The organism is Actinomadura sp. 9N407 (assembly GCF_044326315.1).
GTDB lineage: Bacteria > Actinomycetota > Actinomycetes > Streptosporangiales > Streptosporangiaceae > Spirillospora.
The window spans coordinates 1-111,849 of sequence record NZ_JBIRAW010000002.1; the positions used below are offsets into that span (position 1 = coordinate 1).

Sequence of the window (111,849 nt, forward strand, 5' to 3'; positions counted from 1 at the left end):
CGCCGCCCGCGACCACGCCGCGTCCAGATCGTCCAGCAACTCCATCGTCTGCGCGTTGGCGACCTCGGGCCGGTTCAACGTGATCACCGCGACCCCACCGACGACCTCGTACAGAATCTGGTCCATGCGTGACTCCTTACCTGGGAGGGCCGGTTACCTGGGGAGGCCGAGGATGCGCTCGGCGATGATGTTGCGCTGGATCTCGGAGGTGCCGCCGGCGATCGTCCCGCCGAAGGTGCGGGCGTACCGCTCGAACCAGCTGGCGGAGAACGTCTCCAGGTTCATGTGGTTGGGCGGGGCGGTCGAGGCGGGATGCAGCAGGGCCTCCGGCCCCTTCTCCTCCAGCGCGTGCAGGGCCGCCACCTGTACGGCCTCGGAGCCGAGCAGCTTGAGCACCGAGAGCTCCGCCGGGTCGCCCTCGCCGCTGAGCCGGCGGTGGCCGAGCAGCCGGAGCGCCTGGAGATCCATGTGCAGGGTCGCGTACCAGTCCGCGTCGCTGGGCGCGTCGGTGATCAGGTAGTCCATCCACTCGGCGTAGCCCAGCCACATCAGCGTCCGCTCGTGCCCGAGCGAGCCGTGCGCCACGCTCCAGCCCTTGTTCAGCTCGCCGATCAGGTTCTCCCGCGGCACCCGGACGTCGGTGAAGAACACCTCGTTGAAGTCCAGGTCGTCGGGGGCGGCGATGGAGCCGAACGGCCGGCGCACCAAGCCCTCGGAGTCGGTCGGGACGAGCAGCACGCTGATGCCCTTGTGCTTGGGCGCGTACGGGTCGGTCCGGACGAACGTCAGCAGCACGTCCGCGTCGTGCGCTCCCGAGGTCCACACCTTCTGCCCGTTCACCACGAAGTGGTCGTCCTCGAGCACCGCGCGGGTCCGCAGTCCGGCCAGGTCGGACCCGGCGCCCGGCTCGCTCATCCCGAGCGAGGCGGTGATCTCGGCCCGCAGGATCGGGACCGCCCACCGCCGCTTCTGCTCCTCGGTCCCGAAGGTCAGGATCGAGGCCGCGATGATGCCGACGCCCTGCGGGTTGAAGCTGGGGTAGATCCGGCGCCGCGACAGCTCCTCGCGGTGGGCGAGCTGCTGCCGGAGCGTGGCGTTGCGCCCGCCGTACTCCGGCGGGTTGCCCGGCAGGAACCAGCCCGCGTCGAACAGCTTGCGCTGCCACCGCCTGGCCCACTCCGGTACGTCCGAGCTCGATCGCGGCCGCGGTACGGCCTCCGCCTCGCTCGGCAGGTTCGCGTCCAGGAAGGCGGAGAACTCCTCCCGGAACCTCTCGACTTCGGGATCGGGGGCCAGCTTCATGCCAGCACCGCCTTTCGGTGCACGGCCGCCGTACCCAGCAGCAGGTCGCCGGCCTTGGCCCGCTTGAGATGGATCTGCAGCTCGCTCTCCCACGTGTAGCCCATGGCGCCGAACAGCTGGAAGCCGTTCTGGAAGACCAGCCGCTGGCACTCCCCCGCCGCCGCCTTGGCCATCGACGCCGCCTTCGCGCGGCGCGGATCGTCCTCGGCGATGGTCAGCGCGGAGAAGTACGCCAGCGCCTTCGCCCGCTCGATCGCGACGTACATGTCCGCCGCCTTGTGCTTGACGGCCTGGAACGAGCCGATCGGCACGTCGAACTGGACGCGCTGCTTCACATGCTCGACGACCAGGTCCAGGATGCGGCGGCAGCTCCCGACCGTGGTGATCGCGAGCCCCATCAGGGCCAGGTCCGGGATGCCCGGAACCAGGTCCTGCGCGTTCGGGTCGGCCGTGTTCACGTGCGCCACGTGCAGGGTCGGATCGAAGACGGCGACCCGTTCGGTGTCCACGTCCGATCCCTTGACCACGACCACTCCGTCCCGGGTGACCAGGGCGATCTCGTCCGCCCGGTCCGCGTCCAGGACGAACCGCCCCGTCCCGTCGCAGACGCCCGTCCCCGCGCCGTCCGGCAACCGTCCGGCCAGTGGCGCGAACCAGGTGGCGGTGGCGAGGAACGGCGTCGGATCGGCGGCGTACCCCAGCTCCTCCAGCACGATCGCCAGCTCCACCGGGGGCGCCTCCAGCCATCCCAGTTCCCGGTACGTCGCCCAGAGCCGTTCCTCCGGCTGTGACCTCGACTTGGCCACCGTCTCTCGGACCATCTGCCGCAGCAGCCGCTGGTCCTCGTCGAACTCAAACTCCATGCGCGACCTCCAGTAGGACCTTGCCGATCGCGCGGCGGCCCACGGTGAGGGCCGCCGCCACCTCGTCGAACGGGTGGACGGCGTGGATATGGGGATGGATCTTCCCCTCGGCGAACAGGGCGTGCAGCTCGATCCGGGCGGCGTCCAGCCGCTCCCGGGAGTGCCGCGCCCAGCCGCCGAGGTCGAAGCCGTGGATGGTGACGCCCTTGAGCATCGCCAGGTTGAGCGGCACGCACGGGATCCGCCCGCTCGCCCGGCCGGACATCGGCGAACTCGCTGCCGGGCGTGAAGGGCGGCTCGACCGCGGCCTGGTAAGCCCCGTCGATGATCAGGACATCGGTGAAGTTCACCGCCGCGAAGCGCACGTCGACGGTGACCTCGCCCTGAGGCTCGGCGACCTCCTCGACCGTGACCGGGCCGCCGACGGCGTTGCAGCGGGCCGCTCTCATCGCGGGCTCACAGGCCGGGTCACTGGCCGGGTCACAGCCGGCTCGTCGCGGCCAGTTCGGCCGCGTTCGCGGCCATCTGCAGGACGATGTCGCCGAAGTGGGCCATGGCCGGGTTGTCGGCCTCGCCCTTCACCACAGCCGCCGGAGTTCATCGGCGACCAGCCGTCCACATGGTCCATGAGGTAGAACGTCGAGCCGATCACGCCGGTGTCGTCGCAGGCGGCGATGGCCTCCGGATGCGGGACGTCCGTTCCGTTGAGGGCCTTCAGCGCGCGGTACTCGCGGAGCATGGTCGCGTCGCGTCCCGGCGGGACGGCCTTGGGTGGCTTGCGCAGGACCATCCGGCCGTCCCCGCGCCGGATCTCGTAGATCTCGTTGGAGGCGCCGCCGGAGATCTGGGATATCTCGACCGGTTCGCCGGGGGCGATGCCCTCACCGTCCAGCCAGCGGGCGAGCGCTTCGGTGTCGAAGTCCCGTGCCATTCAGACGATCCTCGTCTCGTGCTCCTGCCAGTACGCCTCGCGCAGCAGGCCTTTGCGGAGCTTCCCGCTGGGGTCGCGGGGCAGGAGGTCGACGAAGTCGATGTCGCGCGGGCACTTGTAGGGGGCGAGGCGCTCCCGGCAGTACGCGAGCAGCTCCTCCTTGGTCACCTCGGCCGTGCCGGTCGCGTCGGCGGTGGGCTCGATCACCGCGAGGACCCGTTCGCCCATCTCCGGGTCCGGTACGCCGATCACCGCGACGTCGGTCACGCGCGGATGCATGACCAGGACGTTCTCGGTCTCCTGCGGGTAGATGTTGACGCCGCCGGACACGATCATGTGCGCGACCCGGTCGGTCAGGTAGAGGTAGCCCTCGTCATCGAGGAAGCCGACGTCCCCCAGGGTGCGGTCACCGAAGTAGACGACCCCGTCCACGATCCGGACGTCGCCGCCCGGCCGGCCCACCGAGCCCGGATGGTCCAGCCACTCCTGCGGCCCGATCGCCGTGTGGCCGTACCCCTCGGTCCCGGAGTAGTACTCGTGGATGATCGGGCCGAACCAGTCGAGCATCCGCCGCTTGACCTCGACCGGGCAGGGCGCCGCACTGTGGAAGACCAGCCGCAGGCTGCTCAGGTCCCTGGCGCGCTCGGCGGCGGGAAGCTTCAGCATCCGGACGAACATCGTCGGGACGAACTGGGCGTGCGTGATCCGGTGCCGTTCGATCAGCTCCAGGCTCCCGGCCGCGTCGAAGCGGTCCATGACGACGAGCGTGCCGCCCAGCCGGAGCACCGACATGCAGTAGACCAGCGGCGCCGCGTGGTACAGCGGGGCCGGCGAGAGGTAGACGCTGCCGGGACCGAGACCGTAGTGGGCGAGCCCCATCGCGACCTGAACGCACTGCGCCGCCGGATCGCCCATCGGGCCCGCGGTGAGCTGCTTGCGCACGGCCTTGGGCATCCCCGTGGTCCCTCCGGAGTACAGGAGCTCACGGCCCTCGCACTCCTCCGGTTCCCGGGTGACGGGCGTGGCGAGCAGCCGCTCGTACACCTCCTCGGTGACGACCCGCTTGCCCTCCACCATCGCGTCGATCTCGGCGGGGAGGAGGTGGGTGTTGACCGGGGTGTAGTAGAGCCCCGAGCGCTGCGCCGCCCAGGCGACCTCCAGGAAGGCCGCGCCGTTGGGCATGCGGATCGCGATGGCGTCTCCCGGCCGCATGCCCGTTGCCGCCAGCGCCGCCGCGATGTGCCGCGATCGCGCGTCGAGTTCGGCGTACGGCACGGTCCTGCCGCCGCTCTCGATGACCGCGATCGCGTCGGGACGCCGCCGCGCCTGCTCGCCCAGATCCATGGCAGGAGAATAACATTCTCATCCAGAGCGAGTAAGAGTCTCCAATAGAGCAAACTGCCATTCAGATGAAGTATCGTGCTGCGGGTGACCCAGGCCCCTGAAGAACCCGCCTGGCGCCGACGCGCCGTCGAGCGCTCCACCCGAGCCGCCAAGCTCCGTGCCGAGCAGCGCGTGCAGCGCTTCCTGGACTCGGCACAGGAACTCATCACGGAGAAGGGCACGACGGACGTGACGGTCCAGGAGGTCGTCGACCGTTCCAAGCAGTCGCTGCGCAGCTTCTACCAGCACTTCGACGGCAAGCACGAGCTGCTGCTCGCCCTGTTCGAGGACGCGCTGGCCACCTCGGCGAACGAGATCCGGGAGGCGGCCTCCGCCGGGCGCGATCCCCTCCAGCGGCTGCGCGACGCCGTCGAGATGCTGTACGAGCAGTCGCGCCCGAGCCCCGACGTCCAGCGGCCGCTGTTCAGCGACTTCGCCCTGCAACTCCTGGTCAAGCATCCCGTCCAGGTGGCGACCGCCCACCTTCCGCTGGTCACCGTCTTCGCCGACCTCATCGAGGACGCGGCCGAGGCCGGCGTCATCCCCGCCGGGAGGCCCCGCCGCCAGGCCTCCCTGGTCATGCAGACGGTCATGTTCTCGGCTCAGGCCAACGGCGTTCCCGCCGGCAGCCACGCCGTCCCCGTGACCGCCGAGGAGATCTGGCAGTTCTGCCTCGGCGGCATCTCCGGTGCCGCCGCCGAGGCGCACCCGTCCCGTACCGCCCGCTAGGCGGACGCGGCCTCGGGCTCGCTGGAGTCGGGCTCGCTGGAGTCGGGCTCCCCGGCTGTTTCGGCCTCCTTGGGCAGGGGCCGCCAGAACGCGCCGAGCAGTCCCGCCGTCGCCGCCACCGCGACGCCGAGTGCGATGCCGCCACCGGCCCAGCCGGTCACCTCGATCCCGGCGGCCTCGTCGGCCGAGAACCCGCCGGGGCCCAGCATCGCCAGCGCCAGCGCCGTCACCGCGAGGACGAGAACGTACTCGTAGCCGTCCTTGAAGACGAAGAACCCGTTCGGCCGGTGGGCCAGAATGCCCGCCACCAGCATCACCGAGATGACCGCCGCGCAGGCCGGCGCCGTCAGCAGGCCGAGCACCAGCAGCGCCCCGGCGCCGACCTCGGTGACCACGCTCGCCCACGCCTGCAGCCGGCCGTGCCGCAGCCCGAGGCCGGAGAACCAGCGGGCCGTGCCCTCGATGCGGCCACCGCCCCGCCAGTGGTTCAGCCCGTGCGCGATCATGGTGATGCCCACGGCCAGGCGTACCAGCAGCAGCGCGGTGTCCTCAGCGTTCATCTCTTTCTCCCGTCGACTCGGTCGCCTGCGCGCACGCGCCGGGCGTCATGCCTGCGTCCTGAAGAGGATCGCTCCGCCCGGTGTGAGTCCGCCACTGCTGACCGCGGCGACCCGTACACCCGGAACCTGCCGCGGCCCGCCCTCGCCGCGCAGCTGGACGATCGCCTCGTGGACCAGCCCCATGCCGTGCGTACGGCCGTGGGACAGCTGGCCGCCGTGGGTGTTCAGCGGCAGCAGCCCGTCCCGGGCGATGTTCTTGCCGCCGTCCAGGAAGTCCTTGGCCTCACCGATGCCGCAGAAGCCCAGCGCCTCGATCCAGGACAGGCAGTTGATGGTGAAGCCGTCGTAGAGCTGGGCCACGTCGACGTCGGAGGGACGAAGCGACGTCCGCGACCACAGATGGGCGGCAGGGCCGAGCACCTGGGGCTCATGGGTCAGCGTGCTCTGGTCCCATTCGATCCGCTCGATGATCTGGGTACCGACGGCCTCCACCAGGATGGGCGGCTTGGCCAGGTCCCGGGCCGCGTCCACGGCCGACACGATCACGGCGACGGCGCCGTCGCAGGGCACGTCGCAGTCGTACAGGCCGAACGGCGTGGTGATCGGCCGGGCGCCCAGGTAGTCGTCCATCGTCATCGGGTCGCGGTAGATGGCCGCCGGGTTGAGCGCGGCGTTGGCCCGCTGGTTCAGCGCGATCCAGCCCAGCGTCTCGCGCGTGGTCCCGTAGCGCTGAAAGTGCCGCTGCGCGTTCTGCGCCAGCGTGTGTGCCGCCGACGTCGACCCGAACGGCATCCGCCAGCTTCCACTGCCGTCCACCCGGCCGCCGGGCTGGACGATGTCGCCGCGGCGCATCAGCTCACCGTGCGTGGTCTCCCACAGGGTCCGGAAGCACAGCACGTGCCGGGCCAGCCCGCCGGCCACCGCCAGCATCGCCGCGATCACCGAGCCGCCGGGACCGAACGTCTCGGCGCCGCCGTTGTGCCAGGTCGGCCGGATCCCCAGCGCGGACTCCAGCGCGGTGACGCCGCCCTCGGCGAACCCGCCGAACGCTCCCGCGCCGGGATAGGTCGCCAGTCCGTCGATGTCGTCCATCGTCAGGCCGGCGTCCGCGATCGCGCGCTCGCACGCCTGAACGGTCAGCGAGAGCGGCGGCACCATCAGCCGGCGCCCGATCTCCGAGCTCCCGATACCGCTGATCGCGACCTTGTCCTCGAACTTCTCGGGCGTGACCATCGGGCGGACGTGCCGCCACATCTGGTCCGGCTCGATCTCGTCCGGCGGCAGCGGAGCCGGCTCGCCCTGGTCCGCCACGGGACGGAACAGCGGCAGCCACACGTCCTCGGCCCGCTCGAAGACGACCTCCATCCGCATCCCCAGGACGAGGTCCTCCGGCTCGCACTCGACGGCGTTGGTCGTGAGCCGGACCCGGGGATCGTCCTCGATCGCGACCTGCGCCACCACGTACGGCGCCTGGAGCCCGGGCACGCTGAACCGCTGGTTCACGGTGAACCCGATGAGCGTCGCGAACCCCGAGACGGCCCGTACCCCCATCTCGTGGCCGCGGCAGTACCGGCAGACCGGCTGCGGCGGATGGATCAGGGCCGCGCAGGATCCGCACTCCTGGAAACGCAGCCGGCCGTCGGCCCCGGACGTCCAGAAGAACCCGCTCTCCTGTGTGATCAACGGCAGCGGGCGTCCCGGGGAACCGGTCACGTCGTCTCCTTTTCTCCATGGCGATCTCCATGGCGATCTCCATGGCGGCGACGCGCGGCGGCGTCGTGGTGGTGGGCGCGGGCGCTGCGGCGGTCGCCGCCGCCGGGTCGGTGCGGCCGTCCCGGACGGCGGACGGCCACACCGGTGAGGGTTGCGGGGATCAGTTGGTGATCTTGTCCTTCGTACCCCGGGCCGTGACCGGCTCGGCGAGCCCCTGCTCGTCACTGACCTTCTGGAAGGTCGCGAGCGTCTCCTCGAAACCCGGCCCGAGCCGGGGGCCCGGGGTGAAGGTCGCCGGGAGGTGGCGCATGCCGTTGATGACGCCGATCGTCTCGTAGTGCACCGTGCCGTCCGGCTCGCACCGGTAGTCCGGCATCCGGTCGAGCACCTGGACGATCATCCGCTTGAACACCGTCCGCGCGACGTTCGAGCCGATGCAGCGGTGGATGCCCAGCCCGAAGCTGCTGTGCCGGTTGCCCTTGCGGGCCAGGTCGATCGTGTCGGGCTCGGGGAACACCGACGCGTCCCGGTTGGCCATCGCCCAGGACAGCCACAGGCGCTCGCCCTCCTTGAACCGGGTGCCGGCGATCTCGCAGTCGGCCGAGATCGTCCGGCCGTCCCCCGGGGCGGGCGTGTAGTACCGCAGGAACTCCTCGGTCGCGGGGTTCAGCAGGGTGTCCCGCTCCCGGCTGAGCCGGTCGCGGTCCTGCGGATTCTCCGAGAGCCACTCCAGCGAGTGCGCGGTGAGCGCCGTCGTCGTGTCGAAGCCGCCGCCGATGAGCAGCGCCAGCGCTCCGAGGAGCTCGTCGTCCGGCGGGTTCTCGCCACCGATGTCGGCCCGGACGAGCGCGTCCACCAGTCCTGGACGCGGGTTCGCGCGGATCTCCATGATCTGGCCGTAGAGGTGCCGCCCCATCTCCACGTGCAGCTGCGCGACGCGTTCGGAGTCGGGCGAGTTCGGCGGCGTGTAGACCCCGGCGTGCGCCGGCTCGTTGTAGATGGTCCAGTCCTTGACCGGGATCCCCATCATGCCCAGGGTCAGGACGGCGGGCACGATGTTGGCCAGGTCGTCGACGAAGTCGATCCGGCCGTCCTCGATCCTCTCGTCGAGGCAGGCGCGGGTCAGATCGTCGATCAGCGGGATCCACCGGCTGATGGCGGCCGGCGACAGGTACGGGTTGAGGGCCTGCCGGTAGTAGCGCTGCTCCGGCGGGTCCATCTCCAGGAAGCCGCCCCTGATCCCCTTGGCCCGGTCGGGCGTGGGAATGCTGATGCCCTGGTAACCGCGCCGCTGGCCTTTGATGTCGTGGTCGTTGGACAGCAGGTCGGCGGACCTGGCGATCTCGAAGACCTCGCGGTTGCCGGCCGCGACCCAATGGCCGCCATAGGTCTCCGACCAGGCGACGGGGCACTTGGCGTGCATCTCCTGGGCGGTCGACTCGAACTCTCCGCGGTACTCCGGAGTGTGCCGATCGAAATCGAAACGGTTCTTCTTGCGATCGCCGTCGCCGACGGCGTCATCCGCGTCCATGATGGTCTCTCCATTGGCTTTGGGGGAAGCCGGATCCGGGGCCCGGCGGTCGTTCAGGAAATGGAGATGGTCAGGAAATGGAGATGGCGCGTTCCGGACACGAACTGACGGCCTCGGCGACCTGCGCCTCCTGGTCGGCCGGAACGTCCTCGACGACGACCGACGAGTGGCCGTCGACCTCGCTGAGCTCGAACACCTTCGGAGCGATCATGGCGCAGAGCGTGTGGCCCTGGCAGCGCTCCGGATCGACGTGCACCTTCACGTTCGTTCTCCCCTTTCGCGTTCGCTCCGCCGTCAGATGTGGAATCCGTGCCACTTGAGGTAGCCGCCGGCGTCGACTCGCATCTGCATGCCGGTCACGTAGCGGGATTCATCCGACGCGAGGAAGAGGACCATATCGGTGACGTCCTCCGGCTCGATGTACGGAACGGGCATGGCCTGCTGTACGTGGAACGCCGGCTCGGCGTCCGCCCGGGTCGGATTCTCAAGATCCGGACGGAACGAACGGTACATCGGCTCGCTCTGCAGCATCGGCGTATTGCAGTTCGTCGGGTGCACGACATTGACGCGGATTCGTTGCGGGGCCAGATTCCGCGCGAGTTCGTGGACGTACTCCGACAGCGCCCGCTTCGCGTACGCGTACCCGCTGCCGCCGGGGTCCGATCCCGGCTTCTCCACCATGCCGTGCACCATGAGGGCCGCGGCGGAACCGGTCGCGATGACCGAGGCGCCGTCGGCCAGATGCGGCAGCGCGGCCTGGATGGCGTTGATGGTCCCGACCAGGTTGATGTCGATGACATCGGACCAGGCCTGCAGCCGCGGCCGCCCCTTCAGCGGGGCGATGCCGGCCTGCGCCACCACGATGTCCGGCGTGCCCAGCTCGCCCATGCCGCGGGCCAGCGCCTCGCGCAGCTCGCCGGGCTCGCGGACGTCGGCCTGCGCCGCCACGATGCGCCGGCCGGTCTCCTCGACCAGGCGGACCGTCTCCTTGAGGTCGTCCGGCCCCGACAGCGCGTAGCCCACCGTCGCGACGTCCTGGCACAGGTCCACCGCGATGATGTCGGCGCCCTCCTTGGCCAGCCGTACCGCGTGGCTGCGTCCCTGACCGCGCCCCGCGCCCGTGATGAACGCGACCTTGCCCTCAACCCGTCCCATTGCGATGTCCTCTCGTTTCGTACCCTGCCGCCCGGACCGCGTTCGCGGGGCGGGCGATGGTCTGCGCGGAGCCGGAGCCGGAGCCGGGCTCGCGGGGAAGGACGGGTGCCGGCGCACCTGCCAGGGCGCCCAGCCCGCCCTCCAGTGCGCCCAGATCGCCACCGGAATCGGCGGCGACCTGCCTGATGACCTGCACGTCCTTGCCGAGGAACTCGCCCGCCGCGGTGGCGAACGCAGACACCGAGCCCCGTGCGACGACACCGGCCAGCGCGCGGCTCGTCGCGCTGCCGTGCGTGAGCGCGCCGAGCAGCACCGCCTCGTCCACTCCCAGCTGCCGGCCGAGCCGTACGGAGTCGGCCAGCAGCCCGATCTGGGCGGCGAACAGCGCGTTGTTGACCAGCTTCACGCGCTGCCCGGCACCGGCCGGGCCGACGTGCAGGACCGGGTCGCCATAGCTCTCCAGTACGGGGCGGATCCCCTGTACGGCGTCGTCGGCGCCGCCCACGAAGAGCGTCACCCTGCCGGCCGCCACGTCGTGCGGTCCCCCGCTGAGCGGGGCGTCGACCACGTGGACGCCGTGCGGGGCGGCGCGGGCGGCGATGGCCTCGGCCGTGTGCGGGCTGCCGGTGGTGTGCAGGACGAGGACGGACCCGTCCCGCATCCGGGAGAGCAGCGGGCCGTCGAGGCACACGTCCCTGACCTGGTCGTCGCTGTAGACGCAGACCAGGACGGCATCGGCCCCGTCGGCGGTCTCGGCGGCGCCGGCGACGGCGTGCGCGCCGTCCTCGGCGAGCGCCGCGCGCGCCTCGTCCGACCTGCCGAGCGCGCGGACCTCGTGGCCCGCCTCGGCGAGCCGGCGCACCATCGGGCGGCCGATCCGCCCGGCCCCGATGAATCCCAGGCGCATGGCAGTCCTCCTCGTGAACGGTCTCGCGTCGCGATCGGCCGGCCACCGTGCCCGCGTGCTCGGACAGTACCCACGCTCAACCTTTTGAGCAATATGTCACCATGATGAACCATCGTTCAAGCCACTGACCGCCGCAGGGCGGTGGCCCGTCCAGGAGGAGAGCCGATGAACCGATCCGCCGGCACCGCATCGATCGAGCCGAGCACCGGACGGGAGGCCGGCTGATGCGCGTCGGGTTCATCGGGCTGGGCGGCCAGGGCGCGCCCATGGCGCGCCGGATCACCGAGGCGGGCCACCCGCTGACGCTGTGGGCGCGGCGCCCCGCCTCGCTCGAGCCGTTCGCCGGCACGGCGGCCGGCGTCGCCGGATCACCGGCCGAACTGGCCGCCGCCAGCGACCTGGTGTGCGTCTGCGTGGTCGACGACGCCGGCGTCGAGGAGGTCGTCGCCGGCGAGCGCGGCGTCCTGTCCGGGCTCGCGGCGGGCGGCGTCATCGCCGTGCACAGCACCGTCCACCCCGACACCTGCCGCAGCCTGGCGGGCAAGGCCGCCGCTCAGGGCGTCGCACTGATCGACGCGCCGGTGAGCGGCGGCGGCCCGGCGGCGGCCGAGGGCCGCCTTCTGGTGATGGTGGGAGGCGAGGCCGACACCGTCGAACGCTGCCGCCCGGTGTTCGCCAGCTACGCCGACCCCATCGTCCACGTCGGCCCGCTGGGGGCCGGGCAGGTCACCAAGCTGCTCAACAACGTCCTGTTCACGGCCAACCTGGCGACCGCCGCCGGCGCGCTGGCCCTCGGGGGCGCGCTGGACATCGATCCCGGCCGCCTCGCCGAAGTCGTCTCCCACGGCAGCGGCGCGAGCTTCGCCCTGGACCGGGTCTCCGCCGCCGGCGGCACGCTGGACCGCATCGCCGCCCACGCCGGAGCGCTGCTCCAGAAGGACGCGCGGCTGGTGGCCGCGCTCGCCGACGCGGCCGGCGCCCCGGCGGGGACCGTCCTGGACGCGGCGGACGCGGCCCTCGCGCTCATGGACCACCCTCGATGAGCGCGGTATTGACCGTCTCCCCAAATGAGATTAACGTTCTCATCTGAGAGAACGGGAGCCGCCACGTGACCGAGTCATGGCCAGCCGAGGTACGACCTTCGTGAGCCCCGGGAACGGCGGCCACCGGGTCGTCCAATGGGCGACCGGGAACATCGGCACCCGCGCCCTGCGAGCCGTCATCGAGCATCCGGATCTGACCTTGGCCGGCGTGTACGTCCATACGCCGGCCAAGGCCGGAACCGATGCCGGCGAGCTGTGCGGGCTGGACAGGACCGGTGTCCGTGCGACGCGGAGCATCGACGAGGTCCTGGCGCTAGGCGCCGACTGCGTGCTCTACATGCCGGCCACCTGCGACATCGACGAGGTGTGCCGGCTCCTGGCCTCGGGCGCGAACGTCGTCACGACCCGGGGCGAGTTCCATCGCGCGGAGAGCCTCGACCCCGCCGTCCGCGAACGGGTCGAGGCCGCGTGCGAGCGCGGCGGCACCTCGATCCACAGCACCGGAAGCAGCCCCGGCTTCATCACCGAGGCCGTCCCGCTGGTGCTGACCTCGATCCAGCGGAGGCTGGACAGCCTGACGATCAGCGAGTTCGCCGATCTGTCCCGGCGCGATTCGCCGGGGCTGCTCTTCGACGTGATGGGCTTCGGCAAACCGCCCGCCGAGCTCGACGAGCGCCGGCTGTCGCACGGACGGACCAGCTTCGGCCCGTCGCTGCTGCTGCTCGCCGAGGCGCTCTCCATGCCGCTGGACTCCCTGGAGGCGAGCGGCGAGGTCGCGACCGCGCGCCGTCCGGTGAAGATCGCCGCGGGCATTCTGGAGGCCGGCACGGTGGCCGCGCAGCGGATGACGGTGTCGGGGATCCGGGACGGCCGGGCGGTGCTGAGCTTCCGGGCCACCTGGTACTGCACCACCGACCTGGAACCCGCGTGGGACGTCCGCGCCACCGGCTGGCACATCGCCGTCGAGGGCGACGCGCCGCTCGACGTCGACCTCCGGTTCCCGGTACCGCTCGAACGGATGGGCGCGGTGTCTCCCGGCTACACGGCCAACCGCGCGGTCAACACCGTCCCCTACGTCTGCGCGGCCTCGCCCGGAATCCGGTCGGTGCTCGACCTACCCCAGATCGTCGCCGCGCTCGGCTGAACGTGGAGCGGACGAGCCCTAGTGGCCTGCGGCCCGGGAGTCGCCTCGCAGGCCGACCGCCGCGAGCACCGCACCCATGACGCACAGCGCGCCGGTGAAGAGCACGGCCGTGTGCAGGCCGTTCATGAACGCGTCGCCGCTGCCTTCGATGATGGCGGCCTTCAACTGGGCGGGCATCCCGTCCGAGACCGGGGAGACGCCCATCGACACCGCGTCCTCCGCATTCTCGAAACCCTGCGCGAGCGCGGCCGGGACTCCGGCGCCGGTCAGCTCACCGGTGAGCGTCGTCCCCACCCTGGCGCTGATCAGGGAGATCAGGACGGACGTGCCGAGCGCGCCGCCGATCTGCAGCGCCGTGGCCTGCAGTCCGCCCGCGACGCCGCCGTCCTTGGGCGGCGCGTTGCCGACGATGGCGTCGGACGAGGCGGACAGCACCATGCCGACGCCCAGGCCGAGTGCGAGGAACGAGGGCCACAGCGCGGCGTACGGGGAATGCGCGTCCCAGGTCAGCATCCAGAAGGACGCCAGTGCCTGGAGCAGCATGCCGACCGGCATCGACAGGCGCGGTCCGAACCGCTGGGTCAGTGCCGCGCCCAGCGGGGACGCGACCACGGTCGCCAGGCTCAGCGGCAGCGTGTAGACGCCCGCCTCGACGGCCGACAGGCCGCGCACGTTCTGCAGGTAGAGCATCAGGAAGAAGATCACGCCGAGCAGCACGAAGAAGTTGATCGCGGTGACGACCGTGCCGATGGTCAGCGCCGGGCTGCGGAACAGCCGCATCGGCAGCAGCGGATGCGCGACGCGGGTCTCGTACCAGCCGAAGGCGGCCAGCAGGACCAGGCCCGCGGCGAGGGCGCCGAGCGTCCCGGCCGAGGTCCAGCCCCAGGACTCGCCCTTGACCACACCGAAGACCAGGGCCACCAGGCCGAGCGCGAGCAGGATCACGCCGGGGACGTCGAAGCGGTGCTGACCGGTCGAGTCCTTGCTCTGCGGCAGCACCAGGGCGCTGACGATCAGGACGATGATCCCGATGGGGAGGTTGATGTAGAAGACCGACTCCCAGTTGACGTGCTCGATGAGCAGCCCGCCGACGATGGGCCCGAGGGCGGTGGAGCAGGCCGCGACCATGCCCCACAGCCCCACCGCCATACCGAACTTCTTCGGCGGGAAGACCGCGCGCAGCAGGCCGAGGGTGTTCGGGATCAGCAGCGCGGCGAACAGGCCCTGCAGAGCCCGGAACGCGATGACGCCCTCGATCGATCCCGACAGGCCGATCGCGACCGAGGCGACGGTGAACCCGGCCGTACCGATCACGTAGTACGTGCGGCGCCCGAACCGGTCGCCGAGCTTGCCGCCCAGGATCAGGGCGGCGGCCATCGCGAGGAGGTAGGCGTTGGTGACCCATTGCAGGTCGGCGGTGGACGCGCTCAGGTCCCGGCCGATCTCCGGGTTGGCGACCGCGACCACGGACGCGTCGAGATTGACCATGAAGAGGCCGATCGCGACGGCGATCAGCGTCAGCCAGGGGTTGGAGCGCCGGCCGCGCGCGGTGTCCGGTGGAGCGTGCGCGGGCAGGGTGGGATGCTCCATGGCTTTGGAGGGCATGGATGGGCCTTGTCTATGAGAGGCATGACTGTGAGAGGCATGTCTGTGAGAGGCATGTCTGTGAGAGAGATCCGGGACGTCGTCGCACACGCGACCGAGCCCAGGAAGGAGACCGGCGGGAAATCAGCCGGTGGCGTGCAGCCGCCGGGTCAGTGACGCCAGCGCGCTCACGGCCGAGCCGAGGGCGGCCTGCTCCCCGTCGGTGAGGGCGTGCAGCGCGCGCACCAGATGGGCGGCCTTGAGCCGCCGGACCTCGGCGAGCCGCTCCCGGGCGATGGCCGTCGGGAACAGATGCGCGACCCGCTTGTCGGCGTCGTCCTGCCGCCGTTCCAGCAGCCCCAGCTCGGTCAGCTGGGAGACGAGCGCGCTGACGTTGTTCGGCTTCATCAGCAGGGCGTCGGCGGCCTCGCGGACGGTGATCCCCTCGCGCTCCTCGACCTGGAACAGCAGCGCGAGTTGCCCCTCCGGAAGCCGGGGATGCGGGAACTCCAGGTGGACGTGCCGTTCGAGGGCCCGGTTCAGCGCGGGCAGGCTCACGACGAGCGCGGCGGCCGCACGGTCGAGGTCCTGAGCGGACACGCTGGAGCCGGGCATCCCCCCACAATAACTATGAACACATACCTATGTCAACATACTCGAATGCGGGTCAGGGGCGCCAGGTGCCCCGGCGCCCCTGTCACCGGCTCCGGTTCTTATGGAGCATCTCTCCGCCGAAGACCAGATGGGCCAGGACTAGTGGTCTAGGGCTTGAGGGCCGGGAGCGTGGCCAGGCCCTTGGCGATGCCGTTCCGCTGGATCTCGGACGTACCGGTCAGGACGCGGAACATGCGGACCTTGCGGAAGAGGTACTCGACCTCGCTCCCCTGGGTGAGCCCCTCCTTGCCATGGATCTGCACCGCCTCGTCCAGGATGCGGAACGCGGCCTCGGCGACGAAGAGCTTGCACATGAACGCCTCGATGCGCGGGGACGTGCCGCCGTCGAGGGCCGCGAGGGCGGTGTAGGTCATGGAGCGCGCCGCGTAGTACTCGGTGGCCATGTCGGCGAGCTTGTGCTGGATGGCCTGGAGGGCCAGCAGCGGCGCGCCCGCGACGGTACGGGTGCGGGCCCGTTCCAGGGTGAGCTCGATGGCGCGGCGGGCCATGCCCAGCAGGGTGGGGCAGTGCAGCAGCCTGTTGGTCGTCACGCGGCCGAGGCCGATGCGCATGCCCTCGCCCTCCTTTCCGAGGAGGTTGGCCGCCGGTACGTGGCAGCCGTCGAGGATGATGTCGGCCTCGATGTTCTCGCCGGACATCGGCGTGGCGCCCTCGGCGACCCGGCAGCCGGGGCTGTCCAGATCGACCAGGAAGGCCGAGAAGGAGTTCTCGGTGCCGTCCATGCGCGCGATGACGATCGCGAAGTCGGCGAACGCGCCGGCCGTACTGAAGACCTTGTGGCCGGTGAGGCGGTAGCCGCCGGCCTCGGGCACGGCGACGGTGCGCATGGAGCGGACGTCGGATCCGGCGTCCACCTCGGTGAGGGAGAAGCAGCAGGCGCGCTCGCCGCGCACGACGGGCAGGAAGTACTTCTGGAGCTGGTGCTCGGTGGCGTACCGGAAGATGTCGCCGGCCCGCAGCGGCCCGCCCATCTCGCCGAGGACGCTGTGGCCGAGGATCCGGCCGCCGGCTCCGACCTCCTCCTTGAGCGCGGCGAGCTGGACATGGGACAGCCCCTGCCCGCCGAACTCCGCGGGCAGGTGGATGCCGTAGAAGCCGAGCTCGCGGCTGCGCCGCCAGACCGGTTCCAGCATGGCGCGGGTCAGGGGGATCCGCCGGTCGATGCCGTGCTCGCGCTCGTAGTCGGCGAGCTCGCCGGACAGGTAACCGCGCAGCTTGGCGACGAGTTCGTCGGTCACGGGGTCGCCATAGGTGGGGCGGAGGGAAAAGGTCATCGGGTCGTCCTCAGTTCACTCGCCGGGCGGTGCCGGCCCAGTACGGCTCGCGGACGGCCTTGCGGTCGACCTTGCCGTTGCGGTTCACCGGCAGCGCGGCGACGAAGTCGACCGAGCGCGGCTTCTTGAAGCGGTCGAGACGGTCGGCGCAGAACGCGGCCAGCTCCTCCTCGGTGACGTCATGGGCGGTGACGACGACGGCCTTGACCGCCTCGCCCCACCGCTCGTCGGGCACGCCGACGACGCAGGCCTCGCGTACGGCGGGATGCTCGTAGAGGGCCGCCTCGACCTCGGTGCAGTAGATGTTGAAGCCACCCGAGATGATCATGTCCTTCCGGCGGTCGACGATGAACAGGTAGCCGTCCTCGCGCATCCACGCCAGGTCGCCGGTGCGCACCCAGCCGTTCTCGAAGGTCTGGGCCGTCAGCTCCGGTTCGCGCCAGTACTCGCGGACGCAGTCGGGGCCGCGCACGATGATCTCCCCCACCTCGCGAGGGCCGAGCTCGCGGCCGCCGTCGTCGACGACCCGGATCTCGGTGTCGAACGCGGCGCGGCCGCAGGACGCCAGCAGCTCGGGGTCGGACTCCACCGCCGCGGCGATGTCGGCGCTGCTCAGCCCGGCCACGATGCTGGTGGTCTCGCCGAGCCCGTAGCCCTGCGCGATGATCGGGCCGAACCGTTCCACCGCCTCGCGCAGCCGCCGCGGCGAGATCGGGGCGCCGCCGATCCGCAGGCTGGTCAGGCTGGACAGGTCGCGCTCGTCCAGTCCCGGGTGGGCCAGCAGCATGTTGAGCATGGTCGGCACCATGAACGTGGCGGTGATGCCCTCGCGCTCGACGGTGTCGAGGAACCGCTCGACGTCCCACCCCGGGAGGATGTGCGTGGTCGAGCCCCCGAAGACCCCGGCGAGCAGCCCCATCCCGGCAGCGTGGGTGATGGGGCCGCAGGCCAGGTAGCGGGCGCCCGGACGCGGCCGCGACTCGTCGCTCATCAGCTGCTTGCGCATGTTGGCGAGCCGGTTGCCGAAGGTCTGCGTCGCCGCCTTGAGCGTCCCGGTCGAGCCGGAGGTGAAGTTCAGGACGCACGCATCGTGCTCGCCGACCTCCACATACACCGGGACGTCGTCGCCTTCGGCCAGCAACTGGGCGTACCGGAGGGCGTCGTCGTCCTCCCCGTCGAGCCGGACGGGCAGGCAGTCCGTACCGGCGGCGCCGAGTGCGGCGAGCGCGTCCGCGCCGTGCGCCGCGTCGAAGATCAGGGCGCGCACCGGCGCGTAGCCGAGGATGTGCTCGATCTCGGCACGGCCGAGCCGGGCGTTGATCGGGGCCCGGGTCAGCCCGGCCTTGTACAGCGCGAACTCGACCACGACCAGCTCGCCCCGGTTCCAGGCCAGGCTCGCCACCGCGTCACCGGGCCGCAGGCCGCGCGCCACCAGTGCCGACGCCAGCCGGTTCGCCTCCTGCTCCAGCTGCCGGAAGGTCCAGGAACGGTCGGCGCAGACGAGGGCGGGCTCGTCCGGCCAGTAGCGGGCGCTGCGGGTCAGATAGGCACCGAGATTCAAGGGGCGGCTGAGATTCAAGGGCTGGCTGAGATTCAAGAGCTGGCTCCACGTTACGCGACGTCATGACTGTTTCCAGACAGAATGTTCATTAACGTACGAGCTGTCAAGTGTCTCTACACTGGAGGGGACCCCGGGCGCGGCGACGCTCCCGTACGCAGCACGGCGCGCGAAAGGTGACGATGGCCGAGGACAGGCGGACGCGGCGGACACGGCGGGCGCTCGGCGACGCCCTGGTGCGGCTGGTGCTCGAACGGGGCTGCGCCGCCCTCACCGTGGAGGACATCACCGAACGCGCCGACGTCGCCCGCGCCACCTTCTACAGCCACTACCGCGACAAGGACGACCTGTTCACGCAGGTCACCACCGAGATGCTGGACGAGCTGGGCGAGCGGCTGCGGCCCCTGGTCGCCGAGAACGCCGCCGGCTTCACCGGCAAGCCCGTCCTGGAGATGTTCCGGCACGCCCAGGACAGGCGCGAGCTCTACCGGATCGTGCTGCGCGGCGAGGGGGACGGCAGGCCGCTGCGGATGTTCACCGAGAGGTTCGTGGCGATGACCGCCGAGGTGTTCCGTATCCGGGCCGAGCGCAACGACCTGGAGCCGCGGATCTCCCCCGACCTCCTCGCCCGCGCGTGGGTCGGCGAGCAGATCTCCGTCCTGCAGTGGTGGATCGAGCACGAGGCGCCTCCGCCGCCGGAGGAGGTGGCCCGGATCCTGCTCGACCTCGCGGTGCACGGCCGCTACTGGGCCAGCGGCTTCGACGCCCCCGCCTGATCCGGTTTCCCGGGAGGGCCCGGCACGCCGCCGGTCGGTTGTCCGCATGCCGGACAACCCGGAGTAAGCTGCGTGCGGGAATCGAGTCGCAGAGGAGCTGACCAGATGCCGCGGGAAGGCACCGGACCGGACTTCATCGAGGCGCTGGCCCGGGGGCTGGAGGTCATCACCGCCTTCCGGCCCGGCCGTCCGGTGATGTCGCTGACGGACGTGGCCACGGCGACGGGCCTGGCCCGGCCGACCGCGCGGCGCATCCTGCTGACCCTGGGAGAGCTGGGTTACGTGCGTTCCTGCGAGGGCGGCTTCGCGCTGACCCCTCGCGTACTGGATCTGGGCGTCGCGTACGTGCGGTCGATGGGGCTGTGGGACGTGGCCCGCCCGCACATGGACCGGCTGGTCGCCCGGACGAACGAGTCGTGCTCGATCGCCCAGCTCGACGGGTCCGACATCGTCTACGTGGCCCGGGTCTCCGTACCCAAGATCGTCGCGCTGGCGGTCCAGATCGGAACCCGGTTCCCGGCGCTGCAGACCTCGCTGGGCAAGGTGTGCCTCGCGGCGCTGCCTCCCGAGGAGGTGGACCGGGTACTGGCCGAGCCGAGCCGGTCCGGGCTGGAGCCGCGCTGGCGCCCCACTCGGGAGGATCGGGACGCCGAACTCCGCGAGGTCCGGGCCCGCGGCTGGGCGCTGACCGACGAGCAGCTGACCCTCGGGATCCGTTCGGTGGCGGCACCACTGCGCGACGGATCGGGCCAGGTCATCGCGGCGATCAACGTCAACACCCATGCCGCCGAGACGCCCGTCGAGAAGCTGCTGCACGAGCACCTCCCGCTGCTCCTGCAGGCCGCCGGTGACATCAGCGCCGACTTCGCCCGCCTGGAGCAGGTCCCGCACGCGTCCCGTACCGCGGCCTCCTGATCAGGGGCGCCGGTCCGGGGTGAGGACGATACGGCCCGTGGCGGCACCGGCATCCTGCCGAGTCCAAGCCGCCGCCGCGTCCTCCAGCGGCACCGCCTCATGAGCGACGGCCAGGCGGCCCAGCGCTGCCTGCTCGGCGATCACGATGATCGCGGCGGCTCGCCGCTGCGGGCTCAGCTCGGTGTTGGTGTAGCCGAGGATCCGCAGTGACCTGCTGCGCAGCGTGGACGAGTCGAGCGGGCAGGTCTCGGCGGCCGAGCCGCCGAGGTTGACGAGCCTGCCGCCTGCGCGCAGCGTCTGGGCGGCGGCCGCCGCCGGTACGCCGAACAACGGGTCGAGGACCAGATCCACCGGTCCGTCAGCGGCGGCTGCGAAGCGAGCGGCGAGATCGGTGACGTCATCGGTGTCGAGTGCGACCACCGCGTCAGCGCCGGCCGCACGCGCTCGTTCCCGCGCGGCGGGCGAGCGCGCGCCCGCGATCACCCTGCGCGCACCGCCCGTACGCGCCAGCTGGACGGCCGCCTGCCCGACCACCCCGCCGGCTCCGAGCACCAGGACCTGTTCGCCGGGGACGAGTTCGCCGCGCCAGGTCAGCGCCATGTGGGCGGCCACGGCGGACAGCCCGAGCGCGGCGATGCCCACGGGGTCGGCGCCGTCGGGCAGTTCGACCAGGTCCTCGGCGGCCACGCGGACGATCTCGGCCATGCTCCCGTCGCCCGGAGCCATCCCGGCCGACGTCGGAAACCACACCGGCCTGCCGCCGACCGTCCCGACACCTTGGACGCCCGGAACGTACGGGGTCCGGGGCGTCCCGAAGTACGAGGTGCCGCTCGCGCACAGCACGTCCAGCGGAGTGATCGGCGCGGCCAGGACCTCGACCAGCGTCTCGCCGGGGCCTGGTGCGGGCGCCTTCCGGTCGACCACCACCGGTGGCGAGCCGGCGCTCCGAATCTCAGCGGCGCGCACGGCTCAGGTCGCGATGTCGGGATAGGGCAGCGTGAACGAGCCCAGGCGCCGGGCGTACTCCCGCTGGAAGCCCAGCGGCTCCTCATGGTCGCGCTCGAACATGGCGATGAACAGCGTGAGGGTCAGGAACGGGTGCGCCCCCAACTCGAACAGCTTGGGGTAGTCGTGCCCGGCGAGCGCGGCGCGTTCGGTGTCGTCGAAGCGCAGCCAGGTGCTGGACTCCCCGTCCACGCAGTTGAGGATGCGGTTGGCCTGCTCGGCCTCCCACCAGGCCACCGTGCCCGTGGGGTCGTCGCGGTAGCGCTCGACGAGGAGCGGATCGCGGTCGATGGTGAACAGGAACTTGTTCAGCAGGTACTTGCTCACTGGCCGGCTCCGTTCGGATACCAGGTGAAGTAGGCCTCCATGGTGTGGAACAGGTCGTAGGTGTCGGTGTAGTCGGCCTTCAGGCCCTCCCCCGCCACGCCCATCATCAGCATGAAGTCCATGAATCCGTGGGTGGCGTTGCCGGGGGCGTGCAGGCTGTCGAGCGTCACCTCCGACAGGCAGCCCTCCAGGTCACCGGTGGAGATCCACTCGACGGCGCGCCGGTCGAACTCCGGATCGGGACCGTGCGGCCCGAACTGCCGGGGGCCGCCCAGTTCCAGCGACAGGTGGCCGGTGCCGATGACGGCGACCCGCTTGTCGCTGGGCCAGGCCTCGACCATCTGCCGGATCGCCTTCCCCAGCTGGACGAAGCGCTTCGGGCGCGGCAGCGGCGGCGCGAAGATGTTGGTGTAGACGGGCACGATCGGCAGGTCGTTCTGCGGGCGCAGCGTGATGATCGGGCACGTGATCGAGTGGTCGATCCGCAGCTCGTTGGAGAACGCCAGGTCGAAGCCCGCGTCCAGGCCCTCGCGCAGCAGGTAGCCCGACAGGTCCTCCTGCCCGGTCAGCAGCATGCGCGGCAGCCCGAACTCGCGTTCCTCGTTGTGGAAGTTGGCGTCGTAGAAGGGCGCCTTGCCGATCAGGAACTGCGGCATGTTGTCCAGCCACAGCTGGTGGAAGTGGTCGGATCCGACCATCACCAGCACGTCGGGGCGGGCCCTGGTGAGCGTCTCGCGGAACGCCTCCACCTTGCGTACCCACTCGTCCGCGAACGGCGGCCGGTCGGCGCCGGTCGCCGTGCTCGCGCGGTGGTAGAAGGGGTGGTGCGTGGAGGCGATCACCGCGACCAGTTCGGCCATCGGTACTCCTTCGTCTCTGCCGGCCTGCTGCGTCTCTGCCGGGCTGCTGCGTCTGTTTGCCCGCCGGGATGCTCAGGGTCTGGTGTCGGGGGCCTGCGGCTCGGGCGGAACGGACCGGTTGTTGAGGTCCACCGACAGGAAGATGTCGTTGCCGACCGGGTTGCGCAGCTCCTCGGCGAGCTGCCCGATGAGGCCGGCGGTCCGGGCGAGCAGGGCGAATCCGCGGAGCAGTTCCAGCGGCAGCCCGAGATCGGCGAGCGCCGCGCCGCAGACCCCGGCTCCGTTGAGGGGAAGCGTCTTGCCGAGCACCTCCGGATGCACCCGGCCGATGGCGGCGAACAGCGACAGGTGCGGCCCGGACAGGCCTTCCTCGGTGGCGATCCGCATCAGCCGGGGGGTACGCGGGTCGCCGTTCTTGTGTACGTGGTGCCCCAGCCCAGGCACGAGTTCCTTCGCCGAACGCCGATCCCGTACACACGTCAAGGCCAGGGCGTCCCAGCCCGCATCATCGGCCGGAAGATCGCCGCCTACGGACGCCAGGACGTCGTGCAGGAAGCGGCCGGTGTCCTCGGTGACGCCCAGGAAGCGGGATCCGCCGCCGAGCAGGCCCGCCGCGAGCGCGCCCTGGACGGAGTCGGGCGCGGACAGGTAGGTCAGCCGGGTGACGATCGCGGTCGGGGTGAACCCGTGGTCGGCCAGCGCCGCGAGCACGGCCTCGAACACCCGTACCTCGCCCGGTCCCGGCCGCCGCTGCGTGGCCAGCCAGAACGCCAGCTCACCGAACCCGACGCTGCCCATCACGTCCTCGGCGAGGTCGTGGCCGAGCAGGGTGATCGTGGTCGGGGTGGAGGCGCCGAGGGCGGTCGGGTACTCGCGTTCAGCCACGGTCGTCCTCCTGCGGAGTGCCCAGCCAGGCGCGCAGTTCCGCGCCGTGCTCGTCCAGCTCGGGCGGGGGCAGCCGGTAGCCGGCCGGGGTGACCGACAGGGAGATGGGGTGCCGCGTCGTGGGCACCGCGCGGTCGCCCTCGCCGACCTCGACGATCGGGTCCAGCCCGAAGCGCTCGGCCATCGCGAACCCCCCGTCGATGGTGTTGATCGGGCCGCTCGGGACGCCGGCCTCCACCAGCAGCTCGAACCACTCGACCGCGCCGCGCTCGGCCAGCCGCTCGACCAGGAGGGGGCGCAGCTCCTCGCGGTTGGCCGTACGGGCGGCGTTGCGGGCGAACCTCGGATCGTCGGGGATCTCGGGGATGCCGAGGACCTCGCACAGCCGGCGGAACTGGCCGTCGTTGGCGGCGGTGACGATCAGGTCGTTGTCGGCGGTGGGCAGCGGCTCGTACGGGAACACGCTGGGGTGCGCGTTGCCCATCCGGAACGGGACCACCCCGCCGGCGGCGTAGGCCGAGCTGTGGTTGACCAGCCCGGTGAGCGCCGAGGACAGCAGGTTCACCTCGACCAGCTGGCCCTCGCCCGTCGCGTCCCGGTGCCGCAGCGCGGCCAGGACGCCGATCGCGGCGTGGTTGCCGGCCATCACGTCGAACACCGAGATCCCGGCCCGGTACGGCGGCCCGTCCGGATCCCCGGTCAGGCTCATCAGCCCGGAGATGGCCTGGACCATCAGGTCGTAGCCGGGCACGTCGCGGCCCGCGCCCGTCCCGAAGCCGCTGATCGAGCTGTAGACCACGCCCGGATTCGCGGCCCGGACCGAGGCGTAGTCGAGCCCGTACTTCGCCATCCCGCCGGGCTTGAAGTTCTCGATCACCACGTCGGCGCGGCGGGCCAGCTCGCGGGCCAGCCCGGCGTCGCCCGCGTCGCGCAGATCCAGCGCGATCGACCGCTTCCCGCGATTGACGCCCAGGTAGTAGGTCGACGTCTCGCCGCGCGCGGGAGGTGTCCACGAGCGGGTGTCGTCCCCGGCCGGACCCTCCACCTTCACGACCTCGGCACCGAGGTCGGCCAGCAGCATCGTGGCGTACGGCCCGGCCAGGATGCGGGAGAAGTCCGCCACCAGTACCCCCGCCAGCGGCCCGGCGCTCACCGACATCCGTCTCCCCACATCCTGTCCACGTGACTGCCTGCCCGTGTGACCGCCTGCCCGCGTGACTGCCTGCCCGCTCGACATTGCTGTCCGCGTGACGGACACTTGACCGTTGTCCAGATTCTGGCAACACTAGCAGCGCATAGGGAGCTGGCAACAGTCAGCCCAGGGCCACGTAGCCGCTTTCCGGACGACCGTCCGGGAAGCGTCGGCGGGACAGGAGTCAGCGATGAGCCAGCCGACCGAGTTCGGCCCTGGACGGCCGGTGGTGCTGCGCGGCGGCACGGTGCTGCCGATGGACGGCGCGCACCAGGTGCTCGCCCGCGCCGACGTCCTCGTCGTCGACGACCGGATCGCCGCCATCGGGCCGGACCTGCCCGTACCGGACGGCACGGCCGAGATCGACGCGACCGGCGGCATCGTGATGCCCGGCATGATCGACACCCACCGGCACATGTGGCAGACCGCCATGCGCGGCTACGGCGCCGACTGGACGCTCAGCCAGTACTTCGTCTGGTACTACCTCGAACACGGCAAGCTCTTCCGTCCCGAGGACGTGCACGCGGGCAACACGCTGGCCGCGATCGAGGCCATCGACGCCGGCGTCACGACCGTCGTCGACTGGTCGCACGGCCTGCAGACGGTCGACCACGCCGACGCGGCCGTGGACGCGCTGCGATCGGTGCCCGGACGGTTCGTGCTGGCGTACGGCAACATCCAGCAGGCGCCCGCCGAGTGGACGGCCGCGCCCGAGTTCCGCGACTTCGTCCGGCGGCGGATCACCGGCGACGACATGCTCGGCTTCCAGCTGGCCTTCGACGTCACCGGGGATCCGGCGTTCCCCGAGAAGCCCGCCTTCGAGGTCGCCCGCGAGCTCGGCGTCGCGGTCACCACCCACGCCGGGGTGTGGGGCGCCACCGGCGACGAGAGCATCCGGCTCATGCACGAGAACGGCTTCATGACGCCCGAGACGGTCTACGTGCACGCGGCGTCGCTGTCCGCGGACTCCTACCACCGCATCGCCGCGACCGGCGGTTCCATCTCGGTCTCCACCGAGAGCGAGCAGAGCGCCGGCCAGGGCTACCCGCCCACCTGGGCGATCCGGGCCCACGACATCCCGGTGTCGCTGTCGATGGACACCAGCGTCTGGTGGAGCGGCGACCTGTTCACGGCCATGCGCACCACGCTCGGCGCCGACCGTTCACGCCTGCACATGGAGGCGCACGCCAAGGGCGACACGGTCACGCACTGCGGCCTGCGCGCCGACCAGATCGTCGACTGGGCCACCCGCGGCGGGGCCCGCGCCATCGGCCGCGGCGACGACCTCGGCAGCCTTGAGGTCGGCCGGAAGGCCGACCTCGTCCTGATCAAGAACGAGCACTCGCCCGTCTCGTTCCCGCTGCTCAACCCGTACGGTCACGTGGTCTTCCAGGCGCAGCGCGGCGACGTGCACACCGTCCTGGTCGACGGCCGCGTGGTCAAGTACGAGCACCGGCTGGTCGGCATCGACCTGCCGGCGGTCCGCCGCGACATCGAGCGGACCGTCGACCACCTGAGGTCGGCGATGGGCGAGGAGACCTGGGAGAAGGGCATGAACCCCGACATCCCCGAAACGACCATCCTCGACAACCCGTACACCTACACCGAGTACCACAGCGCGTCGACGCACAGCGCATCAAACCACGGGGCATCAAACCACGGGGCATCAACCCGCGGGGCCTAGCCCAAGGGGCGACAGCCGGTCAGGCGGGCGGGCAGCAGGTGCGCAGGTAGGCCTGCAACTCGGTCAGCGACTTCTCCACCGCCGGGGTGTCGACGCGGTAGTGGACCTGCTTGCCGTCCTTGCGGGAGGCGAGCAGGCCGCCGCGCCGCAGCAGGGCCAGTTGCTGGGAGGCGGTCGACTGGGCGATGCCGAGCCGTTCGGCCACGGCGCCGACGGTCAGCTCGACCCCGCCCGCGAAGAGCTCCAGCATCTGCTGGCGCTGCTCGCTGGCCAGCCCTTTGAGGAAGTCGCGCAGCTTGTCGCTCGGCTGGACGACTCCCGCACAGCCGGCCGTACCGGAGCCCACCGCCTCGTCCTGAACGGCGCCGGTCCCTGTGTCGGTCACCCGCTCCCCTCCCCTGGCTGGCGTCTTTGCTGGCTCGACGTCTTCCTGGCTCGACCGGTTCCCATCCTGCCATGCACCGTCATATCGTCATTTCACGAAACTACGATACATTGCCTCCATGGCACTCCGAAGCGACGTTCTGATCATCGGCGGTGGCCAGGCCGGCCTCGCCACCGCTCACACCGCCCGGGCCATGGGCTGGAACCCCGTGGTGCTGGAGGCCGCGAGCAGCCTCGCCGGGTCGTGGCCGCACTACTACGACAGCCTCACCCTGTTCTCCCCGGCCCGCCGCAGCGCCCTGCCCGGACGCCCCTTCCCCGGCGACCCCGACGGCTACCCCTCCCGCGACGAGGTCGTGGCCTATCTCGACGACTACGCCGCCGCGCTGGACGCCGACATCCGTACGGGCCACCGCGTCGAACGGGTCACCACGACCGGGAACGGCGGCCACGAGGTCACCACGGCCGATGGGGAGATCCTCGAGGCGCCGCTGGTGATCGCGGCGACCGGGGAGTTCAGCCGCCCGCACCGGCCCGACCTGCCGGGGCTGGGCTCGTTCAGCGGTACGGTCCTGCACTCGGCCGACTACCGGCGGCCCGAGCCGTTCGCCGGCCGGCGGGTCGTGATCGTCGGCGGCGGCAACTCCGCGGTGCAGATCGCGATCGAGCTCGCCGCCACCGCCCGGGTCACCCTGGCCACCCGGCACCCGCTGCGGTTCATGCCGCAGCGCGTCCTGGGCCGCGACGTTCACCTCTGGTTCCAGCGCACCGGCCTGGACACCGCCGGCTGGGCCAGGCCGCTGCTGACCGGCGGAAAGGGCACTCCGGTCATGGACACCGGCACCTACCGGGCCATGATCGCCACCGGCAATCCCGACCGCCGCGCGATGTTCAGCCGCTTGGACGGCACGGACGTGGTCTGGGCCGACGGCACGCGCGAGAACGCGGACGTGGTGCTGCTGGCCACCGGCTACCGTCCCGGCGTGGAGTATCTGGCCGGTCTCGATGAGGCCCTGGACGCCCAGGGCCGGCCCCGCCACCGTGGCGGTGTCTCGCTCGCCCATCCGGGCCTGGGGTTCGTCGGGCTGGAATGGCAGCGCTCGTTCGCCTCGGCGACGTTGCGCGGCGTCGGCGCCGACGCGCGGCACGTCCTGACCGCGCTGCGCAAGCGGGCGGGCGACCGTGGCGTCGCCGCACGAACCCGCAGGTAGGAGCGCTTCAGGCGGAGGTGAGGGACGGCAGTGCGAACAGGCCCGCCAGGCGAATGAGCGCCTCGGGGACCACCCGGTAGTACACCCAGGTCCCCCGCCGCTCCCCCTCGATCAGCCCCGCTTGGCGCAGCACCTTCAGGTGGTGGGAAATGGTCGGCGCGGTCAGCTCGAACGGCCCGGTCAGATCGCACACGCAGGCCTCACCGCCCTCGGTGGAGGCGATCAGGTTCAGCAGCCGCAGCCGGACCGGATCCGACAGCGCCTTGAACACCTTCGCCAGGTCGACCGCCTCGCCCTCGGACAGCAGCGGACCACTCAAGGGGGCACAGCAGACATCGGAACCGACGATCTCAAGCTCTTTCAACTTAGGCATGCATCTAATTTGACATTTATCTATCCAAGAGGCAAGCTGGCGCCTGATTAGATAGCCTTCAAAGCAAGGAGGAGTCATGAGCGACACCACCGGACCCCACACCACCGGCACCCGCACCACGGGCCCCCACACCACGGGCACCGACACAGCGGGCCAGTCCGCCGGCGGCTGCTGCGGGGTCAACGCCTGCTGTACGCCCGATGAGCAGGCCATGGACGCCGGCACCACGGTCGTCCAGGCCAAGACAGACGCCGGCTGCGGCTGCCTGGCCACCGACAAGTCCACCGACGAGGCCACGGCCGAGGCCGGGGAGGCCGACGACGGCGAGCCGCCCGTCGTGGTGATCGGCGCGGGGCCGATCGGGCTGGCCGCCGCCGCGCACCTGTCCGAGCGCGGCCTGCCGTTCCTGGTCCTGGAGGCCGGCGAGCGGGCCGGTGCCTCGGTGGCCGAGTGGGGCCACGTCCGCCTGTTCTCACCCTGGCGCTTCAACACCGACGCCGCCGCCCGCCGCCTGCTGGACGCCGCCGGCTGGACCGCCCCGCCCGCCGACGCCCTGCCCACCGGCGCCGAACTGGTCCGCGACTACCTCACCCCGCTGGCCGGGGTCCCGGAGCTGGCCGGACGGATCCGTACCGGCACCCGCGTCATCGCCGTGACCCGCGAGGGCATCGACGCCACCCGCACCATCGGGCGCGACGAGCACCCGCTGCTGGTCCGTACCCGCGATGCCGCCGGCCGGGTCCGCGACCTGCGGGCCCGCGCGGTGATCGACGCCTCGGGCACCTGGGGCCGCACCAACCCGCTGGGGCACTCGGGCCTGCCCGCCCCCGGCGAGGACCAGGCCGCCGCGTCCATCACCGGGCCGCTGCCCGACGTGACCGGACGCGACCGCGCCCGCTTCGCCGGCAAGCACACCCTGGTCGCCGGCATGGGCCACTCGGCCGCCAACACCCTGCTCGCCCTCGCCGACCTCGCCGAGTCCGCGCCCGGCACCCGGATCACGTGGGCCGTACGGGGCGCCTCGCCCGCCCGCCTCTACGGGGGCGGCGACGCCGACGGGCTGCCCGCACGCGGCGCCCTCGGCTCACGCCTCCAGCGAGCCGTGGAGTCCGGCGCGATCGAGCTGATCCCCGGCTTCACCATCACGGGCCTCTCCACCACGGGCCTCTCCACCACGGGCTTGGCGGCTCCCGGTGACGGCCCCGTCCAGGTGACCGGCACGGCCTCCGGCGGCGAGCGGACCCTGGCCGTCGACACCGTCGTCGCGGCCACCGGCTTCCGTCCCGACCTGGACATGCTGCGCGAGGTCCGGGTCGAGCTCGACCCGGGCACCGAGTCCCCGGTCAAGCTGGCCCCGATGATCGACCCCAACTTCCACAGCTGCGGGACCGTACCGCCGCACGGCGAGCGCGAGCTGGCCCATCCCGAGACCGGCTTCTACATCGCCGGGATGAAGAGCTACGGCCGCGCGCCCACGTTCCTGATGGCCACCGGGTACGAGCAGATCCGCTCCATCGTCGCGGCCCTGGCCGGTGACCGCGCCGCCGCCGACAGCGTCGAACTCGACCTGCCCGAGACCGGCGTGTGCTCCACCGACCGGTCCGCCCAGGATGAGGCGGTGGAGGAGGCCGGCTGCGGCAGCTCCTGCTCCACCGGGCCCGCCCAAGAGGCCGTGCAGGAGCCCGTGCCGGAGTCGGCGCCCGTCGTCGCCGAGGAGGACGGCTCGGCCTGCTGCGACTCCAGCGCCCCGGAGCCGATCTCGCTCGGCGACCCGGTGACGGTCGGCGCGAGCGCCGGAAGCGGCGTGCGGCTGGGGTTCGTGACCGGCCACGAGCACGGCTACTCCGGCGACACCGCGCGCGGAGACGCCTGACCCGGTGGACCACGACGACGACGCACGGGTACCGGCGGGCGGAGCGCCCGCCGGTACCGACGCCGGTCCCGGCCTGCGTACGGTCCTGATCGCGCTGTGCGTCACGGAGATCACCAGCTGGGGCGTGCTCTACTACGCCTTCCCGGTCCTGTCCCCCGCCATCACCGCCGACACCGGCTGGTCCACCGCCACCACGACGGCCGCGTTCTCCGCCGCGCTCGTCCTGGCCGCCCTCGGCGGCATCCCGCTCGGCCGACTGCTGGACCGGCGCGGACCGCACGCCATCATGACCACCGGCTCCATCGTCGCCGTCCTGGCTGTCGTCGGGCTCGCGGCCGCACCGAACCTGTGGTGGTTCACCGCCGCCTGGATGCTGGCCGGCGCCGCCATGACCGCCGTGCTCTACCAGCCCGCCTTCGCCGCCCTCACCCGCTACCACGCCCCGCACCACGTCCGCGCCCTCACGACCTTGACCCTGGTCGCGGGCCTGGCCAGCACCGTCTTCGCTCCCCTGACCGACGCCCTGGCCTCGCACCTGAGCTGGCGCGGCGTCTACCTCGTCCTGGCCGCGATCCTGGCCGCCGTCACCATCCCGCTGCACGCCGTCGCGCTCCGCCGCCCCTGGCCCGCGTCCCATGCCCGCGCCGCGGGCGTACGGCACGAGGCGGCGCGGCCGCATGCCGGAGTGCGGGCCATCGTCACCGGCCGCCCGTTCGTGCTGCTGGCCGCCGCGCTCACGCTGTCGGCCTTCGCGATGTACGCCGTGATGATCAACCTCATCCCGCTGCTCACCGCCCGCGGCGCCGGCGCCACCACCGCCGCCTGGGCCCTCGGCCTTGGCGGAGTCGGCCAGGTGGCCGGACGCCTCGGGTACGGCACGCTCGTCCGGCACACCAGCGTCCGCTCCCGTACGGTCTGGATCCTGGCCCTGTCGGCCGTCAGCACCTCCGCGCTGACCGTCCTGACCGGACCGGTCGCCCTGCTCGTCGCCGTCGCGGTCCTGGCCGGCACCACCCGAGGCATCGCCACCCTCCTGCAGGCCACCGCCGTCACCGACCGCTGGGGCGCCGCCTCGTACGGCACCCTCTCGGGCATCCTGGCCGCACCCGTCACCATCGCCGGCGCCATCGCCCCCTGGGCCGGTGCCGCGATCGCCACCGGCCTCGGCGGCTATCCCGCCCTGTTCAGCGTCCTCACCGCGGTCGCCGTACTCGCCGCCGCGCTGGCCGCCGGCAGCACGCCGTCCCCCGCCGCGTCGGCGGAGCCACGGGACATGCCCCGGCAGGGCGCGGGCCGCGCACCATGATCCATTCGCCGGACCCTGTTCGGCGCCGCCGCGCCCCGTTCGCTATCGTCGAGGCCTTGACCAGGGACGACGGAGGTTCGGTGAACGATTTCATCGCGGGGCTGCCCAAGTGCGAACTGCACCTGCACATCGAGGGGACCCTGGAGCCGGAGCTCAAGTTCGACCTGGCGAGGCGCAACGGGATCGCGCTCCCCCACGCGACCGTCGAGGAGGCGCGCGCGGCGTTCACCTTCGACAGCCTGAGCACGTTCCTGGTCGGCTACTACGGCAGCATGGACGTCCTGCGGACCGAGCCCGACTTCTACGACCTCGCCTCGGCGTACCTGACCAAGGCCGCCGCCCAGAACGTGCGGTACGCCGAGATCTTCTTCGACCCGCAGGCGCACACCTCGCGCGGCGTGCCGTTCGACGTGGTCATCCGCGGCCTGCGCCGGGCGATCCTCGACGCCGAGCGGCTGAACGGGATACGGGCCCAGCTCATCATGTGCTTCCTGCGGGACTTCTCCGCCGAGTACGCCATGGCCACGCTGCTGGAGTCGCTGCCGTACCGCGAGTGGATCGTCGGTGTGGGGCTGGACTCCGACGAGCGCGGCAACCCGCCGGTCAAGTTCGCGAAGGTCTTCGCCCGGGCCCGGCAGGAGGGCTACCTGCTGACCATGCACTGCGACGTGGACCAGGAGAACTCCACCGAGCACATCCGCCAGTGCCTCGAGGTGATCGGCGTCGACCGGATCGACCACGGCGTCAACGCGCTGGACGACCCCGCCCTCGTCGAGGAGATCAAGCGCCGCGGCCTCGGCCTCACCGTCTGCCCGGTCTCCAACGGCTTCGTCACCGACGGCTCCAAGGCCGAGGCGATCCGGCGGATGCTCGACCTGGACCTGCGGGTCACCATCAACTCCGACGACCCGGCCTACTTCCGGGCCTACGTGGCCGAGAACCTCGAACTCGTCCACCGCGAACTGGACCTGCCCCAGGACGACCTCGTACGGCTGGAACGCAACGCCTTCGAGATCGCCTGGCTCCCCCGCTCGGTCAAGCACACCTACTTCGCCGAACTGGACGCCTACGCACGCGAGCGCTGACGCCTGCGGCTCCCGTCTCCACCCCTACGGAGTGACGATCCCCGCCGCGCGGGCGGCGCCGAGCCACGCCGGGAATTCCGCCATCAGTTTTCGGTAAAGGTCTCCGTCGGCGATGGACAGCGGTTCCGGACCGGCCTCGAAGAAGCCGGCGTTGTCGACGGCGCGCTTTTTCGGAACGGGCAGTTCGTCGAGTTTGCGCAGGAATTTGAACTCGTCGGTCCCGAAGCCGACGAACTGCCAGAAGATCGGAAGGGTCGAGGCACCGCACAGGATCTTCTCCGCGGCCCGCCGCGAATCCGGTGACCCGTCGGTCTGGAAGACGACGAAGGCCGGGGCCGCGGGGGCCGACGCCAGGTAATGGTCGATGACCGCCTGCATCGCGGCGGCGTAATTGGTGGTCCCCATGAACCCCAGGCGATCGTGCTCGACGCCGATCCGTCCCTGGTAGTCGTTGAGCCCCATCTCGACGGCGGGATGCGCCACCAGGTCGAAGAAGACCACCGGGACGATCCCGTCGTCGTCCAGGTTCGCCGACAGTGCGAGCACCTGCTCGCCCAGATGCTGAACGGTGCCGTCCTTGTAATAGCGGCGCATCGAGCCGGAACGGTCGAGCACCAGATAGACCGCGGCGCGCTCGCCGCTCAGCCCGCTCTTTTCGAGACTCACCCGCGCCGACGTGAACAGATCGACGAGATCGGGGGCCACGGACTGCACCTCGTCCAAGCTGACGGGCATCGGGCGCCTCTTTCCTACGATCATCGGTTTCAGGCGATCATCGATTTCCGGGCGATCACCGTTTTTCGGGCGATCACCGGATCCGGGCCCTAGTTTATGCGTCCCGGCCTCGGGTAACGCGCTTGCGATGACAGCCGGCGACCGCGTGGGGCCGCCGCCCGGGCTGCGCCGGGCGGCGCTGACCGCCGCCTGCCTGCTGGTGCTGACGCTGGCGGCCGGGCTGGTGCTGTGGCTGCTGGTCCATCTGGCCCCGCTCACCCTGGCGCTGGTGGCGACGCTGCTGATGGCGGCGCTGATCGAGCCGGTCTCGCGGCGGCTGCGCGCGGTGCGGTTCCCGCCCTGGCTGGCCGCGCTGGCCGGGCTGTTCACGCTGCTGGCGATCGTCTCGCTGCCGATCGCGCTGATCGGCAACCAGACCGTCCAGCAGTGGCCACGGCTGCACCAGGGGCTGGACCAGGGCCTGGACAAGGTCCGCGACCTGCTGCTGAACGGGCCGTTCCCGATCACCGCCCAGCAACTGGACTCGGTCGGCGACGGCCTGCGGAAGGCGGCCGTCAACGCGGCACCCGACCCCGCCGCCGGTGCCACCGCCGCCACCCAGAGCCTGGCGTCCATCGTGATCGCCCTGGTGCTGCTGTTCTTCGTGCTCAAGGACGGCGCCTCCATGTGGCGCTGGGCGCTGCACCTCGCCCCGGAACGCAACCGCCACCGCATCGACACGGCGGCCCGAGCGGGCTGGGACGCGCTGGTCGCCTACATCCGCGGGACGGTCCTGGTCGCGTCCGTGGACGCGATCGGCATCGGGGTGGCCCTGCTGGTGATCGGCGTGCCGCTGGCGCTGCCGCTCGCGCTGCTGACGTTCATCGCCGCGTTCATCCCGATCGTCGGCGCGACGGTGGCGGGCGCGGCCGCCGTGCTCATCGCGTTCGTGAGCAACGGGCTCACCGACGCGCTGCTGGTGCTGGGCGCGGTGATCCTCGTCCAGCAGGCGGAGGGCAACCTGCTGCAACCACTGATCATGGGCCGGGCGCTGCACCTGCATCCGGCCGTCATCCTGATCGCCGTCACGGCCGGCACGCTCCTGGCGGGCATCGCCGGCGCCATCGTCGCCGTCCCCGTCACGGCCGTCTGCTACCGCGTGGCGCGGGTACTCCAGGACATGCGCGCCGACACCCCCGCGACGAACGTCCCCACGACGGCACCGGCCCCCGACTGACGCCCCTCCCGGCTGACCGGCCGGCTACCGACTGAGGAGAAGGTCAGACGCCGGACGGCAGGGTCTCCAGCTCGTCCCTCTGGGCGGCTTCGGCGTGCAGTGGTTCGAGGGCGGACGTCCGGCGGAACCAGCACAGCGCGTCGTAGCGTTCGGCGAGCCTGGTGGGCACGTAGTTGCGGCGATCACGGAACGGGTCGTACACGACGCCGATGGCGCGATGGCCACGGGTGGCGTTGAACCAGGGGGTGTCCGGCCGGTCGGAGAAGATGAACAGGCCGTGCTCCACGCCCGAGTCCGCCAGCAGCGCTTCGAGGGAGTCCTGGCGCGGCCCCGGTACGTGCATGGTCTCCATCGGCGCGCCCCAGCGCGGCGCGGCGATCACTTCGCCGCTGCCGCCCGCGAAGCCCACGGCGACGACCTGGTCGCGGCCGTACCGGTCCCGGGCGAGTTGGCCCAGGTTGACCATGCCCGCGGAGGCCATGTCGGTGGCCCGCGCGTCGCCGATGTGCGTGTTGTGGGCCCAGACGACGGCGCGCGCGCCGGGGCCGTGGAACTCCAGCAGGCGGTCCAGGGTGTCGGCCATGTGCGTGTCGCGGACGTTCCACGCGTCCGGACCACCGCCGATCATGGCGCGGTAGTAGCGTTCGGCGCCCGCGGCCACCTCGGCGTTCTGCCGGGCGTTCAGGTCCCCGGACGGATCGGCGCCCACGGGCCGGCGCAGCCGGGTGAGCAGGGCCAGCACCTCGTCCGCGCAGCCCTCGGGGACCAGCCTGCTGAAGGCGTAGGACTGCGGATCCTCGCCGTACGGCTCGAAGCAGCGGTAGGCGGCCAGCGCCTTGTCCACGTACTCGGGCCGGTGGTCGGCCAGATGCGTGATGATCGCGCGCAGCGACTCCCACAGGCTGTAGACGTCCAGGCCGTAGAAGCCGGCCCTGGCCCCCGACTCCTGCCCGGAGCCTCGGCCCGTGTTGTGGTCGCGCAGCCAGCGGCTGAAGTTCACCGTCTCCTGGTTGGCCCACATCCAGGTCGGCCAGCGGCGGTAGCCGTCCAGGACCGTCCTGGGGTCGGCCGGTGCGCCTTCGGCCCCGGTCACGCTCTGGTTCACCGCCCAGCAGTCGGGCCAGTCGCCCTCGACCGCGACGAACGAGAACCCGCGCTCGGCGATGAGCCTCCGGGTCAGCGCCGCCCGCCAGGCGTAGTACTCGTGAGTGCCGTGGCTGGCCTCGCCGAGCAGGACGCAGCGGGCATCGCCGATCCGGTCCATGAGCGGGTCGAGGTCGGTGCCGTACTCCAGCGGGAGGGCGGATTCCCGCACGTCATCGGCCTGGCTCACCGCTCTCCCTTCGGGCCCTCGGCGCGCTCGCCGGTACGCCTGGGCCGTTGGTTCTCCTCGCGCTGGAGCTCCTGGTTCGCGCGCTCGCCGGCGGCGGAGTCGGACGCGATCCCCTCGTCCTCGAGGCGCTTGCGTTCCTTCGTTCGCTTGATGTCGTACTTGTGGCTGCCCGGACGCGGCATCCACCCCACCCCCCTCAGGCGCGTGCGCTCTCCATCCTTCCTGGGCGCCTTCCCCCCATTTGGCCGCCGATGCACCCGTACGGCATCCTTTGCCGTCGGTTGAGCCGCCGCCGCGCGGCGGGGTGACCCCCGGCGGCTACGTCCCAGGTAATCGCCATGATGACCGCAGCCGCCCTAGCGTCATGGCCATGACAACGACTCGCTTGGTCACCAGTGGACTGTTCGCCGACGGACTTCGCCTGCTCCGCCTGTCACTGCGCCTTGACGCGGTCGTGACGGGGGCCAACGGCCTCGCCTACCTCGCCCTCGCCGGCCCGCTGGAGGACCTGCTCGGGCTGAACGCCGGGGCCGGCCGCGCGATCGGCGCGTTCCTCCTCGTGTACGCCGTAGCCGTCTGGCTGATCTCCATGCCCGCCCGGCCGCACCGCCTCGCCGCGCTCGCGGTGGTGGAGGCGAACGTGCTGTGGACGGTGCTCAGCATCGTCACGCTGATCGCGGGCTGGCTGTCCCTCGACTCCATCGGAATCGTCTGGACGGTCATGCAGGCCCTTGTCGTCGCGGGCTTCGCAGGGGTGCAGTACGTCGCGCTGCGCCGGATCCGCTGAGCCTGTTCAGACCCGCCGTACCTCCACGCCGGTGTCCCGGATGCGCGCCACGGCCGCATCCGGGGCCGACCCGTCGGTGATCACCATGTCGAGCGTTCCGGCGGGGCAGACCAGGCCGAGCCCGGTCCGGCCGAACTTGGCCCCGTCGCACACGGCGATGACCCGCCGCGCGGACGCGATCGCGGCCCGCTTGACCGGGACCTCGTCCAGGTCGTGCGCGGTGAGGCCGTGCTCGGCCGACAGGCCGCAGACGCCGAGGACGGCGGTGTCGACGCGCAGCGAGGCCAGCGACGCCTCGGTCAGCGGTCCGGTGAACGCCAGGGCGCCGGGCGTGGTGCGCCCGCCGGGGACGAGCAGCCGGATCCCGGGGGCACCGCTGAGCGCATTCGCGGCGTGCAGGTCCAGCGGGACGACGGTGAGCCGCCGCCGGACGATCGCGCGGGCGAGGGTGAGCGTGCTGGTCCCGCCGTCGAGGATCACGGCCTCCCCGTCGGCCAGCAGGCCGTTCACCTCTGCGGCGATCCGCTCCTTGGTCTCGACCGCCTCGTGCTCGCGGACGGCGAACGGCATCGCCTCGCCGCGCAGCAGCAGGCTCACCGCGCCGCCCCGGACCCGCCGCAGCACGCCCCGTTCGGCGAGCTGGTCGAGATCGCGCCGGATGGTCATCTCGGACGCGCCGGTCTCCTCGGCCAGCTCGGTCACGGTGACGTGCTCCGCGGTCCGCAACCGCTCGATGAGCACATCAACCCGCTTCGAACCCTCCGCTTTCGAACCCTCCGCTTTCGAACCCTGCGCTTTCGAACCCTGCGCTTTCAAGCCCGGCGCTTTCGAACCATCCATATGGTGGATCGAACATGATCCGTGTTAGAAAGTCAACATGACTTGGATCGTGTTCGACTACGCGGGCGTCATCAGCCACTCCCCTCCCGACCATGCCGGTGCCCTGCTGCCGCAGACGGCGGGCGTCGAGCCCGAAGCGTTCTGGCCGGTGTACTGGGCGCACCGGCTGCCGTACGACCTGGGCGCGGTGACCGCCGCCGGCTTCTGGCGGACGGTGTGCGGGGAACTGGGCACGCGCGCCGACGCCGGCCTGATCGAGGTGCTGGCGACGCTCGACCTCCGTACATGGGCGCACATCAACGAGGAGACCGTGGGGCTGCTGACGGAGTTGGCCGGCGGCGGCACGCCGCTGGCGCTGCTGTCGAACGCGCCGGTCGAACTCGCCCGCATGGTGGACGGGCTGCCCTGGGCGCCGCTGTTCCGGCACCGCCTCTACAGCGCCGACCTGCGGCTGGCCAAGCCCGATCCGGAGATCTTCCGGCGGCTGACCGACCGGCTCGGCGCGGCCCCCGATGACGTGCTGTTCGTCGACGATCGCGACGAGAACGTACGGGCGGCGCGGGCGATGGGCATCCGGTCGCTGCTGTTCACCGGCGTCCCGGAGTTGCGCGCCGACCTCGCCGGGGCCCTGCGCCGCGCGCCTACTCGCCGGCCAGGAGGCGCTGCAGCGCGGACATCGCCGGTCTGACCACGTGCCGTCCCAGCGGGCCGTCGCCGCGGAGTGCGGCGCGGGCGGCGTTGGCGCCGCAGGCACCGTGCACCCCGCCGCCGGGATGCGCCGACGCGGAGGCCAGGTAGAGGCCGGGTACCGGGGTCTCCGGACGGCCCGCGCCCGGGACGGGGCGGAAGATCAATTGCTGGTGGGGGCCGCTGGTCCCGCCGTTGAGAGCGCCGTTGACGAGGTTGGCGTTGTGCCGCTGGAACATGGGGGGCGCGAGGATGCGCCGGTCGATCACGCGCTCCCGGAAGCCGGGCGCGTAGCGTTCGATGACCGTCTCCAGGCGGTCGGCCATGGCGTTCTGGTCGCGCGCGTCCCAGGAGCCGGTGATGCCGTCCGGCCCGGCGTCACCGGTGATCTTCTGGGGCACGTGGGTGTAGGCCCAGACCGATTCCGTACCGGAGGGGGACCGCGCCGGGTCGGCCGTGGTCATCTGCCCCAGCAGGAGGAACGGGTCGGCCGGGACCTTTCCGGTGGCGATCTGGGCGCTGTAGTCCGTCAGCGCGTTCATCCCGGAGGCCAGGTGGACGGTGCCCGCCCGTGCCGCGTCCGGAGACGACCACGGAATCGGCCCGGACAGGGCCCAGTCCACCTTGAACGTGGCCAGATCCCAGGTGAAGCGGCGCATGTCGGCACGCAGCGCGGACGGCAGATGCTCCCAGCCCACGAGCCCCCCGTACAGCGCGGGCGCCGACACGTCGGCCAGGACCGCTTTGGCCGCCCGGATCGACTCGCCGGAGGCGGTCCGGACGCCCAGTGCCCGGCCCCCATGGACGATCACCGACGTCACCGGGGTGCCGCAGTGGACGCGGCCTCCCCTGGCCTCCAGCCTGCGGACCAGCGCCCCGGTCAGCTCGCCCGCGCCGCCTTCGGGCACCGGCCAGCCGTACTGCTGGCCGACCATCGTCAGCAGCCATCCGAACATCGCGCTGCCCGTCGATTCGGGGAACAGGTCGGCGTGCAGCGCCGAGCCGCCCAGCAGCAGCGGCCCGCCGGGCCCGGTGAACTCCTCCTCACCGAGGCGCCGTACGGGGAGGAGCAGCATGCGGAGCAGGCGCAGTCCGCCCGCGGCCCGTACCTTGGCGGCCAGCGAGGCACCCGCGCGGACCGGCGGGAAAGGACCGAAGAGCACCCCGGCGAGGTCGTCGCCCAGGTCCTCCCAGCGCCGGTAGAGCCGCGTCCATGCCTCCCCGTCGCCGGGGCCGAGCCGTTCCAGCCCTTCGGCGGTACGTTCGACATCGCGTTCCAGGACGGCGCAGCGGCCGTCCGGGAAGGGGTGCGCCATGACGGCGGGGGCATGCCGCCAGCGCAGCCCGTGGCGTTCGAGGTCCAGCGCGCGCATCACGGGCGAGCCCACGCCGAGGGGATAGAACGCGCTGCACACGTCACTGACGAAGTCGGGATGCACCCCGCGATCGCTGCGCACGCCGCCACCCGGCTCCGGCTGGGCCTCCAGGACGTCCACCGCCCAGCCCGCGTCGGCCAGCATGTTGGCCGCGACCAGCCCGTTCGGCCCGCTGCCGATCACCACGGCGTCGCTCATGTAACACCGCCTACCCGTTGATCTCCGAAGCTAGCGCGCCGCGGGACGCCGGAACCTCCCGGAGCGCCGCGTTCTCGATCTCGATGCGCGTTCTCAGCAGGCCCAGGCCGACGACCGTGAACAGCGAGGCGGTGAGCCACGAGGTGTGGACGAGCGGCAGCGCGATCCCCTCGGCGACGACCGCGACGTAGTTGGGGTGGCGCAGCAGCCGGTACGGGCCCCGGTCCACCAGCGGAAGGCCGGGCACGATCACCACCCGCGTGTTCCACTGCCGGCCCAGGGTCGCGATGCACCACCAGCGCAGCCCCTGGGCGAGGACGGCGGCGGTCAGCATCGGCCAGCCCAGGAGCGGGATGAAGGGCCGGTCGAGCAGCCACGCCTCCAGCAGAGCCCCGGCCAGCAGGCCGATATGAGCCGCGACCATCGCCGGGTAGTGCCGCCGCCCGTACTCGATCCCGCCCCGCCGCCTGGCCCATTCGAGATGGCGGCGCGCCAGGACGAGTTCGGCGATCCGCTCGATCCCCACGAGCAGGATCAGCAGCGTGTAGGCGATCAACGGATCACCAGCTCAGCAGGACCAGCTCGGCGGAGAACCCCGGGCCGAGCGCCATCAGCAGGCCGGGTTCGCCCTCGGACCGGCGGCGGCGCCGGATCGTCTCCTGCAGCACGTTCAGCACCGACACCGAGGACAGGTTGCCCAGCCTCCGCAGGGAGTCCCACGTCACCTCCAGCTCATCGGCGCCGATGCCGAGACCGTCGCCGATCTTCTCGATCACCTTCGGGCCGCCGGGATGGCAGACCCACGAGGACACCTCGCCGGGCGACAGCCCGTGATCGCCGAGGAAGGCGGTGACATCGCCGGCCAGCGTGGCCTCGACGTGGTCGACCAGATCGGCGGCCAGCACGATGCGGAGGCCGTGCGCGCCGACCTCCCAGCCCATCAGCCGCTCCGTGCCCGGATAGAGCCTGCTCCGGGTGGCCACGATCCGGGGCCCGCCGGCGTCGTTCGGCAGCCCCGCGTCGTCCTCACGCCGGGCGCCGACCGCCACCACGGCCGCGGCGCCGTCGCCGAACAGGCCGCCGGCCACGAGGTTCGCCATCGAACGGTCCTCGCGCTGGGCGGTCAGCGAGCACAGCTCGACGCAGACCAGCACCGCCACCTGGTCCGGCCAGGCCCGCAGGTAGTCGTACAGGCGGGACAGCCCCGCGGCGCCGCCCGCGCACCCGAGGCCGAAGACCGGTACGCGCTTGACGTCCTCGCGCAGCCCGGCGCGCTGGGCCAGCTTGGCGTCCAGCGACGGCGTGGCCACACCGGTCGAGGAGCAGAAGACCAGGTAGTCGACCTGCGACGGCTCCGTCGCGGCCGCGTCCAGCGCCTCCCGTAGGGCCCGCTCGCCCAGGTCGAGGGCGGTGTCGATGTAGGCGTCGTTGGCTGTGGTGAAGTCGCCGAGTTTCTCGTACTCCCCGATCGGCAGCGCCAGGTTCCGGCCCGTCACCTGGGTGGCGGCGTGGAAGCGCTCCAGCAGCTCCCGGTCGGCCCCGGCCCAGCGCGCGACGGCCTCGGTGATCTGGTGCTGGTCGTAGCGATGCTCCGGCAGAACGGTCCGTACAGCAGCCACACGCATGAGACCTCCCCGATGAGCGCTCCTGCCTCCGCTGCCCCCCGCAGCGGGACTATCCGGCGGGCGTGCCGATCCCCCGTTCGCTGGCGTAGCCCTCGAGCCGCTCCCGCAGCCGGCGGCGGCCCCGGTGCAGGCGTGACATGACCGTCCCGATCGGGACGTCCAGGATGTTCGCGATCTCCTTGTACGGGAAGCCCTCCACATCCGCGAGGTAGACGGCCAGCCGGAACTCCTCGGGCAGGTCCGCGAGCGCCTGCTTCACCTCCGAGTCCGGCAGGCGTTCGAGGGCCGTGACCTCCGCCGACTTCAGGCCGGCCGGCGTGTGCGACGCCGCCTCGGCCAGCTGCCAGTCCTCGATCGTGTCGGCCCCGGACTGGACGGGCCGCCGCTGCTTCTTGCGGTAATCGTTGATGAACGTGTTGGTCAGGATCCGGTACAGCCAGGCCCTGAGGTTGGTGCCCTCCTCGAACCGGTGGAACGAGGCGTACGCCTTGGCGTAGGTGTCCTGGACCAGGTCCTCGGCGTCCGCGGGCCGGCGGGTCATCCGCAGCGCGGCGGCGTACAGCTGGTCGAGATAGGGCACCGCGTCGCGCTCGAACCGGGTTCTTCGCCGGGCCGTACCCGGAGCGGTCGTCAGCATCCGGGGCCCCGTCCACGCGCGGCACGGTCAGGTCGCCGAAGGACAGGTCGCCGAAGGTCATGAGCTACCGCGTTCATGTCATCCCCCTTCGCTTCTCCCCGAAATGGACCGTATGCCCCGCATTTGGCGTATTTAACGATCGAGGCCGCACGAGCCGCCGGATCACCGGCCCGAATCCGCCCCGACTCCCATCCTTCCGCCAGGGTTCGGCAACGGCCCGGCCCGCCCGGCGGCCGGCCCTTTTAAGCCCCGCCGGTCCGGGTAGGGCCGCGTTCCGCGGGGCCTCCGCAGGGTCCCGAACGCCACGCCGAGGGGAGCGAACGATGACCGAGGCCCACCACCCGATCCAGGGCGAGCACAAGTACGAGCAGCACGTGACCTCGCCGGACGAGCACGAGGAGCGTTCCGGCCGGAGCCTGGTCACCACCGACCACGACGTGATCCGCGAATGGGCCGAGGCCCGGGACGCCACGCCCGCGACCGTACCGGGCAGCGACTACGAAGGCAGGCCGGGACGGCTGCTGTTCGACTTCCCCGGGTACGGCGGCCAGGATCTGCAGCACATCGAATGGGACGACTGGTTCCGTACGTTCGACGAGCGCAAGCTCAATTTCCTTTACCAGGAGCACAAGAAGGACGGCGCGCAGAGCAATTTCTTCCGCCTCGAGAATCCCGGCAGAAACGCCGACTAGCCTTTCCCGCCCAGGCGACCCCGTGCCCTCGAACTAACCCGTGGCGAGGACCTGCGGCGCGGTGACCTTGATCCGGGTGCGGAGCCATTTGGCACGCGTCTCGGCCGCCTCGTGGCACGGGCCGATGGCCTGGAGCAGCTCTCCGTCGCGGGCCGCCTGCGCCGCCTGGGCGAGGATCACCCACCCGATCTCCGCCTCCTGCGCGCCGAGGTACAGGTCGCGCAGATCGTGGAGCAGCAGCAGCCCGGACACCTCCGAACGGCCGATGAGCTGGGCGCTCCGGTGCCGGAGCGCGTCCAGCAGCCCCGGCGAATCGGCGACCTTGCGCGGCGTGACGCCGTAGCGCTCGGCGAAGGGCGCGAGGCGCTCCACGTGCTCGGCGCACTGCCGGGCCAGCGTGTGGCCGAGATGGTAGACGTCGTGCTCGACCGCGTGCCGCTCGCCGGCCCGCCGCAGCTCCTTGGCCAGATCGGCCTCGGCGTCCTGGACCTCGCCGATCGCCTTATCGAGCTTCATGCCCGGCCCTCTCGCTGGTCTCCCGTACGCCGCTTTCCCGTGCGCCGCTCTCCCGTACGCCGTGACCACCCCTGGTCCCGGCCCCGTTCGCGGCCGCCGCCTCACCGACCGGCTGCGAGGCCGTCGTCGTCGGGGCCGGAGACGGCGTGCCGTCCCCGTCACCGAGCTTCTCCACCCGGACGGCGGCCGTCTTGAACACCGGCTGCTTGGAGACGGGATCCCAGTCGGTGATCGTCAGCTCGTTCGCGGCTCGCGGCGCCGAGCCGTTCTGCCCGCCCGAGCCGTTCTCCCCGCCCCAGCGGCCGTAGTGGAAGGGGACGAAGACGACGCCGTCCCGGATCCCGCTGACCCGCGCCCTGGCCTCAAGCCGCCCGCGCGGGGATTCGACCCGTACCGGATCACCCTCGGCGATCCGCAGCCGCCGCGCGTCCCCCTCCGAGATCTCCACCCACACATCGGGCGCGGCGGCGTCGAGCTGGCGGGCGCGTCCGGTCTTGGTACGGGTATGCCAGTGGTACGCGGTACGCCCGGTCGTGAGCAGGAACGGGTAGTCGTCGCTGGGCGGCTCGTGCGGCGGCAGGAACTGCGCCGTCTTGAGCACCGCGCGCCCGGCCGGCCCCATCGCCGCGTGGTCCTTGAACTCGTACGCGGCGCCGGTGAGCATGTCGTGCCCGTAGTCCTCGCAGAATTCGCTGCGGGTGTTGAACCGGTGATCGGTGTAGAGCCGTTCGGTGCCCTCGGGCGCCTCGTCGGTGCACGGCCACTGGATACCGCTGCCGCCGCGGAGTTTCCCGTACGACAGGCCCGAATAATCGCAGGGCCGTCCCCGGGTCATCTCCTTGAACGCCTCGAAGCACCCTTGCGGGGTGTGCCATTTCAGCAGCGGCGAGCCGTCCTTGTCGGTCAGTTCGAGGCGGCGCGCGTACTCCAGGAGGATGTCCAGGTCGGTACGGGCCTCGCCGGGCGGGGCGACGGCCCGTTCCGACAGGTGCACCGTGCGGTCGTGGTTGGTGTACGTGCCGGTCTTCTCGCCCCAGATCGCGGTGGGCAGCACGACGTCGGCCAGCTCCGCCGTCTCGGTCAGGAACGCGTCGCTGACGACGACGAACAGCCGTTCCTGCTTGAGGATCGAGCGGATCCGGTGCAGTTCGGGCAGCGACACGGCGGGGTTCGTCCCGATGATCCACAGGAAGCGGAGCGAGCCCTCCTCGGCGTACCGGAACATCTGCATCACGTGCGTGGGCGGGGCCCAGGTCGGGATCTGGAGCGGCTCGACGTTCCAGATCCGGGCGAGTTCCTGGACGTGCTCGGGGTTCTGCCAGTTGCGCATCCCGGCCAGATCGCCGTCGGCGCCGGTCTCGCGGGTGTTCTGCGCGGTCGGCTGGCCGTTCATCTGGAAGACCGAGCAGCCGGGCCGGCCGATCATCGCGCGGAGCAGGTTGATGTTGTTGATCTGGCACGCGGACGCGGTCGCCTGGTGCGACTGGTAGACGCCCTGCAGGGCGGTCGACACCAGGCGCTCGCCGGTACCGATGACCCGGGCCGCCGCGCGGATGTCGTCCGCCGGGACTCCGCAGATCTCGGCGACGCGCTCGGGCGGGTACTCCCGCACCGTCTGGTCGAGCTTGGCGAAGCCGATGGTGTGCTCGTCGACGAACTCCCGGTCGATCCAGCCGTTGGCGATGAGTTCGTGCTGGAGGCCGTTCAGCAGCGCCAGGTTCGTGCCGTTGCGGATCGGCAGGTGGACGTCGGCCTCCTGCGCGACCTTCGTACGGCGCGGATCGACCACGACCAGCCGCGGCCGGTCCGGGCCGTGCAGCCGGTCCAGGATCCGCGCCCACAGGACGGTGTGCGTCTCGGCGATGTTGTGCCCGACCGCGAAGATCGTGTCGCACGCGTCGAAGTCGGTCATCGAGCCGGGATCGCCGTCGCTGCCGAACGTCTCCTTGAGCGCGAAGTCGGAGGTCGCCGTGCACAGCCGCGTGTTCCCGTCCAGGTGCGGCGTCCCGATCCCGGCCCGGACGATCATCGCGAGCGTGTAGTAGTCCTCCAGGAACAGCTGCCCGCTGTCGTAGAAGCCCATCCCCAGCGGTCCCTGCTCGTCCATGACCTGGCGGCTGCGGGCGGCGATCGCGGCCATCGCCTCGTCCCAGCTCGCCGGGCGCAGTTCCCCGTCCCGCCGTACGAGCGGCGCGGTCAGCCGGTCCGGCGAGTTGTTGGCCTGCCAGCCGAACAGCCCCTTCGGGCCGAGCCTGCCGTGGTTGACGCGGTCGGTGGCGCGTCCCCGCACGCCGACGATGCGTCCCGAATGGACGCCGATGTCCATCCCGCAGCCGTTCGAGCAGAGCACGCAGGCCGACTGGACCCACTCGACCTCGCCTTCGGGCACCCTTTCGTCGAGGTACTGGTCGACGCGGACCGGCCATCGCTCGCCCGCACCGTACGGTGTCCGCGTCCCCCAGATGTCCGCGACTCGGTCCGCCATCCCGTTCCTTCCCGTAGCCCGCTCCGGCCGCCAGGTCCCGCCAAGGCACGCGGTCCAATCAGGCAAACCGCCATGAAGGGCGCTCTTCCCCCCGGCGCAGGGCCGAAACGGAACAGCGGGCGGTGGGGACGCGACGGGTCACGACTGAGGAGGTCAGCCGACGATGGGGCGTTCCTCGGGGAGTTCGTAGCGCCGGGTGCGCTCGCGCAGCGCGAGCGCGGTCGCCAGCGTCAGGGGGCCGATGCGGCCGATGAACATCAGCGCGATCAGCAGCACGTGACCGGCGGGCGGCAGGTCGGCGGTGATGCCGGTGGACAGGCCCACGGTGGCGAACGCCGAGACCACCTCGAACAGCACCCGGTCCAGCGAGTGGCCGGTCATGGCCAGCAGCGCGAACGTGGCGCCGGCGACCAGGCCCACGCTCAGCAGCACGACGCCCATGGCCTGGCGCTGGGTGCTCTCGGGCAGCCTGCGGTGACCGACGTTGACGCGGGGCTCGCCGCGCATCTCGGCCCACAGCACGAACGCCAGCAGCCCGAACGTGGTGACCTTGATGCCGCCGGCCGTACCGGCGCTGCCTCCGCCGATGAACATCAGCAGGTCGGTGGCCAGCCAGCTCTCGGTGCGCATCTGCGAGACGTCGATGTTGTTGAACCCGGCCGTACGGGGCATCACCGCCGCCGTGAACCCGGCCAGCCCCCGCGCCGGTCCGGACAGCGCGCCCAGCGTGGCGGGGTTGGTCCACTCGGCCACGGTCAGCACCACGGTTCCGCCGGCCAGCAGCACCGCCGAGGTGACCAAGGTGACGCGGGTGAGCATCGACCAGGTGCGCGGCCGGCGCCAGTGCCGTGCCAGCTCGAACACCACCGGGAAGCCCAGCCCGCCCACGATGATCGCGGCACAGATGCTCAGGCTGATCCACGGGTCGGCGGCGAAGCGCACCAGGCTGTCGGGCCACAGCGCGAACCCGGCGTTGTTGAACGCCGACACCGAATGGAAGACCCCCAGGTAGACGGCGCGGCCGAAGGGCTCGTCATAGGACAGCGCCAGCCGCGCGCTCAGCACGACCGCGACGACCGCCTCGGACGCCAGGCTGAACAGCACCACGTTGCGGACGACGCGGCGGACGTCGGTGGGCCGCAGGGTCTTGGTCTCGGCCTGGGCGACCAGCCGGGCGCGCAGCCCCAGCCGGCCCGACAGCAGGATCGCGAACAGGGTGGCCAGCGTCATCAGCCCGAGGCCGCCGACCTGGATCAGGCCCAGGATGACGATCTCGCCGAACGCCGTCCAGTGCGCGCCGGTGTCGACGGTGACCAGCCCCGTCACGCACACCGCCGACGTCGCGGTGAACAGCGCGTCCAGCAGGCGGGCCGAACCGGCCCCGTGCGTGGCCGCGGGCAGTGACAGCAGCAGGGTCCCGGTCACGATCGTGATCACGAATCCCGTGACGACGACCTGCGCCGGATGCTGGAACCGTTCCAGTAGCGCGCGCCCCCACGGCGCCACCCGCCTTGTCCATCGCTTCCGCTGAAACAGCGTCACTCCCCCGCCGGATCGATTCGGCACCGGCATATATCACCACACGCGGCGCCCATCTCACGCCCGTCTCAGTCCCGTCTCACGCCTCCGGCGCGGGCCCCTGGCCGCGTTCGGTACGCCACCGTTCGACCAGGGTGGGCAGCTCGCGGAACATGAAGCCGTAGAAGTCGCGCATCTCGTGCAGCCGCCGGGCGGCCGGAGTGTCCTCGCCCGCGGCCTCGATCCCCCGGTCGGCCGCCTCGAACATGGCCTGCACCATGCCGTTCTGCGCCGACATCAGCGTCGCCCAGGCGCCGTCGCGGAGCCGGTAGTGCTCGCGGCGGCTGCCCGGCGCTGGGGCGCGCTCGATCAGCCCGACCGTCGACAGCATCTTGATCGCCCCCGACACGCTGCCGGAGCTGATGCCCAGCCGCTCGGCGAGATCCGGCGCGGTGACGCTGTCCTCGTCGGCGAACATGAACGCCGCCAGCACCCGCGCCGTGGCCTTCTGCAGGCCGCCCTGCGCCAGCGTCAGCGCCAGATTCTCGGCCGCTTCGGTGGTGTCCCCCAAGGTCGTCCCCCTCTTGCTCCTGCCGTGTCCCGTCTCGCCGGGCCCCACGAGATCTTGATGAAATCCTAACAGCTTCAAGTCTTCAGAAATCTCTGAAACTCCTGATAGCGTCGTCACCATGAACACGGCGATCGAACTCGACCGGCTCACCAAGAACTACGGCGCCCGGCGCGGGCTGAGCGACCTCACCCTGCGGGTCGAGCGGGGCGAGGTGTTCGGCTATCTGGGGCCCAACGGCGCCGGCAAGTCCACCACCATCCGGCTGCTGCTGGACCTCATCCGCCCCACCTCCGGCGGCGCCCGCGTCCTCGGCCTGGATCCGCGCGCCCAGGCGGTCGGGCTGCACCGCCGGATCGGCTACCTGGCCGGCGACTTCGTCGTGGACGGCCGCCAGCGCGCCGGCGAATGCCTGACGTTCCTGGCGGGCCTGCGCGGCGGCGTACCGGCACCGCGGATCACCGGGCTGGCCGACCGGCTGGAGCTGGACCTGTCCGCCCGGATCAAGAGCCTGTCCAAGGGCAACCGGCAGAAGGTCGGGCTGGTGCAGGCGTTCATGCACGAGCCCGAGCTGCTGATCCTGGACGAGCCCACCGCCGGCCTCGACCCCCTCGTCCAGCAGACCTTCCTCGACCTGGTCGCCGAGGCCAGGGACGCCGGGCAGACGGTGTTCATGTCCAGCCACATCATGAGCGAGGTCGAGGCGGTGGCCGACCGCGTCGCGATCATCCGCGAGGGCCGCCTGGTGGCGCTCGACACCGTCGCCGACCTGCGGGCCCGCTCGTTCCTCCAGGTTCGGATCACGTTCGCGGCGCCCGTACCCGCCGCCGAGTTCGCCACCCTGCCCGGCGTCGGCGACCTGACCATCGAGGGCACCACCCTGAACTGCCGCGTGGACGGCAGTCCCGACGCCCTGGTCAAGGCCGCCGCCCGGCACACCGTCACCGCCCTGCGCGCCGACACCCAGGACCTGGAAGACCTCTTCCACGCGTATTACTCAGGCGATTCCGGTTACTCAGGCGATTCCAGCGACACGGGCGAGCCCGGCACCGTCCACGTCACCTGACCCGGCACGTCTCCCTCCATCGACTCTCGCCCATCGACACGATGACGAACGGCGGCACCATGACCACCACGACGATTCCCGGGGCCTCCGGCCTCGCCCGGGCGTTCAGCCGCTCGATGTTCACCAAGACCCTGTACGACAACCGGCGCGTCTTCACGGTCTGGGCCGTCGCCACCGCCCTGCTGGCCATGATGTACGGCAGCTTCTACTCGCAGATATCGGCCGATTCCATGGCATCGGTCCCCGAGGCCATGCAGGGATTCGGGCTCAACGACGTCTCCTCCGCCGCCGGTTACCTCCAGGGCGCCGTCTTCGGGCTGCTCGTACCGCTGCTGGCGACCTTCTACGGTGCCGCCACCGGCGCCCGCATGATCTCGGCGGACGAGGAGTCCGGCTACCTGGACCTGCTGCTGGCCCACCCGCTCGGCCGTACCCGCCTGCTCCTGCACCGCTTCGCCGCCCTCGCGACCGGCGCGTTCGCGATCGCCGCCGTCGTCCTGGCGGCCATGCTCGCCATTCGCGGCAGCGCGGGGCTGGACGGAGTCGGCGCCGCCGACTTCACCGCGCAGGCTCTCAACCTCGCCCTGCTGGCCACCGTCTTCGGCGCGCTGGCCACCGGCATCGGCGCCGCCACCGGCAAGAGCCGCCCGACCGTCTTCGGCGTCGCCGCCGGAATCGGCGTCGCCGCCTACGCCCTGCACGGCTTCGCTCCCCAGATCGGCGCCGACTGGCTCCGCCACCTCACCCCGTTCCACTACTACATCGGCGGCGAGCCCCTCAAGCACGGCCTCCAGTTCGCCGACGCCGCCGTCCTGGCCGCCGCCACGATCGTCCTGATCGCGGCCGGCGCCTGGCGGCTGGCCCGCCGCGACATCGGCCGCTGAGCCCGACCGCGCGCCCGCCGGTCACTCGCGCGGCTTCGGTCACTCGCAGCCCTCGAACTGCGGTACGGCCACGCCCGACAGGTCGAGTCCCGACGTCCCGAACCACTTGTCCATCAGCCGGATCATGGTGCCGTCCTGGTACATCCGCGTGATCGCCTTGTTGAGCGCCTCGCAGCCGTCGGGATCGCCGCGCCGCATCCCGATCCCCGTACGCCGCTCCCCGAACCGGGCGTTCACCAGCTTGAACTTCCCGGGCCGCCGCGTCTTGAGCCCGGCCAGGATCGTGTCGTTGGTGGTGATCGCATCGACCCGGCCGTCCTGGAGCATGGCCATGCACTCGTCGTAGTTCCTCGCGGGCACCGGCACGGCGGCCACCTGCCGCTCCTTGATGACCTGCTCGGCCGCGCCGGCACCGGTGACGGCGCACAGGTCGCGGCCCTTCAGGTCCCGCACGCCGCGGACGTCCCGCTCGCCGGCCCGGACGAGGATGTCCTGGTACGACAGGTAGTACGGTCCCGCGAAAGCCAGCCGGAGCTGCCATTCCGGCTCCACCCAGAACGTCAGGGCCAGGTCGATGCGCCGCTCGTGCAGCAGCCGCTCCCGATCCGCCGCCAGCGCCGGGACGAAGCGCACGCCCTTTCCCATCCGCTCGGCCAGGTAGCGGGCGACGTCCACGTCCAGGCCCTCGAACCGGCCGTCCGGCCGCCTCCACCCGAGCCCGGGCAGGTCCGGCCGTACGCCGGCCACCAGGGTCTTCTTCCCGACGATGGAGGATTCGTCCCCGGCCGCGCAGCCCGTCAGGGCGGCACAGCCCAGCAGGCCCGCGACGGCCAGAGCGCCCCGCCGCCGCATCCGCAGGAACCCCACGTCCAGCCCTTCGCCCGCGCCGACGCTCCACCCTGGAGATCAACATTTCAGGGCCATGCCCTGAAGATCCATAAAGTGACCGAATCCGGACCCGGGCGGCGGATGCCGCGCGGCTCCGCGGCCTTCGATAGCGTCGGTCCCATGCGGCTTCACGTGGGATGCGCGATGTGGGCTCACCCGCCATGGCAGAAGCGCTTCCTGCCCCATCCGCTCCCGCCCAGGGAGCGCCTGCGGTCCTATGCGACCTGGTGCAACGCGGTGGAGGGCAACACGACGTTCTACGCGACGCCCTCGCGGAGCACCGTGGAGACGTGGGCGCGGCAGATCGACCCCGACTTCCGGTTCGTGGTCAAGCTGCCCAAGACGATCACGCACGAGGGCCGCCTGACCGGCATCGACGAGCCGCTGCACTCGTTCCTGACGGCCATCGAACCCCTCGGCCCCCGCGCCCACGCCCTCTGGGTCCAACTGCCGGGATCGTTCTCCCCTGCCGACCTCGGGACGCTGGCCGACTTCCTTCGCCGGCTCCCGGCCTCGCACCGCTACGCCGTCGAGGTACGCCACCGCGCGTTCTTCGAGGACGCGCGGTCCGCGCGGAACCTCGAACGGGTCCTCGCGGGTGCCGGCGCCGAATGGATCCCGTTCGACACCACCACGCTCTTCCAGAGCCCGCCGACCAGCGACGCCGAACGGGACGCCTGGACGAAGAAGCCGCGCGTGCCACGCGTGTCGCCCGCGCTCACCGACCGTCCCATCGTCCGCTACCTCGGGCGGGACGACACCGCCCGTACGGTCGAGGGCTGGCGGTACTGGATCGACACGGTCACCGGATGGCTGCGGGAGGGCCGCTCGCCGACCGTGTTCGTCCACACCCCCGACAACGCCGAGGCACTGATGCTCGCCCGCCGCTTCCACGACGCCGTCCGGGCCCGCCTGCCCGGGATCGAGCCGCTCCCCGAACCGATCCCCGCCGAGCCACCGACGCTCTTCTGACCCTCGGGCCGATCTGATCCACGGGCCGGCCTGAACCACGAGCCGATCTGAACCACGGGCCGGCCTGAACCACGGGCCGGCCTGAACCACGGGCCGCTCACCATGATCCCGAGCTTGGAAACGCGCGGGCGGCCCGTTACAGTCTCCTCCTGGTGCGCCGGGAAGTCTGGTCGGCAGTTCTACGCCCTATCGCGACTTCGAGAGGCCGCCGCTGATGGCTCTACTCATGGCCTTCGCGGCCCTGCTGCTGCTGGCCGTACTGCTGTCCAGTCTGGCCCACCGCACGATCCTGTCGACCGCCGCGCTGTTCCTGGTCGGCGGCTTCCTGCTGGGCGACGGCATGACCGGCGTGATCACGCTACAGCCGGGCGATCCGCTCGTGTACACGCTGGCCGAGCTGGCGCTGTTCGCGGTGCTGTTCACCGACGGCATGCACGCCGGCTGGAAGGACCTGCGCAGCGCTTGGCGGCTGCCCGGACGGGCCCTGGGCTGGGGGCTGCCGCTGACCCTGCTGGTGACGGCCGCGCTCGCGCACTACGTGGTGGGCCTGGGCTGGATCGAGTCGCTGCTGATCGCGGCGGTCCTCACCCCCACCGACCCGGTGTTCGCCGCCGCCCTGGTCGGCAACGAGCGCGTACCGCCGCGGCTGCGCCATCTGCTGAACGTGGAGTCGGGCGTCAACGACGGGCTCATCCTGCCGTTCGTGGTGCTGTTCCTCGCCCTGGCCCAGGGGTCGGACGACCTGCATCTGGGCGAGCTGGGCACCGAGCTGGCGCTGGGCCTGATCATCGGTGTGGCCGTGCCCTGGGCGGCCATCAAGCTGGAGCGCACCCGGCTGTTCGCGATCTCCGCCAAGTACGAGCCGCTCAACGCGGTCGCCATCGGGCTGCTGGTGCTCGCCCTCGGCAAGGTCACGCACGGCAACCTGTTCCTGGCCGCGTTCGCCGCGGGCGTCACGGTCGCCACCATGGGCGGCCGGCATCACGAGGCCTTCGAGGAGTTCGGCGAACTGGTCGCCGAGCTGCTCAAGCTGGCGGCGCTGCTGGTCTTCGGCGCGCTGCTCTCTCCCGCCTTCCTCGGCGACGTCGGCTGGCTCGGCTGGCTGTTCGCCCTGCTGGCCCTGGTGGTGGCGCGGCCGCTGGCGATCTGGGTGTCGTTCCTGGGCTCGCGGCTGAGTACCCGAGAACAGGTCGCGGTGATGTGGTTCGGCCCCAAGGGGTTCGCGTCGGTCGTGTACGGCCTGCTGGTGCTGGAGTCGGGCATCTCCAACGCCGATATGATCTTCCATCTGGTCGGCGTGACGATCGTGCTGTCGATCTTCGCCCACTCCTCCACCGACATCGTCGTGGCCCGGGGCTTCGACGACGTGCACGAGGTCCCCACCTGGCACCAGGACGAGCGCCGGGACGGGGACGAGCGCACCGGCGCCACCGACGAGAGCCGCTGACGCCGGGCCGAGGTCGGTTCTGGTCGGCTGCCTAGAGGTCAGGCGCGGTCGCGGGGCAGGCCGAGGATGCGTTCGGCGATGACGTTGCGCTGGACCTCGCTGGTGCCGCCGCCGATGGTGAGCTGGCGTCGTTTGAGGAAGCCGAGGGCGACACCGGCGGCCTCCCCCGTGGCGGCGGCGCCGGACGGGCCGAGGAGCTCCAGGGCGAACTCGAACGCGTCCTGCAGGTGGAGGCCGTACGAGAGCTTGCGCAGGCTGGCCCCGGGGCCGGGATCGGTTCCGGCCAGCCGGCGCAGGGTGGTGCGGAAACCGACCAGGACGTTGGCCTGGCCCTCGCAGAGCAGCAGGCCGGCGCGCAGCCGCACGATCGGGTCGGCGGCCTGCTCCGGGTGGCCGTTCAGGAGATCGATGACGGCCTCGGCGCCGTAGCCGATCGAGGAGCCGGCGCCCATCGCCACGCGCTCGGCCGTGAGGGTCGTGCGGGCCAGCCGCCAGCCGCCGTTCACCTCGCCGACCACGCGGTCGTCGGGGACGCGGACGCCGGTGAGGAAGACCTCGTTGAAGTGGCCGTCGTCGCCGGTCAGGTCGCGCAGCGGCCGTACCTCGACGCCGGGGTCGCGCATGTCGACCAGGAAGTACGTGATCCCGCGGTGCCGGTCGGCCTCGCTGCCGGTACGGGCCAGGCAGATCCCCCAGTCGGCGGTCGCGGCGGCGGTGTTCCAGACCTTCTGGCCGGTCAGCAGCCATCCGCCGTCGGTACGGGTCGCGCGGGTCGACAGGCCGGCCAGGTCGGAGCCCGCGCCGGGTTCGGAGAACAGCTGGCACCACTGGAGCTCGCCGTACATCGTCGGCAGCACGAACCGGTCGCGCTGCGCGTCGTCGCCGTGCTCGATGATCGTGGCCAGCGCCCAGTCGCCGACCACCAGGTCCGGGCGCTCGACACCGGCCGCGCCGAACTCCTGGTCGATGACCAGCTGCTCGGCCGGAGTGGCGGCGCGGCCGTACGGGCGCGGCCAGTGCGGCATCAGCAGCCCGGCGTCCACGATGCTCCGGCGGCCGTCCAGCTTCGCGATCTCCGCCCGGATCCCGGCGCGCGCCTCGCCGGGAAGGTCGATGTCGAGCGTACGGCGCGTACCGGCCAGGGCAGCGGCGGTGACGCGCGGGGCCCAGCGGTCGCGGCCGCCGATCAGCTGGCGCAGGGTCGTCGCGCGCTTGAGGTAGAAGTGGGCGTCGTGCTCCCACGTGTAGCCGATCCCGCCGTGCAGCTGGATGCACGTCTTGGCGCAGCTCACCGCCGCCTCGACGGCGACGGTGGCGGCAACGGCCGCCGACATGGAACCCTGCGCGCCGTGTCCGTGCCCGCTCTGGCCCTGCTCGCTCTGGCCCTGCTCGCTCTGGCCCTGCTCGCTCTGGCCCTGCTCACTCTGGGCGATCGCGCGGGCGGCGTCCCAGGCGACGGCGCGGGCCTGCTCGACCTGGACGAGCATGTCGGCGCAGGCATGCTTGACCGCCTGGAACGAGCCGATCGGACGGCCGAACTGCTCGCGGACCTTCGCGTACTCGGTCGCCGTCTCCAGGCACCAGGCCGCGAGGCCGGCCGCCTCGGCGGCGAACAGGACGGCGGCCAGCTCCCGTACGGTGCCGGTGTCCATGCCGGGCAGCGTCCGGCCGGGCTCGACGGTGAGGCCGTCGAGGCGGACTTCGGCCACGGGGCGGGTGGGGTCGAGGCTGGGGGCCGGAGTGATCGTCGCGTCCGCCGCGTCGATCACGAACCACGCCTCCGCCGAGCCCACGACGAGCAGGTCGGCGGTGGCGGCGCCGAGCACGGCCGGGGCCGTACCGCGCAGCGTCGTGCCCGTGCCGTCGAAGGCGTCGAGCACCACGGCCGCGGTCCTCGTACCGTCCGCCAAGCCTGAGAGCAGGTGGTGGGAGCCCGAACGGGAGATCACCAGGCTCGCGAGCACGGTCGGCAGGTACGGGGACGGGTCGAGCGCGCGGCCGAGTTCCTCCAGGGCCACGGCCACCTCGACGGCGCCCGCGCCGGCTCCGCCGTGCTCTTCCGGCAGATGCAGCCCGGGGAGGCCGAGCTCAGTGATGCCGCGCCAGATCGCGGCGTGCGGCTGCGGCTCGGAGGCGTCCGCGGCGTTGCGGGCGGCGGCTCGCAGGCCGGCCCGCTCGGACCAGCCGCGTACGGCGTCGCGCAGTTCCGCCTGCTCGGCGGTGAGACCGATGGACATGCGTTACTCCCCGGGGTGGACGTCGGCGCGGATGACCTTGCCGCTGGCGGTACGGGGCAGCGGCCCGGTACGGATCGTCCAGTGACTGGGGACCTTGAAGCGCGCGAGGTGAGCGCCGACATGGTCCGACAGGTCACCGGCGGTCACGCTCGCGCCGTCGCGCAGGACGACCACGGCGGCGACCTCCTGGCCGAGTTCCTCGTGCGGTACGCCCATGACGACGCATTCGGCGACGCCGGGATGGGCCTCCAGGCGGTTCTCGATCTCGGCCGGGTAGACGTTCTCGCCGCCGCGCAGGATGAGGTCGCTGCGCCGGCTGGACAGGAACAGCAGGCCGTCGCGGAACGTACCGAGATCGCCCATCCGCAGCCAGCCACCGGAGTCGACGGTCGCCGCCGAGGCCTCGTCGTTGCGCCAGTACCCGAGCATGACCAGCGGGCTCCGGACGTAGATCTCGCCTTCCTCACCGTCCGGCAGGGCCTCGCCCTCGGGACCGCGGACCTCCACGTCGACGGTGGCCACGGGACGCCCGACGGTGGTGGGGTGGGCGACCAGGTCACCGGGCGAGGTCGCGATCGTGGCCCACGCGGTGCACTCGGTGGACCCGTACCCGACCCCGATCACCAGGTCCGGGCCGAAGACCTCGCGCATCCGGTCCTGCAGGGCCGGCGACCAGGACGACCCGCCGCCGTTGATCCGCGCCATCGACGAGAGGTCGTGGCGGTCGGCGCCGGGATGGTGGACGACCCGCCAGACCACGGTGGGCACGGCCGACCAGGCGGTGCAGCGCTCGCGTTCGATCGTCTCCATCACGGTGACGGCGTCGAACCGTCCCTCGTACCCGACGAACGTCGCGCCGCTCGCCAGCCGCGCGACGGCGCCGCCGTGCAGGCCGGAGACGTGGAAGAACGGACTGGTCGAGAAGATCCGGGCCGGCGGCCCCGCGCCCGTACCGCCCGTCGCCAGGGACGCCTGGACCTGGAGCTGGGCGAGGATGTTGCGGTGGCTGTGCACGGCGCCCTTGGGACGTCCGCTCGTACCGCTGGTGTAGAGGACGACCACCGGATCGTCCTCGTTCACGTCCGCGAGGGGAACGCCGCCGAACGGAGCGTCCGAGCCGTCCTCCCCCTCCGCCTGCGTCTGCGCCTCCACCTCGGTAAGAACCGTCTCCAGCTCCAGGACCGGGCAGGACGGCGCGGTGGCGAGACGATCCAGCCGCTTCCGGTCGGCCACCAGCAGCACGGGGTCGGCGTCGCCGAGCGCGTAGTCGATCTCGTCTCCGGCCCACCAGGCGTTCAGGGCGATGACCACGCCGCCGAGGTGGACGACGGCCCAGAAGGTCACCATCCACTCGGGCGAGTTGGCGGCCAGGATCGCCACCCGCGAACCCGGGCCGATGCCGTACCGGTCCCGTAGCGTCCGCGCGGTACCCGCCACGGCCCGGTGGTGCTCGGCGTACGTCAGCCGCCGGCCGGGGAAGACCAGGTACTCCCGGTCGCCGAACCGCGCCGACGCCTCCACCAGCTCGCCGAGCCTGCGCCGCCGATGGCGGAAGACCCGCATCCGCCGGCCGCGCACCTGCTCCTCGGCCGTCTCGTACGGCTCCGCCGCTCCGTCCGGTACCGCGATCGTCAACCTGTGCCCCTTCCGCCAGCGCTTCTCGCGTCCCGCGTTTCTCGCATCACAGCGCTTCTTGCGTCGCCACTTGGACTCGTAGTAGGACTGTCCCAAGTAAGACTAGATTCTAGTTCTAGTTTTCACCCGGTTTCAAGCACAGCACGTTTCAAGCACGAGCACGCCGGATCAAGCATGGGAGGCCGAACGATGCCCGACCGCTACACCCTCATCTCGGTGGACACGCACGCGGGCGGCAGCCACGCCGCGTACCGCGACTACCTCGACCCGCGGTACCGCGAGCGCTTCGACGAGTGGCGCGGGCGGCACCGCAACCCGTGGAAGGACCTGCGCGAGCAGAACCCCGCCAAGCTCCGCAACTGGGACACCGGGCTGCGCGAGTCCGAGCAGGAGGCCGACGGGGTCGTCGGCGAGGTGCTCTTCCCCAACACGATCCCGCCGTTCTTCCCCAGCTTCGTGTTCTTCGCCGGGCCGCCCTCCGCCGAGGACTACGAGCTGCGCCGGGCCGGCATCCAGGCGCACAACCGCTGGCTGGCCGACTTCTGCGCCGAGCGCCCCGGCCGGCGCGCCGGCATCGGCCAGATCTTCATGAACGACGTCGACGACGCGATCGAGGACGCGCGCTGGATCGCCGAGCACGGGCTGCGCGGCGGCGTGCTCCTGCCGCCGTTCCCGCCGGACGCGCACGGGGTCAAGCCGCTCAACCATCCCGACCACGACCGGCTCTGGGAGGTGTGCCAGGACCTCCAGATCCCCGTGCACAATCACGGCGGCACCGGCGGGCCCCGGTACGAGAAGCTGCCGTCCTCGGGCGTGATCCAGCTGGCCGAGGGGCCCACGTACGCGCGCAGGCCGCTGCTGTTCCTGCTCCTGTCGGGCGTCTTCGAGCGCTTCCCCGGGCTCCGGTTCGTGATGACCGAGCAGGGCTGCTCGTGGGTGCCCCGCGAGCTGGCGCATCTGGACTCGCTGATCACCCGGATGCAGGCGACCGGCCGGATCGGCGAGCTGGCGTTCGAGCCGGACCAGATCCTGCCGCGTACGGCCACCGAGTACTTCCGGCAGAACGTCTGGCTCGGTGTCAGCTTCCCCGACGCCGCCGACACCGCCGCCGCGCGCGAGATCGGCCTCGACCACTTCATGTGGGGCAGCGACTACCCGCACGCGGAGGGCACGTACCCGTTCACCCGCGAGCACCTGCGGCTGGCCTTCGCCGGCTGGAGCGAGGCCGACCTGCGCAAGGTGCTGGCGGAGAACCCGGCCGCGCTCTTCGGCTTCGACCTGGACGAGCTGGACCCGATCGCGGCACGCGTCGGCCCCCGGGTGGACGAGATCGCCGTCCCGCTCGCCCCCACCGACCTTCCCGAGGACGCCGACAGCGCGCTCGAGAAGGTCGCCGACAGCGTCGCACTGCTCACCACCGGCTGATGGAGAGGCACGAGTTGTTGGAAGGCACGAGTTGATGGGAAGGCACGACATGACCAAGCGGATCCCGTACGCCCGCAGCGTGCACGACGAGGCCGAGATCGGCGCCGTGCTCGGCGTCCTGAACGGCGGCCACCAAGCGCTGCGCATCGGCGCGCACGTCGCCGAGATGGAACGCCGCGTCGCCGAACTGTCCGGCAAGCGGCGCGGGCTCATGTGCAACTCAGGGTCGTCGGCCCTGTACCTCGCGGTCGAGCTGCTCGACCTGCCCGCGGGCTCGGAGGTCATCACCTCTCCCCTGACGTTCTCCACCGATGTCGCCCCGCTGGTCAGGGCCGGTCTGGTGCCGGTGTTCGTGGACGTCGAGCCCGACACCTACAACGTCGACGTCGGCAAGATCGAGGAGATGGTCACCGACCGTACCCGGGCCCTGCTGTTCCCCAACCTCGCCGGGAACGCCCCCGACTGGGACGCGATCCGCGCGATCGCCGACCGGCACGGCCTCCAGGTGATCGAGGACACCTGCGACGCGCTGGGCGCGACGCTGCGCGGTACCCCGACCGGCACGCGCGCCGACATCAGCGTGACCAGCTTCGCGATGGCGCACATCATCACCTGCGCGGGCAACGGCGGGATGGTGATGCTGAACGACGAGCGGCTGCGCGACAAGGGCCTGATGCTGCGGCGCTGGGGACGGCGCTCGGAGCCGCACCTGTACGGCTCGGGCGGCACGGGACGGGTGTTCCGCGAGGACCTGGACGGCGTCGCCTACGACAACGACTTCATCTTCGACGTGCTGCCGTGGAACTTCGAGCCCTCCGAGCTGGGCGCCGCGTTCGGGCTCAAGCAGCTGGACAAGCTCGACCGCAACTACCGGCGCCGGGCCGAGATCTTCGCGGCCTACGCGGCGGCGTTCGGCGCGTACCCGGACCTGTTCTCCCTGCCGCGCACCCTCGAAGGGCTGGAGACCGCGTGGCTGTGCTACCCGGTACTGGTCCGTAAAGAGGCTGGTTTCACGCGCAGCGACCTGCAGGAATCCCTGGAGGCGGCCGGGATCGACACCCGTACCGTGTGGAGCGGCAACGTCACCCGGCACCCGATGATGGCCGGCGTCACGTACCGGCAGCCCGGCTCCGGCCTCCCCGTCGCCGACGAGGTCTTCGAACGCGGCATGTCCCTGGGGATGAGCCACGGCCTGGACGACGACGAGGTAGGGCGCATCATCGACGCCATCCACCAGTTCGCCCGCGCACACTCCTGAGATCGGCTCACCCAGATTGGCTCACCCCATGCCAGACGAAATGCCATACGAGCACGTCCTGATCGACGACCCCGCCCCGTACGTACGCCGGGTGACGCTGAACCGCCCGGAGAAGCGCAACGCCCTGCACGCGCCGCTGCGCGCGGAGATCCTGGCGGCGCTGCGCGAGGCCGACGGCGACCCCGGCGTACGGGCCACCATCGTGCGCGGCGCGGGCAAGAGCTTCAGCGCCGGGTACGACCTCACGCCCGATATCAGCCCCGAGCACAAGGGCAGGTCAGGGCAGGGCCCCGGCAAGTTCCAGCGCGACGTCGTCGACGGCTGGATGGGCATCTGGGACCTGGCCAAGCCGGTGATCGCCCAGGTGCACGGCCACTGCCTGGCCGGCGGCAGCGAGCTGGCCACCGGCTGCGACCTGGTCTACGTCGCCGAGGACGCCCTGATCGGCTACCCGGCGGTGCGCTTCGGCGTTCCGGACATGCAGTACCACGCGTGGCTGCTGGGCATGCGCAAGGCCATGGAGCTGGTCCTCACCGGCGACAGCATGACGGGCGTCGAGGCGGTCGAACGGGGCTTCGCCAACCGCGCGTTCCCCGCCGCGAGCCTGGACGAGGAGGTGCTGGCCATGGCGGGACGCATCGTGCAGATCCCGCCGGACGTCCTGCAACTCAACAAGCGCACGGTGCATCGCGCGATGGAGCACATGGGCATGCGGTCGGCGATCCGTACCGGCACCGAGGCCTGCGCCCTGGCCACCCACTCCGACGGCTTCAAGGAGTTCATGGAGGCGGCCAAGGAGACCGGCCTGACCAAGGCGCTCACCCGCCGCGACGGCGCCTTCGGCGACGGCAGGACGGCCGGCTGACCCGCGCCGGCCGGGCCGGGCCGGCCAGGTCAGGCGCCGGCCTGGACCGGCAGCGGGGAGAAGATCAGATCGACGGCCCGGTCGACCAGCCGGTAGACGTCCTCGATGGGCTTCCAGCCGAGCGTGAACGCCATCAGCTCGCGCGCCATCACGGCCGTCAGCACGGAACTGATGTCGGCGGCCTGCCCGGCGGGCAGGCCGCCGAGCTCGGACCGGTAGGCGACCATGTTGCGCTCGTTGAACTCGGCGAACAGCTGCGCGGCGTTGGCATCCGACGTGCCCTGCATGACCGATTCGAGGGCGAAGAAGTTCGGGTACTTCTCGAAGGCGCGGATGGTCAGGTGCAGCCGGCCGCGGATCCGTTCCTGCGGTGCCCGCGCCTCGTCCACCGGCCCGCCGGACTCGCGGAACGGCTCGGCCCAGTCGACCATCACCGCCGCGTACAGGTGCTCCTTGGACGAGAAGTAGCGGTAGAGCGTCCCGAGCGCGACACCGGCGCGCTCGGCGACCTCGCGGATCTGGATCCGCTCGTACTCCTGGCCCTCCAGCATCTCGGACGCGGCCTGCACGATCCGCCCCCGGCGGGCGAGCTGGTAGGCGGGCAGCGCGGGCTGCGTGCTCATACCTGTGACCTCCCGGGAGCGCGCCGACGGGCCCCGATCCTATGACACCCGCCTGGCCGTCGACCTTAACTAGAACTAGAATCTAGTCTTACTCTAGCCGGTCCGGATCAGGATCCCCGGCACGTTCCGGATTTCCGGCAAGCTCTGGATTCCCGGCACACTCGGCGATCAAGAGCGCGAGGCGGTCCCGTTCGGCGATGGGCACGTCGTGCCGCTCGTCCCGGCCCAGGGCGGCGAAGATCCTGGGACCGCGCAGGCCGTCCGGTAGATCACCCATGCGCGGAATGATGTGGAAATGGACGTGGCTGAAACCCTTCGCCTCGGCGAACTGGGCGATGTAGGTCTTGGTGCATCCGGTCACGGCCTGGAGGGCTCGTGACAGGCGTACCTGCCAGGGGCCGAGGGCGGCGGCCTCGGCGTCGGTCAGGTCCGCGATGGCGGTGACGTGACGGCGGGGCAGCAGGACGAGCCACCCGGGAACGCCCGTGCCGAAGGCGTGTGCCGCCCGCCAGTACGGGTCGAGCACGACGCGTTCTCGTGGCGGCAGCGAGTCCACGCGGGCGTTGTTGGCACAGGCGATGCACTCCGGCTCGATCATCGGCTTGACCTGCCTTCCGTCCCTGCCGGCGGCGTCACCAGGGTCGATTCCATACTGGTACTCAGCTCCACTACCCAGCCCCACTGGACAACGCGGGCGGTCGCGTCCGACTAGGCGATCAGGCCTGTGACGACTCTGCGGATGGTCCGTTCGAAGAGGATCTGGGCGTCCTCGTGCGGTGCGGTGTCCGCCATGGCCGCGGCGAGCCTCGGGTGCCGGCCCTCGGCGGCGACCTGGGCCAGGTAGGCGGCCTGCGCCGCCTGCCGTTCGGCCGCCGCATCCCGCGCGGCGATCTCGTTGCGCGCGAACTGCGCCACCAGCCCGTTCACCACGCCGATCACCTCCAGCTTGGTCCGGCCGTCGGCGGGCGCCGGCTCCAGCAGATGGAGGGCGTGCTCCAGGTAGTCGATCGCGCGCGGCCCGACCCGGGCCGGCTGCGGCGGCACGTCCAGTAGCCAGGGGTGCCGCAGATGCACCGCCTTGCCCGCGCTCGCGAGCGCCACCATGTCCCCGGCCCAGTCCCCGCCGGGCATCGGCGCCAGGTCGATCTCGCCCGCGACGGCGTCGGCCATCAGATCCACGAGATCGTCGCGGCCGGACACGTACCGGTACAGGGACGCTGGGCCGGTGCCCAGGCTCCGGGCGACCTGGCGCATGGACACCGCCGCCAGGCCGTCCGCGTCGGCGATCGCGACCGCGGCCTCGGTGATCTGCGCGCGGCTGCGCTCGGGCGCGGGCCCGCGCGCGCCGCGTTCCGGCCGGGCCCACACGGGCACGGGGTCGGTCATCGTCCCTCCCAGGTCGCGGGTAGTCTAGTTACTGCGAACACCGATCGCAGTTTAGGGAGCAGCATGAACACCCTCTGGGACCCGCCCCGCTTCGCCACCAACGCCGGGGTCCGGCTGGCCTTCGACCCGCCTGTCTCCGGCGGGGAGCCACTACTGCTGGTCATGGGGCTGGGCGTGTCCCGGCACTGGTGGCCGGCCGGGCTCTGCGCCGAGTTCACCGCCCGCGGCTTCGCCGTCGCCCGCTACGACCAGCGCGACGCCGGGGACTCGACCCGGCTGCCCCCGGCCAAGACGGGCAATCCGATCTCCGCGCTGTTCCGCAAGCGCGGCGACGCCTACACGGCAGAGGACATGGCCGACGACGCGATCGCCGTCATGGACGACCTCGGCTGGGAGTCCGCCCACATCTTCGGCCACTCCATGGGCGGCGCCGTCGCCCAGCGCATCGCCCTCCGCCATCCCGCCCGGGTCCGTACGGTGACCTCGTCGGCGGCCGTGCCCAGTGACGCCAAGGGGCTGGGCGCGCTCAAGTACATCCACCTCGGTATGCTCGCCAAGTTCAGCCGGCTGAAGTCGTTCCCCGCGACCAGGGAAGGCGACATCTGGGCCGCCCTCGCCATGGGCCGCCTCCTGGCCTCGCCGGCCACCCCGTTCGATGAGACCGCCGCGCGCGAATGGATCGATCGGGACCCGTCCGGAGTCAGGGACCGCGAGGCCCAGAGCCGCCAGATCGGCGCCCAGTGGCACGGACCCGCCCTCGAGACCCTCAAGCCCCCCATGCTCGTTCTGCACGGGGAGGACGACCCCCTCATCCGTACCGGCGCCGCCGAAGCGATCGCCGCCACGGTCGAGGGCGCCCGCCTGGTCATGCTCCCGGCCGCCGGCCACGACCTTCCGGCGCACACATGGCCGACCGTCGCCGACCACGTACACCGGCTCACCACGGCCTGAACGCTCAAGTTGCCGGGTGCCCTGTCTCGACTGCCCCCGTGTTTCGACTGCTCTGTGTTTCGACTGCCCCGTGTTTCGACTGCCCTGTGTCGTGCACAACCCCTAGTGAGGCGAAACCGCACCAAGCGGCGAATACGAGGAGGTGCACGAACGATGCCCAAGACCAATCCCAAGGGCCAGGCCAAGAAAACCGAACTCCCCGACACGATCCAGCGTTCCGATGCCAAGGCGCAGCGCACCTTCGCCAAGGCGCACGACTCGGCCGCCGAGGAGTACGGCGAGGGCCGCCGGGCACACCAGGTCGCCTATTCCGCGCTGAAGCACACCCACGAGAAGGTCGGCGACCACTGGGAGCCGAAGGCCGGCGGCGGAAAAGGCCCGTCGGACGCGCAGGCCAAGGGCGGCCGCAACACCTCGCGCAAGACCGCCGGGGGCGTCGACGCCAACTCCTCGAAGCAGCACCTGTACGACGTCGCCAAGCGGCTGGACATCTCCGGGCGCTCCAGCATGACCAAGAACGAGCTGGTCAAGGCCATCGAGAAGGCCAACAAGCGCGAGTCCGCCCAGGCCCGCCGGTGACGTCTCCGATCCTGATCGAGCCGACCCTGATCGAGCCGACCTGATCGAGCCGGCCCTGCTGAGGGCTAACCCTGCTTGAGGGCCGAGAAGAGTCGCGGGATCAGCACGGCGTTGGAGTTCTGGAGGGGAACGAACAGGACGGCCTTCTCGACCCCCGGCTTGAAGATCCAGACCCTGCCGCCGGCCGACTTGGTGGCGCCCACCTCGTGCCAGGCCAGGGAGACCTTGCCGCCCCTGAAGCCGTGCTGGTCCACGTCGACGCCGTCACCGACGTTGACGGTCTCCCCGTTCCGTACCCGGGCCACCAGTTCCGACAGCAGGCGGGGCTCCAGGTACCGGCGGGAGAGGTCGACCATGAACGTCCAGGCCTCGTGCTCCTTCTTCGCGCTACCGGTGTTGAACACCATCGCGACCAGGGGCGCCTTCATCACCGGGTACCGGCCGACCTCGAAGTACCAGTCCGCGCTGTATCCGGACGAGCCGATCCCGAAAGGGCCTCGCATCCGGCTCTCGCGTACGTGGTAGCGCACCCATTCGCACTGGGCCAGCTCGATCGATTCGCCGTCGAAGGAGACCATCCGCGGGTCGCCGTAGGTGTCCCGCCCATGAACCTTGGCGTGGAAGACGGGCGCGCCCTGCGCAGGCGCCGACTGCTGCGGCTGCGCGGCCTGCGGTTGGGGCTGAGGCTGCGCGGGCTGCGGCTGCGGCTGCGCGGGGTGAACGTTGTGGGTCCAGTTCGCTCCGTCCCACCAGCGCTGACCACCGCCGCCATAGGGATCGGGATACCAGCCGACTGCGGACATGGGAGCCGACTCTACCCAACTGTGAGCGTCAGACCACTGGCAATCCCCAGAACCACCGAGGCCGCTGCGGCGGCGTAAGCGACGGCTGCAGGCCCTGCCTGTACGGGCGTTCGCGGCCCTGGCGTACGGCTGAAAACCGGGACGATCCAGCGCAGGTAGTAGAAGACGCTCGCAACGCTGTTGAGGGCGGCGGCGACGGCCAGCCACGTGTGATCACCGTCCAGAGCGGCGCCGAACATCAGCAGCTTGCCGACGAAGACGGCAGTGGGTGGCGTCCCGATCAGGCCCAGGAGGCAGACGGCCAGAGCCAGGGCCGGCAGTGGTGAACGGCGGGCCAGGCCGGTGTAGCCGGGCAGGTCATCCCGGCCCACCGCCACCACGACCGCGAACGCGCCGAGGTTGGTGACGGCGTAGGCGGCCAGGTAGAAGAGCAGGGCGGGTTCGGCCAGGTCCGTACGGCCGGCCATGGCGACGGGAACGAGCAGGTAGCCGGCCTGGGCGATGGTCGAGTACGCCAGCAGGCGGCGCACGTTGTCCTGGCCGAAGGCGGCGAGGTTGCCGAGGGTCATGGTCGCGACGGCGACGACGGCGATCAGCAGGGCCCAGTCGGGCGGGGCCAGGTCGGTGCCGATCCGGTAGAGGGCGGCGAACGCGCCGATCTTGGGAACGGTGGTGACGAACGCGGCCACGACCGGCGGGGCGCCCTCGGTGACGTCGGGGATCCAGAAGTGGGCGGGGACGGCACCGGCCTTGAACAGCAGTCCCGCCAGGAGCAGGACGACGGCGACCGTGACGGCCGGGGTGGTGGAGAGCTTGAGCGTCTCGTACGCGGTGCCGCCGCCCAGGCCGTACAGGAGGGTCACACCGGTCAGCATGAAGATGCCCAGGAAGGCGCCCATCAGGTAGTACTTCAGCGCCGCTTCGGTACCCGGGGCGTCCTTGCCGAAGCCGGCGAGGGCGTACGCGGGGATGCTGGCCAGCAGGTAGGCGGCCAGCAGGACGAGCAGGTCGGCGGACGCGCCGAGCAGGATCGTACCGAGCGCGGCGAGCACGACCAGGACGGAGAACTCCGTCTCGCGCTGATGCCCGTGCAGGGGCCCGGCGGCCAGCGCGAGGACCAGGAGCGACGTGCCGAGGACGGTGATCCGCGTGACATGGGTGACCGGGTCGAGCATGAACGCCTCGAACGTCATCATGTCCGCGCCGCCCAGCGCGAGCAGCGCGAAGAGCAGCCCGCAGGCCAGGCCGGCGGCGCAGATGAGCGTGGCGATCCACTGGCGCGTCCGGGGCAGGAAGATGCCGGTCACGAGGCCGAGCACGGCACCGGCCAGAGCGCACAGCTCGGGCAGCAGATCGGCCGGGTTCTCGTTCATCGGCTCCCCGTGTTCATCTCGCCGCCCTGTTCATCGGCCCGCCCTGTTCATCGACCCACCAGAGAGATCACAACCGCGGAGGCCGGCTCGATCAGATCGAGCAGGAAGCGCGGAGCGATCCCGATGACCAGGGAGAGCACCAGCAGCGGAACGATCGCGGCGAGTTCGGGACGGCGTGCGTCGGTGACCCGGCCGGTGAGCTCTCCGGGCGGGCCCAGCAGCGTGCGGTGCAGGACGTTCAGGAACAGCGCGGCGGTGATCAGGATGCCGAGGACCGCCACCGCGCCCGCGATCGCGCCGAACCGCGTGCCCGAGCCGATGACTCCGGCGAAGATCTGGAACTCGGCGATGAAGCCCGACAGCCCGGGGATGCCGAGCGAGGCGAACGCCGCGATCGCGGTCAGCGCGGCGAAGGCCGGGGCGGTGCCCGCGATCCCGCCGAAGCGGTCCAGGTCGTACGTGCGGGCCCGGTCGTACAGGACACCGGCGAGCAGGAACAGCGCACCGGTGATCAGCCCGTGGCTGACCATCTGGGTGACGGCTCCGGTGACCGCCAGCCGGCGGGCCGCGGCGTCACCGGCGAGGCCCGCGGCACCGGCGGCCAGCACGATGTAACCCATGTGGTTGACCGAGGTGTAGGCGATCAGCCGTTTGAGGTCCCGCTGCGCGAGCGCCACCAGCGCCCCGTACAGGACGCTGACCAGCCCGATGACGATGATCAGCCAGGCGTACCGGCGCCAGGCGTCGGGCAGTACCGGCATCGCGATCCGGATCAGGCCGTACGTGCCCATCTTCAGCAGCACGCCGGCCAGGATCGCCGAGCCGGCGGCGGGCGCGTCGGTGTGCGCGGGCGGCAGCCAGGTGTGGAACGGGACGGTGGGGGTCTTGATCGCGAGCCCGATCCCGATCGCGAGCAGGACCAGGCCGGCCAGGCCGGGGGCGTCCCGCAGGGGCGGGGTACGGGTGAGCTCGACCAGGTCGAAGGTGTGCGGATCGGCGCCCAGGTACAGGCCGATGAAGCCGAGCAGCAGCACCAGCGAGCCGAGGAACGTGTAGAGGAAGAACTTCAGCGCCGAGCGGACATGGTCGCCGTGCCCCCAGCCCGCGATGACGAAGTACATGCCCACGATCGACAGGTCGAAGAAGACGAAGAAGAGCAGCAGGTCCAGGGCGGCGAAAACCCCCAGGCAGACGGTCTGCAGGAAGAGGAAGAGGGCGGCGAGCGCCCGTACCCGGCGGGTCAGGCGCAGCGAGTAGACCGCGCAGCTCAGGAACAGCACGGCGGTGAGCGCCAGCAGCGGCAGCGAGAGCCCGTCGACCCCGACGTGGTAACCCGCCCCGACCGAGGGGATCCAGCGCACCTTCGTCTCGTACGCGAACTCCCCTCCGGAGCCGGGCCCGGAACCGCCGTACCCGACCCAGAGCGCGACCACGAGCGCCAGGTCGGCCGCCGTGGCGGCGATCCAGATCCAGATCACGGTACGGCCGGTGAGCCGCGGCAGGGCGAGCAGGGCGAGCGCCACCGCGAGCGGCCAGAAGATCACCAGGGAGAGCACCGTTCACCTGACCAGGACGACGACGAGGACGAGGACGACGAGCAGCACCGCGGCCTGCGCGTAGTAGGTGTGCACCTGCCCGGTCTGCGGGCGGCGGGCCAGCGCGCCGAGCCACCGGGCGGCACGGCCGGTGCCGTCCACCAGCCCGTCCACCGGAAGCTCCGCGCGGCGGGCGGTGATCAGCGCGGCCTGCCGGCCACCGGCGGCGACGGCCCGTACCGTCCCGTCGACCACGCGATCGTCGAACCAGGCCAGCCCCCGCGCAAGTGCGAGGACGGGACGCGCGATGCCGTGTTCGGCCATCCGCTCCAGGTAGAGCCAGTGCACCGTCACGCCCGCACTCATCGGCCGCCGCACGAGCATGACCGCGATCAGTACCACGATCGCCAGCGCACCGGAGACGAACAGCTCGGCGATACCAGGTCCGCTTCCAGCCGGAACGCCGAGAAGGCGATGCCAAGGCCCGGCGACGGCGGGCAGGCCCAAGACTCCGAGCACGGCGGCGGCAGTGGCGAGCACAGGCAGCGGCAGTTTCTCCAGAAGGCCGATGTCTCCCCGCCCAGTGCCACCTGGCCTCCACACGGCGAACAGCGCCCGCGCCGCATAGGCGGCGGACAGCAGCGCGGCCGCGAGCCCGACCGCGTACAGCGCCCACGACTTCTCGGCTGCCGCCACCAGGATGGTGTCCTTGGTGACCCACAGCGAGAACGGCGGCAGCCCGGCGAGGGCCAAGGCTCCGACACCGAACGTGATCCCGACCAGGCGATGGCGGCGCGCCGCGCCGCGCAGCCCATCGAGATCCTTGGTGCCCAGCGCGGTCAGCCACGCCCCCGCACACAGGAACAGCAAGCTCTTGACGGCGGCGTGCGCCACCAATTGCGCGGTCCCGCCGGCCACGGCACCACCCCCCACCGCGTCGCCGGCCGCTGTGCCGCTGACCACTGGGCCGCCCCCCATTGAGGCGGTACCGGCGGCGAGCACCATGAACCCGACCTGCGCGCACGTCGAAGCGGCCAGCAGTTGCTTCAGGTCGCGCTGGGCGAGGGCGACCGCGCCCAGCAACAGGGCAGTGAGTGCACCGGCCCAGGCGACAAGGGACCCCGCCCAGCCGGTGGAGGCCAGCAGGGGCTGGACGCGGAGCAGGAGGTACGCGCCGGCGGCCACCATCGTGGCCGAGTGCAGGAGCGCCGAGACCGAACTGGGACCGGCCATCGCCCGAGAAAGCCAGAACGAGAACGGCAACTGGGCCGACTTGCCGAGGGCGGCCGCGATGATCCCGGCCGCGATCAGGTCCCGCCACGGCGACGCGGCACCCGGCAGCGCGCCGAGTGACAGCGTGTTCGCCCCTGCCACCGCGCAGCCCGCCGCGATGTAGAGGCCCATGTCGCCGGTACGGGTCGTCAGGAACGCGACGTCCGCCGCCTGGACCCGGCCGCCGTCCCGCCACCGGAACCCGATCAGCGCGTACGACATCGCGCCCATGACCTCCCAGGCCATGAGCAGCACCGCGAGATCCGTGGCGGTGACGGTGACCAGCATCGCCGCGGCGAACAGCAGCATCAGCCCAAAGAAGCGGCCCCGTGTCCCGTCGGCCGGCATGTCCCCGGCGGCGAAGACCAGGACGGCGAGCGTGACGGCGGCGACCGTCACGACGAGCACGGCCGACAGGCCGTCCACCGCCAGCCCGCCGGGCATCCCCTCGAACAGCGGGAACCGTACGGACGGACGGGCGATCGCGGCGCCGATCGCCAGCACGAGCGTCGCCAGCGCCGCCGTCACCCCGGCGGCCGGCGCGATCCGGTCCGCGCGCCGTCCCGCGACCAGCAGCAGCGCCCCGGCCGCCAGCGGCAGCCCGGGCAGTGCCCAGCCGAGCGCCGTCATCCCTTGAGGTCCCCGGCGTCGTCGGTCGTGTCGACGTCACGGGCCCGGAACAGCGCGGTGACGACGGCGAAGCCCATCGCCATCTCCAGCGCCATCACGGTGACGGCGACCAGGACCAGGACCTGCCCGTCGGCGCTGCCCGGCGCCACGTGGAACCAGAACGCGGCGCCCGCGACCAGCAGGCCGTTGACCATGAGCTCCAGGCCCATCATCAGCATCACGATCGACTGCTGGGACAGCGCCCCGTACAGCCCGACCGCGAACAGCGCGGCGGCCAGCAGCAGGAGCGTCTCCAGCGTCACCGGTCACCGCCGTACCGGTCAGCGCCGTATCCGTCAGTGCTGTATCCGTCAGCGCTGTATCGGCCGCGCGCGGTCGCCAGCACCACCGAGGCGATCATCGTGGCCAGGATCGCCACCCCGATCACCATCATGACCAGCATCTTCGGCCCCATGATCGCCTCACCCAGCGCGCGGGCCGGGTCGGGCGGCGGTACGCCGGTACGGGCCGGCCAGGGGGTCAGCACGATCCCGGCGGCCAGCACCGCGAAGGCGCCGGCCGCGATGGCGAGCGCGGCGCGCTTGTTGTGCACCATCGTCATCGGCATCAGCCCGGCCGGGTTCATCATGTACATGATCATGAAGACCGCCATCACCAGCATCTCCATGATCATCATCAGCACCACCAGCACGCCGAGGTACTGCAGATCGATCAGCAGCAGTACGAGCCCCACGCACAGGAACGAGGCCAGCAGCGCGAACGTGGCGCGCGCCATCGAGTCGACGACGAACACCGCGACACCACTGGCGACCGCCGCCACCGCCAGCCCCCAGAACGCGGCGTCCCGCATGACCACCTCCCAGAACGGCCTCAATCCCGCACGGCTCTCACTCCTGAACCGCCCTCACTCCAGAACCGCCCTCACTCCAGACCTGCTCTCACCCCAAACGGCCCTCACTCCAGAACCACGAGACCGACGACGAGCATCTGCAGCAGCGTGGCCGGGATCAGCACCATCCAGGCGAACGCCATGAACCGGTCCATCCGCAGTACCGGCAGCCGGTGCCCCGCCCACACCAGGAAGGCCAGCACCGCCAGCGTCTTGACCAGCGACCACACGGGCGCGGGGAGCAGCGGACCTCCCCCACCGCCCAGGAAGAGCGGGACGGCCGCAGCGGCGGCCACCGCGAGCAGCGCGTACCGTCCCGCGAGGAAGACCAGCCGGTCCGGGCCCGACAGCTCCACGGCCGCCCCGCCCGCGAGGTCGCCCGCCACCGGATGCGCCAGCGGTCCCCAGAACGCCATCGCCGCCGCGGAGATCAGGTAGACCGCGAAGGCGACCGGCATCCAGACCGCGAACCACAGCCCGTCCTGGGCCGCCGCCACCTCCGACATGTTCAGGGAGCCCGCGCCGAGCGCCGCCGTGATCAGGGCGAACATGTGCGGCAGCTCGTACGCCAGCCCCTGCGCGAGGAACCGGTAGCCGCCGACCAGCGCGTACGCCGAATTGGGTCCCCACCCGGCCAGCCACACAGCCCCCCAGACCGCGACCTCCATCGCGTTGAACCAGACGACGCCGACCTGCATCTCGGCCACCGCCACCGTGCCCAGCGGGATCACCACGGCGGCCAGCAGCGCGGCGGCCGGGAGCGTGATCACACCGGTGCGCATCAGGAGCCGGTCGGACGCGAGCGTCGTCCTGCGCTGCTGGACGAGCAGGCGGGCGGTACCGCGCAACGGCTCGTCCCAGGCCCGCAGCGGGCCCGGGTACCCGGCGGCGGCCGCGCGGAGCACCGCGTTGAGCGCCGCGGCCCCGTACGCGAGAAGGCCCAGCGCCACGGGCAGCATGACCACGGCCCACACCGGAGTCTCACGCATGGACGGTCCCGCTCTGACCTGGACCGATCCGCCCTGGATCGATCTGCTCGAGATCCGGGTCGAGTCCGGCCACGATCAGCCGCGCCGACGACAACTCCGTCCCCTCCAGCAACGCGGGCAGCGCGGCCAGCAGTGCCGTGCTCGGTGCCCGCCCCACCGGCCCGCGTGGTCCCTCGTCGCCGTCGAGCGCCGTACGGTCACCGAGTCCGGCCAAGGATTCGCCGATCTCGGCCAGGAGGCCATCGAGCCGAGCCGCCGCATCGCCGGGATGGCGCGCCGCAGGCCCCGTCAGCCCGTACCGCTCCACGGCCGCAGCGTCGATGACGCCCACCCCTCGCATCATCCAGCGCAGCGTCCGCGAACGCGCCGTACGCCGGGCGAAGCGCGCGAAGCCGGGCACGATCTCGCCCTCCGGCAGCCCGGCGAGCACGTCGTCGCGCAAGCGCCGGGCACGTTCGGCCTGGTCGCGCCAGCCCGCGACGCCGAGGAACCGGGCGAGACCGTCCAGGTGGGAGGCCGCGCGCCGCCGCTCGGCGTCGCCCCGGATCACCTGCTCCCCCGCTGCCGCCGCCAGCCACGGCCCGTCCCAGAAACCCGCGCCGCCCGTACCGCCCATCACTTCGACTTCGGCGGCCTGAACGACGTCGCCCTGCAGCGTGACCCGTACCTGAAGCCCGGCCGGCCAGTCCGGCAGGACCGGCCCCAGCGGAACGTGCAGGACGTCGAGCTTCAGACCGTCCCGGTCCGGTGCACGGTCGGCCATCGCCAACCCGGCCGGGGCACCCATCATGTGGTGTTCATGCCCACCTCCATGGGCGTGCTCCCCGTGCCGGCCATGGCTCCCATGCTCATCGTGACCCCCTTGCTCGTCATGACTCCCGTGCTCGTCGTGGCCGTCGTGCTCATCGTGGTCACTGTGCCCATCGTCTGAGCCGTCGCCACCGTCGCCACCATCGCCGCTATCGCCGCCGGGCTGCCAGGGCCCGGCCGCGATCCGGGACGCCGCGTCGTCCCGCTGAGCCGTGAGGTCGGCGAGCCCGGTCACCGCCTGGTCCATCGCGGCCCGTACCGCGTCCTCCGAGGTACGGGCCGCCAACCGCACCCTGATCCGGGGGCCGGGAAGGTCGGCCCACACCGCTTCGACGGCCTCGGCCAGGGCCGTTCCGGGATCACCGCAGACGATCAGGAGGCCGGCGGCCATCGGCATGTCCGCCGGGGTCCAGCCGCGCCGCCGCAGTTCGGCCTCGGCCATCAGCCGGGTCCGGGTACCGCCCGGAACAGGGACGACGAGGGGACGCGGCCGGGTGGCCGCATAGCGGGCCAGGCGTTCGCTCAGGCCCACCGGAACGCCCCCTCGCGCCAGGCGTACAGGACGCCCACCATCAGCAGCCCGAGGAAGAGGAACATCTCGACGACGGCCTTGGTCCCGATCGACGCGACGACCAGCGCCCACGGATACATGAAGATCATCTCCATGTCGAAGGCCAGGAAGACCATCGTCACCGCGTACCAGCGCACGTGGTAGCGCGACAGGGCGTGCTCGGCCGGCCGGCCGCCCGACAGGTACGGGGCGGAGGGCAGCGGCCCGCCGGCACCGGCGAGCGCGGCGAGGGCGTAGACGGCCGAGATCAGCGCGCCCAGCAACCCCAGCAGGGCGAGCACCGCCACATACGTCTGCATCCACGGTGATCTACCCCGTACGCGACGGAGCATGACCGGCCCGCGCAAATGCAGTGACCGCGGCCCTCACCCGGAGGGCATCACGAATCGCCCGGAGGCATCACGAGCCCGGCTTCACCGTCGCCGGGTAATGGATCGATCGATGAAGCGGTGCAGCAGCATCAGGACGAAGAAGGCCCCATAGCCGAGGGCGATGACCCCCCACAGCCATCGCGGGAAGTCGACCCTGAGCCCCAGTTCGGCTGTAAGGGGGATCGACAGTGCGAGCGTCAACCCGACGAACGCCACGACGGAGCGCTGCGACCGGCGGGCTCTGACGGTGGCCCGCTCGATCGGATCGGTGACGAGCGGGCGATAGCGGCGCTGCCATTCTCGCGGTTCATGGACCTGGGGAACTCCGGCGGCGGCGAGCCGTCGGGTCGCGTCGGCCGGTCGCCGGGCGCGCAGCAGTACCCCGTCCACCCCGTTCGCGGCCACCACCTGTTCGGATGCCAGATAACCCGAGAAATTCACGAGGAGCGGCTTCATGTCCAACGGCGGCATCGGCTGCGGTGTGGTGAAAAGCAGCAGGAGCGTGGACGGGGCGAAATCGTGCGTGGTGATGAACTTCGCGATCGTGACGGGGTCTTCGAACACGTCGGAACTCTTGATGATGGTGCGCCACGAGGACATGTCCACGACGTGGACCTCACCGATGGGCACCCACCAGATCTCCCGTCCCAAGTACCACGGCAGGCGCAGCCCGAGCCAACCGGGCCAGATCTCCATGTACGCCTTACTCCGCGCCAAACGCCAGGACCTCAGAGGTATCCGGTGAGCGGGGTCGGCGTGCTGCCGCATAGGCCTCCGAACCTCAAGTCACGCGACGAACCCTGCCGTCCGCCATTGAGGATTGGACGCCCCACCGCCGCCCGTGGTTGTCCGGTCGCCGCGCTCGTGCGGCTCTCTTTGCCGTCCGGATCGAATCGAGATACTGTCATCATCCAGATGTTGTCAACATCTATCCATCCCATCCGAAATAGGAGGCGCCATGCCGGCCGTGCCCGCCGTGCCCGAGATCGACCTGACCGATCCCGAGGTGATCCGCGATCCCTTCACCGCGTACGGGACCGCCCGGGAGAGCGCGCCGGTCGCACGGGTCACGGCCCCGGGCATGCCGCCGATGTGGACGCTGACCCGGCACGAGGACGCCCGCGCGATGCTGGCCGACCCGCGGTTCGCGGTGACCTCCGGCAGCTTCATGCGACCCGACGTCCCCGCGGACTGCCTGCCCTATATGCGGACCATGTCGGAGATGAACGGAACCGAGCACGCCCGGCTGCGCAAGCTGGCGGCGCCGGCGTTCACCGCCCGCCGCGCCGCCGCGTTCCGGCCGCGGATCCAGCCGCTCGTCGACCGGCTGCTCGACGAGTTGCCCGGGCACGCGGACGGCGGCGTGGTGGACCTGATGGAGCACTTCACCCGGCCGCTGCCGATGGACGTCATCTGCGAGCTCGTCGGAATCCCCGAGGCCGACCGCCTTCGGTGGCGCGAGTACGGGGCGACCGTCGCGGGAGCCTCCGGGCAGGCGTTCGCCGACGCCATCCCGGGCATCATGAACGGCGCCAAGGAGGCCGTCGCGCGCCGCCGCGCCGAGCCCGCCGACGACCTGATCTCAGACCTCCTCTCCACCCAGGCCGAGGACGGCGACCGGATCAGCGTCACCGGGCCCGGTGACACTGGGCTCACCGACACTGCGCTCACCGACACCGCGCTTACCGACACAGTGCTTACTGACACAGGGCTCACCGACACCGAGATCGTGACGCTGATCTGGCATCTGGTGATGGCCGGTCAGACGCCGACCAACCTGATCGCCAACGCGGTGGAGGCCCTGCTCTCCCATCCCGGCCGGCTCGCCGCGCTGCGCGCCGACCCCGCGCTCATGCCGCGCGCCGTGGAGGAGCTGCTCCGCTGGTGCGGGCCCGCGCTGCTCGCGATCCCCCGGTACGCGCTCGAGGACACCGAGCTGTTCGGCGTCCCGGTACGGAAGGGCGAGGCCGTCACCGTGTCGATCGCCGCCGCCAACCGCGACCCCCGCGCGTTCACCGACCCCGACCGGTTCGACGTCACGCGCGCCGCCGGGACGGCCGGGCACCTCGGGTTCGCCCACGGGCCGCACTTCTGCCTCGGGGCCTCGCTGGCGCGGGTCGAGACCGAGGTCGCGCTGGCGACGCTGCTGCGCCGCTTCCCCGACCTGGCGTTCGCGGACCCCGCGGGTGCGCAGCGAGCCCCCGACCCCGGCACCTGGCGGCTGGTATCGCTGCCCGTCACCCTCAAGCCTGGGCGGAGTCGCGCATGAGGGACCGGCGCAGCAGGTACGTTCCGGCGCTGAAGAGCACCAGGGCGTAGCCGGCGAGCACCGCCAGCTCCGGCAGGACGTCCCGCAAGCCGCCGCCGTTCCGGATCAGCTCGGTGAGGGCGTCGTTGCCCCAGGCGTGCGGGGTCACGTGCGCGATGGCCGTCATGACGGGCGAGAACACCTCCAGCGGCACCATCGAGCCGCCGAGCGCGGCCAGGCCGAGGCCGAGCAGCACGCCGATCCCCCCGGCCTGCTGCTCGGTCCGCAGCACGGCGCCGGTGACCATCGCCGCGCCGCTGCCGACCAGGCAGAACATCAGCAGGACCAGGATCGCGGACGGCAGGTCGCCCCAGCCGACCCCGAACAGCAGCGCGGACCCGACCATGATGAACACGCCCTGCGTCATCGCGATCCCCATCCGGCTCAGCGCCTCACCGAACAGGATGGTGCGGACCGGGGTCGGGGTGGCGAGCATCCGGCGGGTCACGCCCAGCCGGCGTCCCTCGATCAGGACGACCGAGCCGGTGAGCGAGGTGAGGAAGACGAACAGCAGCAGCTGCCCCGCGGCCTCCATGTCGAACCGGCCCAGCGTCTCGGGGAACGGGTCCTCGCCGGCGGTGACCGTACGGACCGCCACGCCGGGCAGGGCCGGCGCGATCCGGTCCGTGGTCGCCAACCCCTGATCGAACGGCACGCCCGTCTCGTTCGCCGCGAAACGGGCCGCGCGCAGCCGCTCGCCCTGCCGCCCGACGGCGGACCGGACGGCGGGTCCCAGTTGCCTGCCGTCCTGGTCCTGCCTGGCCAGGAGTCCGACGTCGACCCGGCCTCCCGCCCGCAGGAGCACGTCGTACCGCTCCGGGATCACGACCCCGGCCTGCACCTCGCCGCGCTCCACGGCGGTGCGCAGCCGGGCCTCGTCGTCGATCCGCTCGACCCTGACGTTGCCGATCGTGCCGAGGTCGCGGATCAGCGCGGCCGACAGCGCGCCGCGGTCCTGGTCGACCACGCCGAGGCGTGGCTCGTACGAGCCGCCGGCCGCCGCGCCGATCACCAGGATCAGGCCCATCGGCAGCAGGAACAGGAAGAACAGGCTGCTCCGGTCGCGCAGCAGCAGGCGCAGCTCGGTTCCGGCGATCACGAGCGGCTTCATGCGCGCAGCGTCCTTCCGAGGAGCACGAGGGCCGGGCCGCCGGTCGCGACCGCGAAGAGCAGCAGGACGCCGGCGGACGGCAGCACGGCGGCCACGCCCGCGCCGCCGGACAGGTCCGCCAGCCCCCGCAGGAACCACTGGTGCGGGGTGAGCAGGCCGAGCGCCGCCACCAGGCCCCCGGCCTGCGCGATGGGGAAGAACGCGCCGCCGAGCGCGCCCAGCGTGATCGCGATGACGGTCTGCCGCTGCAGGGCCTGCTCGGGGGCGCGGGCCGGGGCCGCCGCGAGCGCCATGATCCCGGTGGCGGCCAGGACTCCCGTCACCACCAGCAGCGCGACGCCCCATGGATCACCCCAGCGCGCGCCGAGCAGTAACGTCGTGGCGATCACGAGCGTCACCATGCTCGCCAGCCCTACCAGGATGCTCGTGAGCAGCTTCCCTGCCAGGACGGTCAGCGGCGGGACGGGCGCGGCGAGCAGCCGTGGCAGGGTGCCCTGCGATCGCTCCTCCAGCAGCCCGGTGATCCCGAACTGCACGGTGAAGAACAGGAAGAACACCGCCATCCCCGCGGCCATGTAGGTCCCGATGCCGAGTTCGCGGGTCGAGGCCGCCTGGTCCTGGACGGCCAGCGGCGCGGGTACGGCGGCGGCCCGTGCCGCCAGGTCGCGCGCCTGCGCCGGATCAGGACGGCCGTTCGCGGCGACCGCCACGGCGAGCCGTACGGCCCGTACCTCGGCGGCGTAGGCGGTGGCGAGCGAGCGCGCCACCTGCGTCCCGATCATGGCGTCCGGGCTGCCGATCACCCGCAGTTCCACCGGCGTGCCCGCCGCGACGCCGGCGGAGAACCCGGCGGGGATCACGAACGCGGCCGCCGCGTCGCCGTCCTCCACCAGCCGGCGCGCCTCCTGCGGCGTACGGGCGGTACGCAGGGCGATCACGCCCTCGCGCTCGGTCGGCCTGAGCACCTGGTCCACGAACCGTGCCGCCGCCACGCCCCCGTCGGCGTCGGCGATCACGTACCGGAACCGCTGGTCACCGCCCGAGGCCGCGCCCATGGTCAGATCGAAGACGAACGCCAGGGCCAGCGGCAGCACCAGCGCGTACATCGGCAGGGACAGATCGCGCATCCGCTGCCGCAGATCCTTGACGGTGATCAGCCACGCCGTCCGCAGGAAGGCGTTCCGGCTGGATGCCTTCTTTCGGACCACGGGCTTTTGAACCACGGGCTTTCGGTCCACGGGCTTGCGGTCCACGGGCCCGGGCGGGGTCGCCGTCATGACCGGTCCCGCAGCGCCTTGCCGGTCAGGTGCAGGAACACCGTCTCCAGGTCCGGCTCGGTCACCGACACCGAGCGCACGGCCGCGCCCGCCTTCGCGGCGACCCGCAGGATCTCCGGCAGCCGGTCGCGGGCGTCGTCCAAGGCGAGGTCAAGGCCGCCGTCCTGCCGGTCGGCCCGGACGACCCCCGGGATCTCCGCCAGCGCGGACGCCGCCGCGGCCAGGTCGCCGCCCGCGTCGAGCACCACCCGGTCGTGCTCCTCCACCAGCGCGACCAGTTCGCGCTGCGTCCCCTCGGCCTTGAGGCTCCCCGCGTCGATGATCCCGACGCGGTCGCAGAGCCGCTCGGCCTCCTCCATGTAATGGGTGGTGTAGAGAACGGCCATGCCCGTCCCGGCCAGCCGCGCCACGCTCTCGAGGATGGCGTTGCGGCTCTGCGGGTCCACCCCGGCGGTCGGCTCGTCCAGGATGAGCAGCCGCGGCCCGTGCAGCATCCCGACGCCGATGTTGAGCCGCCGCTTCATGCCGCCCGAGTAGTGCTTGGCCCGGTCGCCCGCGCGCTCGGTCAGCCCGACGGTCTCCAGGATCTCGGCCACCCGCCGCCGTGCCTCGCCCCGCGCCATCCCGTACAGCCGGGCGAAGAACCACAGGTTCTCCTTGCCGGTCAGATCGGGGTAGATGGCCAGCTCCTGCGGTACGTACCCGATCTTCGCCTTCAGCGCCACGCCGGTACCGGTCAGCTCCGTACCGTCGATCAGGATCTCGCCGGCGTCCCGGGCCAGGACCCCCGCGATCATGGAGATCGAGGTGGTCTTGCCCGCGCCGTTGGGCCCGAGCAGCCCGTAGGTCTCGCCCTCGGCGATCTCGAAGGCCAGGTCGTCGACCGCCTGGAGCTCACCGAACCTCTTGCGCAGCCCTGTACAGCGCAGCACCGGCGGTTCGGCCATCGATTCCTCCGTACGCTCAGCGAAGCATGCGGTCTCATGATCGACGGCCCAAGGCCCGTCCACTAGGGCCCTTTGGTCCCTTTCCGTGCCGGTGAGCGGCTATGCGCGCGGGTGCGGTACGACGGCCAGCGGGCAGCGGGCGTGATGCAGCAGGGCGTGGCTGACCGAGCCCAGCACCAGGCCGGCGAATCCGCCGCGCCCGCGCGTCCCCACCACCAGCAACTCAGCGCCGTCGGAGGCGGAGGACAGCGCCCGTACGGGACGGGCACGCACCACGTCGCGGACCACGTCGACCTCGGGGAACCGGACCCGCCACTCCGCCAGCGAGGCCGCCAGGGCTCGTTCCGCCTCGGCATGCACCGCGTCGGGATCGAAGCCCAGCGGCCGCATGTCACCCGGGCCGTGGCTCCAGGCCAGCACCGCGCGCAGCCGGGCCCCGCGCAGCGACGCCTCCTCGAAGGCGAACGCGGTGGCCTCGACGCTGTTCTCCGACCCGTCCACGCCGACCACGATCTCGCCAACCACGGGCTCGCCGACCACGGGCTCACCTATCCCGGGTTCACCGACCATGGGCGGCTCCTCCCGTACGGCCACGGCGGGGCAGGACGCGTGCGCGACGACCTGCAGGCCCACCGAGCCGAGCAGGAGGCCCGCCACACCGCCCATGCCGTGCGTCCCCACGACGATCATGAGGGCCCGGCCGGACTCCCTGATCAGCGCCTCGGCCGGCTGCCCGGGCACCTGCTCCCCCGACACCCGCACCCCGGGAGCCCGCTCGCGGGCGTGGGCGAGGGCCTGCTGGAGCACCTCGTCGCCGTTGTCGTGCATCCACTCCCGGATCGCGCCGACCCGGGGATCCACCGGAACGTCGAACAGCCACGGCGCCACCGCGTACACGATCCGCAGATCCGCGTCCCGGCGCAGGGCCTCCCCGGCCGCCCACGCGACGGCGATCAGCCCGTGCGCCGACCCGTCCGCTCCCACCACGATCTCATTCCTGCCCGCACGGCCGGCGCCGGCGACGATGGGATCAGGCATGCCGCTCAACTCCCTGCTCAACCCCCTGCTCAACTCCCTGCTCACAACTCATTGCTCGGCCCTTTCCCCCTTCTCCCCAAGCCTTGGCCGCTTATGGGTCGCAGGCACTGGAATTGCCGCGCCGGGCGCGGTGAACTGGAGCACGGAGGGAGGCTGCGGCAGGGATGGAGAGACGAACCGGGTTCCGTCGAACGGCCCGCAACCCGCTGCTGCGCGAGGTCGACCGTTCGCAGCGCGCCGTGGCCGTGGTGCTCACCGCGCTGTTCGTCTGTGCCGCCCCGGTCCTCTCGGTACGTGCGGGCGGCGCCGCCTATGAACGGGGCGTCCAGGTCGAACGGTCGCAGGCGGCCACGCGCCATCGGGTCGCCGCCACCGTCGTCGCCGTGGAGGCCTCGGACCCGAGAAGGGCGCGGGTCATCCGGGTGCGCTGGAGCGAGCGCGACGGATCCGCTCGTACGGGGGCGGCCGTGGTGTGGCGCGGGCGGCCGGAGCAGGGCCAGACCCAGCCCATGTGGGTCGACGCCGCCGGCCATCCGACCGTACGGCCGCGGATGCGGTCGCAGACGGTCACGGGCGCGGCGCTGGCCGGCGCGGCGGTCGCGGCCGGGACGGCGGCCCCGCTGCTGATCGTGTACGCGGCGTGCCGGCGCCGCTTCGACCGCCGCCGATACCGGGATTGGGAGAACGAATGGGCAAGGCTGGACGACAGCCGCTCGCCCAGCTAGCCGGGACCGCCCGCGCCCAGAGCCCTGCGGACACCGGCGGCGATCTCCAGGTCCTCGCGCGAGCTGACCACGAGGGTACGGACGGCGGCTCGCGGCGCCGTGACATCGGCGTCGCCGCGGGCGGCGGCGTTGGCCTCGGCGTCGACGGCGGCCCCAAGGAAGCCCAGATCGGCGGCGGCGCGCTCGCGTACCTCGGGATCGTGCTCGCCCACGCCTCCGGTGAACACCAGCGCGTCCACCCCGCCCAGCGCCGCGACCATGGCGGCGGCGCACGCCCGCAGCCGGTGGTGGTAGACGTCCAGCGCCGCCACCGCCACCTCGCAGCCCTTGCGGACCCGCTGCCGGATCTCCCGCATGTCACCGGTTCCGGCCAGGGCACGCAGCCCCGAGCGGTGTTCCAGTGCGTCGGAGATCTCCCCCTGCGGTACGCCGTGCTTGCACAGCCACAGCGGGATCCCCGGATCCAGGCTGCCGGCGCGGGTGGACATGACCAGGCCTTCGAGCGGCGTGAACCCCATCGTGGTGTCGACCGAACGGCCACCCGCCACCGCCGCCAGCGAGGCCCCCGAACCCAGATGGAACAGTACGAATCGCAGCGTCGCGGGATCGGTGCCCAGCAGTTCCCCCGACCGGCGCAGGGCGTACGCGAACGACAGGCCGTGGAAGCCGTACCGCCGCAGCCCGAACCGTTCCCGCCACTCCACCGGCACCGCGTAGGCCGCCGCCGCTTCCGGCAGGTCCGCGTGGAACACGGTGTCGAAGCACGCCACGACCGGTACGTCCGGCAGCGCCCGGCGGACCTCGCCGAGCCCGTACAGCGACTGCGGCTGATGCAGCGGCGCGAGGTCGACGAGGGTGTACAGCCGCTTGGACACCTCCTCGTCGATCACCGTGGGCTGCCTGAAGTCCCGGCCGCCGTGCACGAACCGCAGCCCGATCGCGTCCGGTACGGGCAGCCCGGCCAGAGCGGCGGCCAGCCGCTCGGCCTCCCGGTCGGGCGCGCCGCTGGGCAGATCGACGGTGTTCATGACGGTGTCGTCATGGTCGAGCAGGCTCATCTTCAGGCTGCTGGAACCCGGATTGACGGTCAGCACCCGCATCGGAAACCCCCATTTCCTCTGTACGGTCACGGCTCTGTACGGTCACGGCTCTGTACGGTCGCAGCTCGGTGCTGTCGGAACTCGGTGCTGTCGGAGATCAGTAGGGCCAGGCCCAGTCGCGTACCTCCGGGGCGTCCTCGCCGTGCTCGCGGGTGTACGCCCGCAGCGCGAGCCGCTTGTCGGCCATCCGCTGCCGTACGTGCGCGACCCGCCCGCCCAGGCTCGGGACGCGGTCGATGACGTCCATGACCAGGTGGTACCGGTCGAGGTCGTTCAGCATGACCATGTCGAACGGCGTGGTGGTCGTGCCCTCCTCCTTGTAGCCGCGCACGTGCAGATTGGGGTGGCCGGCACGGCGGTAGGCGAGCCGGTGGATCAGGTACGGGTAGCCGTGGAAGGCGAAGATGATCGGCCGGTCGGTGGTGAAGATCGCGTCGAACTCGCGGTCGGGCAGCCCGTGCGGATGCTCGGTGTCGGGTTGCAGCCGCATCAGATCGACCACGTTCACGACCCGTACCCGCAACTCGGGGAAGTTCTGCCGGAGCAGGTCGGCGGCGGCGATCGTCTCCAGCGTCGGGACGTCGCCCGCACACGCCAGGACGACATCGGGATCGGCGCCTTCGTCCCGGCTGGCCCATTCCCAGATGCCGATGCCGCGGGTGGAGTGCGCGATCGCCTCGTCCATGGTCAGCCAGTCGGGCGAGGGCTGCTTCCCGGCGACGACGACGTTGACGTAGTCGCGGGAGCGCAGGCAGTGGTCGCCGACCGACAGCAGCGTGTTGGCGTCCGGCGGCAGGTAGACGCGGGTGATCTCGGGCTTCTTGTTCATCACCACGTCCAGGAATCCGGGGTCCTGGTGGGTGAAGCCGTTGTGGTCCTGCCGCCACACGTGCGAGGACAGCAGGTAGTTGAGCGAGGCGATGGGCCGCCGCCACGGCAGCTTCCGAGTGACTTTGAGCCACTTGGCATGCTGATTGAACATCGAGTCGACGATGTGGATGAACGCCTCGTAGCTGTTGAACAGCCCGTGCCGACCGGTCAGCAGGTAGCCCTCCAGCCAGCCCTGGCACAGATGCTCGCTCAGGACCTCCATCACCTGGCCGTGCGGCCCCTGGTGCTCGTCGGTCGGGAGCCGCTCCCCGGTGAACACCCGGTCGGTGACCTCGAACACCGCGCCGAGCCGGTTGGAGGCGGTCTCGTCCGGTCCCATGATCCGAAAGTTGCCCGGGTTGGCCGCCACGACCTCGCGCAGGTAGGCGGCGAGCGCGCGGGTCGGCTCGGTGGCACCGGCGCCCGGCTTGTCCACCGCGACGGCGAAGTCACGGAAGTCCGGCAGCACCAGCGGCCGAAGCAGCTCGCCGCCGTTGGCGTGCGGGTTGGCGCTCATCCGCCGCCGTCCCTCGGGCGCCTGGGCCGTCAGCTCGGCCACCGGGCGGCCCTCGCCGTCGAAGAGGTCTTCCGGACGGTACGAGCGGAGCCAGTCCCGCAACTGCTCCAGATGGGCGGGATTCTCCCGTACGCCGGACAGCGGGACCTGGTGCGACCGCCAGGTGCCCTCGATCGGGACCCCGTCGACCTCCTTCGGGCCGGTCCAGCCCTTGGGCGTGCGCAGGATGATCATCGGCCAGCGCTGCCGCTCGGCCGTCCGGCCCGACCTGGCCGCCGACTGGATCCGGGCGATCTCGTCCAGCGCCTGGTCCATCGCGGACGCCATCGTGCGGTGCATCGAGGCGGGATCGTCGCCGCTCACCAGGTACGGCAGATGGCCGTAGCCTTCCAGCAGCATGGCCAGCTCCTCCTCGGAGATCCGGGCGAGCACCGCCGGATTGGCGATCTTGTACCCGTTCAGATGCAGGATCGGCAGCACCGCTCCGTCCCGGACCGGGTCCAGGAACTTGGTCGAGTGCCAGCTCGCCGCCAGCGGGCCCGTCTCGGCCTCCCCGTCGCCGACGATGCACGCCACCACCAGGTCCGGGTTGTCGAACGCCGCCCCGTACGCGTGCGCCAGCGAGTAGCCCAGCTCACCGCCCTCGTGGATCGAGCCGGGCGTCTCCGGCGCCACATGGCTCGGGACGCCGCCCGGGTACGAGAACTGCCGGAACAGCCGTCCCATCCCCGGCTCGTCCCGCGACACGTCCGGGTAGATCTCGCCGTACGTGCCCTCCAGCCAGGCGTTGGCCACCGCCGCGGGCCCGCCGTGCCCCGGTCCCATGATGTAGATCATGTCCAGCGCGCGCTGCTTGATCACCCGGTTGAGGTGGGCGTAGCAGAAGTTCAGCCCCGGCGTGGTCCCCCAGTGGCCCAGCAGCCGCGGCTTGATGTGCTCGGGCCGCAGCTCCGCGCGCAGCAGCGGGTTCGCGCGCAGGTAGATCTGCCCGGCCGACAGGTAGTTCGCCGCCCTCCAGTAGGCGTCGATCCGCGCGACCTCGTCATCGTCCAGCATGCCGCGTTCCCTTCCCGCCAGCGGAACGGAGAATCCCAGGACTTCGCCCCGGTATGCCTGCGCGGCGGGTGCCCGTACGGCCACAATCGGTGAGGTGACCGTCACTCCGGTACGGACGCGGTTCCGCGTCGAGGGCATCGTGCAGGGGGTCGGCTTCCGGCCGTTCGTCCATGCGATCGCGCACCGGTTCGGCCTGTCCGGCTCGGTCGGCAACGATCTCGCCGGCGTGTTCATCGAGGCCGAGGGACCGGCGGGCGCCGTGGCACGGTTCCGCAGGGCACTGGAGGACGAGGCCCCGCCGCTCGCGCTGATCGAACGGATCACCGCCGAGCCCCTCGTCCCGAACGGGGTCCCGGCCGGCGCCCCGCACAATACGGCCGGCTTCACCATCGTCCCCAGCCGCGGCGGCCCGGCGCCCCGTACGCCCGTTTCCCCCGACACCGCGACCTGCGCCGACTGCGTGCGCGAGCTGTTCGACCCGGCCGACCGGCGGTACCGCCACCCGTTCATCACCTGCACCGGCTGCGGGCCGCGCTTCACGATCGTCCGGGACCTCCCGTACGACCGGCCGCGCACGACGATGGCGGGATTTCCGATGTGCGGGCAGTGCGCCGCCGAGTACGAGGACCCGGCGAACCGCCGCTACCACGCCCAGCCCGTGTGCTGCCCCGAGTGCGGCCCGGCGCTCCGGCTGACCGTTCACGACGGCCACCCCGGGGCCGACCCCATCGCCGGAGCCGTGGACGTCCTGCGCCGGGGAGGCATCCTCGCGATCAAGAGCCTGGGCGGCTACCACCTCGCCGTGGACGCGACCGACGTCGAGGCGGTCGGCAGGCTGCGCTCCCGCAAGCACCGCGCCGCCAAGCCGTTCGCCGTGCTCGTACCGGACCTGGCCACGGCCGAGCGCCTCGCCGAGATCGGCCCGCTCGCGCGCGACCTGCTGGCATCCCCTGAACGCCCGATCGTGCTGGTCCCCCGCCGTCCAGGTACAGGGATCGCGGACGCGGTGGCACCCGGTCGCCGCGAACTCGGCCTGATGCTCCCGTACACCCCGCCGCACTGGCTCCTGACCCATGACTTCGCCGGACCGTTGGTCATGACCAGCGGAAACAGATCCGATGAGCCGATCGCCTACCGGGACGAGGAGGCGGCCGAGCGGCTCGGCGGCATCGCCGACGCGTTCCTGACCCACGACCGGCCCATCCATGTCCGGACCGACGACTCCGTCGTACGGGTGTCGCATGGCCGGGCCACTCCGGTACGCCGTTCACGCGGGCACGCCCCCCGACCGCTTCCCCTGGATCCGCCCGCGACCCGGCCACTGCTCGGCTGCGGCGCCGAACTGAAGAGCACGTTCTGCCTCGTACGGGATGGACGCGCGTACCTCTCGCACCACATCGGCGACCTGGAGAACCACGAGACGTTCCGCTCCTACACCGAGGGCATCGCGCACTTCCGGCGGCTGCTCGGCATCGAACCCGCGCTGATCGTCCACGACCTGCATCCGGAGTACCTGTCTTCCAAGTACGCAGCCCGATACGCCACCGAGTACGCCACCCAGTACGCCATCGAGCACGACCACGGTTCGGGCGCGGAGTTGCTCGGTGTCCAGCACCATCACGCCCACATCGCCTCATGCCTGGTCGACAACCAAGAGGCGGGCCCGGTGATCGGGGTGGCGTTCGACGGCCTGGGTCTGGGCACCGACGGCACTCTGTGGGGCGGCGAGTTCCTCATCGCCGACCTGAAGGGGTTCCGCCGCGCCGCGTACCTGGTGCCCGTTCCCCTGCCCGGCGGAGCAGCCGCGATCAAGGAGCCCTGGCGGATGGCCGCCGCCTACCTGCCGCAGGAGAGTCTGGAGGTACGCCGCAGGCAGGGCCGCCGATGGGACCAGATCGTCGCGATGGCCGCCGCCGGCCTGAACTCGCCGCCCACCTCCAGTGCCGGGCGCGTGTTCGACGCGGTCGCCGCCCTCCTCGGCCTTCGCGACACCATCGAGTACGAGGGCCAGGCCGCGATCGAACTGGAGCAGTGCGCGGATCCGTCCGTACGGGACGCCTATCCGGCGCACTTCGATCGCGGCCGGATCAGCGCGTCCGACCTGGTGCGCGCGGCCGCCGCCGACCTGCGCGCGGGCACGGCGGTCGAGACCATCGCGGCCCGGTTCCACAACGGGATGGCCTCGCTGATCGTCGATACCTGCGTACGGCTCCGCGACGACACGGGCCTGACGGTGGTCGCGCTGTCAGGCGGCGTCTTCCAGAACGCCCTGCTGGTGGCGCGGACCGTCCCCGCCCTGGAACGGCACGGCTTCCACGTCCTCACCCACCGGCACGTACCCCCGAACGACGGCGGGATCAGCCTCGGCCAGGTCGCCATCGCCGCCGCCCTCGACCGGACCAAGGCCTGACCCCGGCGGGCTCGCCGCCGGATCAACACAGGCGGGTCAACACAGGCGGGTCAGCAGATCCGGTCAGCAGATCCGGGGTAGCGGGTCACCGATGAGCAGGTCCACGATCCGCGTACCGCCGAACTCGGTGTTGAGCAGCACCATCGACGGCGGCTCGGCGGTCACCCGGCCGATGATCTCGGCGCCGGCACTGAGCGGATGGGCGCGGAGCGCGTCCAGGGCCGTGTCCGCCCTGGCCCCCTCGACGACCGCCACCATCCGGCCCTCGCAGGCCACGTAGAGCGGATCGATGCCGAGGATCTCCGCCGCGCCCCGTACGGCGGGACGCACCGGAACGGACGTCTCGTCGATCACGATCGCGACATCGGAGGCGGCGGCGATCTCGTTCAGGACGGTGGCCACCCCGCCGCGCGTGGCGTCGCGCAGGCACCGTACGCCGGGGCCGCAGGCGGCGATCAGCGCGGCCACCGGACCGGCCAGCGGAGCGGTGTCGGAGACCAGGTCGCCGTCCAGGTCCAGATCGCCGCGGGCCAGCATGATCGTCGTACCGTGCTCCCCGATGGGTCCCGAGACCAGTACCGCGTCGCCGGGACGGGCACACCCGGCGCCCAGCTCGTACGGGTGCTCCACGGCACCGACACCGGCCGTGACGACGTAGCAGCCGTCGGCCTTGCCTCGCTCGACGACCTTGGTGTCACCGGTGACGATCCGGACGCCCGCCGCCTCGGCCGCCGCCGCCATCGAGCGGGTGATCCGGACCAGATCGGCGACCGGCAGCCCCTCCTCCAGGACGAACGCGGCCGACAGGTAGAGCGGGCGGGCACCCGACATGGCCAGGTCGTTGACGGTGCCGTTGACCGCCAGATCACCGATGTCACCGCCGGGGAAGAACAGCGGGGACACCACGTACGCGTCGGTGGTGAAGGCCGTCCGGCAGCCGATCGGCGGGCACACCGCCTGGTCCTCCAGCGGAGCCAGCAGCGGATCGCCGAACGCCTCCAGGAAGACGGCCTCGATCAGCGTGCGGGAGGCCTTGCCCCCGGCGCCGTGCGCCATCGTGATCCGCTCGTCCCGCATGCGGGGCCTGGCGCGGCGGGCCCGGTCGATGCGGTCCAGCACGCGCTGCTCGCGCTCGTGCTCTGCGTCGCGCTCGCGCTCGCGCTCGGCGTCGTGCTCGTGCCGTGCGTCGGTGGTCATCGCCCGGCCGCCTCTCGCCGTACGGCCGAACGGGAGAACCGGCCGAAGTTGTAGTACGCGGCGCACGCGCCCTCCGACGACACCATGCAGGTGCCGATCGGCGTCTCCGGAGTGCAGGCGGTGCCGAAGACCTTGCACTCCCAGGGCTTCAGCACGCCCTTGAGCACTTCGCCGCACTGGCAGGCCTTGGGATCGGTGACCCGTACGCCCGGAATGTCGAAGATGCGCTCGGCGTCATAGGCGGCGAACGACTCGCGCAGCCGCAGCGCCGAGTGCGAGATGAAGCCCAGCCCGCGCCATTCGAAGAAGGGGCGAAGCTCCATCACCTCGCTCAGCACGCCGAGCGCCCTGAGGTTGCCGTCCCACGGGACGACCCGCGCGTACTGGTTCTCGACCTCGCACCGGCCCTCGGCGAGCTGGGTCAGCAGCATGTGCACCGAACGCAGGATGTCCAGCGGCTCGAAACCGGCTACGACCAGCGGCTTTCCGTAGGACTCCGGGATGAAGCCGTACGGCCGGCAGCCGATCACGGTGGACACGTGACCGGGACCGAGGAAGCCGTCCAGCCGCAGATCGGGCGAGTCCAGGATCGCCTTGATCGCCGGGATGATCGTCACGTGGTTGCAGAACACCGAGAAGTTCTCGATGCCCTCGGCCCGGGCGCGCAGCAGCGTCATCGCCGTGGACGGGGCGGTGGTCTCGAAGCCGATCGCCATGAAGACCACCCGCCGGCCGGGATTGTCGCGGGCGATCCGCAGCGCGTCCAGCGGCGAGTAGACCATCCGGATGTCGGCGCCCTCGGCCTTGGCCTCCAGGAACGAGGGACCGCCGCCGGGCACCCGCATCATGTCGCCGAACGAGGTCATGATCACGTCCGGGGTACGGGCGATGTGCACGGCGTCGTCCACCCGGCCCATCGGGATGACGCACACCGGGCAGCCGGGACCGTGCACCAGCTCGACTCCCGCCGGCAGGTGGTCCTCGATGCCGTGCTTGTAGATGGTGTGCGTGTGGCCGCCGCACACCTCCATGAACGTGTAGCGCCGGCCCGGCTCGCACAGCCCGGCGATCGCGGCCGCCAGCGCCCGCGCCTTCCCTGCGTCGCGGTACTCATCGACATGCCGCATCAGCCGATGCCTCCGTCGCTCGCGCCGTTACTCGTCCCGCCGCTCGGGCCGCCGTTACTCGGGCCGCCGCTCGCCCCGCCGTTACTCGGGCCGTCGCTTCCCGCGCCGTCGATCATCGAGTCCTGCAGCGCGGCGATCTCCTCGTCGTAGGCGGCGCCGATGCCGGCCAGGAACTCCAGCGCCGCCCGCGCCTCCGCCTCGTCGATCCTGGACAGCGCGAAGCCCACATGGATCAGCACCCAGTCGCCGGGCCCCACCTCCTCGCCGTCCAGCAGCCCGATGTTGACCGCGCGCCGCACGCCGCTCACCTCGACCCGGGCGAGATCGGGCCGGCCGGGCAGCAGCTCGACGATCTCACCGGGGATGCCCAGGCACATGGCCACCCGCCCCTTCCTGGGCCCGGTCCGGCTCCCGGGCCGTGTCCGGAACACCTTCCCGATCGTCCGCCCGGACGTCCTCCCGACCCGCTGTCTCCCGACCCGCTGTCTCCCGATCCTCTGGCTCCCGATCCTGCGCCCGGGTGTCGTCCTGAACGACCCGGATGGACTGCAGGGTGAACTCCTCGCCGGGCACGGTGACGAGTTCCAGCGTGGCGTCCGCCGCGCAGCCGCCCATCGCGACCATCTCGAACGACTGGGCCAGGGCCGGTTCGACGACCGCGTGGGCGGTACCGATCCGTACCGTGACACCGGTGACCCGGCGCCCCGCCGCCCGTTTCTCCACCGCTCGCAGCAGTGCCTCGCACAGACCGAATTCATGCATGCCGTCCCGTCCTCTCCACCGCCGCGTCCTCGCGCGCGGCGTCGGCCAGCAGTTCCCGTACGAGCCGTACCGCGCCGTCGATCGCGGCCTCGACCGGCCCGCTCAGCCCGATCCCCTCGTCCAGGCAGGCCGGCTCGCAGCCGACCAGCCGGATCCAGCCGAGCTCGCCACCCAGCCGCCCGGCCGCCGCCAGCACCGCCTCCGGGGTCAGATCGTGCGCGTCCAGCACCGGCTCGCCCGCTTCCGGCGAGACGGGTTCGATCACCGACACGGTCCCCGGCGGATCGCCGCGCTGTACGGCGTCCACCAGGATCAGCCGGTCGTAGCCGTCCATCAGCTCGTACGCCAGATGCACGCCCCGGATGCCGAAGTCGGCGACCCGTACACCGGCGGGCAGCGGCGTCCCGGCCATCCGCCGCACCACCTCGACTCCGAATCCGTCGTCGCCGAGGAACACGTTCCCCACGCCTGCGACCAGCAATTTCACAGCAGCTCCACTTCGTCGGGCGCGAAGTACAGGTAGCGGCCGACCGACTCCTTCAGCGCGGCGGCCGGATCGTCGTCGAGCGTCACGGCGACGTGCGAGCCGCCGTCGACGTCCGCCAGAACCACGGCGACCGTGGCCGTACGCCCCTCCAGGAACATGTCCTGCGCATCGGCGCGGCGCCGAGGCCGCAGCCGTACCCGAGTGCCACGGGCGGCGTCCCCGCCGCAGACCTGCACCGAGTCGGTACGCGGCGACACGGCACGTTCAGCCTCGGCACTCCACCAGGGCACCGCGCCCTCGGCCTGCCCCACCGCCTCGGGCGGGACGACCTCGGTGGGCCGGACGACCCCGTGCAGTCGGGCGAGTGCGTCCGGGGTGATCGCGTCGGCGCCGTCGACGATCGCCGCGGCCCGCTCGTCGGTGGCTCGTGCCTGCCGCTTCTCCTCGTCGGTGAGCGTCATGGTGCGCAGCACCAGTAGCTCGTCGATCTCGGTGAGATCGCACATGTCGCCCGGGCTCTCGGGCGCGACCTGGGGATGGTCGCCCACGATGATCGGGGCGCTCAGCAGCGTGGTGGCGTCGATCAGCGCCGGCCAGGTGTGCCGGCTCGCGCAGGCCGCCACCGCTGCCGCCGCCTCCTCCGGTGGGTCGATCATCGACACGAACTCCCCGCCGGTGACGCTCAGCAGCACATGGGCACCCAGGAACGAACGGCGCAGCATCCGCTCGCGCGGCTCTCCCCGCTCGCGTGGACTCTCCCGTTCCTGCGGGTGGTCCTGTTCCTGCGGCTGAACGGGCGCCGGTGTGGTGTTCTCCAGGCGGGCGGTCACCTTGAGCAGGTCGCCGGGTACGTGCTCCGCGCTGAGGTGCAGGACGCCCGACAGCGGCCACCAGCGGCGCTCGCCGTCCTGTCCCCCGGGAATCGTGAACGGGATCCGCGCGCCGCCGCCCGGGACCAGGTCCAGCCGACCGTCGATCTCGTGCGTGACGCCCTCGTCCCAGGCCGGGTCGGCCGGGCCGCGCGCGTCGCGCCGCCGCAGCTGAAGGAATCTCGCCCGTACGGTCACGGCACCGGCCGCGTGCGGGACCACGACGCATTCGGTGACCGCCTCGCACGTCTCGGCCGCGCCGGCGGGAGCGAGCACGCCGAACTGCCAGCGCATCATGTTCTTGGGCGCCGAGGCCCGGTACGGATACAGGATGTAGCCCTCGAAGAGCACGGCGTCGGCCACCGCACGGGCCTTCGCGAAACCGGCCGGCTCCTCACGCATGGGCACCGCCTTCACGCATGGGCACCGCCCTCGCGCAGCAGCGTCTCGATGGCCTGGTCCCAGGTGGGCAGGTCACGCCGCTGCTTGAACGCCAGCAGCGCGTTCACGGTGTCGCGGTTCAGCCGCAGCCAGCCGCCGCCCGGGAAGTGCCGTTCGATCAGCTCCTGCCACACCTGCACCGGGACCCGTACCTCGCACTCCCGGTCCCACGGGATCATCGCGATGTCGTCGCGGGTGAAGAGCGTCCCGCTGAACAGCATCACCATCGGGATCTCGCCGTCGTCCAGGGCGTGGAAGTAGCGCCCGCAGGCGACCTCCAGGTCGTACGAGCACGGCACCGGCAACTCGAACTCGACGGCGTCGCGGAACTTCGGGACCGTCACCGTGCCCTCGGCGAACCGCAGCGGGTTGAGCGTGCTCGGCCAGCGCTCGCGGGTCCCGAACAGGTCGGACAGCCGCGCCGCCTCGTCCCGCGAGTACTCGCGCTGCCTCGGCAGGATGCGCAGCTGGCAGCGCAGCGCGATGGACCGCACGTCCATCCCGCTCATCTCGATGGCGCGCATCCGGAAGACCAGCGTCGGAGCGGCCGCGTACGGATCGGGCCGCACGTCGGTACAGGTGAAGTGAAGATCAGCCATGGCCGTCCCGCTCTCGCAGTCCGGCGAAGAAGGCGTCCATCTCGTCTCGCACGCGGGTGCCGCCGTCGAACCCGCGCCAGTGCCGCCGCAACCGCCCGACCAGGTCGTAGCAGGCGGAGATGGGGACCAGATGGCACTCGACGCCGTTGCCGGAACGGGCTCCGCTTCCGGCTCCGTTCCGGCGTAGAAGGAGCGCCTCGACGTCATCGGCCGGATCGGCGGCAGGCGCGTTGGCGGCCAGGATCGGCTCCCACGCGCCGAGAGGCAGCAGCGACTCGGTGGCCCCGGCGGGACTCGGATACAGCGCCACGTACCGCCCGAGTCGCGAGTTACGGAAGAAGAACGCGACATCGACCGGAATCTGCAGCTCTTCCCACTGTGCCGAGGTGAGCGCGAACCCTGGCACATGGCGATATCGCTCGGGAACGACCCGATACCGTCCGGTGCTCGTGTCCTGACGCGTGTCCTGACGCGTGTCCTGACGCGTGCCCTGGTGCGCGAACAGCAGGGCACAGGCACGGCAGACGCACAGCAGCCCCCGCCGTTCAAGATCCACCGCGTGCCCGTGCCCGGCCGCGCCCAGCGCCTCACCGCAGAGTTCGCAGCCGGCGAGCGGCGGCGCCGCCTGATCGGCGCCCGTCTCTCCCGTCTCCCTGCCCGTCCCCCTGCCCCTCTCTGTCATCTCCCTGAACCGCCGCAACCCGCTCGTCATGTGGTCGCTCCCGGTCGCAGCGGGGCCGGGCAGGTGAGCGGCGGGCGCGTTCCTATCTGCAGCAGGGACGGCTCGGGGGTGGCGTTCTCCACCTCGATGGCCGTGATCTCCGGGGCGGCCGCGCGTACGGCGGTCTCGATCGCGTCCCGCACGGTGCTCGCGGACGAGGGGCAGCCGTCGCACGCGCCGCGCAGCCGCAGGTGGACGACGCCGTCCTCGATGCCGATCAGCTCGACGCCGCCCGCGTGGGAGCCGAGGTGAGGGCGGATGCGTTCCAGGGCCGTGCCGACCCGCTCCAGGGTGGAGTCCGGATGCAGGTCGTGCAGGATCAGAAGGCTGCCGACCAGATCGTCCGAGGCCAGCCGGGCCACCTGGTCCGGGGCGAGCAGGCCGACGACGCGGCCGAGGCCCTCCCCGTACAGGTGCATCAGGAGCCGGACCAGCTCCTCGGCGCGGTGGCGGACCGGGGGCGGATCCGACAGCTCCTCGACCAGCCGCTCGACCCGGGCCTCCACCTCACGCAAGCTCTCCATGGATCAGCCTCCGGGCGTGTAGGCGGTGGGTGAATGCACCCGGCGGTGCACCTTGCCCTCGCCGAGGTACATGTGGACGCCGCACGGCATGCACGGGTCGAAGCTGCGGATGGTCCGCATGATGTCGATGCCCTTGAACGACTCGCGCGGGTTCTCCTCGAAGATCGGGGTCCCGCGTACCGCGTCCTCGAACGGGCCGGGGGTGCCGAAGTCGTCGCGGACGCTGCCGTTCCAGGGGGTCGGCGGGTACGGGTGGTAGTTGGCGATCTTCCCGTCGCGGATCACCATGTGGTGGGACAGCCCGCCCCGGACCGCCTCGGTGAAGCCGCAGCCGATGGCGTCGTCGGGAACCGTGAACGGGCTCCATGTCTCGGTACGGCCCGCCCTGACCTCGCCCAGCGCCTGCTCCACGAAATGCAGCGCGGCGGCAGCGGCGTACGCCTGGAAGTAGGTGCGGGCACGGTTGCGTTCGATGGCGTTGCTCAGCGGCTGACCCTTGTGCATGGGGATCGTCCACTCGAAGGTGGCCTCGGGCTTGGTCGCGGTACGGGGCAGGTGGATCTGGACGCTGTGGCCGGTGGCTCTCACGTAGTTCATGTCGACCAGGCCCGACAGGGCCGTGGACCACAGCCGGGCGAGGGGCCCGCCGCCGGTGTCGAGGGCGAGGTGCTCCTTGCCGTCGAACCAGCGCGGCGCCATGACCCAGCTGTAGTTGCCCTTGAAGTCGCGCTTCTGGGGGTGGGGGATCGTGTGCTGGTTCCAGGGGTGCCGCGCGTCGACCGGGTTGCCGAGGGGGTCGTGGGTCACGAACGGCTTCTGGTCGGTCCAGTCGTCGTAGAAGGACTTGCCGACCAGGATGCGGATGCCCAGGTTGATGTCGACCAGGTCGCTGGTGACCAGCTTCCCGTCGACGATCACTCCCGGGGTCACGAACGCCTTGCGGCCCCAGTCGCCCATCGTGCGGTAGTCGTAGTCGCAGTGCGCCGGGTCGTTCAGCGAGCCCCAGCAGCCCAGCAGCACCCGGCGGCGGCCGACCTCCTCGTAGCCGGGCAGGGCCTGGTAGAAGAAGTCGAACAGGTCGTCGTGCATCGGCACCACGGCCTTCATGAACTCCACGTACCGCATCAGGCGCGACAGGTAGTCGGTGAACAACTGGACGGTCGCGACCGTGCCGACGCCGCCCGGGTAGAGCGTCGAGGGATGGACGTGCCGCCCCTCCATCAGGCAGAACATCTCCCGGGTGGAACGGCTGACCTGGAGCGACTCCCGGTAGAACTCGCCTTCGAGGGGGTTCAGCGACCGCATGATGTCGGCGATGGTGCGGTAGCCGTGCTCGGCGGCGTGCGGCGCCTCGGTCCGTTCGGCCAGCTCCAGCACGCCGGGGTTGGTCTCGCGGACCATCCGCTCGCAGTAGTCGACCCCAGCCAGGTTCTCCTGGAAGAGGTTGTGGTCGAACATGTACTCGGCGGCCTCGCCGAGGTTGTGGATCCACTCGGCGATGGCCGGGGGCCGCACGCCGTAGGCCATGTTCTGCGCGTAGACCGAGCAGGTGGCGTGGTTGTCGCCGCAGATCCCGCAGATCCTGCTGGTGATGAAGTGCGCGTCCCGAGGGTCCTTGCCCTGCATGAAGATGCTGTAGCCGCGGAAGATCGAGGACGTGCTGTGGCAGTCGGCCACCCGTCCCCGGCCGAAGTCGATCGTCGTGTGGATGCCGAGGCTGCCCACGATCCGGGTGATCGGATCCCAGGCCATCTCGACCAGTTCGTCGCTCACTGCGCTGACTCCTGACGCGCTGATTCCGGTTGCCAGGGGGGCTGGTAACCGCTGGACAGCTCCTCGCCCGGGCGCCGCCAGCTCGGCTCGGCCTCCACGCTGTGCAGCGTGATGTTGCGGAGCGTACGGATGAGGGTGCCGTAGAGGCCGTCGCCTTGGGTGGAGGACGACTGCAGGTTCGCGGGCTCGTCCATGAACGGCATGAACTTGTCGGGAAAACCGGGCATGGTGCAGGCGATGCAGATGCCACCGACGTTGGGGCAGCCGCCGATGCCGTTGATCCAGCCGCGCCGCGGCACGTTGCACTTGACCACCGGGCCCCAGCAGCCCACCTTGACCAGGCATTCGTGGTTGCCATAGCCGGCGGCGATGTCGCCCTGCTCGTAGTAGCCCGCCCGGTCGCAGCCCTCGTGGACGGTCTGGCCGAACAGCCAGGACGGCCGCAGGTTGTCGTCCAGCGGCATCTTGGGGGCCTGCCCGCCGAGCTGGTAGAGCAGGTAGAGCAAGGTCTCGGACAGGTTGTCGGGCTGGACCGGGCAGCCGGGCACGCACACGATCGGCAGCCCGGCCTTGGACGTCCAGTCCCAGCCGAGATGGTCGGGGACGCCCATCGCGCCGGTGGGATTGCCCGCCATCGCGTGGACTCCCCCGTACGCGGCGCACGTCCCGGCGGCGACCACGGCGGTCGCCTGGGGTGCGAGCAGGTCGAGCCACTCGGTGCTGGTGATGGGCTGCCCGGTCGCCGGATCGGTGCCGAACCCCGACCAGTAGCCCTCCGCCTTGACCGACTCGTTCGGTACCGAGCCCTCGACGATCAGGACGAACGGCTCCAGCTCGCCGCGCCCGGCGCGATGGAACCAGTCGATGAACGAGCCGGCGCCGTCCCCGGGACCGGAGTCGAAGGCCATCAGCGGCCAGTGCAGCGCGATCCGGGGAAGGCCGGGGAGCCCGCCCATCACCAGCTCCTCGATGCTCGGCTGGGTCGCGGCGGTCAGGGCGACCGAGTCTCCGTCGCAACTGAGGCCCGCGTTGAACCACAGCAGGTGAACGACAGGCTCGGCGGACTCTGCGGACTCGGTGGACTCGGTGGGCTCAGCGGAATCCGCGGTCTCCCTGGTCTCCCTGGTCTCCCTGGTCTCCCTGGTCTCCCTGGTCTCCGTGGGCTTCGTGGACTCGGTGCGCACCGTGGTCATCCCGGGTCACCTTCCAGCCGCTGGGCGACCAGCTCGAACAGCACGTGGTAGAGCGTGGTCTGCGCCTCCTGGATGCGGTGCACCGAAGAGGAGGGGATCGGGAACAGGTGGTCGAGCCCGTCCAGCTCGGCGAGCCGGCCGCCGCCGTGACCGGCGAGCCCGACGGTCAGCATGCCGATCCGCGCGGCCCGTTCCAGGCCGGCGACGACGTTCGCCGAGCCCCCGCTGGTCGACAGCCCGACCGCGATGTCGCCAGGCCGCCCGAACGCGGCGAGCTGGCGGGCGAACACCACCTCGAAGCCGACATCGTTGGCCAGCGCGGTGACGACGGCGACATCGCAGGTCAGTGCGAGCGCGGGCAGGGCGCGGGCGGTACCGGGCGGGCACAGGAAGGTGCCGGCCAGGTCCTGGGCATCGGTGCTGCTGCCCCCGTTGCCGAACGCGAACAGCCGGCCGCCGGCCGCGAACCGTCCGGCCATCGCGGTGGCGCAGGCGGCGAGACCGGCCGCGTGCCGCTCCGCGACCTCGCGGCGCAGCCGGGTGATCTCGCCGATCTTCGCGCGGGTGGACTCGAGCAGCCCGCCGGGGACCGCTGCCCCGCTCGCGGCCCGCTGCCCGCCCCTGTTCCTGTCGGTGTCCGGATAGAGGAACGGATAGAGATCACGCATGGCGGCGGGCGCGTCAGTCATCGATCACACGCCCCGTACCGTCGCCGGGCTCGCCGATCACGGCGATGGCCTCGCCGGCATGGACGAGCACGGTCGCCCCGGTCTCGGCCGGTACGAGCGCCACGCTGACCTCCTCGACGGACGTGCCGGTATCGGCCAGCGCGAACCCGCCCGGCAGCAGCTCGAGCAGCCGCACCGGCACCGCCTCGTCGGAGCAGGTCACACAGACCTCGCCGTGGCACTCCGGTGCCCGCGGGATCGGCGTCGGTTTCATCAGGGCTCCGTCCGTATTCTCTGATCGCTGCTCATCGGTCGCCCTTCATGGATCGCTGCTCATCGGTCGCTCCCTGATCGGCGTTCATCGACCGGCCGTCCCGGTGCGTTCGAGCAGGATGTGCACCAGCTCCCACATCAGGTGGTAAGCGGTGACGTGCGTTTCCTTGACCACCAGCGGATCGGCGGAGGAGACCCGGATCACATGGTCGGCGGCGGGGCCGCCGGGCCCTTCCGCGCCGCTGAGCATGACCGTGAGCAGGCCGAGCCCGGTGGCGGCCGCGAGCCCGCGCCGGACGTTGGGGCACCGGCCGTCCGGTGTCACGCCCAGCGCGATGTCGGCGGGTGCGGCGAAGTGCCGGAGCTGGTGGGCGAAGACCTCGCCGAAGCCGGCCCTGGATCCCACGCCGGTCATCGTCGTCATGTCGTTGCCGAGCGCGAGCGCCGGCAGCGCCCGGGCGCCGACCGTGACCGGATGCATGAACTCGACCGCGACATGGCTGGCGTCCGCGCCGGAACCGCCGTTGCCGAACGCGATCAGCTTGCCGCCGCGCCGGAACCGGCCCGCCATGTCATCGCAGGCCGCGACCAGTGGTCCGGCGGCATCGGCGAGCCCGGCCGCGGCCCCGTCGCGGCGGGCGAACGCGTCCAGAACCTTCTCGGCGGCGCCGGCGGCGGGCGGGATGCCGGCGGTCTCAGGTGGTGGGACCACGTCGTTCAGCTCCTTGCCTTCGGGACGAGACCTGCGGGACGAGACGTTCAGGACGAGACGATTAGGACGAGGCGATTAGGACGAGGCGATTAGGACGAGGCGATTAGGACGAGACGTTCAGGACGATGACGCAGGTGTCGTCCACGGGATTGGTGTCGAGGGCGGACAGCAGCGAGCTCAGCTGCTGGTCGGGATCGGTGCCCGCGCATTGCCCGGCCACCTTCAGCAACAGGCTCAGCCGGTCGTCGCAGTGCTCGGACTGGCGCTCGACCAGCCCGTCGGTGTAGAGGACGACGCCGTCGCCGGGACGCAGCCGCGTGGTCACCAGCCGGTAGCCGGGATCGAGCGTGACGCCGAGCGGTGTGCCGTACGGGTTGTCGAGCTGGCGAGCCTTCCCGCCGCGGGACAGCACGGGCGGCGGATGACCGGCGCGCGCCCAGGCGAGGGAGCCGTCGGACGGATCGAAGTGGGCGACGATCGCGGTGGCGATCGCGTACTCGTCCCGGCCCTGGAAGGCGACGAGGTTGAGGCATTCCAGGACGCGGGCGGCGTCCGCACCCGTGTGCGCGATGCCCAGCAGCGCGTTGCGCAGCTGGGCCATCCGCGCCGCCGCCTGCAGGCCGTGACCGCTGGCGTCCCCGATGGCGATCAGCACCCGGCCGTCCTGGAGCGTGGTCGCCTCGTACCAGTCGCCGCCGACCTGGGCGCTGTCCTCGGCGGGCCGGTAGCGGACGGCGACCCGCAGCCCGGGCAGATCCGGCTTCCAGGCGGGCAGCAGCTCGCGCTGCAGCTCCTCGGCGAGCCGGCGCCGGTGCCGTTCCAGCTCGCGGCGGGACAGCTCCAGCGCCGCCTCGATCCGGCGCCGGGTACTGACGTCCTGGACCACTCCGCGCAGCGCGATCAGGTGGCCGAGCCCGTCCAGCACCGGCTCGGCCGTGACGTTCACGTGCCGCGGCGCCCCGGTGCGCACCGTACGGAACTCGAACGTCACCGCCGAGAACCGCTCGGAGATCCCCGCCACCGCCCGGACCACCGCCGGCAGGTCCTCCTCGTACACGTGCGCCGCCATCTGCTCCAGCGGCAGCGGGCCCTGCTCCGGCTCGACGTCGAAGATGTCGTAGATCCGCCGCGACCAGGAGATCTCGCCGGTCACCAGGTTCCACTCCACCCAGCCGAGGTTCATCAGCCGCTCGGCGTCGTCGATCTGGGCGGCGATCCGCGCCTGCTCGTCGTGGAACTCCCAGCTCACCAGCAGGCCGCCGCCGATCCGCTGGGCCCGTACGCTCAGCACCGCCGGATAGAGCACGCCGCGGAACGGCTCCTCGTAGGTGAACGGCTCGCGGTGCAGCGGGACGCCGGTTTCGAGAACGGTCACGTACGCGTCGAAGATGCCCGCCAGGTCCAGACCCGGGAACGCGTCGAGCAGGCGGGCTCCGGTGATCTGCTCGGGGGTACGGGCCCGCAACCCGGTGGCGTGCGCGTTGCAGCGGTCGACGTAGAACTCCACCACCGTGCCGTCGCGGTCGCGGATCGGGAACAGCAGCGCGGCGGGGATCGGGATCGCCTCGAGGACGGAATCCAGCCACGGCGCGCTCAGATCGCTGGTGGGGGCGCTCAGCGCGGCCAGATCGCGCAGCCGCCGCCCGCCGGACAGTGTCAGCACCTCCGCACCGTCCAGGCCGCGCCCGGCCACCGGCCCAGGCGAACCGAGCGAACCAGATGAACCGACGGGGCCGGGCGCTTCGCCCGCCGGCCAGCTGACGCTGACCACGCACACCAGACCGTCCGCGGGCGTCTCCCCGGTGGACACCCAGGTCAGCATCCGCTCGCCGGTCTCGTCGTCGAGCCACAGCAGCTGGTCGTCGGGACACATCCGCACCAGCGGCAGCACATGCCGCAGCGGAGCCCGCGACCAGTCCTCGACCGACTCGTCCCGGTCGCCCGCGACGCCGCTCATCCGCAGCCGGCCGTCGCGGTCGAGCACCGCCAGCATGATGGCGCTGGTGCCGTACGGCCGGAGCCTGCGGTAGAGCAGCCGTGCCAGCTCTGCCGGGTTGCGGGCGGCGCTCAACTCCTCGGCGAACGCCATGAAGTCGTGCCCTTCGACCCCGCCGCGCTTACCGCTCTGGTCGCTGCCGTTGGCGTTGCCGTTCCGGCCGTTGGCGTGCCGATCCGCGCCGTTCTGGTCTGGGCCGTTCTGGTCTGCGCCGTTCTGGTCTGGGGCGTTCTGGTCGTCGGAGCGAGGCGGCGGCACGGCGGCGGGAGCGGACGTCCGCCCATCGGTGCCGCTCACCGTTCCCGGCGGCGGACCGGAGCCCGGGCCATCGTCCCGGACGTGGATACCACCGGCCACGGCGGGGAACGTACGGGGCGTGACCGCGGGCATCTCCGGGAACACGATCCCGCCCGGTGGTGCAGCGGCGGCCTCCCGGACGACGACGTCCGCGGCCTCGGCGAGCTGCTCGGCGTCGGCCGAGCCGGCCAGCCGGCGCAGGTACTCCCTGGCCTCCTCCGGACCGCAGCCGAGCCGGCTCACCAGGAAGCGTTCGGCCCGGGCCACGACCGCGGGTGACTCCGCCCAGGGCTGAGAGCCACAGCCGCCTATCCCCCCTTGCGCCATAGCGCCTCCGATTAAGGCTTCCGCCGGTCCCGCCACGGGGCCGCGACACCCGCGGGGAGGAGATGTCGTGACCCCGGCTAAGTGTCTATCAGTAATCGAATGATCACGAAGCGGATCCGCCGAATTGGTCCGTGCGCTCGCAACCTCATGCCCTCGCAACCCTGTGCCCTCGTAATCCCGTGCACTCGCGCGACGCAGGCGGGACTTGATGAAATTACGTTTCTACGTAATTATGGAGTCATGACAGAAGGTGGAGACGACACGCTGGCCGACCGGCTCGCGCTGCTGGAGGAGCGCGTGGCACGGCTGGAACGTCCCCGCCCGGAAACCGGCGAACCCGGGCCCGACATCGAGCGCGGGCCGGACGCCGAGCCCGGCGAGACGTTCTGGGCCTTGAACGCACTGAAGGAACGCGCCGGAGAGCAGGGCGCGGTGCTGTTCACGGGCACCGTGACGCTGCCGACCGAGGAGCACTACGAGTGGCAGCAGGGCCACTCGGCCGGGGAACTGCTGGCCGACGACTGGTCGCAGGCCGCCGACACGCTCTCGGCCCTGGCGCATCCGGTACGGCTGCTGCTGCTCAGGGAGATCCTGCACGGCGCCCGTACCACCGCCGAACTCGCCGCCCACGAGCGGCTCGGCACGACCGGTCAGCTCTACCACCACCTGCGCCAACTGGTCGCGGCCGGTTGGCTCCGTACCACCGCGCGCGGCCAGTACGCCGTTCCGGGCGAGCGGGTGGTGCCGCTCCTCACGGTGCTCGCCGCGGCCCGCCGCTGAGCGCCCCGGCCACCGCGCCTGCGCCCAACTCCACACCTCTGCTCGGCCACAACATCCCTCGCCCACAACGTCCCTAGACCAGACGCTGTCCCTGGACCACACGCGGTCCCTAGACCAGACGCTGCTGGACCACACGCTGCTAGACCACATCGGGAGGCGGAAATGTTCAAGAAGGTGGCCCGCTTCAGGGTCCCGATCCTGCTGCTGGGCATCATCCTCGGCCTGACCGCGAACGTGCTCGAACTGGGCTGGTTCTCGCTGGCCTGCCCCGTTCTGGTGGTGCTCGGCCTCATCCTGTTCTTCATCCCCTCGGGCGAGAAGGACCGCGCGCCGGTCATCGTGCGCAGCCCGCTGGACGGGCGGTGGCTGCCGGTGAACAGCCCGGCCGACAAGGTCCCCAGCCACGGCACGCACGAGCTCGGCCAGACGTACGCGATCGACCTGGTGCACGTACCGGACCGGGCGGCGGAGTGGAAGCCGCTGGTACGCGGCTCGCTGGCGGCACGACCCGAGACGTTCCCGTCCTTCGGGCGGCCGATCTCCGCTCCCGCCGACGGCGTCGTGGTGGCGGCCGGCGGACGGCAGCGCGACCATTGGAGCCGCAACTCCTGGCCCGCGCTGGTCTACCTGATGATCGAGGGCATGATCTTCCGGTACGTCCTGTCGCTGCTGACCCTGTCGAGCGGCCGGTTCATCCTCGGCAACCACGTCATCCTCGACCTCGGCGACGGCGTGTACGCGGTGTTCGCCCACCTGCGGCGCGGCTCGCTGAGGGTCGCCAAGGGCGACCGGGTCCGGGCCGGCGACCTCCTGGGCGAGGTGGGCAACTCGGGCAACAGCTCCGAACCGCACCTGCACTTCCATCTGATGGACGGCCCGCGGCCGCTCATCGCCGCCGGGGTGCCGTTCGCGTTCCCGTACCGGGACGACGACGCGGAGGCCGACGGCGAGGCCCGGACGGGCGTGCCGGGCGGGCGCCGCCCGTTCGTCGTCGACGCCGGTGTCCCCGCCACCAACGGAACACGCTCCTGACCAGGGCCCACTGCTTGCAGCAGGCGCTGCTTGTAACAGGCACCGCTTGTAACAGGCACTGCTTGCAACAGGCGCCGCTTGCGGCGAGTACTGCTCGTGAAGGCATTTCTTGGGACGGGCATTGCCATAGCCCCTTGGGCCCCGGGAAGGGACGCCCCAGCAGGAACCGACCTGAACGGATATCCAAGGGGGGCACATGCTCGGCATGCTGCGCAAAATGGGACTGTCCTCGAACCTCATGTACGGGATGGGGATCGCCTCGATCGGCGCCTCCGTCGCGTCCTGGATGATCTCGAGGAACGCCGAGCCGGCGGGGCTCGAGCGCGCCGACCACTGGGGCATCTTCGTCGGCCAGTGGGCGCCGACGTTCTTCGCCCTCGGATGCGCGATGCGCATGGAGGAGCAGTGGGGCTCGCGCGGCATGCACGAGCAGATGCAGGAGTCGCGGGAACGAGCCCGGGAGGCGATGCCGGTCAGCGGTTGACGTTCCGGTTCCGGCCGGGCCACGGCGGGCCGCCACCCTCGGAGGGGGCGGCCCGCCGAACACATCGGGACCGGCTGAAGAAAGCGTCAGGCCCGCGACCAGGGGCGGAATGTTCGCGCAACCATTGCTCTGGCCGTGGGTATTGACACCGGTTCGCGTTAACGCAAACATCAAGGCGTCCCGCCCCGGTGTGCAGGAGATCACATGACCGTCCCGTCGCCCCTCTCCCCCGCCGAAGGCGCCCGTGCCCACGCGGCACGGCACCGGGCGGCGGTCATGGAGGACGTGGCCACGCTCGCCGGGGTCTCGGCGATGACGGTCTCCCGGGTCCTCAACAGCCCCGAGAAGGTACGCCCGCAGACCCGTACCCGAGTGCTCGCGGCGATGCGCGAGCTGGACTACCGGCCCAACCCGGCCGCGCGGGTCCTGGTCACCGGACGGTCCCGGGTGCTCGGCGTGGTCAGCTTCGACACCACGCTGTACGGGCCGGCCTCGACGCTCTACGGCATCGAGCGGGCCGCGCGCCGGGCCGAGCACACGGTGAGCATCGCCAGCCTCAGCTCGATGACCCGCCGTTCGGTCCAGGACGCGGTGGAGCGGCTGCGCTCGCAGTCGGTCGGCGGCATCGTCGTGATCGCGCCGCACCGGTCGGCGGCCGAAGGGCTGCGCGGGCTGCCGCCGGACTTCCCGGCCGTGGTGGTCGGCGCGGGCGACGCGCTCCCGGTACCGGTCGCGGCGGTCGACCACCGCGCGGGCGCCGAACGGGTGACCCGGCACCTGCTGAGCCTGGGGCACGAGACGGTCTGGCACATCGCCGGGCCGGGCGACTGGATCGACGCCAGCGAGCGCGTCGAGGGCTGGCGCTCGGTCCTGCGGGCCGAAGGACGCGCGGTCCCCGATCCGCTCGCGGGCGACTGGAGCGCGCGCTCGGGGTACGAGCAGGGGCGGCTGCTGGCCGCCGATCCGCAGGTCACGGCGGTCTTCGCCGCCAACGACCCGATGGCGCTGGGGCTGCTGCGCGCGCTGCGCGAGGCGGGCCGCCGCGTCCCCGAGGAGGTGAGCGTGGCCGGCTTCGACGACGTCCCCGAGGCGCCGTACTTCGCACCCCCGCTGACCAGCGTCCGGCAGCCCTTCGGGGAGGTCGGGCGGCACGCCTTCCAGCTGCTGATGGACCGTATCGGCGGTGCCGAGGGAGCACCGCGCCGCACCGTCGAACCCGAACTCGTGGTGCGCGAGAGCACCGCCGTCCGCGCCCCCTGACCCGACCCGCTGACCCGCTGACCCGCTGACCCGCTGACCCGACCCGCTGACCCCACCAGCTGACCCCCGGCTCAAGCCCCCGAGGACCATCCAGATGTCTCTCTCCGCGGTTGCCATCCCTGTTTTGTTAGCGCTAACACAAGCAAGCGATAGATAGCTCCCATGTTGGCTCCCTGCCCATAGCCGGCTCCCTGCCCCATAGCCGGCCATTGACCCGAGGAAGCGATCCGTGCGCATCACCAAGATCGGCACCCATGTCGTGGGGACGCCCTGGCGGAACCTCACGTTCGTGACCGTGCACACCGACGAGGGACTCACCGGCGTGGGCGAGGCCCGGATGCTGGGCCACACCGACGCCCTGCTCGGCTACCTGGCCGAGGCCGAGCGGCGGCACGTGGCCGGGAGCGACCCGTTCGACATCGAGGACCTGGTCAGGCGGATGAAGTACGGCGATTACGGCCGTGCCGGTGAGATCGTGATGTCGGGTATCGCCTGCGTGGAGATGGCCTGCTGGGACATCGTCGGCAAGGCGCTGGGCCAGCCGGTGTGGCGGCTGCTCGGCGGCAAGGTACGGGACCGGGTCAAGGCGTACGCCAACGGCTGGTACACCGTCGACCGTACCCCCGAGGAGTTCCACGCGGCGGCGCTGCGGGTGGTGGAGCGCGGGTACCTGGCGCTGAAGCTGGACCCGTTCGGCGCGGGCCGGATGGAGCTCGACCACGCCGAGACGATGCGTTCGATCTCGCTGGTGGAGGCCGTACGGGACGCCATCGGCCCGGAACGCGAGCTGCTGGTGGAGATGCACGGGCGGTTCTCGCCCGCCACCGCGATCCGGCTGGCCGGGCTGCTGGAGCCGTACGCCCCGGCCTGGCTGGAGGAGCCGTGCCCGCCGGAGAATCTGAAGGCGCTGTCCAAGATCGCCGCGCATACCCGGCTGCCGATCGCGACCGGTGAGCGGATCCACGACCGGATCGAGTTCCGCGAGCTGCTGGAACTGCAGGCCGCCGACATCATCCAGCCGGACGTCGGGCATCTCGGCGGGATCTCCGAGACCCGCAAGCTCGCCGCCACCGCCGAGACGTACTACGTGCAGCTGGCGCCGCACAACGTGGGCGGGCCGGTGCTCACCGCCGCGACCCTGCAGCTGGGCGTCTGCGTGCCCAACTTCAAGATCCTCGAACACTTCAACGACTTCGCCGACGCCGAGGTCAAGAGCGTCGCCCGGGGCGCGCCCGAGGTCGTGGACGGTCATTTCGCGCCGCCGACGGCGCCCGGTCTCGGGGTCGAGCTGGACCTGGACGCGGTCGCCGCGTTCCCGCGCCGTACCGCCGACTTCGACCTGTTCGCCGAGGACTGGCACCTGCGCGAGGGCACCGGTGATCGCCCGTGAGCCGTCGTGTCGTGGTCGAGCGGCCGGGGCGGTTCCGGATGGCCGAGGCCGATCCGCCGGAGCCGGGTCCCGGCGAGGCGGTCGTACGGATCGCCGCCGCCGGGCTGTGCGGCAGCGACCGCGAGCTGTACGACGGCGCGCGCCCGGCGGGATTCGGCGCGTACCCGATCACGCCGGGCCACGAATGGTCCGGAACGGTCGTGGCGGTCGGCCCCGGCACCGATCCGGCGCTGGCCGGCGCCAAGGTGGTCGGCGAGGGCTACCGGGGCTGCCGGCGCTGCGCGTACTGCCGCGAGGGCGCGCCCAACCTGTGCGCGGGCGGCTACGACGAGATCGGCTTCACCCGGGCCGGCGCGTTCGCCGACCACCTGCTGATCCCGGCACGGCTGCTGCACGTGCTGTCCCCGCAGGCCGATCTGCGCGCGGCGGCGCTGCTGGAGCCGGCCGCAGTGATCGCCGCCGCGGTACGGCACGCGGCGCTGCGTCCAGGCGAGTCGGCGGCGGTGGTCGGGGCCGGGACGCTCGGCATGCTGGCGCTGCAGTTCCTCGCCGCCGCCTCCCCTTCCCGGCTGATCGCGATCGATCCCCGCGCCGAGCGCGCCCGGCCGGCGCTGGCGGCCGGGGCGACCGCCGTGCATCTGCCGGGCGAGGCGGACGAGGGCGCGTTCGACGTGGTGGTGGAGACGGCGGGCGTCGCCGGTACCGCGCACGCGGCCGTGACGCTGGCCCGGCGCGGCGGCCGCGTCGTGCTCACCGGGATCCCCGGCGACCCGGACGACTGCGTACCGACCACGCTGCTGCTCACCCGCGCGCTCTCCCTGCACACCGTCTTCGGCGCGGGCACGGCCGACTGGGCGTACGCGGTGCGCGCGTTCGGAACCGGCGTGCTGCGGCCGGCCGAGCTGATCACCCACGAGCTGCCGCTGGACGACTTCGAGCGGGCGCTGAAGCTCAGCGCCTCCCCGGACGCCGGCAAGGTCCTGCTCCGTCCCGACCCGCAGGGCAGTCGCAAGCCGCAGGAGACGCCCGAGTCGCAGGAGGCACGATGAGCCCGCTCCCCCGCCACCCCGGCGAGCACGCGCTGGCCGGCCTGGGCTTCCCGCCTCGCCCCGAACCCGCACCCTCTTCCACGACGCGCTTCCCCGACGGCGGTACGTGGCGTACTGAGCTGCCCTCCTGCGAAGGGCCCGCCGTCCTGGCGGCCGTGCTCGCCGAGAGCGAGCGGCTGGCGGTGCCGCTGCACCGGATCAGCCAGGGCAGCGGCGTGTGGATGCTCACCGACGGCGAGATCGGCGAGATGGTCGACGGCTGCGGGGCGCGCGGCATCGAACTGAGCCTGTTCCTCGGGCCGCGCGGCTCGTGGGAGCCGGGGGCGGGGGGCCGCTCGTACGACTCGTCCGGGCCGCGCGCCCGCGGCCGTGACCAGCTCGCCCAGTGCGTGGAGGACGCCGAGCGCGCGGTCGCGCTCGGGGTGCGCTCGCTCCTGATCGCGGACGAGGGCGTGCTGTGGACGCTGCACCGGCTGCGCGCCGCCGGCCGGCTGCCCTCGGACGTCACGTTCAAGGTGTCCGCGCTGGTCGGCCCGGTCAACCCCGCCTCGTTCGCGGTGTGGGAACGGCTCGGCGCCGACTCCGTCAACGTGCCGAGCGACCTGACCGTCGCCCAGCTCGCCGAGATCCGCGCGATGAGCCCGGCGCCGGTGGACTTCTATGTCGAGGCTCCCGACGATCTGGGCGGCTTCGTCCGGATGTACGACGCGGCGGAGCTGATCCGCTGCGGCGCTCCGATCTATCTCAAGTTCGGGCTGCGCAACGCGCCCGCCCTGTACCCGGTGGGCCGCCATCTGCTGCCCGCCGCCGTCGAGTCCGGCCGGGAGCGCGTACGGCGCGGCCGGCTGGTCCTCGACACCCTCGCCCGGCTCGGGGCGGACGAGGGGATGTCCCCGGTCGGCGCACGCGATCCCGGCCCGCTGCGGCGGTTCCCGGCCGAGCCCGTACCGGTCACGCCCCTGGAGAACGGTTCCCCGCTCCCCAGCAGTGCCCCCACCCAGGGGCCCACCCATGTCCCCACCCATGGCACCACCCCCCAAGGAGACACGTCATGAGACTCGGGCGCCTCACCACCGTGCTGTCCACCCTCGTCCTCGGCACCGCCATGACCGCCTGCGGATCCGCCGAGAAGACCGTCGACAAGGAGGCCGACGCCGCCGCCGGCAAGGGGTCGCTGGTCGGGATCACGATGCCGACCAAGTCGTCCGAACGCTGGATCCACGACGGCGACAACGTCAAGGCCGGGCTGGAGAAGCTCGGGTACAAGGTGGACCTGCAGTACGCGCAGGACGACATCCCCACCCAGGTCAGCCAGATCGAGAACCAGATCACCAAGGGCGCGCGGCTGCTGGTGGTGGCCTCCATCGACGGCACCGCGCTGACCACCCAGCTCCAGCAGGCCGGCGACGCCAAGATCCCGGTGATCTCCTACGACCGGCTGATCCGCAACAGCCCGAACGTGGACTACTACGCCACGTTCGACAACTACAAGGTCGGCGTGCAGCAGGCCACCTCGCTGCTCGTCGGGCTCAAGCTCAAGAACGCCGACGGCTCGGAGGGCTCGGCCAAGGGGCCGTTCAACATCGAACTGTTCGCCGGCTCGCCGGACGACAACAACGCCACGTTCTTCTTCAACGGCGCGATGTCGGTGCTCAAGCCGTACATCGACAAGAAGCAGGTGGTCGTCAAGAGCGGCCAGACCGACTTCAAGACGATCGCGATCCTGCGCTGGGACCCGGCGACCGCGCAGAAGCGGATGGAGGACCTGCTCACCAAGACCTACAGCGGCGGGACGAAGGTGCAGGGCGTGCTGTCGCCGTACGACGGGCTGTCGATCGGCATCCTGTCGGCGCTCAAGAGCAACGGCTACGGCACCGGCGACCAGCCGTACCCGGTGGTGACCGGCCAGGACGCCGAGGTGGCCTCGGTCAAGTCGATCATGGGCGGGGAGCAGTACTCCACCATCTTCAAGGACACCCGCAAGCTGGCGGCCGAGACCGTCAAGATGGCCGACACCGTGCTCAAGGGCGGCAAGCCGACGGTGAACAACACCAAGGACTACGACAACGGCAAGAAGGTCGTTCCCTCGCAGCTGCTCGAGCCGGTGATCGTCACCAAGGAGGACGTGAAGTCGGCGCTGCTGGACAGCGGCTACTACACCCAGGCGCAGCTGGGCTGATCCGCCATGACCCCAGCCACCGAAGCCACTGACCTCACCGACGACACCGACGACATCCTGGCCATGCGCGGGATCACCAAGACCTTCCCCGGCGTCAACGCCCTCTCGGACGTGGACCTGACCGTGCGCCGGGGCGAGATCCACGGGATCTGCGGCGAGAACGGCGCGGGCAAGTCCACGCTGATGAAGGTGCTGTCGGGGGTGTACCCGCACGGCTCGTACGAGGGGGAGATCTCCTTCGCGGGCGAGCCGTGCCGGTTCGCCGGCATCCGCGACAGCGAGCAGCTCGGGATCGTCATCATCCACCAGGAGCTGGCGCTGTGCCCGCAGCTGTCGATCGCCGAGAACATCTTCCTCGGCAACGAGCAGACGGGCGCCCCGGGCCGCAAACGCCTGGGCAGGCCGGCACTCGGCGGGCTGGCGCTCGTTGACTGGAACCGCACCAACCACGAGGCGGCGCGGTTGCTGGAACGGGTCGGGCTGCCGGAGAACCCGGTGAGCCCGATCTCCGACCTCGGTGTCGGCAAGCAGCAGCTCGTGGAGATCGCCAAGGCGCTGTCCAAGCGGGTCCGGCTGCTGATCCTGGACGAGCCGACCGCCGCCCTCAACGACGAGGACTCCGCGCACCTGCTGGACCTGGTGCGCGGGCTGCGCGACGAGGGCATCACCTCGGTGATCATCTCGCACAAGCTGAACGAGGTGATGGCGATCGCCGACCGGATCAGCATCCTGCGCGACGGGCGGATGATCGAAACCCTGGATCCGGCCGCCGGGCGGGTCGACGAGGACCGGATCATCGCCGGGATGGTGGGCCGCGACCTGGAGCACCGGTACCCGCCGCGCGAGCCGGAGATCGGCACCGAGGTGCTGCGGATCGAGGACTGGACCGTACACAGCCCCGCCCAGCACGGCCGCACGGTGGTGTCGGGCGCCGGTCTCACGCTGCGCCGCGGCGAGATCGTCGGGCTGGCCGGGCTGATGGGAGCGGGCCGTACCGAGCTGGCGATGAGCGTGTTCGGCCGCTCGTACGGGACGGGCGTGTCCGGCCGGCTCTACAAGGACGGCGAGCCGATCGAGGCACGGTCGGTCCGCGAGGCCATCGGGCACGGCATCGCGTACGCCACCGAGGACCGCAAGCGGTACGGCCTCAACCTGATCGAGGACATCAGGCGCAACGTCTCGGCCGCCGGGCTGGGCCGGCTGTCCCGGCGCGGCTGGGTGAACGGGAACGAGGAGTTCCGGGTCGCCGAGGAGTTCCGGGCCGGGATGAACATCAAGGCACCGGACGTCCTGAGCGAGACCGGCAAGCTCAGCGGCGGCAACCAGCAGAAGGTCGTGCTGTCCAAGTGGATCTTCACCGATCCGGACGTGCTGATCCTGGACGAGCCCACCCGCGGCATCGACGTGGGCGCCAAGTACGAGATCTATTCGATCATCAACCGGCTGGCCGGCGAGGGGAAGGCGATCCTGCTCATCTCCTCGGAGCTGCCGGAGCTGCTGGGCATGTGCGACCGGATCTACACGATGGCGGCGGGCCGGATCACCGGTGAGGTACCGCGCGCGGAGGCCACCCAGGAGGGCCTCATGACCTACATGACCCGGGGCCGGACGAACGGGGACGCCGAGCCGGCTGGAGACACAGGGCCGACTGGAGACACCGGGCCGGCTGGAGATACAGGGCCGACTGGAGACACAGGGCCGGCCGGAGCCACCGAGCCGGCTCGAGACACCGGGACGGCCGCCGGCGACAAGGAACCAACGGAACAGGAGCAGGTCGGATGAGCAGTACCGCGCCCGCCGTCGCCAAGGGCGGGAACGGGGCCGGAGCGGGCCCGCCGAACGGCCGGTCCCCGGTCCGGATGAGCGTCAACCTGCGGCAGAGCGGCATCTACGTCGCGTTCGCACTGATCGTCGTGCTGTTCTCGGTGCTGACCGGCGGCGATCTGCTGCAGCCGCAGAACATCTCCAACATCATCGTGCAGAACAGCTACATCCTGATCCTGGCGATCGGGATGATCCTGGTGATCATCTCGGGGCACATCGACCTGTCGGTCGGCTCGGTGGTCGCCGTCACCGGCGCGGTCGCGGCCGTGCTGATGGTGAACCACGACATCGCGTGGCCGGTGGCGCTGCTGCTCACGCTGATCACCGGTGCGCTGATCGGGGCCTGGCAGGGCTACTGGATCGCCTACTTCGGGATCCCGTCGTTCATCGTCACGCTCGCCGGGATGCTGCTGTTCCGGGCACTGACGCTGACGGTGCTGGGCAACCAGGGCATCGGCCCGTTCCCGGACGAGATCCGTACCCTCGCCAACGGCTTCACCGGCGGCTACCTGGGCAACATCGGGCTCGGCGCACTGGGCGGCGCCGACCTGTTCAGCCTGCTGGCGGGCATCGGGGCGGTCGGCGGGCTGGCGGTCGCGCAGTGGCGCACCCGCCAGGCGCGGCTGGGCTACAAGCAGACGGTCGATCCGCTCCCGGTGTTCGTGCTGAAGATCGCGGCCGCCGGTGCGCTGATCATGGCGGTGACCATCCAGCTGGCCCGGTTCCGCAACCTGCCGTGGGTGCTGGTGCTGCTGGCGGCGCTGGTGCTCGGCTACTCCCTGCTGACCAGCCGGGCGGTGTTCGGCCGCCGGATCTACGCCGTGGGCGGCAACCTGCAGGCGGCGACGCTGTCCGGCGTCAAGGTCAAGTCGGTGGTCTTCTGGATCTTCGTCAACATGGGCGTGCTGTCCGCGCTGGCCGGGGTCATCTTCGCCGGCCGGCTCAACCAGGCCGGACCCACCGCGGGCAACGCGTTCGAGCTGGACGCGATCGCCGCCGCCTTCATCGGCGGCGCCGCCGTTCAGGGCGGGGTCGGCAAGGTGATCGGCGCGATCACCGGCGGGCTGATCATGGGCGTGATCAACAACGGGATGTCGCTGATCGGAGCGCCCAGCGAGCAGGTGATGCTCGTCAAGGGCCTGGTGCTGCTGGCCGCGGTCGCCTTCGACATCTGGACCAAGCGCCGCTCCGGCGCCCCCGTCCTCCGCTGACCCCGCTCCCCCTGCCTGCCCCTGTCAGCCCCCGCTACCCGCTAGACCCAGCTAGGCCCCCGCTCCCCGCTAGACCCAGCTAGCCCTCCACCTCCACGAGAGGAGAGAGTCATGAGGTCCCCCACCCCCCTGGCCGGTACGGCGGTGCTCGCGGCCGCCGTACTGGTGACGGCCTCGGCCCCGGCCACCGCCGGCGCCCGGCCCGGCAACACCGGGCCCGGCACTCCAGGATCGGCCCCGGTGACCGCACCGGGGATCACCAAGGAGCCGTTCGGCACGCTCGCCGACGGCACCGCCATCGAGCGGTACACGCTGAGCAATGGGCGCGGCATGCGAGTCCGGGTGCTCACGTACGGCGGCATCGTGCAGAGCCTGGAGGTCCCCGACCGCCGGGGACGGACCGGGAACGTGGCGC

108 protein-coding genes and 1 pseudogene (1 of these 109 only partly in view) are annotated in these 111,849 nt (G+C 71.6%); 37 read left to right on the forward strand and 72 right to left on the reverse strand.

Annotated elements, in window-relative coordinates:
- Window positions 1–153 precede the first annotated feature (153 nt).
- From ACH34Q_RS02680 to ACH34Q_RS02705, 6 genes and pseudogenes are all read right to left on the reverse strand, one after another.
- Window positions 154–1,302 (reverse strand): acyl-CoA dehydrogenase family protein, encoded by a 1,149-nt coding sequence (locus tag ACH34Q_RS02680; protein WP_395981086.1) that lies wholly within the window; start codon window positions 1,300–1,302, stop codon window positions 154–156.
- Window positions 1,299–2,165, reverse strand: a complete 867-nt coding sequence (locus ACH34Q_RS02685) for an acyl-CoA dehydrogenase family protein (RefSeq protein ID WP_395981087.1) — start codon at window positions 2,163–2,165, stop codon at window positions 1,299–1,301. The genes ACH34Q_RS02680 and ACH34Q_RS02685 overlap by 4 nt, the downstream gene beginning before the upstream one ends.
- Window positions 2,155–2,430, reverse strand: a complete 276-nt coding sequence (locus ACH34Q_RS02690; protein WP_395981088.1) for a hypothetical protein — start codon at window positions 2,428–2,430, stop codon at window positions 2,155–2,157. The genes ACH34Q_RS02685 and ACH34Q_RS02690 overlap by 11 nt, the downstream gene beginning before the upstream one ends.
- 13 nt (window positions 2,431–2,443) lie before the next feature.
- Window positions 2,444–2,614: pseudogene (locus ACH34Q_RS02695) on the reverse strand (NADPH:quinone oxidoreductase family protein); the annotation flags it as partial.
- Window positions 2,611–3,096: a phosphotransferase gene (locus tag ACH34Q_RS02700; protein ID WP_395981089.1), complete on the reverse strand. Its 486-nt coding sequence runs from the start codon at window positions 3,094–3,096 to the stop codon at window positions 2,611–2,613. The gene ACH34Q_RS02700 and the pseudogene ACH34Q_RS02695, both read right to left, overlap by 4 nt.
- Window positions 3,097–4,440, reverse strand: a complete 1,344-nt coding sequence (locus ACH34Q_RS02705; protein ID WP_395981090.1) for an AMP-binding protein — start codon at window positions 4,438–4,440, stop codon at window positions 3,097–3,099. It abuts the gene before it with no gap.
- A gap of 84 nt (window positions 4,441–4,524) precedes the next feature.
- Here ACH34Q_RS02705 and ACH34Q_RS02710 point away from each other — a divergent pair, with 84 nt between their 5' ends.
- Window positions 4,525–5,208 carry a TetR/AcrR family transcriptional regulator gene (locus ACH34Q_RS02710; RefSeq protein WP_395981091.1) on the forward strand — a complete coding sequence of 228 codons (684 nt, stop codon included), beginning with the start codon at window positions 4,525–4,527 and terminating at the stop codon, window positions 5,206–5,208.
- On the opposite strand, the gene ACH34Q_RS02715 is transcribed toward ACH34Q_RS02710, so the two are convergent.
- The 6 genes from ACH34Q_RS02715 to ACH34Q_RS02740 form a co-directional block, all read right to left on the reverse strand.
- Window positions 5,205–5,768 carry a DoxX family protein gene (locus tag ACH34Q_RS02715; protein WP_395981092.1) on the reverse strand — a complete coding sequence of 188 codons (564 nt, stop codon included), beginning with the start codon at window positions 5,766–5,768 and terminating at the stop codon, window positions 5,205–5,207. The two genes, ACH34Q_RS02710 and ACH34Q_RS02715, sit on opposite strands and share 4 nt — an antisense overlap.
- A 45-nt stretch (window positions 5,769–5,813) precedes the next feature.
- Window positions 5,814–7,481 (reverse strand): thiolase C-terminal domain-containing protein, encoded by a 1,668-nt coding sequence (locus tag ACH34Q_RS02720; RefSeq protein ID WP_395981093.1) that lies wholly within the window; start codon window positions 7,479–7,481, stop codon window positions 5,814–5,816.
- A gap of 160 nt (window positions 7,482–7,641) precedes the next feature.
- Window positions 7,642–9,012, reverse strand: coding sequence for a cytochrome P450 (locus ACH34Q_RS02725; protein ID WP_395981094.1), 1,371 nt, complete (start codon window positions 9,010–9,012; stop codon window positions 7,642–7,644).
- A gap of 70 nt (window positions 9,013–9,082) precedes the next feature.
- The gene (locus tag ACH34Q_RS02730) at window positions 9,083–9,274 is read right to left on the reverse strand and encodes a ferredoxin (RefSeq protein ID WP_395981095.1); all 192 of its coding nucleotides are present in this window, start codon (window positions 9,272–9,274) and stop codon (window positions 9,083–9,085) included.
- A 32-nt stretch (window positions 9,275–9,306) separates the two neighbouring features.
- The gene (locus ACH34Q_RS02735) at window positions 9,307–10,167 is read right to left on the reverse strand and encodes a mycofactocin-coupled SDR family oxidoreductase (protein WP_395981096.1); all 861 of its coding nucleotides are present in this window, start codon (window positions 10,165–10,167) and stop codon (window positions 9,307–9,309) included.
- Entirely contained in the window at window positions 10,154–11,167 is a 1,014-nt protein-coding gene (locus ACH34Q_RS02740) for an NAD(P)-dependent oxidoreductase (protein WP_395981617.1), read from the reverse strand. Before ACH34Q_RS02740 ends, ACH34Q_RS02735 begins: the two co-directional genes overlap by 14 nt.
- 131 nt (window positions 11,168–11,298) lie before the next feature.
- On the opposite strand from ACH34Q_RS02740, the gene ACH34Q_RS02745 reads away from it, so the two are divergent.
- Window positions 11,299–12,117 carry an NAD(P)-dependent oxidoreductase gene (locus ACH34Q_RS02745; protein ID WP_395981097.1) on the forward strand — a complete coding sequence of 273 codons (819 nt, stop codon included), beginning with the start codon at window positions 11,299–11,301 and terminating at the stop codon, window positions 12,115–12,117.
- A gap of 100 nt (window positions 12,118–12,217) precedes the next feature.
- Window positions 12,218–13,261 (forward strand): hypothetical protein, encoded by a 1,044-nt coding sequence (locus ACH34Q_RS02750; protein WP_395981098.1) that lies wholly within the window; start codon window positions 12,218–12,220, stop codon window positions 13,259–13,261.
- A gap of 18 nt (window positions 13,262–13,279) precedes the next feature.
- Here ACH34Q_RS02750 and ACH34Q_RS02755 read toward each other — a convergent pair whose 3' ends face one another.
- The 4 genes from ACH34Q_RS02755 to ACH34Q_RS02770 form a co-directional block, all read right to left on the reverse strand.
- The gene (locus tag ACH34Q_RS02755; RefSeq protein ID WP_395981099.1) at window positions 13,280–14,866 is read right to left on the reverse strand and encodes an MFS transporter; all 1,587 of its coding nucleotides are present in this window, start codon (window positions 14,864–14,866) and stop codon (window positions 13,280–13,282) included.
- A gap of 123 nt (window positions 14,867–14,989) precedes the next feature.
- Window positions 14,990–15,460, reverse strand: coding sequence for a MarR family winged helix-turn-helix transcriptional regulator (locus ACH34Q_RS02760; protein WP_395981100.1), 471 nt, complete (start codon window positions 15,458–15,460; stop codon window positions 14,990–14,992).
- Window positions 15,461–15,606: 146 nt separating this feature from the next.
- Complete coding sequence (locus ACH34Q_RS02765; RefSeq protein ID WP_395981101.1) at window positions 15,607–16,794, reverse strand: acyl-CoA dehydrogenase family protein; 1,188 nt, start codon at window positions 16,792–16,794, stop codon at window positions 15,607–15,609.
- A gap of 10 nt (window positions 16,795–16,804) precedes the next feature.
- Window positions 16,805–18,391, reverse strand: a complete 1,587-nt coding sequence (locus ACH34Q_RS02770; RefSeq protein WP_395981102.1) for a class I adenylate-forming enzyme family protein — start codon at window positions 18,389–18,391, stop codon at window positions 16,805–16,807.
- Window positions 18,392–18,534: 143 nt separating this feature from the next.
- Between ACH34Q_RS02770 and ACH34Q_RS02775 the strand changes: the two genes are divergently transcribed.
- Together ACH34Q_RS02775 and ACH34Q_RS02780 are read left to right on the forward strand one after the other, a co-directional pair.
- The gene (locus ACH34Q_RS02775) at window positions 18,535–19,128 is read left to right on the forward strand and encodes a TetR/AcrR family transcriptional regulator (RefSeq protein WP_395981103.1); all 594 of its coding nucleotides are present in this window, start codon (window positions 18,535–18,537) and stop codon (window positions 19,126–19,128) included.
- A 105-nt stretch (window positions 19,129–19,233) separates the two neighbouring features.
- Window positions 19,234–20,043, forward strand: a complete 810-nt coding sequence (locus ACH34Q_RS02780) for an IclR family transcriptional regulator C-terminal domain-containing protein (RefSeq protein ID WP_395981104.1) — start codon at window positions 19,234–19,236, stop codon at window positions 20,041–20,043.
- Here the strand turns inward: ACH34Q_RS02780 and ACH34Q_RS02785 are convergent, their stop codons facing one another.
- The 5 genes from ACH34Q_RS02785 to ACH34Q_RS02805 form a co-directional block, all read right to left on the reverse strand.
- Window positions 20,044–20,970 carry a zinc-binding alcohol dehydrogenase family protein gene (locus ACH34Q_RS02785; protein ID WP_395981105.1) on the reverse strand — a complete coding sequence of 309 codons (927 nt, stop codon included), beginning with the start codon at window positions 20,968–20,970 and terminating at the stop codon, window positions 20,044–20,046.
- A gap of 42 nt (window positions 20,971–21,012) precedes the next feature.
- Window positions 21,013–21,375, reverse strand: a complete 363-nt coding sequence (locus ACH34Q_RS02790; RefSeq protein ID WP_395981106.1) for a hypothetical protein — start codon at window positions 21,373–21,375, stop codon at window positions 21,013–21,015.
- Window positions 21,372–22,235, reverse strand: coding sequence for an extradiol ring-cleavage dioxygenase (locus ACH34Q_RS02795; RefSeq protein WP_395981107.1), 864 nt, complete (start codon window positions 22,233–22,235; stop codon window positions 21,372–21,374). Before ACH34Q_RS02795 ends, ACH34Q_RS02790 begins: the two co-directional genes overlap by 4 nt.
- Before the next feature lie 72 nt (window positions 22,236–22,307).
- Window positions 22,308–23,120: a citryl-CoA lyase gene (locus ACH34Q_RS02800; protein WP_395981108.1), complete on the reverse strand. Its 813-nt coding sequence runs from the start codon at window positions 23,118–23,120 to the stop codon at window positions 22,308–22,310.
- Window positions 23,113–24,279: a CaiB/BaiF CoA transferase family protein gene (locus tag ACH34Q_RS02805; RefSeq protein WP_395981109.1), complete on the reverse strand. Its 1,167-nt coding sequence runs from the start codon at window positions 24,277–24,279 to the stop codon at window positions 23,113–23,115. Before ACH34Q_RS02805 ends, ACH34Q_RS02800 begins: the two co-directional genes overlap by 8 nt.
- Window positions 24,280–24,502: 223 nt before the next feature.
- Between ACH34Q_RS02805 and ACH34Q_RS02810 the strand changes: the two genes are divergently transcribed.
- Complete coding sequence (locus ACH34Q_RS02810) at window positions 24,503–25,996, forward strand: amidohydrolase family protein (protein WP_395981110.1); 1,494 nt, start codon at window positions 24,503–24,505, stop codon at window positions 25,994–25,996.
- 19 nt (window positions 25,997–26,015) lie between these two features.
- Here ACH34Q_RS02810 and ACH34Q_RS02815 read toward each other — a convergent pair whose 3' ends face one another.
- Entirely contained in the window at window positions 26,016–26,381 is a 366-nt protein-coding gene (locus ACH34Q_RS02815; protein WP_395981111.1) for an ArsR/SmtB family transcription factor, read from the reverse strand.
- Between the two features lie 118 nt (window positions 26,382–26,499).
- On the opposite strand from ACH34Q_RS02815, the gene ACH34Q_RS02820 reads away from it, so the two are divergent.
- Entirely contained in the window at window positions 26,500–27,591 is a 1,092-nt protein-coding gene (locus ACH34Q_RS02820) for a flavin-containing monooxygenase (protein ID WP_395981112.1), read from the forward strand.
- A gap of 7 nt (window positions 27,592–27,598) precedes the next feature.
- Here ACH34Q_RS02820 and ACH34Q_RS02825 read toward each other — a convergent pair whose 3' ends face one another.
- Window positions 27,599–27,964, reverse strand: coding sequence for an ArsR/SmtB family transcription factor (locus ACH34Q_RS02825; protein WP_395981113.1), 366 nt, complete (start codon window positions 27,962–27,964; stop codon window positions 27,599–27,601).
- Window positions 27,965–28,040: 76 nt separating this feature from the next.
- On the opposite strand from ACH34Q_RS02825, the gene ACH34Q_RS02830 reads away from it, so the two are divergent.
- The 3 genes from ACH34Q_RS02830 (at window position 28,041) to add (ending at window position 32,228) form a co-directional block, all read left to right on the forward strand.
- Complete coding sequence (locus ACH34Q_RS02830) at window positions 28,041–29,837, forward strand: FAD-dependent oxidoreductase (RefSeq protein ID WP_395981114.1); 1,797 nt, start codon at window positions 28,041–28,043, stop codon at window positions 29,835–29,837.
- Window positions 29,838–29,841: 4 nt separating this feature from the next.
- Complete coding sequence (locus tag ACH34Q_RS02835; RefSeq protein WP_395981115.1) at window positions 29,842–31,143, forward strand: MFS transporter; 1,302 nt, start codon at window positions 29,842–29,844, stop codon at window positions 31,141–31,143.
- A gap of 80 nt (window positions 31,144–31,223) precedes the next feature.
- Window positions 31,224–32,228 carry an adenosine deaminase gene (gene add / locus ACH34Q_RS02840; protein WP_395981116.1) on the forward strand — a complete coding sequence of 335 codons (1,005 nt, stop codon included), beginning with the start codon at window positions 31,224–31,226 and terminating at the stop codon, window positions 32,226–32,228.
- Between the two features lie 24 nt (window positions 32,229–32,252).
- On the opposite strand, the gene ACH34Q_RS02845 is transcribed toward add, so the two are convergent.
- The gene (locus tag ACH34Q_RS02845; RefSeq protein ID WP_395981117.1) at window positions 32,253–32,963 is read right to left on the reverse strand and encodes a VWA domain-containing protein; all 711 of its coding nucleotides are present in this window, start codon (window positions 32,961–32,963) and stop codon (window positions 32,253–32,255) included.
- Between the two features lie 127 nt (window positions 32,964–33,090).
- Between ACH34Q_RS02845 and ACH34Q_RS02850 the strand changes: the two genes are divergently transcribed.
- A complete protein-coding gene (locus ACH34Q_RS02850) occupies window positions 33,091–34,179 on the forward strand; it encodes an AI-2E family transporter (RefSeq protein ID WP_395981118.1) in 1,089 nt (362 codons plus the stop codon).
- Between the two features lie 43 nt (window positions 34,180–34,222).
- Here the strand turns inward: ACH34Q_RS02850 and ACH34Q_RS02855 are convergent, their stop codons facing one another.
- Both ACH34Q_RS02855 and ACH34Q_RS02860 read right to left on the reverse strand, forming a co-directional pair.
- Window positions 34,223–35,512 (reverse strand): erythromycin esterase family protein, encoded by a 1,290-nt coding sequence (locus ACH34Q_RS02855; RefSeq protein ID WP_395981119.1) that lies wholly within the window; start codon window positions 35,510–35,512, stop codon window positions 34,223–34,225.
- Window positions 35,509–35,694, reverse strand: a complete 186-nt coding sequence (locus tag ACH34Q_RS02860) for a hypothetical protein (RefSeq protein WP_395981120.1) — start codon at window positions 35,692–35,694, stop codon at window positions 35,509–35,511. The genes ACH34Q_RS02855 and ACH34Q_RS02860 overlap by 4 nt, the downstream gene beginning before the upstream one ends.
- Before the next feature lie 188 nt (window positions 35,695–35,882).
- Here ACH34Q_RS02860 and ACH34Q_RS02865 point away from each other — a divergent pair, with 188 nt between their 5' ends.
- Entirely contained in the window at window positions 35,883–36,299 is a 417-nt protein-coding gene (locus ACH34Q_RS02865; protein ID WP_395981121.1) for a hypothetical protein, read from the forward strand.
- A 6-nt stretch (window positions 36,300–36,305) separates the two neighbouring features.
- Here ACH34Q_RS02865 and ACH34Q_RS02870 read toward each other — a convergent pair whose 3' ends face one another.
- Window positions 36,306–37,040, reverse strand: coding sequence for a DeoR/GlpR family DNA-binding transcription regulator (locus ACH34Q_RS02870; protein WP_395981122.1), 735 nt, complete (start codon window positions 37,038–37,040; stop codon window positions 36,306–36,308).
- 136 nt (window positions 37,041–37,176) lie between these two features.
- Between ACH34Q_RS02870 and ACH34Q_RS02875 the strand changes: the two genes are divergently transcribed.
- On the forward strand, window positions 37,177–37,827 hold the full coding sequence (locus ACH34Q_RS02875; RefSeq protein ID WP_395981123.1) for an HAD family hydrolase: 651 nt from the start codon (window positions 37,177–37,179) through the stop codon (window positions 37,825–37,827).
- Here the strand turns inward: ACH34Q_RS02875 and ACH34Q_RS02880 are convergent.
- Genes ACH34Q_RS02880 through ACH34Q_RS02895 form a run of 4 tightly spaced genes read right to left on the reverse strand, consistent with a single transcriptional unit; the run spans window position 37,781 to window position 41,662 of the window.
- Window positions 37,781–39,400 (reverse strand): phytoene desaturase family protein, encoded by a 1,620-nt coding sequence (locus ACH34Q_RS02880; RefSeq protein WP_395981124.1) that lies wholly within the window; start codon window positions 39,398–39,400, stop codon window positions 37,781–37,783. The two genes, ACH34Q_RS02875 and ACH34Q_RS02880, sit on opposite strands and share 47 nt — an antisense overlap.
- A gap of 10 nt (window positions 39,401–39,410) precedes the next feature.
- Window positions 39,411–39,956: an isoprenylcysteine carboxyl methyltransferase family protein gene (locus tag ACH34Q_RS02885; RefSeq protein WP_395981125.1), complete on the reverse strand. Its 546-nt coding sequence runs from the start codon at window positions 39,954–39,956 to the stop codon at window positions 39,411–39,413.
- 4 nt (window positions 39,957–39,960) lie between these two features.
- Window positions 39,961–41,025: a type III polyketide synthase gene (locus ACH34Q_RS02890; protein WP_395981126.1), complete on the reverse strand. Its 1,065-nt coding sequence runs from the start codon at window positions 41,023–41,025 to the stop codon at window positions 39,961–39,963.
- A 49-nt stretch (window positions 41,026–41,074) separates the two neighbouring features.
- The gene (locus tag ACH34Q_RS02895; RefSeq protein WP_395981127.1) at window positions 41,075–41,662 is read right to left on the reverse strand and encodes a sigma-70 family RNA polymerase sigma factor; all 588 of its coding nucleotides are present in this window, start codon (window positions 41,660–41,662) and stop codon (window positions 41,075–41,077) included.
- Between the two features lie 323 nt (window positions 41,663–41,985).
- On the opposite strand from ACH34Q_RS02895, the gene ACH34Q_RS02900 reads away from it, so the two are divergent.
- On the forward strand, window positions 41,986–42,354 hold the full coding sequence (locus ACH34Q_RS02900; protein WP_395981128.1) for a hypothetical protein: 369 nt from the start codon (window positions 41,986–41,988) through the stop codon (window positions 42,352–42,354).
- 33 nt (window positions 42,355–42,387) lie between these two features.
- Here ACH34Q_RS02900 and ACH34Q_RS02905 read toward each other — a convergent pair whose 3' ends face one another.
- The 4 genes from ACH34Q_RS02905 to ACH34Q_RS02920 form a co-directional block, all read right to left on the reverse strand.
- On the reverse strand, window positions 42,388–42,870 hold the full coding sequence (locus tag ACH34Q_RS02905; RefSeq protein WP_395981129.1) for a hypothetical protein: 483 nt from the start codon (window positions 42,868–42,870) through the stop codon (window positions 42,388–42,390).
- Window positions 42,857–45,355 carry a molybdopterin oxidoreductase family protein gene (locus ACH34Q_RS02910; RefSeq protein ID WP_395981130.1) on the reverse strand — a complete coding sequence of 833 codons (2,499 nt, stop codon included), beginning with the start codon at window positions 45,353–45,355 and terminating at the stop codon, window positions 42,857–42,859. Before ACH34Q_RS02910 ends, ACH34Q_RS02905 begins: the two co-directional genes overlap by 14 nt.
- A 153-nt stretch (window positions 45,356–45,508) precedes the next feature.
- Window positions 45,509–46,861 (reverse strand): TrkH family potassium uptake protein, encoded by a 1,353-nt coding sequence (locus ACH34Q_RS02915; protein WP_395981131.1) that lies wholly within the window; start codon window positions 46,859–46,861, stop codon window positions 45,509–45,511.
- A gap of 112 nt (window positions 46,862–46,973) precedes the next feature.
- Window positions 46,974–47,444 carry a GbsR/MarR family transcriptional regulator gene (locus ACH34Q_RS02920; RefSeq protein WP_395981132.1) on the reverse strand — a complete coding sequence of 157 codons (471 nt, stop codon included), beginning with the start codon at window positions 47,442–47,444 and terminating at the stop codon, window positions 46,974–46,976.
- A 118-nt stretch (window positions 47,445–47,562) separates the two neighbouring features.
- Between ACH34Q_RS02920 and ACH34Q_RS02925 the strand changes: the two genes are divergently transcribed.
- A complete protein-coding gene (locus tag ACH34Q_RS02925; protein ID WP_395981133.1) occupies window positions 47,563–48,507 on the forward strand; it encodes an ABC transporter ATP-binding protein in 945 nt (314 codons plus the stop codon).
- 59 nt (window positions 48,508–48,566) lie between these two features.
- Window positions 48,567–49,391: an ABC transporter permease subunit gene (locus ACH34Q_RS02930; protein ID WP_395981134.1), complete on the forward strand. Its 825-nt coding sequence runs from the start codon at window positions 48,567–48,569 to the stop codon at window positions 49,389–49,391.
- A 39-nt stretch (window positions 49,392–49,430) separates the two neighbouring features.
- Here the strand turns inward: ACH34Q_RS02930 and ACH34Q_RS02935 are convergent, their stop codons facing one another.
- Entirely contained in the window at window positions 49,431–50,258 is an 828-nt protein-coding gene (locus ACH34Q_RS02935) for a transporter substrate-binding domain-containing protein (RefSeq protein ID WP_395981135.1), read from the reverse strand.
- A gap of 141 nt (window positions 50,259–50,399) precedes the next feature.
- Between ACH34Q_RS02935 and ACH34Q_RS02940 the strand changes: the two genes are divergently transcribed.
- Complete coding sequence (locus ACH34Q_RS02940) at window positions 50,400–51,251, forward strand: DUF72 domain-containing protein (RefSeq protein ID WP_395981136.1); 852 nt, start codon at window positions 50,400–50,402, stop codon at window positions 51,249–51,251.
- Between the two features lie 214 nt (window positions 51,252–51,465).
- A complete protein-coding gene (locus ACH34Q_RS02945; RefSeq protein ID WP_395981137.1) occupies window positions 51,466–52,698 on the forward strand; it encodes a cation:proton antiporter in 1,233 nt (410 codons plus the stop codon).
- A 38-nt stretch (window positions 52,699–52,736) separates the two neighbouring features.
- Here the strand turns inward: ACH34Q_RS02945 and ACH34Q_RS02950 are convergent, their stop codons facing one another.
- A complete protein-coding gene (locus ACH34Q_RS02950; protein ID WP_395981139.1) occupies window positions 52,737–54,935 on the reverse strand; it encodes an acyl-CoA dehydrogenase in 2,199 nt (732 codons plus the stop codon).
- 3 nt (window positions 54,936–54,938) lie between these two features.
- On the reverse strand, window positions 54,939–56,570 hold the full coding sequence (locus ACH34Q_RS02955) for a class I adenylate-forming enzyme family protein (protein WP_395981140.1): 1,632 nt from the start codon (window positions 56,568–56,570) through the stop codon (window positions 54,939–54,941).
- A 189-nt stretch (window positions 56,571–56,759) separates the two neighbouring features.
- Here ACH34Q_RS02955 and ACH34Q_RS02960 point away from each other — a divergent pair, with 189 nt between their 5' ends.
- The 3 genes from ACH34Q_RS02960 to ACH34Q_RS02970 are packed head-to-tail and all read left to right on the forward strand — an operon-like array spanning window position 56,760 to window position 60,118.
- Window positions 56,760–57,995, forward strand: coding sequence for an amidohydrolase family protein (locus ACH34Q_RS02960; protein ID WP_395981141.1), 1,236 nt, complete (start codon window positions 56,760–56,762; stop codon window positions 57,993–57,995).
- 49 nt (window positions 57,996–58,044) lie between these two features.
- Window positions 58,045–59,253 carry a DegT/DnrJ/EryC1/StrS family aminotransferase gene (locus tag ACH34Q_RS02965; protein ID WP_395981142.1) on the forward strand — a complete coding sequence of 403 codons (1,209 nt, stop codon included), beginning with the start codon at window positions 58,045–58,047 and terminating at the stop codon, window positions 59,251–59,253.
- Window positions 59,254–59,281: 28 nt separating this feature from the next.
- Window positions 59,282–60,118 carry an enoyl-CoA hydratase-related protein gene (locus ACH34Q_RS02970; protein ID WP_395981143.1) on the forward strand — a complete coding sequence of 279 codons (837 nt, stop codon included), beginning with the start codon at window positions 59,282–59,284 and terminating at the stop codon, window positions 60,116–60,118.
- A 29-nt stretch (window positions 60,119–60,147) separates the two neighbouring features.
- On the opposite strand, the gene ACH34Q_RS02975 is transcribed toward ACH34Q_RS02970, so the two are convergent.
- The 3 genes from ACH34Q_RS02975 to ACH34Q_RS02985 all read right to left on the reverse strand — a co-directional run bounded on the left by ACH34Q_RS02975 (window position 60,148) and on the right by ACH34Q_RS02985 (window position 62,127).
- Window positions 60,148–60,741: a TetR/AcrR family transcriptional regulator gene (locus ACH34Q_RS02975; protein WP_395981144.1), complete on the reverse strand. Its 594-nt coding sequence runs from the start codon at window positions 60,739–60,741 to the stop codon at window positions 60,148–60,150.
- An 88-nt stretch (window positions 60,742–60,829) separates the two neighbouring features.
- A complete protein-coding gene (locus ACH34Q_RS02980) occupies window positions 60,830–61,339 on the reverse strand; it encodes an HIT family protein (RefSeq protein WP_395981145.1) in 510 nt (169 codons plus the stop codon).
- Between the two features lie 110 nt (window positions 61,340–61,449).
- The gene (locus ACH34Q_RS02985; RefSeq protein WP_395981146.1) at window positions 61,450–62,127 is read right to left on the reverse strand and encodes a TetR/AcrR family transcriptional regulator; all 678 of its coding nucleotides are present in this window, start codon (window positions 62,125–62,127) and stop codon (window positions 61,450–61,452) included.
- A gap of 63 nt (window positions 62,128–62,190) precedes the next feature.
- Here ACH34Q_RS02985 and ACH34Q_RS02990 point away from each other — a divergent pair, with 63 nt between their 5' ends.
- Both ACH34Q_RS02990 and ACH34Q_RS02995 read left to right on the forward strand, forming a co-directional pair.
- Complete coding sequence (locus ACH34Q_RS02990) at window positions 62,191–63,078, forward strand: alpha/beta fold hydrolase (RefSeq protein ID WP_395981147.1); 888 nt, start codon at window positions 62,191–62,193, stop codon at window positions 63,076–63,078.
- 153 nt (window positions 63,079–63,231) lie between these two features.
- The gene (locus ACH34Q_RS02995) at window positions 63,232–63,657 is read left to right on the forward strand and encodes a ChaB family protein (RefSeq protein ID WP_395981148.1); all 426 of its coding nucleotides are present in this window, start codon (window positions 63,232–63,234) and stop codon (window positions 63,655–63,657) included.
- Window positions 63,658–63,722: 65 nt separating this feature from the next.
- Here the strand turns inward: ACH34Q_RS02995 and ACH34Q_RS03000 are convergent, their stop codons facing one another.
- The 10 genes from ACH34Q_RS03000 to ACH34Q_RS03045 form a co-directional block, all read right to left on the reverse strand.
- Window positions 63,723–64,460, reverse strand: a complete 738-nt coding sequence (locus tag ACH34Q_RS03000) for a DUF2510 domain-containing protein (RefSeq protein WP_395981149.1) — start codon at window positions 64,458–64,460, stop codon at window positions 63,723–63,725.
- Between the two features lie 11 nt (window positions 64,461–64,471).
- Window positions 64,472–65,833: an NADH-quinone oxidoreductase subunit N gene (locus ACH34Q_RS03005; protein WP_395981150.1), complete on the reverse strand. Its 1,362-nt coding sequence runs from the start codon at window positions 65,831–65,833 to the stop codon at window positions 64,472–64,474.
- A gap of 47 nt (window positions 65,834–65,880) precedes the next feature.
- On the reverse strand, window positions 65,881–67,389 hold the full coding sequence (locus ACH34Q_RS03010; protein ID WP_395981151.1) for a NuoM family protein: 1,509 nt from the start codon (window positions 67,387–67,389) through the stop codon (window positions 65,881–65,883).
- A 3-nt stretch (window positions 67,390–67,392) separates the two neighbouring features.
- Window positions 67,393–69,270, reverse strand: coding sequence for a proton-conducting transporter membrane subunit (locus ACH34Q_RS03015; RefSeq protein ID WP_395981152.1), 1,878 nt, complete (start codon window positions 69,268–69,270; stop codon window positions 67,393–67,395).
- On the reverse strand, window positions 69,267–69,572 hold the full coding sequence (gene nuoK, locus ACH34Q_RS03020) for an NADH-quinone oxidoreductase subunit NuoK (RefSeq protein ID WP_395981153.1): 306 nt from the start codon (window positions 69,570–69,572) through the stop codon (window positions 69,267–69,269). The genes ACH34Q_RS03015 and nuoK overlap by 4 nt, the downstream gene beginning before the upstream one ends.
- Window positions 69,569–70,120: an NADH-quinone oxidoreductase subunit J gene (locus tag ACH34Q_RS03025; protein ID WP_395981154.1), complete on the reverse strand. Its 552-nt coding sequence runs from the start codon at window positions 70,118–70,120 to the stop codon at window positions 69,569–69,571. Before ACH34Q_RS03025 ends, nuoK begins: the two co-directional genes overlap by 4 nt.
- 104 nt (window positions 70,121–70,224) lie before the next feature.
- Window positions 70,225–71,148, reverse strand: a complete 924-nt coding sequence (locus ACH34Q_RS03030; protein ID WP_395981155.1) for an NADH-quinone oxidoreductase subunit H — start codon at window positions 71,146–71,148, stop codon at window positions 70,225–70,227.
- A complete protein-coding gene (locus ACH34Q_RS03035) occupies window positions 71,141–72,490 on the reverse strand; it encodes a hypothetical protein (protein WP_395981156.1) in 1,350 nt (449 codons plus the stop codon). Before ACH34Q_RS03035 ends, ACH34Q_RS03030 begins: the two co-directional genes overlap by 8 nt.
- Window positions 72,481–72,828, reverse strand: coding sequence for an NADH-quinone oxidoreductase subunit A (locus ACH34Q_RS03040; RefSeq protein WP_395981157.1), 348 nt, complete (start codon window positions 72,826–72,828; stop codon window positions 72,481–72,483). Before ACH34Q_RS03040 ends, ACH34Q_RS03035 begins: the two co-directional genes overlap by 10 nt.
- A 114-nt stretch (window positions 72,829–72,942) precedes the next feature.
- Window positions 72,943–73,596 (reverse strand): hypothetical protein, encoded by a 654-nt coding sequence (locus ACH34Q_RS03045; RefSeq protein ID WP_395981158.1) that lies wholly within the window; start codon window positions 73,594–73,596, stop codon window positions 72,943–72,945.
- A gap of 262 nt (window positions 73,597–73,858) precedes the next feature.
- Between ACH34Q_RS03045 and ACH34Q_RS03050 the strand changes: the two genes are divergently transcribed.
- Window positions 73,859–75,169, forward strand: a complete 1,311-nt coding sequence (locus ACH34Q_RS03050; RefSeq protein ID WP_395981159.1) for a cytochrome P450 — start codon at window positions 73,859–73,861, stop codon at window positions 75,167–75,169.
- Here ACH34Q_RS03050 and ACH34Q_RS03055 read toward each other — a convergent pair.
- From ACH34Q_RS03055 to ACH34Q_RS03070, 4 genes are all read right to left on the reverse strand, one after another.
- Window positions 75,144–76,319: an ABC transporter permease gene (locus ACH34Q_RS03055; RefSeq protein WP_395981160.1), complete on the reverse strand. Its 1,176-nt coding sequence runs from the start codon at window positions 76,317–76,319 to the stop codon at window positions 75,144–75,146. The genes ACH34Q_RS03050 and ACH34Q_RS03055 overlap by 26 nt on opposite strands.
- Window positions 76,316–77,527 carry an ABC transporter permease gene (locus ACH34Q_RS03060; RefSeq protein WP_395981161.1) on the reverse strand — a complete coding sequence of 404 codons (1,212 nt, stop codon included), beginning with the start codon at window positions 77,525–77,527 and terminating at the stop codon, window positions 76,316–76,318. Before ACH34Q_RS03060 ends, ACH34Q_RS03055 begins: the two co-directional genes overlap by 4 nt.
- 65 nt (window positions 77,528–77,592) lie before the next feature.
- The gene (locus ACH34Q_RS03065) at window positions 77,593–78,543 is read right to left on the reverse strand and encodes an ATP-binding cassette domain-containing protein (protein ID WP_395981162.1); all 951 of its coding nucleotides are present in this window, start codon (window positions 78,541–78,543) and stop codon (window positions 77,593–77,595) included.
- 99 nt (window positions 78,544–78,642) lie between these two features.
- The gene (locus ACH34Q_RS03070; protein WP_395981163.1) at window positions 78,643–79,581 is read right to left on the reverse strand and encodes a universal stress protein; all 939 of its coding nucleotides are present in this window, start codon (window positions 79,579–79,581) and stop codon (window positions 78,643–78,645) included.
- Window positions 79,582–79,745: 164 nt separating this feature from the next.
- Here ACH34Q_RS03070 and ACH34Q_RS03075 point away from each other — a divergent pair, with 164 nt between their 5' ends.
- Window positions 79,746–80,306 (forward strand): hypothetical protein, encoded by a 561-nt coding sequence (locus ACH34Q_RS03075; protein WP_395981164.1) that lies wholly within the window; start codon window positions 79,746–79,748, stop codon window positions 80,304–80,306.
- Here ACH34Q_RS03075 and ACH34Q_RS03080 read toward each other — a convergent pair.
- Complete coding sequence (locus tag ACH34Q_RS03080) at window positions 80,303–81,406, reverse strand: acetate/propionate family kinase (protein ID WP_395981165.1); 1,104 nt, start codon at window positions 81,404–81,406, stop codon at window positions 80,303–80,305. The genes ACH34Q_RS03075 and ACH34Q_RS03080 overlap by 4 nt on opposite strands.
- Window positions 81,407–81,503: 97 nt before the next feature.
- Window positions 81,504–83,849, reverse strand: coding sequence for a phosphoketolase (locus ACH34Q_RS03085; protein WP_395981618.1), 2,346 nt, complete (start codon window positions 83,847–83,849; stop codon window positions 81,504–81,506).
- A gap of 94 nt (window positions 83,850–83,943) precedes the next feature.
- Here ACH34Q_RS03085 and hypF point away from each other — a divergent pair, with 94 nt between their 5' ends.
- A complete protein-coding gene (hypF, locus tag ACH34Q_RS03090; RefSeq protein ID WP_395981166.1) occupies window positions 83,944–86,259 on the forward strand; it encodes a carbamoyltransferase HypF in 2,316 nt (771 codons plus the stop codon).
- Between the two features lie 63 nt (window positions 86,260–86,322).
- Here hypF and hypE read toward each other — a convergent pair whose 3' ends face one another.
- From hypE to ACH34Q_RS03165, 15 genes are all read right to left on the reverse strand, one after another.
- Window positions 86,323–87,456 carry a hydrogenase expression/formation protein HypE gene (gene hypE, locus ACH34Q_RS03095; RefSeq protein ID WP_395981167.1) on the reverse strand — a complete coding sequence of 378 codons (1,134 nt, stop codon included), beginning with the start codon at window positions 87,454–87,456 and terminating at the stop codon, window positions 86,323–86,325.
- Window positions 87,453–88,583, reverse strand: a complete 1,131-nt coding sequence (gene hypD, locus ACH34Q_RS03100) for a hydrogenase formation protein HypD (RefSeq protein WP_395981169.1) — start codon at window positions 88,581–88,583, stop codon at window positions 87,453–87,455. Before hypD ends, hypE begins: the two co-directional genes overlap by 4 nt.
- Complete coding sequence (locus tag ACH34Q_RS03105; RefSeq protein ID WP_395981619.1) at window positions 88,583–88,960, reverse strand: HypC/HybG/HupF family hydrogenase formation chaperone; 378 nt, start codon at window positions 88,958–88,960, stop codon at window positions 88,583–88,585. The genes hypD and ACH34Q_RS03105 overlap by 1 nt, the downstream gene beginning before the upstream one ends.
- On the reverse strand, window positions 88,938–89,345 hold the full coding sequence (locus ACH34Q_RS03110; protein ID WP_395981170.1) for a hydrogenase/urease maturation nickel metallochaperone HypA: 408 nt from the start codon (window positions 89,343–89,345) through the stop codon (window positions 88,938–88,940). The genes ACH34Q_RS03105 and ACH34Q_RS03110 overlap by 23 nt, the downstream gene beginning before the upstream one ends.
- Window positions 89,338–89,832: a hydrogenase maturation protease gene (locus ACH34Q_RS03115; RefSeq protein ID WP_395981171.1), complete on the reverse strand. Its 495-nt coding sequence runs from the start codon at window positions 89,830–89,832 to the stop codon at window positions 89,338–89,340. The genes ACH34Q_RS03110 and ACH34Q_RS03115 overlap by 8 nt, the downstream gene beginning before the upstream one ends.
- Window positions 89,829–91,103, reverse strand: a complete 1,275-nt coding sequence (locus ACH34Q_RS03120) for a hypothetical protein (RefSeq protein WP_395981172.1) — start codon at window positions 91,101–91,103, stop codon at window positions 89,829–89,831. The genes ACH34Q_RS03115 and ACH34Q_RS03120 overlap by 4 nt, the downstream gene beginning before the upstream one ends.
- An 11-nt stretch (window positions 91,104–91,114) precedes the next feature.
- Complete coding sequence (locus tag ACH34Q_RS03125) at window positions 91,115–91,741, reverse strand: DUF6084 family protein (protein ID WP_395981173.1); 627 nt, start codon at window positions 91,739–91,741, stop codon at window positions 91,115–91,117.
- The gene (locus ACH34Q_RS03130) at window positions 91,734–92,423 is read right to left on the reverse strand and encodes a DUF5947 family protein (protein WP_395981174.1); all 690 of its coding nucleotides are present in this window, start codon (window positions 92,421–92,423) and stop codon (window positions 91,734–91,736) included. Before ACH34Q_RS03130 ends, ACH34Q_RS03125 begins: the two co-directional genes overlap by 8 nt.
- Before the next feature lie 26 nt (window positions 92,424–92,449).
- Window positions 92,450–92,986, reverse strand: a complete 537-nt coding sequence (locus tag ACH34Q_RS03135) for a NifU family protein (protein ID WP_395981175.1) — start codon at window positions 92,984–92,986, stop codon at window positions 92,450–92,452.
- Window positions 92,987–92,989: 3 nt separating this feature from the next.
- On the reverse strand, window positions 92,990–94,759 hold the full coding sequence (locus ACH34Q_RS03140) for a nickel-dependent hydrogenase large subunit (protein ID WP_395981176.1): 1,770 nt from the start codon (window positions 94,757–94,759) through the stop codon (window positions 92,990–92,992).
- The gene (locus tag ACH34Q_RS03145; protein WP_395981177.1) at window positions 94,756–95,952 is read right to left on the reverse strand and encodes a hydrogenase expression protein HypE; all 1,197 of its coding nucleotides are present in this window, start codon (window positions 95,950–95,952) and stop codon (window positions 94,756–94,758) included. Before ACH34Q_RS03145 ends, ACH34Q_RS03140 begins: the two co-directional genes overlap by 4 nt.
- Window positions 95,949–96,641, reverse strand: coding sequence for an SIS domain-containing protein (locus ACH34Q_RS03150; RefSeq protein ID WP_395981178.1), 693 nt, complete (start codon window positions 96,639–96,641; stop codon window positions 95,949–95,951). The genes ACH34Q_RS03145 and ACH34Q_RS03150 overlap by 4 nt, the downstream gene beginning before the upstream one ends.
- Window positions 96,634–96,894, reverse strand: coding sequence for a HypC/HybG/HupF family hydrogenase formation chaperone (locus ACH34Q_RS03155; RefSeq protein ID WP_395981179.1), 261 nt, complete (start codon window positions 96,892–96,894; stop codon window positions 96,634–96,636). The genes ACH34Q_RS03150 and ACH34Q_RS03155 overlap by 8 nt, the downstream gene beginning before the upstream one ends.
- Window positions 96,895–96,978: 84 nt before the next feature.
- The gene (locus ACH34Q_RS03160; protein ID WP_395981180.1) at window positions 96,979–97,605 is read right to left on the reverse strand and encodes an SIS domain-containing protein; all 627 of its coding nucleotides are present in this window, start codon (window positions 97,603–97,605) and stop codon (window positions 96,979–96,981) included.
- Between the two features lie 103 nt (window positions 97,606–97,708).
- The gene (locus tag ACH34Q_RS03165; RefSeq protein ID WP_395981181.1) at window positions 97,709–100,165 is read right to left on the reverse strand and encodes a SpoIIE family protein phosphatase; all 2,457 of its coding nucleotides are present in this window, start codon (window positions 100,163–100,165) and stop codon (window positions 97,709–97,711) included.
- 300 nt (window positions 100,166–100,465) lie between these two features.
- Between ACH34Q_RS03165 and ACH34Q_RS03170 the strand changes: the two genes are divergently transcribed.
- From ACH34Q_RS03170 to ACH34Q_RS03220, 11 genes are all read left to right on the forward strand, one after another.
- Window positions 100,466–101,005 carry an ArsR/SmtB family transcription factor gene (locus ACH34Q_RS03170; RefSeq protein WP_395981182.1) on the forward strand — a complete coding sequence of 180 codons (540 nt, stop codon included), beginning with the start codon at window positions 100,466–100,468 and terminating at the stop codon, window positions 101,003–101,005.
- Between the two features lie 162 nt (window positions 101,006–101,167).
- Complete coding sequence (locus tag ACH34Q_RS03175; RefSeq protein ID WP_395981183.1) at window positions 101,168–102,037, forward strand: M23 family metallopeptidase; 870 nt, start codon at window positions 101,168–101,170, stop codon at window positions 102,035–102,037.
- A 196-nt stretch (window positions 102,038–102,233) separates the two neighbouring features.
- A complete protein-coding gene (locus ACH34Q_RS03180; RefSeq protein WP_395981184.1) occupies window positions 102,234–102,521 on the forward strand; it encodes a hypothetical protein in 288 nt (95 codons plus the stop codon).
- Between the two features lie 204 nt (window positions 102,522–102,725).
- Window positions 102,726–103,781, forward strand: a complete 1,056-nt coding sequence (locus tag ACH34Q_RS03185) for a LacI family DNA-binding transcriptional regulator (RefSeq protein ID WP_395981185.1) — start codon at window positions 102,726–102,728, stop codon at window positions 103,779–103,781.
- Window positions 103,782–104,010: 229 nt separating this feature from the next.
- A complete protein-coding gene (locus ACH34Q_RS03190) occupies window positions 104,011–105,171 on the forward strand; it encodes a mandelate racemase/muconate lactonizing enzyme family protein (protein ID WP_395981186.1) in 1,161 nt (386 codons plus the stop codon).
- On the forward strand, window positions 105,168–106,220 hold the full coding sequence (locus ACH34Q_RS03195) for a zinc-binding dehydrogenase (RefSeq protein ID WP_395981187.1): 1,053 nt from the start codon (window positions 105,168–105,170) through the stop codon (window positions 106,218–106,220). The genes ACH34Q_RS03190 and ACH34Q_RS03195 overlap by 4 nt, the downstream gene beginning before the upstream one ends.
- Window positions 106,217–107,275 (forward strand): hypothetical protein, encoded by a 1,059-nt coding sequence (locus ACH34Q_RS03200; protein WP_395981188.1) that lies wholly within the window; start codon window positions 106,217–106,219, stop codon window positions 107,273–107,275. The genes ACH34Q_RS03195 and ACH34Q_RS03200 overlap by 4 nt, the downstream gene beginning before the upstream one ends.
- Window positions 107,272–108,399 carry a multiple monosaccharide ABC transporter substrate-binding protein gene (chvE, locus tag ACH34Q_RS03205; RefSeq protein ID WP_395981189.1) on the forward strand — a complete coding sequence of 376 codons (1,128 nt, stop codon included), beginning with the start codon at window positions 107,272–107,274 and terminating at the stop codon, window positions 108,397–108,399. Before ACH34Q_RS03200 ends, chvE begins: the two co-directional genes overlap by 4 nt.
- Before the next feature lie 6 nt (window positions 108,400–108,405).
- Complete coding sequence (gene mmsA / locus ACH34Q_RS03210) at window positions 108,406–110,181, forward strand: multiple monosaccharide ABC transporter ATP-binding protein (protein ID WP_395981190.1); 1,776 nt, start codon at window positions 108,406–108,408, stop codon at window positions 110,179–110,181.
- Window positions 110,178–111,434: a multiple monosaccharide ABC transporter permease gene (gene mmsB, locus ACH34Q_RS03215; RefSeq protein ID WP_395981191.1), complete on the forward strand. Its 1,257-nt coding sequence runs from the start codon at window positions 110,178–110,180 to the stop codon at window positions 111,432–111,434. Before mmsA ends, mmsB begins: the two co-directional genes overlap by 4 nt.
- 111 nt (window positions 111,435–111,545) lie before the next feature.
- A protein-coding gene (locus ACH34Q_RS03220; protein ID WP_395981192.1) for an aldose epimerase family protein crosses the window boundary here: on the forward strand, window positions 111,546–111,849 show its 5' portion. It continues 941 nt past the right edge of the window; only the first 304 of its 1,245 coding nucleotides appear in the window; the start codon lies at window positions 111,546–111,548; its stop codon lies off the right edge, out of view.

Bases quoted from the DNA above. Each gene is read 5' to 3' on its own strand.
- ACH34Q_RS03175 (WP_395981183.1), top strand. From the start codon at position 101,168: ATGTTCAAGAAGGTGGCCCGCTTCAGGGTCCCGATCCTGCTGCTGGGC.
- ACH34Q_RS02905 (WP_395981129.1), bottom strand. From the start codon at position 42,870: ATGAAGCTCGATAAGGCGATCGGCGAGGTCCAGGACGCCGAGGCCGAT.
- ACH34Q_RS02910 (WP_395981130.1), bottom strand. From the start codon at position 45,355: ATGGCGGACCGAGTCGCGGACATCTGGGGGACGCGGACACCGTACGGT.
- ACH34Q_RS02795 (WP_395981107.1), bottom strand. From the start codon at position 22,235: ATGGCCGAACTGGTCGCGGTGATCGCCTCCACGCACCACCCCTTCTAC.
- ACH34Q_RS02765 (WP_395981101.1), bottom strand. From the start codon at position 16,794: ATGACCTTTTCCCTCCGCCCCACCTATGGCGACCCCGTGACCGACGAA.
- ACH34Q_RS02715 (WP_395981092.1), bottom strand. From the start codon at position 5,768: ATGAACGCTGAGGACACCGCGCTGCTGCTGGTACGCCTGGCCGTGGGC.
- ACH34Q_RS03130 (WP_395981174.1), bottom strand. From the start codon at position 92,423: ATGACAGAGAGGGGCAGGGGGACGGGCAGGGAGACGGGAGAGACGGGC.
- ACH34Q_RS03105 (WP_395981619.1), bottom strand. From the start codon at position 88,960: ATGTGCCTGGGCATCCCCGGTGAGATCGTCGAGCTGCTGCCCGGCCGG.
- ACH34Q_RS02945 (WP_395981137.1), top strand. From the start codon at position 51,466: ATGGCTCTACTCATGGCCTTCGCGGCCCTGCTGCTGCTGGCCGTACTG.
- ACH34Q_RS02775 (WP_395981103.1), top strand. From the start codon at position 18,535: ATGGCCGAGGACAGGCGGACGCGGCGGACACGGCGGGCGCTCGGCGAC.
- ACH34Q_RS02940 (WP_395981136.1), top strand. From the start codon at position 50,400: ATGCGGCTTCACGTGGGATGCGCGATGTGGGCTCACCCGCCATGGCAG.
- ACH34Q_RS02925 (WP_395981133.1), top strand. From the start codon at position 47,563: ATGAACACGGCGATCGAACTCGACCGGCTCACCAAGAACTACGGCGCC.
- ACH34Q_RS03150 (WP_395981178.1), bottom strand. From the start codon at position 96,641: ATGACTGACGCGCCCGCCGCCATGCGTGATCTCTATCCGTTCCTCTAT.
- ACH34Q_RS03135 (WP_395981175.1), bottom strand. From the start codon at position 92,986: ATGGAGAGCTTGCGTGAGGTGGAGGCCCGGGTCGAGCGGCTGGTCGAG.
- ACH34Q_RS03055 (WP_395981160.1), bottom strand. From the start codon at position 76,319: ATGAAGCCGCTCGTGATCGCCGGAACCGAGCTGCGCCTGCTGCTGCGC.
- mmsB (WP_395981191.1), top strand. From the start codon at position 110,178: ATGAGCAGTACCGCGCCCGCCGTCGCCAAGGGCGGGAACGGGGCCGGA.
- ACH34Q_RS03015 (WP_395981152.1), bottom strand. From the start codon at position 69,270: ATGACGGCGCTCGGCTGGGCACTGCCCGGGCTGCCGCTGGCGGCCGGG.
- ACH34Q_RS03065 (WP_395981162.1), bottom strand. From the start codon at position 78,543: ATGGCCGAACCGCCGGTGCTGCGCTGTACAGGGCTGCGCAAGAGGTTC.
- ACH34Q_RS03025 (WP_395981154.1), bottom strand. From the start codon at position 70,120: ATGCGGGACGCCGCGTTCTGGGGGCTGGCGGTGGCGGCGGTCGCCAGT.
- ACH34Q_RS03050 (WP_395981159.1), top strand. From the start codon at position 73,859: ATGCCGGCCGTGCCCGCCGTGCCCGAGATCGACCTGACCGATCCCGAG.
- ACH34Q_RS02960 (WP_395981141.1), top strand. From the start codon at position 56,760: ATGCCCGACCGCTACACCCTCATCTCGGTGGACACGCACGCGGGCGGC.
- ACH34Q_RS02685 (WP_395981087.1), bottom strand. From the start codon at position 2,165: ATGGAGTTTGAGTTCGACGAGGACCAGCGGCTGCTGCGGCAGATGGTC.
- ACH34Q_RS02985 (WP_395981146.1), bottom strand. From the start codon at position 62,127: ATGACCGACCCCGTGCCCGTGTGGGCCCGGCCGGAACGCGGCGCGCGC.
- mmsA (WP_395981190.1), top strand. From the start codon at position 108,406: ATGACCCCAGCCACCGAAGCCACTGACCTCACCGACGACACCGACGAC.
- ACH34Q_RS03200 (WP_395981188.1), top strand. From the start codon at position 106,217: ATGAGCCCGCTCCCCCGCCACCCCGGCGAGCACGCGCTGGCCGGCCTG.
- ACH34Q_RS02760 (WP_395981100.1), bottom strand. From the start codon at position 15,460: ATGCCCGGCTCCAGCGTGTCCGCTCAGGACCTCGACCGTGCGGCCGCC.
- ACH34Q_RS02865 (WP_395981121.1), top strand. From the start codon at position 35,883: ATGACAACGACTCGCTTGGTCACCAGTGGACTGTTCGCCGACGGACTT.
- ACH34Q_RS03075 (WP_395981164.1), top strand. From the start codon at position 79,746: ATGGAGAGACGAACCGGGTTCCGTCGAACGGCCCGCAACCCGCTGCTG.
- ACH34Q_RS02880 (WP_395981124.1), bottom strand. From the start codon at position 39,400: ATGAGCGACGCCGTGGTGATCGGCAGCGGGCCGAACGGGCTGGTCGCG.
- ACH34Q_RS03000 (WP_395981149.1), bottom strand. From the start codon at position 64,460: ATGTCCGCAGTCGGCTGGTATCCCGATCCCTATGGCGGCGGTGGTCAG.
- ACH34Q_RS02700 (WP_395981089.1), bottom strand. From the start codon at position 3,096: ATGGCACGGGACTTCGACACCGAAGCGCTCGCCCGCTGGCTGGACGGT.
- ACH34Q_RS02970 (WP_395981143.1), top strand. From the start codon at position 59,282: ATGCCAGACGAAATGCCATACGAGCACGTCCTGATCGACGACCCCGCC.
- ACH34Q_RS02975 (WP_395981144.1), bottom strand. From the start codon at position 60,741: ATGAGCACGCAGCCCGCGCTGCCCGCCTACCAGCTCGCCCGCCGGGGG.
- ACH34Q_RS03070 (WP_395981163.1), bottom strand. From the start codon at position 79,581: ATGCCTGATCCCATCGTCGCCGGCGCCGGCCGTGCGGGCAGGAATGAG.
- ACH34Q_RS02825 (WP_395981113.1), bottom strand. From the start codon at position 27,964: ATGCCTAAGTTGAAAGAGCTTGAGATCGTCGGTTCCGATGTCTGCTGT.
- ACH34Q_RS03030 (WP_395981155.1), bottom strand. From the start codon at position 71,148: ATGCGTGAGACTCCGGTGTGGGCCGTGGTCATGCTGCCCGTGGCGCTG.
- ACH34Q_RS03005 (WP_395981150.1), bottom strand. From the start codon at position 65,833: ATGAACGAGAACCCGGCCGATCTGCTGCCCGAGCTGTGCGCTCTGGCC.
- ACH34Q_RS02965 (WP_395981142.1), top strand. From the start codon at position 58,045: ATGACCAAGCGGATCCCGTACGCCCGCAGCGTGCACGACGAGGCCGAG.
- ACH34Q_RS03120 (WP_395981172.1), bottom strand. From the start codon at position 91,103: ATGCGTGAGGAGCCGGCCGGTTTCGCGAAGGCCCGTGCGGTGGCCGAC.
- ACH34Q_RS02850 (WP_395981118.1), top strand. From the start codon at position 33,091: ATGACAGCCGGCGACCGCGTGGGGCCGCCGCCCGGGCTGCGCCGGGCG.
- ACH34Q_RS03110 (WP_395981170.1), bottom strand. From the start codon at position 89,345: ATGCATGAATTCGGTCTGTGCGAGGCACTGCTGCGAGCGGTGGAGAAA.
- ACH34Q_RS03045 (WP_395981158.1), bottom strand. From the start codon at position 73,596: ATGGAGATCTGGCCCGGTTGGCTCGGGCTGCGCCTGCCGTGGTACTTG.
- hypD (WP_395981169.1), bottom strand. From the start codon at position 88,583: ATGCGGCATGTCGATGAGTACCGCGACGCAGGGAAGGCGCGGGCGCTG.
- ACH34Q_RS02845 (WP_395981117.1), bottom strand. From the start codon at position 32,963: ATGCCCGTCAGCTTGGACGAGGTGCAGTCCGTGGCCCCCGATCTCGTC.
- ACH34Q_RS02780 (WP_395981104.1), top strand. From the start codon at position 19,234: ATGCCGCGGGAAGGCACCGGACCGGACTTCATCGAGGCGCTGGCCCGG.
- ACH34Q_RS03125 (WP_395981173.1), bottom strand. From the start codon at position 91,741: ATGGCTGATCTTCACTTCACCTGTACCGACGTGCGGCCCGATCCGTAC.
- ACH34Q_RS02735 (WP_395981096.1), bottom strand. From the start codon at position 10,167: ATGGGACGGGTTGAGGGCAAGGTCGCGTTCATCACGGGCGCGGGGCGC.
- ACH34Q_RS02990 (WP_395981147.1), top strand. From the start codon at position 62,191: ATGAACACCCTCTGGGACCCGCCCCGCTTCGCCACCAACGCCGGGGTC.
- ACH34Q_RS02890 (WP_395981126.1), bottom strand. From the start codon at position 41,025: ATGCGTGTGGCTGCTGTACGGACCGTTCTGCCGGAGCATCGCTACGAC.
- chvE (WP_395981189.1), top strand. From the start codon at position 107,272: ATGAGACTCGGGCGCCTCACCACCGTGCTGTCCACCCTCGTCCTCGGC.
- ACH34Q_RS02995 (WP_395981148.1), top strand. From the start codon at position 63,232: ATGCCCAAGACCAATCCCAAGGGCCAGGCCAAGAAAACCGAACTCCCC.
- ACH34Q_RS03155 (WP_395981179.1), bottom strand. From the start codon at position 96,894: ATGAAACCGACGCCGATCCCGCGGGCACCGGAGTGCCACGGCGAGGTC.
- ACH34Q_RS03145 (WP_395981177.1), bottom strand. From the start codon at position 95,952: ATGACCACGGTGCGCACCGAGTCCACGAAGCCCACGGAGACCAGGGAG.
- ACH34Q_RS03180 (WP_395981184.1), top strand. From the start codon at position 102,234: ATGCTCGGCATGCTGCGCAAAATGGGACTGTCCTCGAACCTCATGTAC.
- ACH34Q_RS02690 (WP_395981088.1), bottom strand. From the start codon at position 2,430: ATGTCCGGCCGGGCGAGCGGGCGGATCCCGTGCGTGCCGCTCAACCTG.
- ACH34Q_RS02755 (WP_395981099.1), bottom strand. From the start codon at position 14,866: ATGCCCTCCAAAGCCATGGAGCATCCCACCCTGCCCGCGCACGCTCCA.
- ACH34Q_RS02810 (WP_395981110.1), top strand. From the start codon at position 24,503: ATGAGCCAGCCGACCGAGTTCGGCCCTGGACGGCCGGTGGTGCTGCGC.
- ACH34Q_RS02950 (WP_395981139.1), bottom strand. From the start codon at position 54,935: ATGTCCATCGGTCTCACCGCCGAGCAGGCGGAACTGCGCGACGCCGTA.
- ACH34Q_RS03040 (WP_395981157.1), bottom strand. From the start codon at position 72,828: ATGCAGACGTATGTGGCGGTGCTCGCCCTGCTGGGGTTGCTGGGCGCG.
- ACH34Q_RS02805 (WP_395981109.1), bottom strand. From the start codon at position 24,279: ATGTCGGTGAGCGCCGGGCCGCTGGCGGGGGTACTGGTGGCGGACTTC.
- ACH34Q_RS02980 (WP_395981145.1), bottom strand. From the start codon at position 61,339: ATGATCGAGCCGGAGTGCATCGCCTGTGCCAACAACGCCCGCGTGGAC.
- ACH34Q_RS02895 (WP_395981127.1), bottom strand. From the start codon at position 41,662: ATGCTGACGACCGCTCCGGGTACGGCCCGGCGAAGAACCCGGTTCGAG.
- ACH34Q_RS02860 (WP_395981120.1), bottom strand. From the start codon at position 35,694: ATGCCGCGTCCGGGCAGCCACAAGTACGACATCAAGCGAACGAAGGAA.
- hypE (WP_395981167.1), bottom strand. From the start codon at position 87,456: ATGACCACCGACGCACGGCACGAGCACGACGCCGAGCGCGAGCGCGAG.
- ACH34Q_RS02705 (WP_395981090.1), bottom strand. From the start codon at position 4,440: ATGGATCTGGGCGAGCAGGCGCGGCGGCGTCCCGACGCGATCGCGGTC.
- ACH34Q_RS02930 (WP_395981134.1), top strand. From the start codon at position 48,567: ATGACCACCACGACGATTCCCGGGGCCTCCGGCCTCGCCCGGGCGTTC.
- ACH34Q_RS02830 (WP_395981114.1), top strand. From the start codon at position 28,041: ATGAGCGACACCACCGGACCCCACACCACCGGCACCCGCACCACGGGC.
- ACH34Q_RS03080 (WP_395981165.1), bottom strand. From the start codon at position 81,406: ATGCGGGTGCTGACCGTCAATCCGGGTTCCAGCAGCCTGAAGATGAGC.
- ACH34Q_RS02725 (WP_395981094.1), bottom strand. From the start codon at position 9,012: ATGGACGCGGATGACGCCGTCGGCGACGGCGATCGCAAGAAGAACCGT.
- ACH34Q_RS03185 (WP_395981185.1), top strand. From the start codon at position 102,726: ATGACCGTCCCGTCGCCCCTCTCCCCCGCCGAAGGCGCCCGTGCCCAC.
- ACH34Q_RS02875 (WP_395981123.1), top strand. From the start codon at position 37,177: ATGACTTGGATCGTGTTCGACTACGCGGGCGTCATCAGCCACTCCCCT.
- ACH34Q_RS02745 (WP_395981097.1), top strand. From the start codon at position 11,299: ATGCGCGTCGGGTTCATCGGGCTGGGCGGCCAGGGCGCGCCCATGGCG.
- ACH34Q_RS02900 (WP_395981128.1), top strand. From the start codon at position 41,986: ATGACCGAGGCCCACCACCCGATCCAGGGCGAGCACAAGTACGAGCAG.
- ACH34Q_RS03085 (WP_395981618.1), bottom strand. From the start codon at position 83,849: ATGCTGGACGATGACGAGGTCGCGCGGATCGACGCCTACTGGAGGGCG.
- ACH34Q_RS03170 (WP_395981182.1), top strand. From the start codon at position 100,466: ATGACAGAAGGTGGAGACGACACGCTGGCCGACCGGCTCGCGCTGCTG.
- ACH34Q_RS02680 (WP_395981086.1), bottom strand. From the start codon at position 1,302: ATGAAGCTGGCCCCCGATCCCGAAGTCGAGAGGTTCCGGGAGGAGTTC.
- ACH34Q_RS02820 (WP_395981112.1), top strand. From the start codon at position 26,500: ATGGCACTCCGAAGCGACGTTCTGATCATCGGCGGTGGCCAGGCCGGC.